The following is a 101,369-nucleotide window of genomic DNA, read 5'->3' as shown; positions in this document are numbered from 1 at the left end:
TCTTTGTGGGCAGCAACCGGGGCTACAGTCCCCAGGCGGACAGGTCCGGGGTACGAGGAACGGGCGCCAGCACCCGTTCGATGGCCGCGGCGCAATCCAGCATGGCGGCGTCGCTGCCCGCGGGGGCGAGCAGCTGCACGGCCAGCGGCATGCCGTCGGCGTCGAAGCCGGCCGGCAGGGCGATGGCCGCGGCGCCCAGGAAGTTGGCCGGGCGCAACAGTTTGCCCAGGCCGGTGTGGCGGATGTCGGCCGCGTCCAGCGGTTGCGCGGCCTGGTCGCAGGCGGGCATCAGCAGGGCGTCCAGCCCCTGCATGGCGGCGGCGAACGCGGCCATGTCGGCCTGGCGGCGCGTGAGTGCGGCTTCGTAGTCGGCATGGCTGATGCGGCCGCCCGCGGCAATGCGGGCGCGCACCACTTCCCACAGCGGTTGTGCAGGGTCTTCGGCCAAGGCGCCATAGTAGCGATAGGCCTCGTAGGCGAGCACCAGCGAGTTGTCGTCTGCCATGCGGGCAAACGACAGCGTGGCGGGCGGATGCCAGGCTTCGGGCGTGCAGCCGGCCTGGTCCAGGCTTTCCTGGGCGTCGTGCCAGATGCGCAGGCCTTCGTCGGTCAGCGGGGCCGGCCAGGCTTGCGGGGCCAATACCGCTACCGACGCACGCCGACGTGCGGCGGGGCGGCGCAGGGCTGTGATGCAGGCGGGCGGCAGCGCCAGTGTGGCGGCGTCATCGACATCCGGGCCGGCCAGCAACTGCGTCAACAGGCGTGCGTCCGCCACGCTGCGGGCGATGGGGCCCAGCACATCCAGGGTGTCGGACAGCGGCAGGCAGCCGGCGCGGCTGATGACGCCGGACGACGGCTTGTAGCCGACCACGCCGTTCAGCGCCGCCGGAGCGCGCACTGAACCGCCCGTGTCGCCGCCCAGCGCCAACGGCGCCAGGCCGGCGCCCACGGCCACGCCGGCGCCGCTGGACGAGCCGCCCGGCGCGCGCGCTTCGCGGGCGTCCCAGGGGTTGCGGGCGGTGCCTTGCGTGGGGTTCTGGCCGGACAGGCCGAACGCGAATTCGGTCATGCGGGTCTTGCCCAGAATGGGCATGCCCTGCGCGGCCAGCCCGTGGGCGGCAGCGGATGTCTCGTCGCTGACCACGCCGCGGCGGGTCTGTGACCCTCCGCTGATCGTGGTGCCTGCCCATTGCACGCTGTCTTTCACCGCCACCGGCACGCCGTGCAGGGGGCCCATCGAGATGCCCGCGGCTTGCAGGCGATCGGCGGCGTCGGCCTGGGCCAGCGCGCGTTCGGCGGTGACTTCGCTGTAGGCGGCGAGCTGCGGCGCGCGTTCGATGCGGTCCAGGAAGTGGGTGGTGACCTGGCGCGACGTCAATTCGCCGTCGCGGATGGCGCGGGCGAGTTCGCGGGCTTCTCGGAAATGCAGGGCGGTATCTTGGTCTGGCATGGCTCTCACGAAAATGAAAAAGCCTTCCGGCCCGTCGGGGCCGGAAAGCGTGGCATGGGACGCTGCAAGAGGCGCGTTACTTCAGCGATTGGCCCCGGGTTTCAGGCATGCGGATGAAGGTGATCAGCGTGATGACGGCGCCCGCCAGCACGTAATAGAAGAACCAGCGCTCCATGCCCTTGCTTTGCAGCCAGGTCAGCAGGTAGGGCGTGGTGCCGCCCAGCAGCGCGACGACCAGGTTGTACGGCGCGCCGATGCCGACGGCGCGCACGCTGGTCGGGAACTGCTCGGACATGATGGCCGGGGCGATCGACGTGTACATGGCATACAGCACCAGGCCGAACAGTTCCACGGCCAGGATCGAGCCGAACGACGGGCCCAGCGTGCTCATCAGCGGATAGAAGAAGATCAGGTAGCCGGCGGCAAAGAAGATCAGCTGCGGCTTGCGGCCGATGCGGTCGGACAGCATGCCGAACAGCGGCTGCACCAGCATGAACACGATCAGCGCGATGGTGTTGGCGGCGAACGCGACCTGCGGGTCGGCCTTGACCTGGCGGATGGCGTAGGTAGGCACGTAGGCCACGAAGATGTAGAACGCGAAGGTCGTCAGGATGGAGAAGCCGACGATACGCAGCACTTCGCGCGGGTGGTCCCGCAGCAGGGTGCGCAGCGGCTGCTTTTCGACACCGGCTTTCTTGGCGTGCGAGAACGCTTCGGTTTCCGGGATCGAACGGCGGATCCACATGCCGGCCAGGCCGCCCAGCGCGCCCAGGGCGAACGGAATGCGCCAGCCCCAGGCGGCCATGTCAGCCTTGGTCAGCGTCGACGTCAGGATCCAGCCCACGGCCGAGGCGGCCAGGATGCCGACCGCGGCGCTGAAGAAGACGAAGCTGGAATAGAAGCCGCGCTTTTCGGGCGGCGCCATTTCCGCCAGGAAGGTCGTGGCCGAGGCATACTCTCCGCCCAGCGACAGGCCTTGCAGCAGGCGGGCGGCGGTGAGCAGCAGCGGCGCGGCCAGGCCGATGGCGGCGTAGGTGGGGGTGACGGCGATGATGAGCGAACCGCCTGCCATCATCAGGATGGTCAGGCCCAGCGCGGCCTTGCGGCCGTAGCGGTCGGAAAAGATGCCCAGCACCCAGCCGCCCACCGGACGCATGAAGAAACCGACGGCGAAGATGCCGAACGTGTACAGCAAGGCGGCGGTTTCATTGCCTTCGGGGAAGAACTGGCTGGAAAAGAAGATGGCGAACGACGCATAGATGGTCCAATCGAACCATTCGACGGCATTGCCTACACTACCGGCCAGAATCGTGCGGGACCGCGACACGGGCGCGGCGCTTGCCCCCTGCTGGGCGCGCAGGGTTGCGGAAGGGGTGCTCATAAGTTCCTCGGGTATTTATTTTTGGTCAATTTGACCGTTTAATTTTGTGTTTTTATCAATGCGCGAACGTTAGATTAATGAATATGGTCACGTCAAGTAAGGGTAAGTCCCTAATGCCAGCGCTCGATGACACCGATCTGGCCTGCCTGATCGCCTTGCAGGCAGACCCGCGGGCGTCCTGGCGCGAGCTGGGCGCGGCCACCGGCATCGCCGAGCGCACCGTGGCGCGGCGCATCAAGCGGCTGATGGACGCCGACGCCTTGCGCGTCATCGCCGAAGCGGACCCGCTGGCGACTGGCCGCGGCGTGGTGCTGCATGCCTGGGTGCGTTGCCGCTCGGGCCGGGTGCCCGACGTGGCCGAGGCGTTGGCGCGGTTGGGCATCACGCAGCTGGTGGTAACGCTGGCCGGCACCGCGGACCTGATGGCGGAACTGACGCTGGAGGACGCGGCGGACATGCCCGACGTGGTGACGCGCGTCCTGCCGTCGATTGACGGTGTCGAGCACGTCGAAGCCCGGCTGGTGCTGCGGCCGTTCCGCCGGGCGGGCCAGTGGCGCATCCAGGCCGATGCCGGGGCGCCTCAAGACGCGCAGGAGCCGTCGTTGGCACCGCCGGCGGCACTGACGGACGCCGAGCAACGCATCGTCGCCCATCTGATGCGCGACGGTCGCGCCAGCCTGGCGGAACTGGCCGGGCACGCCGACGTCAGCGAGCCCACCGCGCATCGCCTGCTGCAACACCTGGTGGACCGGCGCGCGTTGAGCTTCCGGGTCGAGGTCGAGCCTGCGCTGGTGGGCTTTCCGGTCGAGGCGGTGATTTCGGTGCAGGTGCGCCCGCAGGCGGTCGATGCGCTGGCCGCGCACCTGGCGCTGGATCCGAACACGCGATGCCTGTTCGGCACCAGCGGCGCGTCGCAATTGTTCTGGCACGTGCTGTGCCGTGACAGCCTGCACCTGTGGGATGTCGTCACGCGCCGGCTGGGCGAGCTGGACGGCGTGCTGGCGAGCGAAGTCGGCGTGGTGATGCGCGCCTACAAGCGTTGCGGCATCGTGCGCGAAGGCGCGCGGCTGGGCGGCGAAAACGCCTGATCGGCTGGCAGGGATATGCGGGCCGGCTGGCGGGCAGGGCGCCCGAGCCGACCCGAGTTGACTCGGGCAGACCCGATTCGTCCCGAGCCGGCCCGACTGTGCCCGCGTCGCTACGCGCCCAGGTAGGCGCGGGCCAACGCCCCATCGGCCGCGATCTCTTGCGCCGTGCCCTGTGCCGCCACGCGGCCGGATTCCAGCACGTAGGCGCGGTCGGCCAGGGACAGCGCCAGCGCGGCCATCTGGTCCACCAGCAGGATCGTCATGGATTCGGCGCGCAGCCGGTCCAGCGCTTCGAACAGTTCGTCGATGATCTTCGGCGCCAGTCCCAGCGACGGTTCGTCCAGCAGCAGGATGACGGGCTTGGACATCAGTCCGCGCGCAATGGCCAGCATCTGCTGTTCGCCGCCGGATAACAGGCCGGCACGCTGGTGCAGCCGCTCGCGCAGCCGCGGAAAGCGCGTCAGCATTTCTTCTACCCGCGCATCACGGTCGGCCGGATGCAGGAAGGCGCCCAGCCGGATGTTGTCCAGCACGCTCAGGTCAGGAAACACCTGGCGGCCTTCGGGCACCAGCACCAGTCCGCGCGCCACGATGCGGTCCGCCGTCAGCCCATTGAGTTCCTGGCCCTGCAGGTGCATGCCGCCTTGCGCCGGCCGGTGCAGACCCGCCAGCGTGCGCATCAACGTGGATTTGCCCGCGCCGTTGGCGCCCAGCAGCGCCACCATTTCGCCTTCGCGCACCTGCAGGTCAATGCCATGCAGCACGGGGTTGGCACCGTAGCCGGTGGTCAGGCTGCCTACCCCCAGCACTTCGGGGGCGATGCCGGCGCCCGCCGAGGCGGGGCGTGCGGCGGGTGTGCGCCGTGCGGCGTCGTCGCCCAGGTACGCTTGCCGCACCGCGTCGGATTGCTGGATCTGGGTGGGCGTCCCTTGCGCCAGTTCCCGGCCGGCGTCGATGGCGACGATATGGTCCGACACGCCCATGACGAGCGCCATGTCGTGCTCGACCAGCAGCACGCCTGCGCCGGCCTCGGCGATGCGCCGCAGCAACCCGGCCAGGCGGACCTTGTCTTCGCGCGACAGGCCGGCCGCGGGTTCATCCATCAGCAGTACGTCGGCGTCCGTGGCGAGCGCGCGCGCAATCTCCACCAGCCGCCTGTCCACATGCGGCAGGTCGGCGGCGGGCGTGTCCAGTGCGCCCTCGTAGCCGCAAAATGCCAGCAGGGCGCGCGCCCGTTCGCGCGCGTCGGCGGCCAGGTAGCGCCGTTGCGCCAGCAGTCCGCCAAGGCGGCCGCGCAACAAGCCCAGCGCCACGTTGTCTTCGACGCTGAGCGTGTCGAATAGCTGCGAGGTCTGGTAGGTGCGCGCAATGCCGCTGCGTGCCACGCGATAGGCGGGCAGCGCGGCCAGTAGGACCTTGCCCAGCGACACCGTGCCGGCGGTCGGCGCGTAGTAGCCGCTGAGCATGTTGATGACGGTGGACTTGCCCGCGCCGTTCGGCCCGATCAGCGCGGTGACCGCGGCGGGGGCGACCTCGAACGACACGTTCTGCACCGCGCGCACGCCGCCGAAGGTCATGGTCAGTCCCTTGGCGTGCAAGGTGCGGCGCGGACCGCCGGCGGCCGTGATGCCCCCGTGGCGGGGCGCCAGCCGCTGCGCCGCGCGGCGCTGCCGCCAACGTCCCAGCAGCCCGGCGGCGCCGTCGGGCGCGGCCCACAGCACCACCAGCAGGAAGGCGCCGAAGAACAGCAGGCGGTATTCCTCCAGGCCCGCCAGCAATTCGGGTAACAGGCCCACCACCAGCGCACCCAGCAGCGGCCCCGCCAGCGAGCCCGCGCCGCCGATGGTCACCGCCAGCACGAACAGGATGGACTGCATGAAGTTGAAGTTGTGCGGCGTGATCATGCCGGCTTGCGACGCATACAGTCCGCCGGCCAGGCCCACCACCGCCGCCGACACCATGAACGCCACCGCCTTGACGACCAGCGGATTGATGCCGATCGATTCACTGGCGGTCTCGCTGTCCTTGACCGCCCGCATCGCCGCGCCCCAGGCGCCGCGCGCCAGCCGCGCATAGCCCGCCAGCGCGACGAAGACGGCGACGATGGCCAGCATCGCCACGCCGCGGTCGCCGCCCAGTCCGCCCAGCGAGGGCTGCACGATGCCCATCAGGCCGTTCTGCCCGCCGGTCACGTCCCCGCCTTCGATCAGCGCGTGTTCCACGATGAAGCCGAAGGCAATGGTGATCATCGCCAGGTACGGGCCTTTGACGCGCAGCGCCGGCACCGCCAGCAGCAGGCCGAAGGCGCCGGCCACCAGCGCTGCCACCGGCCAGGCCAGCCAGAAGCTCCAGCCCGCCTGCCCGGTCAAGATCGCCACCACGTAAGCGCCGATGGCATAGAACGCCGCGTGGCCGAACGACATCTGTCCGGTCAGCCCCAACAGCACGTTCAGCCCGATGCCCGCCAGCGCCAGCAGCGCCACGTTGCCCAGCACGAAGACGTAGTAGCCGTTGACGCAGGCGGCCAAGGCCAGGCTGGCAACGGCCAGCAGCGCGTAGCCCGCCAGTGCCAGCGGAAAGGGTGCAATGCGTTTGTCCATCAGACTTTCCTTGCGGCGGCGCGGCCGAACAGCCCGTCGGGGCGTGCCGCCAACATCACGATGACCAGCGCGAAACTGATGATCTGCGTGTACCCGGAACCCAGCGTCACCGTGATCAGCGCTTCGACCACGCCGAACAGCAGGCCCGCCAGCATCACGCCCCAGGCGCTGGTGATCCCGCCCAGGATGGCCACCACGAAGGCCTTCAGGCCGAACAGCGTGCCCATGTCTGCCTGCACGTTGAACAGCGGCGCGACCAGCGCGCCGGCAATCCCCGCGAACAGCGTGGACACGGCAAAGGCCGCCATGATCGCGCGGCGCACGGGGATGCCCATCAGGCGCGCGGCATTGGGGTTCTGCACCACCGCCAGCAGCGCCACGCCCCAGCGGGTGCGGCGCGACAGCGCATGCAACGCGGCGGCCAGCGCCAGCCCGATCAGCGGAATCAGCAATTGCAGCGGATACACGCCCAGGCCCAGCCCGCCGATCTCCAGCGGTGCTTGCGCCAGGGGCGACGGCAGGCTGCGCGGCTCTTTGCCGAAGGTGAACATCACCACGTTGTCGAGCACGATGCCCAGCGCCACCGTCGACATGAGCCAGGCGTTGGACCCACGGCTGGCGAAAGGCCGCACGGCCAGCCGCTCGACCACCAGGCCGTACAGCGCGCACAGCGCCAGCGCGGGCGGCAGGGCGGCCGCGAGCGGCCACCCGAGCGTCTGCGCGAAGGTGTAGGTCAGCACGGCGCCCAGCATCATCGAGCTGCCCTGCGCGAAATTGACCGTGCCCGACACGGCGTAGGTCAGGTAGAAGCCCAGGGCCATCAGCCCGTACATGCTTCCCAGGCCCAGGCCGCTCACGATGGCGGACATCCACAACATGCGTGTCTCCCGTTGGCGATGGTGGCGGCCGCGCTTATTGCGCGCCCGCGACCGGCAGGATGCGGTTGTCCACGAAGTGGGTCCACACGTAGTCGTTCTCGCGCAGCGCATCGTGCGAGGCCGGCGTGAAAGGCTGTTCGTAGGTCTTGATCAGGCCTTCGTACTTGCCGATCTTGTAGAAGCCCTGGCGCACCGCGTCGCCGTCGGTGGAGCCGGCCTGGGCAATGGCCAGCGCGGCCAGCCGCATGCCGTCATAGGCGTTGGCCACCCCCACGGCGGGCGTGATGTCCTGCGGGCCCTTGATGTCGGAATACTTGGTCTTCAGTGCCTGCATCACCTTTTCACCCACGGGACTTTGCTTGCCGAAGAAGCTGTAGGTCTGCACGAAGTGCACGTTCCTGGCATTGGGGCCGGCCAGCTCGGTGAAGCGCCCGCCCGCGGGGCCCCAGTGCGACACCACCGGCACCTTCCAGCCCATGCGGTCCAGCGACTTGACCACCTGCGCCGACGGGCCGACGTTGCCCACCAGGAACAGCGTGTCGGCCCCGGCCGCCTTCAGGCGGCTGAGCTGAGGCGTCACGTCCAGGTCGGCAGGCTGGAATTTCTCGACGCCGGCGGGCGTGATCCTGGCGGCGGTCAGTGCCGCGGCCAGGCCTTTTTCGTTGGATTCGCCCCAGGGGTTATTGACCAGGATCATGCCCGGCTTGGCGCTCTGGAACGTCTTTTGTGCGTACTGCACCATGGCGCTGTCGACGATCTCGTCCATGGCCGACACGCGGAACACGAAGTTCGGGTTGCCCTTGTTCTGCGTGATCGCGGTGCCTGCGGCCCAGGGCCCCATGAACGGCACTTTTTCCTGGTTCACGATGGGCACGATCGCCATCGACACCGGCGTGTCCAGCCCGCCGAACAGCACGGTGACTTTTTCCTTGTAGATCAGCTCGCGCGCGGCGGCCATGCCCTTGGCCGGGTTGCCTTCGTCGTCGCGCCGCACCAGTACCACCTGGCGTCCGCCCAGCAGGCCGCCGCTGGCGTTGATCTCGTCGATCGCGATGGTCATGCCGCGCGTCAGCGCTTCGCCGGCACGGGCCGATTCGCCCGACAACGCGGTGATCAGGCCGATCTTGATCGGGTCGGCGGCCAGCGCCGGTTGCGCGGCCAGGCCGGCCGCGAACAGGGCGGCGCCAGCGGTGCGAAGCAGGAAGGAACGGCGGGTCGGGGTCATCGGGCACTCCTGGAAAAAGTGGAACGGATCTTGCATGGGTTCACGTGCTGCTTCGATTCCCTATGCAAGATCCATGCCACCCGGCTGGCCTTGCGCTGAGCCGGTCGTCCAAGGCCTGGCTCCAGGGGGATGTGGACGGTTTGTCAGACCGTTTGTCGCGGCTGAATCCGAATTTTGTTCCCAAAACATCGTGCTTTTTGTTCACAATCACGCATCAGGATTTGCACCAAAATGAATCCATCCCTGCTTCCAAGCACCAATCCGGGGCGTGACGCCCCCGCACCCTGGACCCCCGCGCCGCTCGCCAGCCACGGCCGCTTCCCCTACCAGGCCATCACCGGCAGGGCGGACTACGCCTGGCCGAACGGCGCGCGGCTGGCGGTGTACCTGGGCTTCAATATCGAGCACTTTGCCTTCGGCGAAGGCCTGGGGGCCGAACTGGGGCCGGCGTCGCCGCATCCCGACGTGCTCAATTACGCCTGGCGCGAATACGGCAACCGGGTGGGGGCGTGGCGTTGCCTGGAGCTGTTCGACGCATTGGCGTTGCCCGCGGGCGCGCTGATCAACACGGCGCTGTACGAACACTGCCCCGAGCTGGTCGACGCCTGCCTGGCACGCGGCGATGAATTGATCGGGCACGGCTACAGCAATGCCCATCGCCAGGGCGGGCTGTCCGAACCCGACGAACGCGCGCTGCTCGAGCACTGCCGCGACCGCATCGGCCAGCACGCCGGCCGTGCGCCCGCCGGCTGGCTGTCGCCGTGGATTTCCGAAAGCCACGCCACGCCCGACCTGTTGGCCGAAACCGGCTACCGCTACACCCTGAACTGGTGCCACGACGACCAGCCGATGCGCATGCGCACCCGCGCGGGTGACCTGTGGTCGATTCCGTACCCGCAGGAACTGAACGACATCCCCATGATCATGGGCCGCAAGATGGACGCCCGCGACTTTGCCGATATGATTCTCGACCAGTTCGAGGAAATGCGGATGCAGGCGCAGCGCCAGCCGCTGGTCATGGGCATTGCGCTGCACCCTTACATCGTGGGCCAGCCCTATCGGCTGCGCCACCTGCGCCGGGCCCTGGCGCCGCTGGCCGCTGCGCGCGACCGTGGCGAGATCTGGTTCGCCACGCCCGGCGACATCTGCCGCCACGTAGATGGCCTGGTGTCCGCCCGCTGATCTTCGACCCCTGCGACCTTTTGCCGATGCCGAGCCCCGCCATGCCTACCCGCAGCCCCGTCAAACCCCGTTCCACGCCGGCCGCCAAGCGCCGTGCGTCCGTTGTCGCGCCCGCATCCGAGGACTCCGCGCCCGACGCCGACCAGGAGCGCCGCATTTGCGAGGCCGTCTACGAAAGCGTGATGAGCCAGCGCCTGACGCCCGGCACCAAGCTGCCCGAAGCGGCCCTGTGCGAGATCTTCGGCGTGTCGCGCTCGGTGGCGCGCAAGGCCTTGCAGCGCCTGGCGCACGAGCACGTGGTCGACCTGCACCACAACCGCGGCGCCGTGGTGGCCGAGCCCACCCCCGAAGACACCCGCCAGATCTTCCAGGCGCGGCGCGCCCTGGAAGCCGCCTTGCTGCCGCTGGCCGCTGCCCGCGCCACCAAGGCCGACTACGCGTCGCTGCGCAAACAGCTGCGCGACGAGCATGCGCTGCTGCATCGCGCCGGCCAGCCGGCCTGGGCGCGGCAGGCCAGCGCCTTTCACGTGCGGCTGGGCGAGCTGTCGGGCAACGCCATCCTGCACGGTTACCTGGCCGAACTGGTGTCGCGCTGCTCGCTGATCGTGGCGCTGTACGAACCGCCGGGCAACGCCGCCTGCGAGCACGGCGAACACGTGCTGATCGTCGACCTGCTCGAACGCGGGCAGGTGGCCGAGGCCGTGAAGATCAACGACAACCACCTGGCGGACCTGGAACGGCGCATCAGCCTGGAACGTCCGCAACCCGCTCAAACCCTTGCCCAGATGCTGGGACTGGCCTGATATGGACATCGACTTCGATTCAATCACCGAATACCAGCGCTACAAGCTCATGGCGAGCCTGATCGTGCCGCGCCCCATCGCGCTGATCACCACCTTGTCGGAAACCGGCGTGGTCAATGCGGCGCCCTTCAGCATGTTCAACATGCTGGGCGAAGACCCGCCCATCGTCATGGTCAGCATCAACCGACTGGAAGACGGCAACCTGAAGGACACGGCGCGCAACATCACGCGTACCGGCGAATTCGTGGTGCACCTGACCGACGAGGCCATGGCCGAGAAAATGCACCGCTGCGGCGACCGCCTGCCGGCCGACGTCAGCGAGCTGGCCCACGCCGGGCTTGACGCCGCGCCCAGCCGGAAGGTCGCGCCGCCACGCATCGTGCAAGCACCCGTGGCGTTCGAATGCACGCTGTTCGAAACCCTGGAAACCGCCAGCCGCCAGATCTTCATTGGCCAGGTGCGCTGGCTGCACGCGCGCGACGGCCTGATCGACACCGAGACCTGGCGCGTGCGCCTGCAAGACTATTTTCCGGTGGGCCGCTTCGGCGCCAGCTTCTACGTCACCACCCGCGACCGCTACGCCATCGGCGATGCGCCGGCCAGCACGGCCATCGACGAGATCTAGCGGCATTGCCCGGCGCCGCGCCATTGGCGCTTGCGCCGCGTCCACTGCATCACCAGACCGCTGCCTGCGAACCGGGCGCGCGCAGGTGCCGGGCAAAGCGCTGCGCCAGGAAGTCCACGAAGGCCAGCGTCTTGGCCGGCAGGTTCAGGCGTTCCGGGTACAGCACGTGGATATCGACCGGCGGTGTGGACCATTCCGGCAGCACCTGCCGCAGACGGCCGGCGCGCAGGTAGGCGGCCGTTTCCCATTCCGACCGCATCACGATGCCGTGACCGTCCAGCGCCCATTCCAGCGCACTCTGGCCGTCGTTGGAACTGACCGGCCCGCGCACCTTCACGGTTTCGGCGCGCTGGCCGGCTTCCAGCCGCCAGGTGCCGTAAGCCACGTCGTTCTCGCGCACCACGATGCAGCGGTGGCGTTGCAGCTCGCCCGGGGCACGGGGTTCGCCATACGTGTCCAGGTAATGCGGCGACGCGCACAGCAGCCGCCGGTTCGATGCAATCTTGCGCGCCGTCAGACGGGCGTCGGGCAGGTCGCCGAATCGCACCGCCACGTCGAAGCCTTCTTCTATCAGGTTCAAGGGCCGGTCGGTCAGGCGTAGCTGCACCTCGACGTCGGGATACTGCCGCGCAAAGTCGGACACGGCTGGCGCGACGTGGGCGCGGCCGAAGCCGAACGTGGCGTTCAGCCGCAACAGGCCCTGGGGTTGGGCGCGGCTGCTGGAAACCGATCGTTCCAGCGCCTGCAGGTCGGCCAGGATGCGGCCGCCTTCGGCCAGGTACAGCTCGCCTTCCTGCGTGACGCTGACGCGCCGCGTACTGCGGTTGAGCAGGCGCACGCCCAGCCGTTGTTCCAGCTTGGCCAGGCGCGTGCTGACGGCGGGCGGCGTCAGGCCCAGCTCGCGCGCGGCGGCGGACAGGTTGCCGTGCCTGACCAGCAGCGAAAAAAACGCCAGATCCGAGAGCGCGTCCATGGGCTTATTTATAAATTAAATTTAATAAAGATTTAGTTTAGTCATTAATTATAAGAATGGAACCGGCTTATACACTGGGTTCACCGATACGCAGAGCCGCCCGACGCGGCCAACCAGGAGGAGACCTGACCCATGAAGCCCACCCCTCGCGCCCTGCGCGCGCTGTCCATTGCCGCGGCAACCATGGTTGCCGCGTCCTGTTGGATCGCGCCGGCCATTGCGGCCGACGCCTTCCCGCAGCGGCCCATTACGCTGATCGTGCCTTTCGCGCCCGGCGGCAGCGTCGACATCGCCGCGCGCCTGATCTCGGATGCCTGGGGCAAGGCCCTGGGCCAGAGCGTCATCGTTGAAAACCGGGCCGGCGCCTCCGGCAATATCGGCATGGCGGCCGTGGCGCGCGCCGAGCCCAACGGCTACACGCTGGCCATCAACACCATGTCGCTGGCGATCAACCCGGCGCTGTTCAAGACCATGCCCTTCGACACCGCGCGCGACCTGCGTTCGGTGGGCACCGTGGGCACCTCGCAGCACGTGCTGACCGTGTCGCCGTCGCTGCCGGTGGACAACGTGCAGGCGCTGCTGGACTACATCCGCGCGCGCCCCGCCAATGAACTGAGCTTCGGTTCGGCCGGCACCGGCAGCACCTTCCACATGGCGGCGGAATTGTTCAAGTCGGTCTCGGGCACGCAGATCCTGCACGTGCCCTACAAGGGCGGCGGTCCGGCCATGGTGGACACCATCAGCGGCCAGGTGCAGATGAGCTTTCCGGTGCTGTCGGCGGCCAAGCCGCAGGTCGATGGCAAGAAGCTCAAGGCGCTGGGCGTGACCGGTACGACACGCTCGCCGCTGTTGCCCGACGTGCCCACCATCGCCGAATCGGGCCTGCCCGGCTACGCCTTCAACACCTGGTTCGTGATCAGCGCGCCCGCGGGTACGCCGCAGGCCGCGGTGGATACGCTCAACGCCAAGCTGGCGCAGGCGCTGCAATCGCCCGCCCTGGCCGAACGCATGGGCCGCGAAGGCTTCGATCCGCTGATCTCCACACCGGCCCAGGCCGACGCCATGGTGGCCACCGAGATGACGCGCTGGGCCGGCATCGTCAAGGACGCCGGCATCGAGGCCAACAACTGACGTTCCGCATTCGTTTCATCGCGCCCCGCGCGGGCGCGCCTTTTCGCAAGGAAGCACCGACATGCCCGGCATGACGCTTTACGACAAACTGGTGGCCAGCCACGAAGTGGCCCGCATCGACGACGAGCACATCCTGCTGTACGTCGATCTGCACATCATGAATGAATACACCAGTCCGCAAGCCTTCAGCGGCCTGGCCGGTCGTGGCCGCCAGGTACTGCGTCCCGGGCAGCAGATGGCGGTGGTGGATCACATCATCCCCACCCATCCGGTGCCGGCCGCGCTGCGCGTGATTGCCGATGACGCCTCGTCGCGCCAGGCCCGCAACCTGAAGCGCAATTGCGACGAACAGGGCATTGCGCTGTTCGACACCACCGACCCGCTGCAAGGCATCGAGCACGTGATCGCGCCCGAGCACGGCATGATCCTGCCCGGCATGGTGGTGCTGTGCGGCGACAGCCACACCACCACCTACGGGGCGCTGGGCGCGCTGGGCTTCGGCATCGGCACGTCGGAAGTCGAGCACATCCTGGCCACGCAGACGCTGGTGTATCGCGTGGCGCGCAATATGCGCATTCGTGTCGACGGCCACCTGCCCGCAGGGGTATCCGCCAAGGACCTGGTGATTTACGTCGTTCACCGCATCGGCGCCCAGGGCGCGCGCGGCCATGCCGTGGAATTCTGTGGGAGCGCCATCGACGCCCTGTCGGCCGAAGCGCGCATGACCCTGTGCAACATGACGGTCGAAGCCGGTGCGCGCGCCGCGCTGATCGCACCGGATGCCACCACCGACGCCTACGTGACCGCACACGCGCCGCAACTGCATGGCGCCGAACTGGCGCAGGCGCGGGCCTATTGGGCCACGCTGCATAGCGATGCCGACGCCGCCTTCGACATCGAACACGTGTTCGATGCCGCGTCGATCGCGCCCTTCGTCACCTGGGGCACCAGCCCCGACCAGGCCATGCCGGTCACCGGCACCGTGCCCGATCCGCAGGCCGAACCCGACGCGCTGGCGCGCCTGGCGCTGGAAAAGGCGGTGGATTACATCGGCCTGCGGCCGGGGGCGCCCATTGCCGGCGTGCCGATCGACCGCGTGTTCATCGGGTCATGTACCAATGGCCGCATCGAAGACCTGCGGATGGTCGCCGACGTGGTGCGCGGCCGCAAGGTCGCGGCCGGCGTGCGGGCCATGGTCGTGCCGGGCTCGGGCGCCGTGCGCGCGCAGGCCGAGGCCGAAGGCGTGGCCGACGCGCTGATCGCGGCCGGTTTCGAATGGCGCCAGCCGGGCTGTTCGATGTGCCTGGCCATGAACGACGACGTGCTGAGCCCCGGCGAGCGCTGCGCCTCCACCACCAACCGCAACTTCGAAGGCCGCCAGGGCCGGGCGGGCCGCACCCACCTGATGAGCCCCGCCATGGCCGCCGCCGCCGCGCTGGCCGGCCGCATTGTCGACGTGCGCGACCTGGAGCAGACGCGATGAATCAGATCATTTCCGGCATTGCCGCGCCTTTGCCGTATTCCAATCTGGACACCGACCAGATCATGCCCAAGCAGTTTCTGCGCATCATCGACAAGGCAGGGCTGGACCGTGGCCTCTTGTATGACCTGCGCTTTGACGCCGACGGCGCGCCGCGCCCGGACTGCGTGCTGAACCAGCCGGCCTACGCCGGTGCATCGGTCCTGGTGGCCGGGCCCAACTTCGGCTGCGGTTCCAGCCGCGAACACGCGGTCTGGGGCCTGATGCAGTTCGGCATCCGCGCCGTGGTCGCCGCCAGCTTCGGCGAGATCTTCTACTTCAACGCGCTCAACAATGGCCTGCTGCTGGTCAGCCTGCCGCCGGCCCAGGTCGACGCGCTGCTGGCGCGCGTGTCCGACCCGGTGTCCAATACGGCAGGCAACCGCGTCCAGATCGACGCGCTGGCGGGCACCGTGCGCGCCGCCGATGGCTGGACGTCCACGTTCGACCTGCCGGCGCGGCATCGCCGCATGTTCTCGCAAGGGCAGGACATGGTCGGCGCATCGCTGCAGCAGTTGCAGGACGTAGAACAGTTCGAGGCCGGCCACTGGGCCCGGCATCCGTGGATGAAAGACGTGGCGCGCCGCGTGCGCGACCGGCTGGACAACCAATAGGCGCAGACCGCAATGACCGCATTCTTCGATCTTCCCGTGCAACGCCACGAGGTCAATGGCATCCACATCGCCGCCCGCGTGGACGGCGCGGGGCCGCCGCTGCTGCTGCTTCATGGCCATCCGCAGACCCACGCCATCTGGCACCGGGTCTGGCCTGAACTGACGCGCCACCACACCTGCGTGGCGGCCGATCTGCGCGGGTACGGAGACAGTGACAAGCCCGCGGCATCGCCGGATCACGCCGCGCATTCCAAGCGCGTGATGGCCGCCGACATGGTGGCGCTGATGCACGCCCTGGGCCACACGCATTTCGACGTGCTGGCGCACGACCGCGGCGCCCGCGTCGCCCACCGCCTGGCGCTGGACCACGCGGCGTCGGTGGGCCGCATGATGCTGCTCGATATCGCGCCCACGCTCGACATGTACGAGCACACCACCCGGGCGTTCGCCCAGGCCTACTACCACTGGTTCTGGCTGATCCAGCCCGCGCCCATGCCCGAGACCATGATCGAGCGGGATCCGGTTTTCTACCTGCGTTCGGTCATGGGCGGGCGACCCGGCGGCCTGGCGCATTTTTCGGCCGAAGCCATGGCCGAATACGAGCGCACGGCCCGGCTGCCGGGCTGGGCCACCGGCATCTGCGAAGACTACCGGGCGTCCGCCACGCTGGATCTCGACCATGACCGGCAGGGGCGTGCGGCCGGGGAACGCCTGCGCCTGCCGCTCAGGGTGCTATGGGGCGAGCGTGGCGCGGTAGGCCGCAATTTCGACGTGCTGGGCCTGTGGCGCGCGGTGGCCGACGTGGTCTCGGGCAGCGCCTTGCCTGGCGCCCACTATCTGGCCGAGGAAACGCCTGACGCCTTGCTGCGCGAAGTCGCGGATTTCTTCGGCTGGCGGCGAAGTCAACCAAGCCACGCCGGGCAATAGGGCTATCAAAAAAGGGACGTAACCCTGGTGTTAACCTTCGGCCCATGAATCGTTCCTTTGCCGATCTGACCCAATTGCCCGACCCCGAAGACGCCCAGCGTGTTTCCCGGGCCACCGATTCCCCCTGCGTCGCCGTATGTTCCACGCTGTTCGACGACATCTGCCGGGGCTGCGGGCGCACGGCCATGGAAGTGGCCAACTGGGTCTTCATGACGGACGAGGAAAAGCGCGAGGTCTGGATCCGCATCAAGGCCCAGGGCTACCCCCGCCGCAACAACTAGGGCCGGGACGGCCATTCCTCGGACGGATGGCTACGGCGCAGGCCCCCGCCAGCGGCCGTCTTGGGCGTGTCACATGCCGCGGGCTAAATCGCGGTATTGCCCACTTCCGGCCCCATCATGCGCATCGTCCTGGTCACGGATGCCTGGCATCCGCAAGTCAACGGCGTCGTCCGCACCTGGACGACCATGCAGCAGATCCTGAGTGAATGGGGCCACGAACTGATCGTGGTGAATCCCCAGGGCAGCCGGACCATTCCGGCCCCGTCCGAGCCCGACCTGCGGCTCTGCCTGCAGCCTGGCCGGCAACTGCGCCGCATCCTGGGCGACACCATCCCCGACGCCCTGCACATCGCTACCGAAGGCCCGCTGGGCCTTGCGGCGCGGCGCATGGCGCTGTCGCGCGGCTGGCGCTTCACCACCTCGTTCCACACCATGTTTCCGGACTACCTGCAAGCCCGCATGGGCATTCCCGCCGCGTTGCCATGGCGGTATCTGCGCTGGTTCCACCGGCCCTCGCAGTGCGTGCTGGTACCCACCCCCACGGTGCGCGACATCCTGGTGCGGCGCGGTCTGGCCAACCTGCGGGTCTGGTCGCGCGGCGTGGATCCGCGCAAGTTCCAGCCCACCGCCGGCCAGGCGTTCCAGGGCCTGCCCCGTCCCGTTTTTCTGTCCGTCGGCCGGGTGGCGCGAGAAAAGAACCTGGACGCCTTTCTGTCGCTGGACCTGCCGGGCAGCAAGGTCGTGGTGGGGGCCGGACCGGACGAGGCGCGCCTGAAAAAGCGCTTTCCCCAGGCCGTGTTCCTGGGCATGCAGAAAGACGATGCCCTGCCGGCGTTCTACGGCGCGGCCGACGTGTTCGTGTTTCCCAGCCTGACCGACACCTTCGGCCTGGTGATGCTGGAAGCCATGGCCTGCGGCACGCCGGTGGCGGCCTTTCGCAGCGAAGCGCCGCTGGCGGTCGTGGCCCAGGGCATCACCGGCATCCTGGACGATGACCTGGCCCATGCTTGCCGCGCCGCGCTGCCGCTGGACCGCCATGCGGTGCGCGAACATGCCCTGACGCGCAGCTGGGATTCGGTGGCCTCGGACCTTCTGGCCTCGCTGGTGCCGCTGACCCCCGGCGCCCAGGTGGACCGGCGCCTGGCCCGGGCGGGCTGAACGGCCCTGCTGCGGGATTTGCCGCGCCGGACGTTCCCCCCCGCAGGGCAAACCGGTACAATGCTCGCCAATCCTGAGGAGCGTTGCGACGACCGTCTGGTCGCCAGGCTCAGGAATCCCTGTTCAAGCGCTGCGCATCGCGCGGCGCTACAGCAACGGCGCTCACCTTTGTCGCGTATGGCGGAAAAGGCGAGCACTCGATTGTCGTGGTGGTTTCGCGTTGTCCGGCCGTATCGTGCGCCGTTCGTCTTTCACGTGGAGCCTACACACCATGAACGCTGTAACCGATAAATCCTTCTCCGACTACCTCGTCGCCGATATGTCGCTGGCAGGCTGGGGCCGCCGCGAGCTGGCCATCGCCGAAACCGAAATGCCCGGCCTGATGGCCATCCGCGAAGAGTTCGCCGCCAAGCAGCCGCTCAAGGGCGCCCGCATCGCCGGCAGCCTGCACATGACCATCCAGACCGGCGTGCTGATCGAAACGCTGGTGGCCCTGGGCGCCGAAGTGCGCTGGGCCTCGTGCAACATCTTCTCCACGCAAGACCACGCCGCCGCCGCCATCGCCGCGTCGGGCACGCCGGTCTTCGCCGTCAAGGGCGAAACGCTGGAAGAGTACTGGTAGTACACCCACAAGATCTTCGAATGGCCCAATGGCCAGAACGCCAACATGATCCTCGACGACGGCGGCGACGCTACGTTGATGCTGCACCTGGGCACCAAGGCCGAGAAAGACATCTCGGTGCTGGCCAACCCGGGCAGCGACGAAGAGCGCGTGCTGTTCGCCGCCATCAAGGCCACGCTCGAGCGTGACCCGAAGTGGTACTCGACCCGCCTGGCCCTCATCAAGGGCGTGACCGAAGAGACCACCACCGGCGTGCACCGCCTGTACCAGATGTCGCAGAAGGGCGAGCTGGCCTTCGCCGCCATCAACGTCAACGACTCGGTCACCAAGTCCAAGTTCGACAACCTGTACGGCTGCCGTGAATCGCTGGTCGACGGCATCAAGCGCGCCACCGACGTGATGGTCGCCGGCAAGATTGCCGTGGTCGCCGGCTACGGCGACGTGGGCAAGGGCTGCGCCCAGGCGCTGGTCGCCCTGCGCGCCCAGGTCTGGGTCACGGAAATCGATCCGATCTGCGCCCTGCAAGCCGCCATGGAAGGCTTCAAGGTCGTGACCATGGAAGAGGCCGCCGCCCACGGCGACATCTTCGTTACCGCCACCGGCAACTACCACGTCATCACCCGCGACCACATGAACGCCATGAAAGACCAGGCGATCGTGTGCAACATCGGCCACTTCGACAACGAAATCGACGTTGCCAGCCTGGCCGACTGCAAGTGGGAAGAGATCAAGCCGCAAGTCGACCACGTCATTTTCCCGGACGGCAAGCGCATCATCCTGCTGGCCCAGGGTCGCCTGGTGAACCTGGGTTGCGCCACCGGCCACCCGTCGTTCGTGATGTCGTCGTCGTTCGCCAACCAGACCATCGCCCAGATCGAGCTGTTCACGCGCAACGAAGCCTACAAGTCGGGCGAAGTCTACGTGCTGCCCAAGCACCTGGATGAAAAGGTCGCACGCCTGCACCTGGCCAAGCTGGGGGTGAAGCTGACCACGCTGCGCAAGGATCAGGCCGACTACATCAGCGTGCCGGTTGAAGGTCCTTACAAGCCGAATCACTACCGCTACTGATGCTTGTAGCAAAATAGGGAAGTATCCGCGCCATGTCGGCGCGGGCTTTCCGGTCCGCGGGGTTCCCCCGTGTCGCCTGGCGATGACGGGGCCGCGGAGCGTCAATACAGGAGTTCGAACATGGCATTGATACTCGTCTGGATCCTGAACGCGGTGGCCCTGCTGGCCGTTGCCTACCTGCTGCCCGGCATCACCGTGGCCAGCTTCGGATCGGCGCTCATCGCCGCCCTGGTGCTGGGCCTGGTCAACATGCTGGTCAAGCCGGTCCTGGTGCTGCTGACGTTGCCCATCACGATCGTCACGCTCGGTCTCTTCCTTATCGTCATCAACGCCTTGTTGTTCTGGTTCGTCGGCTCCGTGCTCAAGGGCTTCCAGGTCAACGGGTTCTGGTGGGCCGTGGGCGGTGCGATCCTGTACAGCCTCATTTCCGGCCTGCTCACCAAACTGATCCCCTAATGTCTGATTCGACTACCCCCGCTTTCAGTCTGGAATTCTTTCCCCCGCGCGACCTGGCCGGCCAGGAACGGCTGGTCCGCGCGGCCAAGCAGATGCTGGCGATCCAGCCCAAGTATGTCAGCGTGACTTTCGGCGCGGGCGGTTCCACCCGCGCCGGCACGGCGGATGCCGTGCGCACGCTGCGCAACCTGGGCTGCGATGCGGCGCCGCACTTGTCGTGCGTCGGCGCAACCCGCCAGGACCTGCGGGACATCCTCCAGGCATACAAGAATGAAGGCGTGCGGCGCGTGGTCGCCTTGCGCGGCGACCTGCCTTCGGGCATGGGCGGCGATGCGGGCGAACTGCGCTATGCCAACGAACTGGTGTCGTTCATCCGCGAAGAAACGGGCGACTGGTTCCACATCGAAGTCGCGGCCTACCCCGAAATGCATCCTCAGGCGGCCAATCCGTCGGCCGACCTGGATCATTTCGTGGCCAAGGTGAACGCCGGCGCCGATGCGGCCATCACCCAGTACTTCTTCAATGCCGACGCCTACTTCGACTTCGTCGACCGGGCCCAGGCCAAGGGCGTGCGGGTGCCGATCGTGCCGGGCATCATGCCCATCACGAACCACACCCAGCTCTTGCGCTTCTCGGAAATGTGCGGCGCGGAAGTGCCGCGCTGGATTCGTCTGCGCCTGGCCGAATTGGGCGACGACAAGGCGTCCATCCGCGCCTTTGGCGTGGACGTCGTGACCGAGCTGTGCCAGAACCTGCTGGACAATGGCGCACCGGGCTTGCACTTCTACACGCTCAACCACGCCGATGCGCCGTTGGCGGTGTGGAAGGAATTGGCGGTGTAAGCCAGGTCATCGGGGCGTCATGCCCAGGCAACGCAAGGCCGGCATTCGCCGGCCTTTTTTCTTGCGTGCACTTCAGGGCGCCGGGTCACATACCCGCACGCCGGCCATCAATCCGCGTACACGCCCGCCTTGCGGATGATGGGCCCCCACTTGTCCACCTCGGACTGCAGCCAGCTTTGCAGGCCTGCCGGCGTCTGCTTGGCTTCGGGCACGATCTCGGCGCCCAGCTCGGCCATCTTCTGCGTGAAGGCTGGATCCTTCAGCGCGGCGCGCAGGGCTTCATTGAACTTGGCAATGACCTCGGGCGGCGTGCCCTTGGGCGCGTACACGCCGTGCCACACCTTGACCTCGAAGCCCTTCACGCCGCCTTCCTGCAAAGTGGGCGCATCGGGCAGCGCCTTGATGCGGTCCAGCGTGGTGACGCCATACAGCTTCACGCGCTGGCTCTTGATATGCGGGATGGTCTGCGTGGTCTGGTCGCACAGCACGTCCACCTGTCCACCCAGCAGTGCCGTCAGCGCCGGCGCCGTGCCGGCATAGGGCACGGTCGTGAACTGCACGCCCAGTGATTCCTGCAGCAGCATGCCGCACAGCTGCGACACCGCGCCCAGGCCCGCGTTGGCCAGGTTGATCTTGTTGCCGTTGGCGCGGGCGTACTGGATGAATTCAGCCATGTTGCCGGGCGGCAGGTCCTTGCGGCCCAGCAGCGTCATCGGCACGTCGGCCACCTGGCCGACATAGGAAAAGTCGGTCAGCGGATTGAACGGTGGCTTGCGGTACAGCGCCGGCGCGGTCGCCATGCCGTTGTGGTGGATCAGGAACGTGTAGCCGTCGGGCGCGGCGCGCGCCACGTGCGTGGCCGCCAGCGTGCCGCCGGCACCGGTGCGGTTTTCAATGATGATGCTCTGGCCCAGCGTCTTGGACATCGCCGCGCCGAGGCTGCGCGCCACCACATCGGTGGGGCCGCCGGCCGAAAAGGGCACGACCAGCGAAATGGCATGGTTGGGATAGTTGCTTTGGGCGGCGGCCGGGCCACCGGCCAGGCAGGCCAGGGCCACCACCGGCCCGGCCAGGCGCAACAACGTGCGCGAGGAAATAGGGGTCATGTCTCGTTCCTTGTGGTTTTATCGTGGCCCGCAAGGCGAAGCATGGCGGGCTGGCACCAGTGTGGCGCGCCAGCCGGAAGATGAGAATTTGCGGTTTTACAAGCCGGGCTTAGGGAAGCGGAAAGGAGGGTTTATACGGTCAGACAATTTTGCTGGTCGCGAGCAGAAAACACGAAAGCCCGCAGCAATCGCTTGCATGCGGGCTTCGGAAAAGCCGTCCCTAATTAGCCTGATCCTTCCCAGGATCTTCCGCCAGCACTTGCGGGGCGGCGTAGACGGCCAGGGGCACGTCCACCGGTTCGGCGCGCAGCGGCTGGTGGATGCGGCTGGCGGGCACCAGCGAGGCGGGGTCTTCGGGGTTGGCCCAGAGCGGGTCGGGGATTTCGGCGAAGACCTGGCGCAGGCGTTCGCCCCAGGTGCCGCGGATCATGCGGAAATATTCGTTGTGCTCGTCGATGCTGGCGAAATGGGTGACGCGCAGCGCGTGGGCGTCGTACACCAGCAGGTCCAGCGGCAGGCCCACCGAGATGTTCGAGCGCAGCGTCGAATCCATCGAGATCAAGGCGCACTTGGCGGCCTCGTCGAGCGTGGTCTCGGGGCGCAGCACGCGGTCCAGGATGGGCTTGCCGTACTTGGCCTCGCCGATCTGGAAATACGGGCATTCCGAGCCGGCCTCGATGAAATTGCCAGCCGAGTACACCTGGAACAGCCGGCAGTTTTCGGCGCCGATCTGCCCGCCGAAGATCAGGCTGACGTTGAATTCCACGCCTTGTTCGTGCAGGGCTTCGGCCTCGCGGCGGTAAACCTCGCGCACCGCGGCGCCGACGCGGCGGGTCGCCTCGAACATGTCGGGTGCGTTCCAGACCGTTTCGCCGCCTTCGTCGTGCTGGCGCGCCAGCGCGTTCAGCACGGCCTGGCTGACCGCGAGGTTGCCGGACGTCATCAGGACCATCACGCGGTCGCCCGGCCGCTCGAAGACGGTCATCTTGCGGAATACGCTGATCTGGTCGACGCCGGCATTGGTGCGGGAGTCGGACAGGAAGACCAGGCCGGAATCGAGGCGGGCTGCGACGCAGTAAGTCATGATCGGGAAAAAGGAAAAGCCACGCCGCATTGTATTGCGGCGCGGCCGGCACGGGTTATTGCTGCACAGTCGTCTGCACTTCCACGTGGACCTCCATGGATTCCTCGCCGCCGCCGCTGCGCACGCCGCGCACCGGCGAGGCCGAATCGTAGTCGCGCCCCACCGCCAGGCGGCAGTGGCAATCGGACGCAAACTGGCGGTTGGTGATGTCCACGCTGGTCCAGCCGGTATCGGGCAGCCAGACGTCTGCCCAGGCGTGGCTGGCGGCGTGCTGGGCGGGGGTATACAGGTAGCCGCTGACATAGCGGGCCGGCACGCCCAGGCCGCGCACGCAGGCCAGGAACAGGTGGGCGTGGTCCTGGCACACGCCATGTCCCATGGCCAGCACCTGGCTGGCCGCCGTGGTGACGTCGGTGGTGCCCGGTTCGTAGGCCACCCGGTCGCAGATGGCGCTGGCCAGCGCCAGCACGTCGGCCGGCGCGTTCAGGCCGCCGGGCAGCACGTCGCGGGTGAAGGCGAGGATGGTGTCGTCGGCCTGCGTCAGCGGCGTCTGCACGCAATAGGCGTGCACCGGCAGGCGGCTGTCTTCGCCGCCCAGCGCACCCAGCGTCAACGCGCCCACCTGCACCTGACCCACGACGCGCAGTTCGATTTCGTTGTGCGGGCGGGTCAGCGTCAGCGTGTGGGTGATATTGCCGTAGGCGTCCACCTGTTGTTCCAGCGCACCCGGCGCTTCGATGTGCCAGCGCAGCACGCGCTGGTGCTCGTCGTCGCGCGGCGTCAGCCGCAAGGTCTGGATGCTGTAGGTGACGGGCGCGGTGTAGCGGTAATGCGTGACGTGCGTGATGATCTGTTTCATGCCTGTCTCCTTGTCATGCCGACAGCGGCACCAGGAAGTCCTGGCTGATGCGGTTGCCCAGATCGTTGATACGGTCCAGGAAGTGCTCCAGGTACTGGTGCAGGCCGCTCTGCAGAATGTCCTCGACGCGGCCGAATTGCAGTTCGGCGCACAGCATCCCGGCACGGCGCTGCGTCTCGGTCGAACGTTGGTTCGACACGCGCGCCAGGTCTTCGGACACCGCCCGCATCGACGCCAGCAGCGAACGCGGCATGTCGGGATGCAGGATCAGCAGTTCGGCCACGCGGTCCGGCGTGATGACGTCGCGGTACACCTTGCGATAGATTTCCAGCCCGGACACCGAACTGAGCAGCGCCGACCAGCGGTAGAACTCGCTTTGCAGGCCGGACGTGCCGTTGGGGTCGACGCGGCCATCCTGCTGTTGCTGCTGTTGTTGCGAGCTGCCCGATGGCGAGCCGCCGTTGCCGTCACGCTCGTGGAACTTCACGTCCAGCATGCGTGCGGTATTGTCGGCGCGTTCCAGGTGCATGCCGATGCGCAGGAAGTACAGCGCCTCGTCTTCGAGCATCGTGCCGATGGTGACGCCGCGGGCCAGGTGCGAACGGAACTTCACCCATTCGAAGAACTCGCCCGGATTGCGTTCCAGCAGGCCGGTGTGCAGGTGCTTGAGCAATTCCAGCCAGGTGGTGTTGTAGGTCTCCCAGACTTCTGTGGTCAGGCTGCCGCGCACGGCGCGCGCGTTCTCGCGGGCGGCGCGCATGCAGGTGTAGATGGATGACGGGTTCTCGGGGTCGCGCACCATGTACTGCAGCACGTCCTGGGGCGAAATGACGGCATGCTTGGCGCGGTACAGGCCTTGCAGTTCCGAGATGCGCAGCACGGCGTTCCACGAGCCCTCGCGGGTCTGCGCGTCTTGCGGCAGCAGCGACATCTGCAGGTTCACGTCCAGCATGCGGGCGGTGTTCTCGGCGCGCTCGATGTAGCGGCACATCCAGAACAGGTTGTCGGCGGTTCGGCTCAGCATCGTTATTCCTCCAGAACCCAGGTGTCCTTGGTGCCTCCACCCTGGCTGCTGTTGACCACCAGCGAGCCTTCGGTCAGCGCCACGCGGCACAGGCCGCCGGGCACGGTGCGGATGTCCTTGCCGCACAGCACGTAGGGACGCAGGTCGACGTGGCGCGGCGCCACGCCCGACTCGACGTAGGTCGGCACGGTGGACAGCGCCAGCGTGGGCTGCGCGATGTAGTTGGCCGGGTTGGCGCGCACGCGGTCCTTGAACGCCTCGACCTCGGCGCGCGAGGCCGACGGCCCCACCAGCATGCCGTAGCCGCCGGCGCCGTGCACTTCCTTGACCACCAGCTCGTGCATGTTGGCCATCACGTGGGACAGTTCCTCGGGGCGGCCGCAGCGCCAGGTCGGCACGTTCGACAGGATCGGCTCTTCGCTCAGGTAGAAGCGGATCATGTCCGGCACATACAGATAGGTGGATTTGTCGTCGGCAATGCCGGTGCCGATGGCGTTGGCCAGCGTCACGCGGCCGGCGCGGTACACCGACAGCAGGCCGGGTACGCCCAGGGCCGAATCCGCCCGGAACGACAGCGGATCCAGGAAGTCGTCATCCAGCCGGCGGTAGATCACGTCGACCTTGCGCGGCCCTTGCGTGGTGCGCATGTACACCGTGTTCTGTTCCACGAACAGGTCCTGGCCTTCGACCAATTCCACGCCCATCTGCTGCGCCAGGAAGGCGTGCTCGAAGTAGGCCGAGTTGTACATGCCCGGCGTCAGCACCACCACGGTCGGGTCGTCGCCGCCGTGCGGCGCCACTTCGCGCAGGTTGTCCAGCAGCAGGTCGGGGTAGTGCGCCACCGGCTCGACCTTGATGCGGCTGAACGCGTCGGGCATCAGCCGCATCGACATCTTGCGGTTTTCCAGCATGTACGACACGCCGGACGGCACCCGCAGGTTGTCTTCCAGTACGTAGAATTCGCCGGCGCCGGCGCGCACGATGTCCACGCCCGCGATATGGCAGTAGATGTCCTCGGCCACGTCCACGTCCTGCATTTCGGGGCGGTACTGGGCGTTCAGGAACACCTGCTCGGCCGGCACGATGCCGGCGCGCACGATGTCGTGGCCATGGTAGATGTCATGGATGAACATGTTCAGCGCCCGCACGCGCTGCTTCAGGCCCGCTTCCAGGCGGCGCCATTCGTCGGCGGGAATGATCCGCGGGATCATGTCGAACGGAATCAGGCGCTCGGTGCCGGCCGCGTCGCCCGCGACCGAAAAGGTGATGCCTACCCGGCGAAAGCTCAGGTCGGCTTCCAGGCGGCGCGCCGCCATGGCTTCCGCGGATTGCTCGTCGTGCCAGCGCTCGAAGGCCTGGTAATGGGAGCGTATGCCGCCTGCGCTGTCGCGCATCTCGTCATAGGCGGCTGGACGGGATGATCTGTCCTTCATGGCTCCTCCGTTGCAGATGCTGACGGCCGGCTTGAGCGCGGCCGTTATCCGGTCGGTGCAGACCGGTCTGAATGAATAAGCAACCCGCATGCCAGCTTTGCGCAGACAAACGGGGCCGCCCTTGGGCAAGCATATCCTTCCCTGGGTCTTGTGTGGCCAGCCCCCGGGGAAACGACAGGCACCCGGGGCATGGCGAGTGGTGTTCGAGGCGGCCGGGCAAGGTCCCGGCGCGGAGGGCGTGGTGGGTTCGTGACACCGCCGTGGGGGAAAACCGCGGGCGGGGGATGAGCGACGGGCGTGCCGTGCTGTGGGGGTGGGGGCCAAGCCTGGGTGAGACTCTGGCCGGGAATATCAGGGTCAGATGATAGGGCTTGCACCAGATTGGTGCAAGCCCCGGGGCAACTCTGGTGCGTCAGCGCAGCGTGTAGGTGTGCAGGAGGGTGCCGCCCTGGCCGGGCTCTTGCTGCGGCGCATGCGGTACCCAGCCGTCCGGCGTGATCACCGCGTCCAGGCGAAAATCGTGGGCGGCGGGCAGGTAGCCGGGGTCCAGTTCGCCACAGCTCCAGGCCACCCCGATGGTGGTGAAGGCGTGGCCGCGGTCGCGCAACGCGGCCAGGGTGCGGTCGTAATAGCCGCCGCCATAGCCCAGGCGGTCGCCGGATTCGGTGTAGCCCAGGGTGGGCACCAGCAGCACGTCGGGCAGCACCTCGGCGCCGTGCACGGGTTCCTGGATGCCGTACGGGCCGGCGCGCAGCTCGGCATCCGGCGTCCAGGGCAGAAACACCAGCGGGGCGTTGCGCTCGCGCACCACGGGCAGCGCCACCTTCACGCCGTTGTCGGTCCATTGTTCCAGCAAGGGGCGCAGATCGGGTTCGTCGTCCATGGGCCAGAAGGCGGCCACGGTGGCCGGCGCCGGGCGGCCCGCGCGCACGGCTTCATCGCGCGCCACGTTGAGCCAGGTGAACAGGCGCGCACGCATCAGCAGACCGCCGCGGCTGCGTTGATCTTCGGGCAATTCGGCACGCAATTTCCGCAATCGCGTGCGTAGCTGGACTGCGGTATCCTCTGGAGTATTTTGCGTAGTCATGCGGTAGCTGTAACAGGGGTGAAAAATGAAGGCGACAATGCGGATCAGCGATAACACCAACAACCGCGCGCACCATTGCGCGGACCCGCAAGCCTCTGGCAAGGCCGGCGCATGAAGCACACGCCCAACGACCTGATCATGGCCCCGGCCCCGCAATTCGGACGGTATCAGAAAACCGCCGGGAAATCCCCGCAGCCCGCCGACGTGCGCAGCGGCTTGCGCCGCTGGCTGCCGCTGCTGGCCCTGTTCACCGCGGCCTGTGCGCCGGTGGATGCTCAACAGCGCACCGCCGCGGTCAACCCGCAGCCCCAGCCCGCCGTGCAGACCCCGCAGCCGGCCATCGCCGTGCCGCCGGCCGTGCTGGCTGGGCTGCCGCCCACCAGTGACACGCCCGCGCTGGCCGCCGTGGTGGCCGCGCGCGAAGCCATGAACCGCAAGCAGTGGTCGGTGCTGGGCGCGCTGGTGCCGCAAGCCAAGTCCGATCCCCTGGGCATGTACCCCGAATACTGGCTGCTGCGCTACCAGCTCTGGAGCCCGCCGGCGGGTGGCCGGCCCACCGCCGACCTGCAGAAATTCATCAGCGGCAATCCCGACGCCTACCTGGCCGACCGCCTGCGCGCCGATTGGCTGCTGGCCGCCGCGCGTAGCGGCGACTTCGAAACCGTGCGCAAGCTCGCGCCGGTCAAGAACACCAACGCCCAGGTCGAATGCGCCATCCTGGACGCCAAGCACATGACCGGCCAGCGCGTCACGGCGGCACAGGCCATCGCCGTGTTCGCGCCGGGCGGCGCCTGCTGGGCGCTGTACGACCAACTGGTCGCCGACCGCATCCTGGGCTGGGACGAGCTTGAACCCCAGCTGCGCGATGCCATCGAGGCCAACAAGACCACCGACGCCCGCAAGTTCGTGCAGTACATGTTCGAGCCGCGCGACCAGAAAACCTACGACGTCCTCATCAAGGACCCGATGCGCTGGCTGACGCGGCAAGATCGCCTGCCCGTGGGTCGCAACGAAAAAGAACTGGTCACCATCGCGCTGGCGCGCCTGGCGCGTTCGGACATCAACGTGGCCGACTCGTATCTGCGGCGCGAATGGGCCAAGTCCATGGCCAAGTCGAACCTGGCCTGGATCCGCGGCCAGTATGCGCTGGTGGCCGCGCTCAACCTGGATAGCCGCGCCGACGACTGGTACCACGAAGCCGGCCATATCCGCATGACCGACTACAACGCCGGCTGGAAGGTGCGCGCCGCGCTGCGTCAACCCAAGATCGACTGGAAGTGGGTCATCGAGTCCATCGACCAGATGCCGGCCGCGCAGCAGGCGGACCCGTCGTGGGTCTACTGGAAGGCGCGCGGCCTGGCCGCCACCGGCCGTCGCGACCAGGCCAACGCTGCCTACGCCAGTATCGCCGACCGTTTCGACTTCTACGGCCAGCTGTCGGCCGAAGAGCTGGGCCGGCGCATCACCGTGCCGCCGCGCCCCGCACCCATCAGCGACCGCGAAATCGCCGAAGCCCGCGCCAACCCGGGCCTGCGCCGCGCGGTTCAGCTGTTCAGGCTGGGCTGGCGCCAGGAAGCCGTGCCCGAATGGAACTTCGCGCTGCGCGGCATGACCGACCGTCAACTGATTGCCGCAGCCGAACTGGCCCGCGCCGAAAACATCTACGACCGCGTCGTCAACACGTCCGACCGTACCGAAAAGGAATTCGATTTCAGCCAGCGCTTCATCGCGCCGTTCGAAGGCCGCGTCACCGCCAAGGCCAATGCCATCGCACTGGACCCGGCGTGGGTCTATGGCCTGATCCGCCAGGAATCGCGCTTCATCATGGACGCACGTTCGCACGTGGGCGCTTCCGGCCTGATGCAGCTGATGCCCGCCACGGCCAAGTGGGTGGCCGGCAAGATCGGCATGAGCAACTTCACGCCCGACAGCGTCAACGACTTCGACACCAACACCGAACTGGGCACCAACTACCTGAACATGGTGCTGCGCGACCTGAACGGCTCGCAGATGCTGGCCAGCGCCGGCTACAACGCCGGGCCGCGCCGGCCGCACAATTGGCGGTCCACCTTTACGCATCCCGTCGAAGGCGCGATCTTTGCCGAGACCATCCCGTTCAACGAAACGCGTACCTACGTCAAGAACGTGATGTCCAACGCGGTCTACTACGCCGCCATGTTCAGCGGCCAGCCGCAGTCCCTGAAAGAACGCCTGGGCAACATCGTGCCGCTGGGCGCTGAAACCACCAACCTGCCATGACGCAAGACGTGGCAACGCAGGGTTTGCAGGTGTTTATCGTAGGCGGCGCGGTACGTGATGCGCTGCTCGGCCTGACGCCTGGCGATCACGACTGGGTGGTCGTTGGCGCCACGCCCGAAGACATGGCGCGGCGCGGCTTCATTCCGGTGGGCGGCGACTTTCCCGTGTTCCTGCACCCGGTCACCAAAGAGGAATACGCCCTGGCGCGCACCGAACGCAAATCGGGGCGCGGCTACAAGGGCTTTACCTTCTACACCGGCGCCGACGTCACGCTCGAAGAAGACCTGCGCCGCCGCGACCTGACCGTCAATGCCATCGCACAGCGTCCGGATGGCACGCTGGTCGACCCCCTGGGCGGCGCGGCCGACGTGCAGGCGCGCGTGTTTCGCCACGTGGGCGAGGCGTTCGAGGAAGACCCGGTCCGTATTCTGCGCCTGGCCCGCTTCACCGCGCGCTTTGCCGATTTTCACGTGGCGCCCGAAACCCTGGATCTGTGCCGCCGCATGGTCGAAGCCGGCGAGGCCGATGCCCTGGTGGCCGAGCGCGTCTGGAAAGAACTGTCGCGCGGCCTCATGGCGGACGCGCCGTCGCGCATGCTCGACATCCTGCGCCAGTCCGGCGCGCTGGCGCGCGTCATGCCCGAATTGCAGGGGTCGGAAATCACGGGTGGCGATGTCGACCGCGCTGCGGCACAAGGCCTGGCGTTGCCCGGTCGCTATGCGTTGCTGTGCCGGCTGTCACCCGAGCGCGAAGCCCTGGGCAGGCGCCTGCGCGTGCCGGCCGAGTGCAACGACTACGCGCGTCTGCTGCCCGAGATGCTGGCGGGGCTGGATGCCGCCCAGGCGGCCGGCGCGGACGCCGCCGATGCACAACTGGCGCTGATGGAACGTGCCGACGCACTGCGCAAGCCTGAACGCTTTTTCGATCTGCTGGATACCGTGGCGGTGTTGCAGCCGGTGGACCGTGATGCCTGGCGTGCCCGCGTGGATGCCGTGCGCGGGGTGGATGCGGGCGCTATCGCCCGGGGCTGCGCGGGCGACCCGGCGCGCATCAAACAAAGCGTGCGCGATGCACGCTTGCAGCGGTTACGCGCGGGTTGATGGCGGGGGCGTGACGCCGGCCGGCGCGCAATGCGGGCTTGGCGGCGCTTGCTCTGCAAGCGCCTGGTCGCCGGCCCGGCGCCCTACAGCTTGCCCAGGCGGTCGCCGCGGGCAAAGCCGATCAAGGGTTCCGTCATGCCTCGCCCCACCGCCAGCACCTTGAACAGCTCGCCCATCTCGGCTTCCGACAGCAGCTTCTGCACCGGCGCCACCGCCTGCGCATAGGCTTGCGCGTCCGACGGATCCAGCTGCGCCAGCAGTTCCATCAGGCCCGCGTTCATCAGGAAGCGCGCCTGCGAGGTATAGCCCAACACTTGCAGCCCGGCCGCCAACGCGGCGTCCGCCATGGCGGTGAAATCCACGTGGGCCGTGATGTCCTGCAAGCCGGGGGCGGTGAATGGGTCGCCATGCGCATGGTGGCGCAGGTGGCACATCAGCGTGCCGCCCGCGCGTTGCGGATGGTAGTACTCGCTGCGCGGAAACCCATAGTCCACCAGCAGCGCGGCGCCGAGTTCCAGCCAGCCGCCCAGCGCGTCGATCCAGGCTTCGCCCTGCAGATTGATTTCGGACACATAGCCCGGCAGCGCCGGCATGCGCGCGGCCACCGCGGCCGCCAGCCGCGGCGAGGCCGGGCGGTCTTCCCACACAAAGCCCTGTGCTGCGTCCACCGCCACGCCGCGTTCCAGCACCGCGCCATCGGCGCCCCAGGTAAAGAGCGACACCGGCATCGCGTCCAGCACTTCGTTGGCCAGCACGCAGCCGCGGAAACGCTGGGGCAGCGCGTCCAGCCATTGCACCCGCGTGCCGAACGGCGCCAGCCGTTCGGCCTGGCGTGCGCGCAGGTCGGCCGACACCTCCAGGATCTGGTATTGCGTGTCCGTCAGCCCCAGCGCATCCAGCTCGCGCAGCACGCCTTCGGCCAGCGCGCCGGTGCCGGCGCCGAATTCCAGCACGCTGTGCGTATCGGTCTGGCGCAGCACCTGCGCCACCTGGCGCGCCAAGGTGCGGGCGAACAACGGTGTCAGCTGCGGCGCGGTGACGAAGTCGCCCGCGGGCGTGCGGCCATCGGTGTCGGGTTCGGCCAGCTTGACGTTGCCCGCCGCATAATAGCCCAGCCCGGGGGCGTACAGCGCCTCGGCCATCCAGTGGTCGAACGGCAGCCAGCCCGAAGCGGCGGCGATCGCGGCGCGCAGGTGCGCGCGGGCGGCATCGCTGTGTGCCTGGGCAGCAGAAGAGAGCGGGGGCAGATTGGCGGGGGCGGGGCGTTGCATGGCAGGAATCAGGACGTCGGGGCAATCACGCATTTTCCCAAAAAACAAACCCCGCGACAGGCGCGGGGTTTGCTGGGGAAGATCGACGGGCCGCCAGGCGGCCGGTCGATGTGCCGATCAGGGCTTAGCCGCGGCGGGCGCCGGCAGGCTTGGCGAAGCGCTTGGCGGGGCCGCCGGGGCGCTTGTCGAACGTAGGCTTGCCACGGAAACCGCCTTCCGGACGATCGCCGCCACGGAAGCCGCCTTCGCGCTGCGGACGGTCGCCAAAGCTGGGGCGGTCGCTGAAGCTGGGACGGGCGTCACGGTCGGCGCCGCGGAAACCGCCTTCACGGGGCGCGCGCTCGTTGAACGGACGCGGATCACGCTGGGGGCGGTCGCCAAAGCTGGGACGGTCGCTGAAGCTGGGGCGTGCGTCGCGGTCGGCGCCACGGAAGCCGCCTTCACGCGGGGGGCGATCGCCGAAGGGACGATTGCCCTGGTAGCCGCCTTCGCGTTGGGGACGGTCGCCGAAGCTGGGGCGATCGCTGAACGAGCGGGCCGGGCGGTCGCCGAACGGGCGGTTGCCTTGGTAGCCGCCTTCGCGCGGGGCGCCGTCGCGGGCGCCTTGGTAACCGCCTTCACGCGGCTTGAACTCGCCACGCGGGCCGCCAAACGAACGGCCTTCACGCGGGGCGCCATCGCGGTTGCCCTGGTAGCCACCGCCGAAGCCGCCGGGGCGCTTGCCAAACGGCTTGCCGCCACGCGGGGCGCCGCCGACCGACGGACGCGGGGTGCGCTTGGGTTCCAGGCCGGCGATCACTTCAGGGGTGATCGATTGACCGATGTAGTGCTCGATGCGGCGAACCTTGTGGCGCTCGGAGTGCGTGGCCAGCGTGAACGCCAGGCCGTTGCGGCCGGCGCGGCCGGTACGGCCGATACGGTGCACGTAGTCTTCGGCTTGCATCGGCAGGTCGAAGTTGACGGCGTGGCTGATGCCTTGCACGTCGATGCCGCGGGCGGCCACGTCGGTGGCAACCAGAATACGCAGCTGGCCGCGTTGCAGTTGCGACAGCGTACGGGTGCGTTGGCGCTGGTTCATGTCGCCGTGCAGGGCAGCGGCGGCAAAGCCTTGGTCGGCCAGGCGGTCGGCCAGGTCGTCAGCGCCGCGCTTGGTCGACGTGAAGACGATGGCCTGGTCCAGCGAGGCGTCGCGCAGCACGTGGTCGAGCAGCTGCATCTTGTGGCTGGCGTCGTCCGCGTACAGCAGGCTTTGCGTGATGTTGGTGTGCTTTTCCTTGGAGCCGGCCATCTCGATGCGTTGCGGGTCGCGCATCATGCGCGCCGCCAGCTTGGCGATGGTGCCGTCCAGGGTGGCCGAGAACAGCAGCGTCTGGCGTTCCGCGGGCAGGCGGCTGACGATGGTCTCGATATCTTCGATGAAGCCCATGTCCAGCATGCGGTCGGCTTCGTCCAGCACCAGCGTGTGCACGGTGTTGAGCTTGACGCGGCCCGACTGCAGGTGGTCGATCAGGCGGCCGGGGGTGGCGACCAGCACGTCAACGCGGCGCGACAGCGCCTTCAGTTGGGCGCCGTAGGGCATGCCGCCCACGACGGTGGCGGTGCGCAGGTCGGCCAGCTTGCGGCCGTAGGTGGCGGTGGCTTCGGTAACTTGCAGAGCCAGTTCGCGGGTCGGGGTCAGCACCAGCACTTGCACGCCGACGCCCTTGTTGGCGGGCATCTGGGCAATGCGGTGCAGGGCCGGCAGCATGAAGGCGGCGGTCTTGCCGCTGCCCGTCTGCGAGGACACCATCAGGTCGTGGCCGGCCAGCGCTTGCGGAATGGCCGACGCTTGAACGGGGGTGGGGGTGCTGAAGCCAGCTTCTTGAACGGCCGACAACAGGGCGGGTGCGAGACCCAGGGTTTCGAAAGACATTACTTTCCCTTGCCGCGAAAAATGCGACGCAGTGCTTGGTCGGGCCAGGGGATTAGGCGGCCGGATCCAGGCGACGGTTGATGGAGCATCGTGCCGACCGAATCAACCGTGCGCGTGGCGCGTTCTCTTGATACTGCTTGGAACGCAGGGCGAAAGGAAAGGAGGTCAGGAATCGATGATGTTCGGCATGGGGCTCGGGCTTGGTTGCCCGGCAGACTGCTAAAACTTCCGCTAAATCAAGGCGGTAAATGCCGAACTCGTTTTGTGCAGTGCGGCGATCATAACCCGAATTCGCCCTGCATGGGAATTATTTTTTTGTCCAGCGCCCAATCAATAGGGTTTTTCCCTTGGTCGGCCAGCCAGCGATTGGTCGCCAGAAAGTGACCGCAGCCCAGGAAAGGCACCGGGGGACGCCGGGCGGACAGCGGCGAAGGATGGTTGGACATCAGCACCAGGTGGCCGCTGTTGCTGGGGAGCAACGCCTGCTTGGCTTGAGCATGGGCCCCCCACAGCAAAAATGCCTTGGGCGAGGGGTCTTGGGCCACCAACGCAATCAGCGCGTCGGTCACCGTTTCCCAGCCGCGTTTGGCGTGCGAGGCAGGCTGGCCATCTTCCACCGTCAGGGCGGTATTCAGAAGCAGCACGCCCTGGTCGGCCCAGGGGCTCAGGTCGTTGCCGGCGGGCAGCGCCGTGCCGGGGTATTCCTGGGCGATCTCATTGAAGATGTTGCGCAGGCTGGGCGGGCGCTTGCAGTCGTCCGGCACCGAAAACGCCAAGCCCTGGGCCTGGCCCGGGCCGTGATAGGGGTCCTGCCCCAGGATCACCACCCGCACGTCCGATGGCGCCAGGCCTTGCAGCGCCCGAAAAGGCGTGGCCGGGTAGACCACGGCGCCTTCGGCCAGCCGTTTTTCCACATGGGCGGTCACGGCTTGCAGGGCGTCGGCCACGCGCGGGGCGTGCAGCGCGGCCTGCCAGGCGGCGGGTAATTGGGCCGCCTGGGCGGCGAGGGCGGCGGGGACGAGGCGGTTGTCGATCGGCATGGGCGCGATTTTGGCATAGCCGGCCGGGGCGACTGGCGTTCGCGGCGCCCCGCGGAATTTTCCTCATCAAATTTCGGATTTTTCCTATAGCAATGCGTCCACTCACCGAGATAAGTTAGCGGGGCAGTCAGCTGTTACGAAACATGTACCTCCATACGCGCGTCCCGTCGCTATGTATGCCGGATTATTCGTCAACAAACGGCATAAATTGAGATGTGCGCTTAATTAGTCCGAGTTTCTACCGTTATCGGTAGAAACCAGTCATTTCAATAAGAAACAAGTGCATAAGTTCTTACTGCGAAGCCGCCTCCGGCAGAGGCGCCTTCCCGGGTTGCTGTTGCCTGTTGCCATGGCGGCCCATTTCATCGTTTTTTCCCCGGTTGCGGCGCAGACCCTGCCCGCCGACGCCGCTTCGCGCGCCAGCGAGATCCAGCGACGCCAGGAACAGGAACTGGACGCCCAGCGCGCCCGCGCCGCCGAGCGGCCGGACGTGCTGTCCGCGCCGGCCGCGCCTGTCCCTGGCGAAGGGCCCCTGGCCTTTCCGGCCGAATCGCCCTGCTTCACGCTGGGTCAGGTCATCTGGGACGGCCCCGAGCCCCCCGGCTGGCTGCGCCGCGAAAGCGAAGCTGCCCTGGGGCCCTGCGTGGGCGGCCAGGGCCTGCGCCTGCTGCAGGAACACCTGATGGCGGGTCTGATCGATCGCGGATGGATCACCGCGCGCGTGCTGGTGCCCGAGCAATCGCTGGCCAGCGGCACGCTGACCCTGCGCTACGTGCCCGGCCGCATTTCCGGCGTCAAAAGCGACGGCGCACCCGGCTGGTGGCGCACCGCCTTGCCGACCTGGCCAGGCGGCGACGTCAACCAGCGCGACCTGGACCAGGCGCTGGAAAACATCCGCCGCCTGGCCGGCCAGGCCGACGCCACCATCGACGTGGCCCCTGGCCCCGAGCTGGGCGAATCCGACATCATCATCAAGCCCGGCACCGGCAAGCGTTGGCATGCCTACCTGGGCGGTGACAACGCCGGCCTGGAATCCACCGGCAAGAATCAGGTCAACGCCGGCCTTACGCTGGATTCGCCGTTGTTCCTGTACGACCAGCTGTCCGTGTCCTGGAACAGCAACGCCGACCTGCGCAACAGCGACGCCGGTTCGCGCGCCGCGTCCATCAACTACAGCATCCCGTTCGGCTACTGGACCCTGTTCGCCGGCGCCAGCAAATCGCGTTACCGGCAGACGGTGGCCGGCTTCGAAGAACCCATCGTCTACGGCGGCACCAGCAAGCAGATCGAAGCCGGCGTGTCCGTCGTGCCTTACCGCGGCGCCAGCTACAAGGGCACCGCCGTGCTGAAGTTCTTGCGCAAGCGCGCCAACAGCACGCTCAACGACGTCGACATCGAAGTGCAGCGGCGCGACGTGGTGGGCTATGAATTCAGCTACGGCCATCGCCATTACGTTGACCAACTGGTGCTGGATATCGGCGGTGGCGTGCGCGGCACGTTGCCGCAGTTCTCCAACCAGCCTGGCTACGTGTACGGCGACCCCGACTGGAACGGCCGCAGCACGCTTCTGTCGGCCAATGCCGGCCTGTTCCTGCCGTTCAAGGTGGCCGGCCAGCAGATGGCCTACCAGGCCAACTGGCAGATCCAGCACGCCAAGACCCCCGTCGTGCCCGCCGACTACTTCACCATTGGCAATCGCTACGCGGTGCGCGGTTTCGACGGCCAGATGACCCTGGCGGCCGAAGATGGCTGGACCCTGCGCAACGACCTGTCGTTGAACCTCGGCAACCTGGGCCAGCAGCTCTACACCGGCCTGGACGCCGGTCGCGTCGGCGGCCCGTCTGCCCAGTACCTGACGGGCCGCACCCTGGTCGGCGCCGTTGCCGGCCTGCGCGGGCGCATCGCCATGCCCTATGTCAATGCCAGCTACGACCTGTCGGCAGGGTGGCCCCTGAAAAAGCCCGACAACCTGAAGACGCAAAGCACGGTCTTCGCCGCCACGCTGATGTTCGAGTTCTAAGCCCGGGCGGCGCCTGGCGCGCCGCCTGCCGCATGACGTGCCGCGACCCGAGTCGCGCCACAAGTCGCTTCACACATTGCTTTGCGGGTTGCCTCTCCATGGGTCGACCCACCTCTACCGAGATTCGCCACGCTATGTCCAAGCTTCGCTCCGCAGTGCTCTGGTTGGTCCTCTACACGCAGATCTGGACGCCCGTCCTGGCGCAGACCTTGCCGATTTCGGTAGACCAGAGTGTCGGCGGGCAAAGACCCGTGGTGGGCGTGGCCAACGGCGTGCCGGTGGTCAACATCGCACCGCCCTCGGCCGGTGGGGTGTCCAACAACCACTACACGCAATTCAACGTCGGCCCGTCCGGTGTGGTGCTCAACAACAGCGGCGCGGCCAGCCAGACGCAGGTGGCCGGGCAAGTGGCCGGTAACCCGATGCTGGGCAACCAGCGCGCCACCACCATCCTGAACCAGGTCACGGCGCCCAATCCCTCGCAACTGCGCGGCATGCTGGAAGTCGCCGGCAATCGGGCGAACGTCATTGTTGCCAACCCGGCCGGCATCACCTGCAACGGCTGCGGGTTCTTGAATGCCAATCGCGCCACGCTGACTACCGGCAAGCCGGTCGTGGGGCCGGATGGTTCGCTGGGCTTTGACATTGCCAGTGGTCGCTTGGCGATCGAAGGCGCGGGTCTGTACGGCGCCAACTTGAGCCAACTGGACCTGCTGGCGCGCACGCTGGAACTGAACGCCCAGGTCTGGGCGGACCGCTTGAACGTGGTGGCGGGACCCGCCCGGGTGGGCTACGACGGTATCGACGTGTCGGCCCTGACCGGCGCCGGTGCTACGACTGGCGTATCCATCGACGTGGCCGCCTTGGGTGGCATGTACGCCAACAGCATCCGGCTCATCGGCACCGAGGCTGGTGTGGGCGTGAACATCGGCGGCAACCTGGCTGCGCTGACCGGCACGCTGACCGTCAGCGCCAACGGCGACGTCAAGATTCTGCCGTCTGGCCGCATGCAGGCCGCCACTGACCTGTCGGTGCAGGGCGGGCGCGATATCGTCAACGAGGGCACAGTCACGGCGGGCGGCGCGCTGGCGCTCAATGCGCCGGGTTCAGTCGTCAACACCGGCGCCATGTCCTCGGCGGGCAACGCCAGCATCGTGGCACGGCAACTGGACAACCGCGGTGCCTTCACGGCAGGCCTGCAGGCCGATGGTTCCATCAGCCCCTTGGGTGCATTGAGCGTGCAGGTCAATAACCTGCAGAATGCCGGCACGCTGATGGCCGGCGGCAACGCCACGGTCACGGCCGATGCGCTGGGCCTGTCGGGCGGCAAGTTCGTCGCGGGTGGGGTGTTGACACTCGACGCCAACGGCGCGATCACCAATCGCGCCGGTTCCGTGTACGGCGGCTCGGTGCTGCTGCGAGCTTCCAGCCTGGACAACACCGGTGGCAAGCTCACCAGCGGGGCAGGGCTGACCGCCAACGTCGTGGGCGCAATCGACAATACGGCCGGCACCCTGGCGGGCACCAGCGCGGTTGCCATCACCGGCCAGTCCTTCATCAACGCCGCAGGCGGCGTTGTCTCGGGCGACAGCGTGGCGCTGCGGGGAACGACCGGCCTCAACAACCAAGGCGGTTCCGTCCAAGCCAACGGCGCGCTGCGCGTGGAAACGGCCGGCGCCGTGAACAACCAGGGCGGCAAGCTCTTGGGCAGCACGGCCGATATCCAGGCGGCCAGCCTGGACAACCGCAACGGCGTGGCGCAGGCGGACGGCAAGCTTACCGTCGCCAACACCGGCGCCTTGCAGAACCAGGGCGGTGGCCTCTATGGCGGTTCGGTCGACGTTAAGGCAGCGAACCTGTCCAACACGAACGGCAAGGTCGTCAGCGGTGGCGCGCTGGACGTCAGCACCCCCGGCAACCTGGATAACACCGGCGGCACCATTGCCGCCCAAGGGCAAGCGACGCTGAACGCGCAAGCCCTGTCCAACACCCGCGGCCTCATTGCCGCAGGCAACCTGACGCTCAAGACGCAAGGCCTGCTGGATAACCGCGCCGGCCTGATCCAGGCCGACAACCTCGTGGCCCTGACGGCAGGCGGCCTGAACAACCGCGACACGCTGGCCAATGGGCTGGCCGGAGCAGGCGCCGCTACGCCTGGCGCCCTGGGCGTCATGGGCCAGCAGGTTGCCTTGAACGCCACGGCCATCGACAACCAATCCGGCCGCATCGGCGCGAGCCAGGACCTGGGCGTTGCCACCGGCACGCTCGACAACACGTCGGGCAATGTCTCGTCCGACGCCAACGCCAAGCTCGCGGTCAACAGCCTCACCAACCGCAGCGGCGCGGTGACGGCTGGCAATTCGCTGGAACTGACCACCGACACCCTGGACAACGACGGCAAGCTCCACGCCGGCCAGGACCTTACGATCATCGCCAACACGCTGACCAACCGCGCCACCGGCGAACTGATCGCCCTGCGCAACAACACCCTGGTCATCAGCGGCCTGTTGGCCAACGCCGGCCTCATCGATGGTGGCTACACCCGCATCACTGCGGGCGGCCTGACGAACACCGGCAGGATCTACGGCGACCGCGTCGGCATCCAGACGCCGACGCTCATCAACGACCCCAACGCCGTCATCGCGTCGCGCGGTGACCTGGACCTGGGCGTGGGCACGCTGACCAATCGCGAGCATGCGCTGATCTACTCGGCGGGAGACCTGCGCGTGGGCGGGGCGCTGGACGCAATGGGCAAGGCCACGGGGCAGGCGCAGTCGCTGGTCAATGAATCGGCCACCATCGAAGCGGAACGCAACGCGGATATCGCGGCGGCCAGCATCCAGAATCGCAACCTGCACTTCGCCAGCCAAACGTTCGAGGTCAGCAACGAGGAAAAGTGGTTCTATCGCCTGGACGGCACCACCGAGATCGTCGACGGCGAAGGCATGTGGTTCTGCAACACCGTCAAATCCATCTGCGGCCGCGGCCCCAGATGGATGGGCCAGTACGACGAACGGCGCCTGTTGCTGCCGTCGACCCGCTATCCGGAAAGCCAGTACGGGCCGCCGTTTGACTACAGCAGCATTCAGGAAGACCAGCAAGGCCGTGCCGGCGTCAGCGCGCCGATCGGGCTGGCGTATATCCCGGAAGAGCCGTCGTGCGGCGGTGGCGATGCCGGGGCTTGCACCGTCAACGCCGCCCAGTTCTTCTACAAACCCGACGCCAAGATCTGGTCGGTCTTCGAGGTCGAGCGCCCCACCGGCATCAGGAAACCACCGTCACCGGATGACTGCGGCTTTCGCTGCCCTGCGGACCTGGCCCAGCAACAGGCCACCTACGAGCGCGACCTGCAGCTCTACGACACGTTGAACGAGAAGATCCGCGACTTCAACGCCGACTTCCGCAACAACCGCATGATCAAGGACTTCACTTTCTACGAAGTCACGCAGATCACGCGCGAAACCCGCATCACGCAAAGCGATCCGGGCAAGATCATCGTGGGCGGCAACGCGCGTCTGGCCGGCAACATCCTCAACGACAAGAGCCGCATCCTGGCCGGCGGAACCCTCAAAACCGAAGGCGGCACGCTCAGCAACGTCGGCGCCGAAGGCCTGCGCACGGTCGACCGCGTAGGCAACATGGCCTACACCTACGAGAGAAACGACTCGCGCAAATACAACTGGTCCGAGTACAACGCCACCGTCCTGGCCGAACGTATCGAAACCGGCCTGGGCGCCGCGCAAGGCAACACTACGGTATCGACGTCTGGCCAAACACCCGGCGCCAGCACCGTCACCCCGGCCCTGCCGCCAGCCACCCTGACCCGCATCACGCTGCCGGGCAACAAGGCCATCACGGTGGTCGTTCTGCCGCCCGTCATCCCGACCAGCGCGCTGTACCGCGTCATGCAGGCGCCCAATGCGCCGTACCTGATCGCCACCGACAGCCAGTTCATCGGCTCGCGCTCGGTGGTGTCCAGCGACTTCCTGCTGCAGAAACTCAACCAGGACCCCGGCACGATCCTCAAGCGCCTGGGCGACGGCTTCTATGAACAGAAGCTGGTGGCCGAACAGGTCATGCTCGCCAGCGGCCAGCGTTTCGTGGGCGACTACACCGACAACGAAACCCAGTACAAGGCCTTGCTCGCGGCAGGCGCCGACTTTGCCGGCAATTTCGGGCTGACCATCGGCACGGCGCTGTCCGAAGACCAGATGCGCAACCTGTCCAGCGACATCGTCTGGTTGGTGGAGCAGACGGTCACCTTGCCCGACGGCACCCAGCAAAAGGTGCTGACCCCGCAGGTCTACCTGGCCGTCAAGCCCGGCGACCTTCGCGGCGACGGCTCGCTGATCGCGGGCCGCGATACCCAGATCAGCGCAACGGGTGATGTGAACAACAGCGGCAACCTCGGCGCGCGCAACGCGCTGGTCGTCGACGCTCAGAACGTGCGCAACAGCGTCGGCACCATACAGGGCAAGACCGTCAACCTGAACGCGCGCAACGACATCGACAACCTGGCGGGTCTGCTCAAGGGCGAGTCGGTCTCGCTGGTTGCGGGCCGGGACATCAATCTGACGTCCAGCACGCAATCGAACGTGCGCGGGGGTATCAGCAACACGATCGTTGATGGCGTGGCACGCGTCGATGCGGGCACCTTGAGCGCGCAGGCGGGCAGGGATTTCAACGCCCAGGCTGCGGCTATCGCCGCCAAGGAAGATGCCACCATTCGCGCGGGCAACGATATCAACCTGACGGCTGCCGGAACGCGGTACGGGGAATCGCACGACTTCGGCAAGAAGAACCGGGCGGAGATGCGTACGACCACCGATATCGGCACGCAGATTGCCGCGGGCGGCAACCTCACGCTGATCGCGACGCAGGATGTCAACGCCATCGCTGCCCAAGTGGCGTCGGACAAGCAACTGGCCGTAGGGGCCGGCCGCGACATCAACATACTCGCGGGCGATTCCAGCGGGTACACCTACAACGAGATCTACTACAAGACCAAGGGGTTCCTGTCGAGCAAGACCACGCATCGCATCCGCGAGACGGAATGGACGCAAGGGGTCAGTGCGACGTTCGGCGGTGATTCGGTCGTGATGCTCGCTGGCCGCGACATGAAGGTCGTTGGCTCGAACGTAGTGGGTGACCGCGACGTGCAGATCGGCGTCGGCCGCGATCTTCAAGTCCTGGCCAAAGATGAAACCTATAAGGACTACCAGTACGAGAAGGTCAAGAAGTCGGGTCTGGGCGGCGGAGGCGGCTTCAGCCTGGGCTACAACAAGCAAGAACGCACCGACTGGAACCGCGGTGCCAGCGGGGGCTATTCGGCCAGCACCATTGGCAGCGCGGGCGGCGACCTCATCATCGATGCTGGCCGCGATGTGGGCGTCATGGGCAGCAACTTGTTGGCCCAGGACGGCAATATCTCCATCGCTGGCCGCAACGTCGCCATCATCGCTGGTGTGGGTGAGGCGCGTCAGCACGAGTACCACGAGTTCAAGCAATCCGGCCTGACCATTGGCGTGGCGGGCGGCATGCTGGGTGCTGCGCAGCAGATTCAGGGCACGCTGGAGCAGGCGGGCGAAGCCAAGAGCGGTCGCCTGGCCGCGGTCAAGGTCGGGCAGGCCGCGTATCAGGCGGTGCAAGCCAAGCGGACGATGGACGTGGCCAAGGGGGCGAAGGCCACCGCAGCTGAAAAGGAGGCCGCCAGCGCCCAGATCCAGATCAGCATCGGCGCCAGCAAATCCGTCAGCGAAACCAAGCGCACGCAAGAGTCGGCGTTTGGCTCATCCGTCATGGCCGGTGGCAACATCTCCATCGTTGCGCTGGGAGACAAGGGCGTAGCGGGCACGGGCAACCTGTCCATCATCGGCAGCGACGTGGCCGGCAAGAACGTGTTGCTGGCGGCGACCAACGACCTGATGCTGCAAAGCCAGGCACTGACGTCCACCGAAGTTTCCACCAATAAAAACAGCGGCTGGAAGCTTGGCGTGGGTATCGGCGTGTCCGACAGCGGCAGCGGTGGCGGCATCAATATCTTTGCCAGCGGCTACGTCGGTAGCGGCAACGCCAAGGGTAACGGCACCACCTATCGCGAAACCCAGGTCAGCGCGCGAGACAACCTGACGCTGATCTCCGGCGGCGACACCATTCTGGAAGGCGCCCAGGCGCGCGCGGACAGCATCCGTGCGGACATCGGCCGCAATCTGATCCTGACCAGCCAGCAAGATTCGGACCGCTACGACGCCAAGCAACAGCAAGCGAACGCAGGCGCCAGTTTCAGTTTCGGTTCCATGTCCGGCAACGCCTATATCGGCGCAAGCCAAGGCAAGACCAAGTCGAACTACGACAGTGTCGTGGAACAGACGGGGTTGTACGCAGGCAAGGGTGGCTATGACATCTACGTCGGCAAGCATACGCAGCTGACGGGCGCCGTCATCGCCAGCGACGCCGAGGCGGCCAAGAACTGGCTGTCCACGGAAACGCTGGGGTTCCGCGACCTGCAGAACAAGGCGGACTATAAGTCGACCACGGTGGGACTCAGCCTGGGCATGTCCGGGACGTTCGAAAAGCCCACGAAGGGCGATGCGATAGGCGGAGGTCCGTCGGGGCTGAGTTTTGCGACCACTAGCGGCAGCGAATCCGGTACGACCCGTGCTGCGGTATCGGCGGGCACGATTGAAGTGCGGTCGGATAAGGACACGGGACGGGATAGCACGGCGGGGCTGAGTCGCGATACGGCTGGCGCGAACGGCAGCATTGGCAAGATCTTCGACAAGGACAAGGTCCGCGAGCAGATCGAGTTCCAGCAGGCGTTTGGTCAGCTGGGGATGCAGATCGCGGGGGATGTTGCGGACGAGTTGAAGAAGGGCAACCCCGGCTTGTGGGGCGAGGATGGTGTAGGCCGCATTGCTCTGCACACGGCGGTCGCTGGTATTGGCGCAGCACTGGGCGGCGGCAATGTGGCGGGCGCCATTGCTGGCACCGTAGCGGGGGATCTCGCCGCCAGCGTGGTGCGAGACCAGGTCGATAGAGCCGTCGCGGGCTTGCCGGCTGAGATGCGCGACCAAGTCGCCAAGGTCATTCTGAACGTCGTCGCCAGTGCAGCGGGCGGTATCGCTGGTGGGACTAGCGGCGCGGGTGGTGCGGCGGCGTCGGATATGTACAACCGGCAATTGCATCCGGATGAAGGCCTTTGGATTAAGAAAAATGCCAAACGCTACGCTGAACAACAGGGCATTCCGCTTGCTCAGGCCGAAGCTGAACTGACGGGTCAAGCGCAGAGACAGGCCGACTCGGCAGCAGCTGAGAGCTATGTTGAGAACCAGAACGCTCGCGCCTTCCTATCGCAAATGACGGGCACGCAAGGTAATGGCTTTGTTTACTTTGATGGTAAAGCGGACGGTACCTACGACAACCATATCTTGTTCGCCGGTGGTATCAAAGAGAACGCGGATCTAACCGAACTCTATGACTTGGCGTGGAAGCGCCTACAGGCAGGACTCGAGCATCCTTCGAATTTGACGGGATCAAACCGAGCCTTGGCAGACGCGACGCTTGATGTTGCCAACTATGTTTCCAATCCGGCAGAAATCGCCAAGGTGGCGCAAGCGCTGCAGGACGAGCGTGCGAAAGCTGAGGCCGCTGGCGACTTTATTCTGCAGCGTGTAATCGACGACAAGCTGACGAATATCACTCTGATGCAGCAGGGGGGGGTGTTCGACTTGCAGGATCTCACCTGGGAGCAGCGTGAGGTGCTCGGGATGGCCTTGCAGGCCGGGTTGGAGGGCGGACGGCTGTCAGTCTCTCAAGTCCGAGCAATGGTTGCGAAGGCTCGGGTTGAGGCAGTGGCTGGGGCTAAAAGCTCCTCAGTTCCTCTACTTGGCGATTCGTCAACAGGGGGAGCGCCGCAGGTTGTACGAAACGCTGAGGTATTGGATAAGAACGGTCGGGTGCTTGTTCGACAGAATCCTGTTACCGGAGAATATGAGAAAACAGTACCCCGATTGCTGCCGGAAAATAGTAATTCCAAGCTATTGCTGACGGATGGCAGTGGTTCCAAATTTGAGTATCCTGAACGAATAAGCTTTAATCCGGAAATCGTATCTCATGTCGGTAGTTTTGACGGTCTTACACAAAAAAAGGGAATTAGCGGAACTCACAATAAGGATGCCTTTCTTGAGGTGGTTTCCACGTACGGCGTGAAGATTATTAATCAGTCCGCTGGTTCTGCCGAAGGAATTTATACATACAGATATCAGATTCCGGCATATGATTCCAAAGGAAATACGATAGGCTATAAGGCTAATGAATTTGTTAAAACAGTATATGACCCCGCTGTTTTTACAGATCAAAAAATACTAGAGTTTGGGCAGAAGGCTGCGGCAATTGGTTACGAAGAGGCGATCAGGAAGGGAGAGAGTGGTTACGATAGCGCTTATGGTGGCATCACCTTTAGAGTCTATTTGGATAAGGGTGTCGTACAAAACTTTCATCCAAAATAAGGAGGTTGTGTGAAAAAATTATTTGATCAGCCATTTGATAAATCAGATTCTTTCTGGGTATTGAAAGTTTATTTCAATATTATGTATAGTGACGGAAATTTCATCGACGCCGCGGATCGTATATCTAGACGATGGGGTTTTAGCACTGATGGCGCTTATTGCCGATTTCCCGACATGAATAGTTTTGATTCAGATGAGCATTTTGAGGGGGTGGAATTTACATACGGACTTTCGCCAAACGAAAGTACTATTATCGTCAGTGATAAAGTTTGCTTCGAATTCTTGAAAAGGGCATGCGAAATCTATATCTCGCGGCATCCAGAATATTCGTTGAAAGTAACAGAGATAATTTCGAGGTTGCCAAAATAAGAAAATAATGTGTCAACCTCTGAGGTTCCCGGACGAGTTTGTCGCAGTCCTCCAGTGGGGCCCGTAAATAAGGTGTCAGACTACGTTTTCAGTCCGATGAGTACCTCGGAAAACGTAGTCTGACGCCTTATTAGTGGGCAAAGAGCTGCAGCCGTCGGCTACGAAGAGGCAATTCGGAAGGGTATTAGTAGTTATGATAGTACTTACGGCGGCGTCACTTTCCGAGCCTATTTAGAGAAAAGTGCCGTTGTACGGAATTTTCATCCTAAATAGGGAAGGGGTATGAGCGAATTGTTCGGTCAACCTTATGATCAGTCAGATAGACTTTGGGTTCTGAAGGCCTATTTTGATATTATGTATTCAGATGGAAACTTCATCGCGGCCGTGAAAAATATTTGCCGTAAATGGGGGTACAGTACTGATGGCGCGTATTGTAGATTCCCTGACTTGAATAGCTTTTTCCAGGAAGATCATTTTGAAGGAGTTGAATTTGCATATGGCATTCCTCCGGATGAAATCACTGTTTATGTTGATGAGAGAACTTGTTTAGACTTCGTGGGGGAGGCCTGTGAAATCTATATTTCAAGGCACCCTGAATCAAGGTTGGAAATTGCTAGATTACTTGAAGCAAAGTCGAAGTAATAAATAAGGGGTCAGACTACGTTTTCGGGCGAAGAGTAGCCTGGGCTGAAGTGGGAAGTGAGACTAATTTATCTGGCCTTGCTCTTCATCTCTTGATGCGAGTGCTAGGCTGCCACAGTTATGTTCTTTGATAGCTGTGCCATGGCTCCCAGGCTGCCCAGATTAATTGTTCCTCACTGCCCGCATCACGTTGTTCAGCGAGGTCACAGCCGTCAAGCGGTATTTGTGTCGGCGGATGATTACGGCGCGTACCTGGCTGATCTCAATGAGAAGAAAGTCGAACTAGGCGTGCAGTTGCACGCCTACTGACTGATGACGAATCACGTGCATCTTCTACTTACGCCTGGCGATGACGTGAGTGGGGTAGCTCGACTAATGAAAGAGGTCGTTAGGCGTGCGACTCGGCGCTTCAATGACCGGTCGAGGCGATCTGGCTCTCTGTGGGAATCTCGATATAAATCGAGCGTCGTCCAGACAGAAACCTACCTTTTGGCCTGTATGCGATATATAGAACTCAATCCCGTCAGGGCGGGGATGGTCGCGCGCTGCGAAGACTATCAGTGGTCCAGCTATCGGGCGAGGATGGGGTTATGTGATAGCTCTAGGCTTGATCTGCATCCAGTGTATTTGGCATTGGCCGTCGACGAGAGGCTGCGCCGCATGACATATCAAGATTATGTGCGGAGCCAGGAATCCGCGGATGAGTTGGCATTGATGCGCCGAGCGAGTAGAGAAGGCCATCCGACAGCGGATGATGAGTTCAAAGCAGCACTTGAACTGTCTCTGGGGCGACGGGTTGTACCCAAGGCTCATGGGCAGCCGTGAAAAACGTAGTCTGACACCCTATTTTGATGAGATTAACAATTCGAGCTGCGTTATTTTATTTTTCCACGCTGTTGATGTTTTATTCAACATTGGGTTTGGTTGCGGAATTTATAGCGATGCCTTTATTGGCTTGGATAGGTGGGGGTGGGGATTATAGTGTGGGCGGCTGGGAGAGAATTTATATATGGTTGAAACTTGTGCCGTTTGCTAGTGCGATAACTTTTCTGTGCACATGGCGATCCTATAGAAAGTCTATGGGTCGATAGCGTGTAACGAATAAGATACCGTCTTTCCCGCTAAGCGTTTAGCTGTAGTCGATTGGTTGTATCCAAGGCCCATGGGCGGCCACGAAAAGCGTAGTCTGACATCTTATCGCACCTTATTTGCTTTTTGGGAATGGGGTTGTCTCGATATTCGCCTTCAAGCATTTGGCCTTGGGCGGCAGGCGCCGCAAGTGGGGCTTTGGGGTCGGAAGCAACCAATAGTGTCGTCAATATCCTCCTGAATAATTGGGGAAGAAGGAAAATCGGTAGGTCATGTTTAAAATAATCAGTAAGAGATTTTTTGTGGCGCTTTTGCTTTTTGTGTTTTTAATTTTTGTGGCAGGCGTGATATTCGAATTTGTTGTTTTTCCTCTGCTCGGTGTGATATTGACTGATTCCAAATATATATTTCCTTCCATGGAGAGATTGGTGGGCTGGGAGAAGCTAATTTTGACTGTGAGTCCGATAGCCGCTCTTTTGTCCGCGATTCTAATGAGAGGTGGTAGGTAATTAATGAGATGCCAGACTGCGTTTTCAGCCCGGTGAGCGTCCCGAAAAACGTAGTCTGACACCTTATTTTTTGTGACTATCCTCACTACAAAAGATGGTGTTCCAATATTTTTGACTTCCAGGGATGAAATATATAAAGGACTTGTGATGATTGTGACGGTTGGAGGGTATTTAATTGATGCCAAGAACGGGCGCGTGCAATTCGCAGCTCTGATCAATCCAAGCGTAGAGGCCCTTAAGTCGCGTCTGGAAGAGTTTTCTAACAATCGGTCTGGAGCCTTGGTCGCGCGATTAGAGCCGCCAGCTGAGGTCGGACCTAGCAGGCTCCGCCTCTATGTGGATGGTTTCAAATATCTTTTAATGCTTGAGGAAAATGCGGAAGATGGAGAGGGCTTGGTTCGGACACTTACAACTTCTACGGAAAGGGGTTTAGTGCCCGTGCTCGGTGAGCCATATCCAATATCAGCCATAACATCTGATTTTTCCCTTGTCTCTCAATTGTTTATAGATTTTGTAATGCTTGGGGATATTTCCAGGGAAATCATGCGAGATTAAAAATAAGCCTGTTGAAAATAACGTGGAACAAGGTGTCAACCTGCGACCGCAATGCGGGTGATGAATTTAGTGTTGCACTCGAATTATCTCTAGACCGATCGGTTTTATCCACGGCCCGCAGGCGGTCTCGAAAAAGTGGTCTGATACTTTATCCCATATCCTACCCGCAAAGAGATGACACCAATCTACACGACAACTTTTAGCCCGGCTGAGGCCTTTGCATATTTGTCTTTTCTCGCGCTCGTTGCCTACGGATTGTTTGTCTATATTCCGGGGGTAAAACGCAAGACTGAAATTGAGTGTGGCGTTCGTTTGGGGGAGGTGCGCGTAGCGGCCAGTTTTGGCGATTCTTCGCTGCGTTGGGGAGGCGCTTTCTATAGAGTTACTCTCTACGATAAGTGTGTAATCGTCTGCTTTTTCTCAGCAACTGTGTATAGCTACAGACAAGTCAGGCTTCGCAAGCCTTACAAGAAAAATTCGCATCGACTCGACCTGGCTATAAAAAACACACCTGTTTCTTTTTATGGAAATAGCATCGATCTAGGGAAATTTGTGGATGTGCTAAGTGAGCGAAAAGAGCATGATGTTGAAGAATAAAATAAGGTGTCGGACTGCATTTTCATTCTGGTGAACTTCCTGGAAAACGTAGTCTGGCACCTTTATTTTCATGACAACAATGACGCTTTGCTGTGTCCCCAAAAAGGGGGGGCGTAATGGAAGAAATTACAACCTATAGAGAATTACGCGAGTATTTTTTGAGTCGCTATTATGGTTATTGCAGGACCAAGCTAAATCACAAAAGTCGATGGTCGGAGGGGGAGAGTGAGGTGGGTTATGCATATAGTGAATTCGATAATTCCTTTGACACTCCAGTGGAGAAGCTAATGCTTGAGGTGCTCTCTCTGATACTTGACGCTGGGCGCGCTAAGGAGAACATTCAGGAATACCACCGAAGCGCTATCAGAAAAATATTTGATGAAAACGAGCTTTCCGATATGCTGAAAAAAATTCCGGCGGAAGACGCGAGCGAGCTTAAAAGTGACTTGAGAATCCTGGGATTTATCTCCTGAAAATAAGGTGTCAAACTAAGTTCTCAGTCTGATGAGTGTCCTGGAAAATGTACTTTGACACCCTATATTCCAGAAGCAAGCGAACTTCTGAAAAATAGATATGCAAATTAGAATAAACAATGCTATTGATTTTTGCTATCGCCTTTTTATCAAGGAAGGCAATTTGTCGCCTGTCTTTAGATATCCAATCTTGGTAATTGGGCTGGCTTTTATTTTTCTCGATTTCGAGATTTGGGATACCGGTTGGGTGTATTGCGTGGGATTTGTTTTTGCGCTGATCGGTGGGTATTCTGCAAGGGCGGCACAGTTAGGTATTCGCCCTTTTGAGCGGACGCCCTATCCACGCGGATGGCTAAAGAGCAGAAGAATAGAGCAGCGAAATGGCGAGGATTAAAAAGAAAAATAGGATACCGTTTTGCCCATAAAAGGATTAGGTATCTGACCCTGAGGTGTCCCACGAATTTTCAGGGAAACCTATTTCAAATAAGGTGTCAGACTGCATTTTCATTCTGGCGAACGTCCCGGAAAACGTAGTCTGACGCCTTATTTTCATCGCCAAAAAAATATGATGTCTGACGCACTAGGTTTTTGGGTATCTACCGGCCTCGCTTGAAGCACCTCGCCATGACATATATACATTACGCTGTTGTTAATGAAATCTGCCCAATTTGCGGACAGGGGAGAATCCTTGTGGCGGCTGAGGAGGATGGCAAGAGGTCGTTTGTCATGTGTGAAGATTGTGAGTCCCAATGGGATGAACCTACCGAATCCTATAACGCGTCATCAGCTAGTCGAGATCGGCATACGTTCTCGCGCTATTTGAATTCCGACGAGTTGATAGGACATTTGTGGCAATCTCATGTCCTGAATGTCGGAAGGCTTTAACTCCAAAATAAGGTGTAGAACTACGTTTTCGGTAATGATGAATATTGCATCGAGAATTACCCAGATTAATTCCACATTTGAATCTTGTGATAGCTGTTTCGTCAGATTGATGATTTTTCCAGAAGGAAACCATCCTGAAGAAATCACCAGTATTTTAGGGCTTGCGCCGTCGAAGCTGAACGTGGCTGGTGAAAAGGTCGTGAATCATCGGGGGATGGCAAGGTACGTAAAGTACTCGGCATGGTTTTTATCATCGGAAGAATTCGTGGGTTCGAAAGACCTTCGTGATCATATAGACTGGTTGGTTGGAAAATTAAATCTATGTGCTGATGGATGGAAGGCAGTTCAAAATTTGAAAGGAGTAAAAATCACGCTGAAATGCGTGTGGCTGTCCAAACTCGGTCATTCGGGACCTGTTTTGTGGCCTGAACAAATGAAGTCGCTTGCAGATTTGAATTTGGAGTGCTCATTTGATATATATTTTCCGAATGAGTAGGAAGTGGGTAGGGCTACGTACTCGGACTATAGGCAGCGCCTCGAAGGCGTAGTTGACACCATATTTCTGGTCAGAGTATTTGGCGTTAAATTATTTTCTAGATGTGGTTCATAGTCTTCCAGGTTGATTGAATGAGACAGTCAGAGTGGTACAAGAACCGTATTCTGTGGCGCGCAGAAAAGCTCTGCTTGAAGAGCTATGCTTGGCAGCATTTTTCATCAACGAATGACAGCGCCGCTAAGAGTGTTGAAGAAGCCGCTGCCGATTTCGGCGCACCTCTCTTCATTTTTTGGGCGAGCGATGCGGTGTGGACCCTACTTACCGATCAGTTTTTGATTGGCAAGTTGGATAGTAGATTGTCATCAGTACATCTGGATAAGCTGCAAGATGTCTCGACCGTTCTGGATGAGGGTTTGGCCGCAAGTGAAGGCAAGCGAATGGCGGAAATCATCTGTGCAGGAGATCAGAAAAAATTCTGGGCGCCCGCGGGAAATGCACATTTTGCACTTAGGAACATTCTTAATATGTTCCCGATAAATACTCCGTAGCGGGCAACGCAAAAGTCGGGTGTGAGATTGTTTTTTTGATCCTAAGCTGAATAAAAAATGCCTACCAAGCTCTGTCGCGTGTTAATTCCAGATTCATTTGACAATGCCTTTCCACTTGTTGCGGATGTGTTGTCTGAACTGGGAGCAAGTTTGGTCAATCCGGCAACGGAAAAAATAACAAGCTGGAATGAGGAAGGTGGACCTGTCGAGCTTGACTGGCGAGGCTCGGTCAAGCAAACAGTGCGTCCGCAAGCTGGCCGCGTTCAATTTTGGCTAGCTTCTGATGACGATATATTTGTTAGCTGGACACTGAAAGAGCCGGGAGTGGAGTTTGATTTCTACTTGAATGGTGTACGCATCGAGACAGCAAAATGTCTAATCGCAAAATTTGTGGAAATCATCTTGACCCGATTCATGCACGCTTATCAGGATGAGACCGCATTGGCATTGCGGTTTGAATAGAAAATAAGGTTTCAGACTACGTCTTTGACGCTTTCTTCCTGAGTGTTGCATTGCGCCTGGCAATCCGTGCCGGCGGCCAACATCACCGGACAGCCATGCCTCTCTTGACAAGGCGCTCATCTCAGCAAGACTGGCATCTCTCGCACTGACTCATGAGAATCACACCCTCGAAGATAAATCTCAGACTTATCTGATTGAGCTACCCGCGCTCACGCGATAGATTGGCTGCTGGCCCTGGCGACCCAGCCGCAGCACTTAATATCCCTGCCCCTCCGCCGTTAGTACTCAGTAAGTACTAGAAACTTGCAGCCTGATAGCGATCGACCGCATGGCGGCTCGGTGATACAGCGGCTTGGGACGATGGGTCGGAATACTTGGATCGACGCCAAGATTTTCTTGTTTTCCAAACCTTGCCACCAAACAGGGCGAATTTCACCCATTCAAGATCGCCTTCATCGGATACCACCACGATCATGCAAGCCCTCAAATTGGCGGCCGCTGCCGCCTTATCGCTGCTGACCTCTGGCTGCGCTTTCATCATGGGTTCGCCGGCCAAGCCGTTGGCGACAAATCCCGCGCCCGACGAAGTACTCAGCCCGGTGCTGATCTACACGTCTGACTGCGATTTCCAGAAAGAGATCGACGACACCGGATGGATCGGCGCCAGCACCGCGCTGCCGGCGTTGTATGCGGCCGAGGCCGTGTGCAAGGCGCTGAACGACGAACTGCCGGGTGCCATGGATGCGGCAGGCATCAAGGCGACATTCAAGCTGCGCAAGCAGGACCCGAAGTCCGCCCGGCCGCAGGCACTGAAGGAAGATGCGGCGGCCATCGGGGCGAAGTACGTCGTGGCGCTGGGTGAGCCGGGTGGCTTTGGCGGCTATCAGCAGTACGGGCCGTCGGTCGGCATCAAGGTGCGTTTGTACGACGCCGAGTCGGGTGAATACCGTGGCTATGACGAAGACACCTACCCGATTTCACTGCGTGATTTTTCCAATCGAGGCCCGGCCGCAGATGGCCTGCGCATTGCGGCGGATATCGCCAACAAGCTGGTGCATACGATGCGCAAGCGTTGTACCGAGGCCTATCCGTACCAGTGCGGCAAGACCGGGCTATTCCGCCTGGCCGAACCGCGCGATGCCTATGGCAAGTGATTCCCCCCCATGTCCCAATGCCCTAATTGCCATACCCGGAATTCACAGACCGCGCTGCGTTGCACGGCCTGCGGCACGTCGCTGCATCAACAGCCCGACAGCGCCGACGCGGTGTCATACCGTCGCGCGGCGTTCTGGGTCGACGCGCGGATGTTCTCGGGTATTGGCGCGGTGGTTGGCCTTGGGCTAGGCTGGTTGCTGCGCTATGCCTTGATGTCGGAAATGCGGATCTATCTGGATCAGCGCGAGCGTTACCTGCTGATAGCCGCGTCGGTCATCGTGGGGGCCGTATGCGGTGTTTGCCTGGCCGCGAAGCGGGCCGGGGCGGATGCCGTACGCAAACCGCTCAAGCCGCCCAAGCGGCACGCTCCGCCGCCGCCGCTGTCCAACCCGTGGGAACGCGACCATTGAATGCACGGGTCGGATCTCAACAGATTCGGGCAGGTCTACGGTCGGCTGGCCGCAAGCACCGACCATGCTGCGTGTCGACCGCCAGCCCCCCGGCAGACGGTCAACGCGCATTTGCCATCAACGTCCCTTGACCGGCACCGGGCAGGGCGTTATCTGGTCGGCGGGCAGCGGGCGTGTAGAGACCGCCCCGTCCGCGGTCACCAGCTCCCGCACCGTGACGGTGCCACCGATGAAGTGGGTTTCGTAGTCTTTGCCGGGCTGCAACGTGACGCTGACCCGCTCGTCGAAGGTCGGTTGGGTGATGATGACAGAAGGTCGGTAATCGACGCCTCCACCTGAACGGCCGATCAGGATGGGCACGTTGGCGGGCACGGCGTATTCCGCAAAATACTTGTCATGAATTTCGGGCAAGGGCATGCCGAGGGTTCTGGCTTTTTCGCTGCCGACCCATGACGGCCCTGCCTTGAGCACGATCGTCCGATAAGCGGGCCCGCCTTCGACGCGGCCTTGGCAGTTCTGGTTGAACGCCACCGTGACGTAAGGCCCCCAGTAGACGCGCAAACGCGCATCGGCTGCGGGGTCATAGGACTTGATCTGCTTGAAGGCGGCTGACGAGCAGCCGGCCAAGAATAGGACGGATGCCGCCAGGGCAATGCGACCCCACGGCTTGATTGCCGCAGGAGCCTGTCCGCTGACCCGATTGCTACGACGATGAGATTGCATGCTGCTTCCGATGGATTGAAACGTCGTGTTCATGGGCGATCAAACCGGCCATTCCCCCAACCGATACGCCGAGTCCCAGAACATCCATTCCAGTTGCGCCGCGTGCGTGTAGGCACGATGCATATCCTCGCGCGTCTGCGCCGAGGCCTTGTCGGCCGCCTGGTCTACCGATGCGATCACCTTGCGCACCAAGGTATGGAATTCTTCGCCTGCGTAGGTGTCGATCCACGCGCTGTACGGATTGGGACGCGTGGCGCGCGCGTGGATGTCGCGGCCGATTTCGGCGTAGATCCAGAAGCACGGCAAGAGCGCGGCCAGGGCCACGGGGTAGGGCGCGCTCCAGGCGGTGGCGATGAGAAAGCTGGTGTAGTGGTGGCTGGCGGGCGACAGCGGGGTGGATGCAAAGGTCTGGGCGTCGATGCCGAATTGCTTCATGAAGCCTTCGTGCAGGCTGCGTTCGACCACCACGGCGTTCTTGGCGGCGTCGGCAAATTGCACGACGCCGTCGGCATGGTCGGCCTTGGCGGCGGCCACGGCCAGGGCGCGGCCGAAGGCCAGCAGGTAATGGGCGTCCTGGATCATGTAGTGGCGAAATGCCTGCTCGCTGAGCTGGCCGCTGGCCAGTTCCTGGTTGAACGGCATGGAGCGCGTTTTGTCGTACAGCGCGGCATTGCGCGCCCAGGCTTCAGAGCTGAAAGTCATGGCATTCCTCAAGGCAAAAACGGGCGACGCGCCAGGGTGCGCGCCGCCGTGACGGGCTCAAGGGTACCAAGACCTGGGGCCGGGCGCTGGCTGGCCGGCGTGATGCCAGGGCCGGCAGGCTCATGGCCCAGCCGACCGCCTTATTGCATGTACCACCCGTGGCTGACCACGAACGATTGGCCGGTGAACGCGGCGCTGGGGAAGGTGGACAGGAACAGCGCGGTCTGCGCCACGTCTTCGACGGTGGTGAAGACGCCGTCGACGGTGTCGCCCAGCATCACTTTCTTGACCACGTCTTCTTCGCTGATGCCCAGTTCCTTGGCTTGCTCGGGAATCTGCTTTTCGACGAGGGGTGTGCGCACGAAGCCGGGGCAGATGACGTGCGAGCGCACGTTGTGGGCCGCGCCTTCCTTGGCCAGCACGCGCGCCAGGCCCAGCAGGGCGTGCTTGGCGGCGACGTAGGCGGATTTGAGCGGCGACGCTTCGTGCGAATGCACCGAGCCCATGTAGATCACCACGCCGCCGCGGTTGTCCTTGTACATGTGCTTGAGCGCGGCCTTGGTGGTCAGGAAGGCGCCGTCCACGTGGATGGCCTGCATCTTCTTCCAGTCCGAGAATGCGAAGTTCTCGATGGGGTTCACGATCTGGATGCCGGCGTTCGAGATCAGGATGTCGATGCTGCCGTAGGCCGCTGCCACACGGTCGATGCCCTGGTTGACGGCGTCTTCGTTGGTGACGTCCATGGCCACGCCCATGGCCTTGCCGCCGGCCTGTTCGATTTCGCGGGCCACGGCGTCGGCGCCAGCCTGGTTCAGGTCGGCGATGGCGATGGCGGCGCCGGCGCGCGACAGCGTCAGCGCGATTTCCTTGCCGATGCCGCTGGCAGCGCCAGTGACGACCGCGACTTTTCCGTTCAGATTGCTCATGCTGGGAACCTCCGGGTAAGGATGCCGCGGGCCGGGTAGCGCCCGCGGATGCGTGGGGCATGTCTTGATGGTAGCGCTTGCGGATGAGAGCGGCCTGAACGCCCGGGCAGGGTAACTTTTTATGTCATTTGCTTCCGCCGGGCGGGCTGCGGCGGGCGTCGCATGTCAGGGCGGGCCGTGCAGCGTCCCAGGCGCTGTTACCAAGCGGGCCCGCGGGCCGAAATCGGTCATTGCCGGTTGGCGCCGGCTGCGCGAGAATCCGCCGGATTCAGGCCCGGCGACAGACCCAGGGGCCTTCATTTCTTACAGAGCGAAGACAAGCGTGTCATCAGTCATGAGTGGTCAGGTGGGTGTCGGGGCAGCGGGATCGAGGGCAGGGCGCGTGGCGCGCCGGCTGGCAGCCGGGGCCTGCCTGGGGTTGGCAGCGCTGTCGGCGCAGGCGGCCTACATCGTGGTGGACACGGGCCATACCCCCAGGCAACCGGGCGCGACGGGCGCCAGCGGCCGGGTCGAATATCAGTACAACCTGGACCTGAGCGGCGCAGTGGCCACGGATTTGAAGCTGCTGGGCGACCGCGTGACAAGGGTGTCGGCCGATGGCGCCGAGATCGCGCTGGGCCGGCGGGCGCTGACGGCGCCGGATGCGGACTTCTTCATTTCGATCCATCACGATTCGATGCAGCAGAAGTACATCGATGCGGGCCGCCAGCGGGAATTCGCGGGCTTTGCCATCTTTGTGTCGCAGCTCAATCCCAAGTACGAAGACAGCCTACGCTGCGCTCGCGCCATCGGCGAGGCGTTGGTGGCGGCCGGCGAGAAGCCGTCGCTGTACCACGCCGAACCGATCGCGGGCGAAAATCGCCCGCTGCTGGACCGCCGCCTGGGCGTGCATCGCTACGATGGCCTGGCGGTCCTGAAGACCGCGGCCATGCCGGCCGTGCTGGTTGAAGCCGGTGTGATCGTGAACCCCGACGAAGAGGCTCGCCTGGCCATGCCTGAGACCATCCAGCGCCTGGCCCAGGCCATCGCGGACGGTACGCACGCCTGCCAGAAACGCTAGCGGCGGGCGGCGCGGGGTGGCATTGCCCGGCGGGATGGATAAAATCCGCTGCAATAGGCGTTCCGTGGATAAGGACTGATGATGCTGAAAAAGACACTGACGGCAGTAGGGTTGAGCGTGGCGATGTCCCTGGCGGCCCTGTCGCCGGCCACGGCGCAGACGCCGGCGGGCGCGCCGCGGCAAGAAGAACCTGAGCGCTACGGGCCGTTCTTCTTCCTGCCCAGCCAGCCCAATCTGCTGATCTACGTGGGCGCGGTGGGCGCCAACGACATGCTGAACCTGAAGAAGGCGCTGCGCGAGCATCCGACCATCTCCACCCTCATCCTGCAGAACAACGGCGGCGGCCTGGTCCATATCGGGCTGGTGGTGGCCGAAGAGGTCTACGAACGCGGGCTGAACACCTACATTCCCAAAGACAGCTATTGTGCGTCGGCCTGCGCGTTCGTGTTCTTCGCCGGGCGTCAGCGCCTGGCCGAGGGCCGTCTGGGCGTGCATCAGATCACCGCGCCCGAAATGACCGGCGAGCAGGCGCAGTTCGGCGTGTCGGACATCGTGGCGACGCTGCCGAAGTACGGCGTGTCGGCCGACGTGCTGGGCATCATGTTCAGCACGCCGTCCAAAGAGATGTACTTTTTCTCGCCGCAGGAAATCATCAAGTACGGCATCAACCGCACGGGCAACGTGCAGACGGCCAGCAGCGCGCCGCAGCAGGCGGCCCCGCGCAGCGCACCCGTGCCGGCGCCTGCGCAGCAACCGGCTGCCGCGCCGTCGCAGGCCCAGGTGCCCGACGACGAACCGCGCCTGCCGCCGCGCAAGCCGGCTCAGTCCGCCCCTGCCCCGGCCCAGTCGGCGCCCGCGCCGGTGACCAATCCCCAGATGCCCAAGGAAACCGCGCCCGCCGCGATTTCCGACGAGCAAAAGGCGATCAATGCCGCCGCCCTGATGATCCAGGCGGGTAGCGGCACCAATGAAGAAGCCATGAACTTCACGCGGGAGTTCTACGCCGATACGGTCGACTACTTCAAGAAGAAGCGCCCGAAGTCCGAGATCCTGGCCGACAAGCAGGCGTATTTCGCGCGCTGGCCGGTGCGCCGCTTCGTGGTGGACCAGAACTCGCTGAAGGCCAAGTGCCAGGACCAGATGTGCATGGTGGTCGGCCTGTATGACTACAAGGTATCCAGCCCGGAGCGCGGCAAGACCGCCACCGGGACGTCGAATTTCACTTACGTCCTTGACCTGCGCAACCGTTACCGCATCGTCATGGAAGACAGCGAAGTCATCAGCCGCTGACGCAGCGGCCGATGCCAAGGAGCATTGCAATGCGTTTGAAAATCCGCGCGACGCAGCTGTTGTGCGTCGTGGGCCTGGGGCTGATGTCCGCGCAGGCCATGGCCATCAATTGCCAGAAGGCCGGCACACCGGCCGAAAAATTGATCTGCTCTGACCGCAAGGCCGTGGCGGCGGATGCCGAGCTGAACCGGGCCTACGCGGCGCTGTTGAAGCAGGCGCCCGACGACGAGATCCGCACGGCGATCAAGGATGGCCAGCGGCAATGGGTGAACGCGCGTGACCGTGCGCTGGAACGGCTGGCCGACAACCCGGATTCGCTGCAGGATGATGACGCCACGCCGGGCAGCATCGCGGCCAAGCTGATCGCGGCTCGCACGGCAGACCTGAAGGCGCATCCGAAAAACAGCGCCACGCCCGCCATGATCGGTGCGGCGCTGCGCCAGCGGGAATTCCGCAAGCAGTTCACGGGCGGGCCGTTCTCGGGCTATGACGTGTCTTGCGACGTGTTGCCGCCGTATGAGGTCTACGGCTGCTTTGCAAGCCGCCATTACCAGAACAACGACCGTCTCTGCAGCGTGGACGACTACTGGGCCACGGGATCTGTTTACGTGCAGCGTTATGTGGCCAGGCTGGTGGACAACAAGCCGGTGCCGGTGGCCTCGTGCTCGTTCAATGGCAATGACGCCAACTGCCCGGGCAGCATCGCGGACGATGCGCACTGGAACACCGGCCCCGACGTACGCAAGATCGATTACCCCAAGTCGCCCCTGCCCAAGCTGGCCGTGGATATCGACGACAGCGACGACTACACGTGGCTGCAGGCCTGCCTGACGGACAAGACGTTCCCCCTGTCGAACCCGACATCCGCCGGCAAGTAGCGCGGCGTCAGGCCTTGGCGCGCCGCCTGGTTGTGGGCGGTATGGGGGCGCAGTACCGCCCGATCAGGCGGGCGTGTCCGCCACCAGCTTGCCGCTGGCGCGCAGCAGCAGGAAGCCCACCACGGCCGAGGCCACGGACCCGGTCAGCACGCCGATCTTGGTGGCATCGATGGCGGCCGGGTCGGTAAAGGCCAGCGCGCCGATGAACAGGCTCATCGTGAAGCCGATGCCGCACAGCAAGGCCACGCCGTACAGCTGCGTGAAGCTGGCATGGCGCGGCAGGCTGGCCATGCCGGACTTGATGGCCAGCCAGGCAAAGCCGAAGACGCCCAATTGCTTGCCCAGGAACAGGCCCAGCGCCACGCCCAGCGGCACGGGCTGCGCCAGGCTGGACAGGCCCATGCCGGCGAACGACACGCCGGCGTTGGCAAAACCGAACAGCGGCACGATCAGCAGGGCCACGGGCTTGTGCAGCGCGTGTTCCAGCGCATGCAGCGGCGAATGGGCCCCGGCGTGCCCCTGATTCTGCGGACGCAGCGGGATGCTCAGCGCCAGCGCCACGCCGGCCAGCGTGGCGTGCACGCCGGACTTCAGCACGAAAAACCACAGCACCGCGCCGATGAGCAGGTAGGGCGTCAGGCGCAGCACGCCGGCCCGGTTCAGGCAGAACAGGCAGGCCAGCAGGGCACCGGCCATGGCCAGCGCGAACAGGTTCAGCTCAGACGTGTAGAACAGCGCAATGATGACGATGGCGCCCAGGTCGTCCAGGATGGCCAGGGCGGTCAGGAAGATCTTGAGCGACGTGGGCACGCGGCTGCCCAGCAGCGCCAGGATGCCCAGCGCAAAGGCGATGTCGGTGGCGGCGGGAATGGCCCAGCCGCGCAGGGTGTCGGGGCTGCCCAGGTTGATCAGCACGTAGATCAGGGCGGGCATCGCCATGCCGCCCAGCGCCGCGATGCCGGGCAGCACGATGCGGGACACGCCGCGCAACTGGCCGTCGAGCACTTCGCGTTTGATTTCCAGGCCGACCAGCAGGAAGAACACGGCCATCAGGCCGTCGTTGATCCAGTGCAGCACGGATTCCTTGAGGTTGACGGGGCCGGCTTGGAAGCCCAGCTTGGTGCCCAGGACGTCGAAGTAGTGCGGCGCCAGCGGGCCGTTGGCGATGACCAGGGCGGCCGCGGCCGCCAGCATCAGCACATAGCCGCCAAGGGCTTCGGAGCGAAGAAACGCCTGCAGAAATGAAACGGGCCGGGACGACGATTGGGGGGCCTGCAGGGTCACTGGAGCATCCTTTATTGCCTTTGAAGCGATTCAATTCAAGAAGCTGAATTTTACCTTAAAGGTGGTGGCTGGCCGTCAAAAATCGGGAATTTCGGTGAACGTCATGCCAACTATCGGAAATTTCTACAGGGCTGCGAAATCGGCGACTCAATGCCACAACAGCGCGTTCATGGCTTCGACCAGCCGGTTGCGGTAGCGCGGCAGCAGCGCCTGCACGCGGGCCTGGCGTTCGGCCCATTCGGCGGGTTCGCTGCCCTGGATGATGCGAGGGGGCGCCCAGATCGGATCGGGAAAATGGCGGTCGCCGCGCCAGCGCGGAATGACGTGCCAGTGCAGGTGCGGCACCATGTTGCCCAGCGACGCCAGGTTGATCTTGTCGGGCGACAGGATTGACTGCTGCGCTTCTTCCACGACGTACACGGCCCGCATCAGCAGCTCGCGGCCGTGGGTGGACAGGCTGGTCATTTCGGGCAGGTGGGCGTTCCAGATGACGCGGGTGAAGCCGGGGTAATCCGGGTCGTCGACTTCGATCAGGCGCAGGTGCGGCCCCCGCCACAGCAGCGTGCCGCCGTCTTCCTGGCAGAGCGGACAGTTGGGGTCGCGCGCGCTCACGGCAGCACCTTGCGGTATTGGATGAAGCCGGAACGGTCGGCGATGCGGTCGTACAGCTGCATCGCGGTGGCGTTGGTTTCGTGGGTCAGCCAGTACACGCGGGCGCAGTTGGCGGCCGCGGCCTGGGCATAGACGTGTTCGATCAGTTTGCGGCCGGCGCCGGTGCCGCGGGTGTCCGGGTCGACGTACAGGTCTTGCAGGTAGCAGTAGTCGCCGGCGGTCCAGGTGGACCGGTGGAAGATCCAGTGCACCATGCCGACCGCCTTGCCGCTGTCGTAGGCCAGGGCGGCGTGCATGGGTTCGGCGGGGTCCAGGAAGCGCGCCCAGGTGTTGCGCGTGACGGCATCGGCGATGTCGACGCGGTAGAAGTCCTGGTAGCCCTTCCAGAGGGGCAGCCAGACGTCGAAGTCGGCGGGGACCACGGGGCGGATGTCGGCGGAACTCATGGGGGCGGGTCCTTTTGCGGATCAGAGTTGGCTTTCGAGGGTTTCGACGATGTGCCGCAGCACTTGAAGGCGAGCGTAGCGCTTGTCGTTGGCCGACACCAGATGCCAAGGGGCGTGCTGGACGTCGGTGCGGGCCAGCATTTCGTTGGTGGCTGCGGCGTATTCCTTCCACTTGTCGCGGTTGCGCCAGTCGTCGGGGGTGATCTTGAAATTCTTGAAGGGCGATTTCTCGCGGTCCTTGAAACGTTCAAGCTGCACGTCGGCGGTCACTGCCAGCCAGAACTTCAGCACCAGCGCGCCGCTGCCGGCCAACTGCGCTTCGAAGTCGTTGATCTCGGCGTAGGCGCGGCGCCATTGCGACGGCGGCGTGAGTTTTTCGACCCGCTCGACCAGCACCCGGCCGTACCACGAGCGGTCGAAGATGGCGATGCGGCCCCGGCGCGGCACGTGGCGCCAGAAGCGCCAAAGGTAGGGGCGCGCCATTTCATAGCTGTTGGGCGCGGCGATGGGGGTGATGTCGAACTGGCGGGCGTCCAGCGCGTGGGTGATGCGGCGGATGGCGCCGCCCTTGCCGGCGGCGTCCTGGCCTTCGAAGACCAGCACCAGCGAACGATCCAGGAATTTCTTCGAGCGGGCGGCGCGCGCCAGCCGGCCTTGCAGCAGGCCGAGCTCGGATTCGTAGTCGTCGCGGTCGACCTTGGCGTCGTAATCCAGCTGGCCCAGGCGGTCCAGGATGCGGGCCGGGCCGGTGTGCGCCACGAACGACGCGGGAATACGCGGCACCGCGTGCTGGCGCATGGCGGCCAGCACGGCCTCGGCCGTGCGCGCGGCGCGCATGTTCTCGTCGGCGCTGGGAATGACGACCCAGGGCGCGTGGCCGCTGTCGGTGTGGTTGATGACGACCTGGCCGCTATTGCGGATGCGGTCGTATTTCTTGTGGACTTTCAGGTCCACCGGGCTGACCTGCCACGATGTTTCGGGGCTGGCCAGGAGGCGCTGCGCGCGAGCCTGCTGGGCTTCGGACGACAGGTGGAACCACAGCTTGATGATCTGCACGCCTTCGGCGGCCAGCATGGCTTCGAAGCGGCGGATGGCCACCGATTGCGCTTCGATGCTGTCCTGGTTGGGCTTCTTGCGCGCGGCTTCGCGGATCAGCGGCGTGTACCACGAGCCGAATACGATGCCGGTGCTGCCCTTGGGCGGCAGGTCTTTCCAGTAGCGCCACATGGGCGGACGCTCAAGCTCCTCGCCTTCGGGCGCGCCGTAGGCCAGCGTCTTGATGTGACGCGGGTCCATCCATTCGTTGAGCAGGTTGACCGTGGCGCCCTTGCCGGCGCCGTCGATGCCGGCCACCACCACCAGCAGGGTCTTCTCGGCCTTCTGCAAGCGCTGGTATTGCGCATTCAACAGCGCCACGCGCAGCCGCGCCTCGAGTGGCTTGAAGTCTTCTTTCGACAGGGTGGGGTCGGCTTCGGCTTCGGCGAACATAGGGGATCCGTCAGGTCGGCAATCGTGCGATCGGGCGATCTTGCGGGATAACCCGGCAGCGCGCAAGTGCGCCGCCGACGCGCGCGGCCTACAGCGTGTCCAGGGGAATCTTGAGGTAGCGCACGCCGTTGTCTTCGGGCGGGGGCAGGTGGCCGGCGCGGATGTTGACCTGGATGGCGGGCAGGATCAGCGTGGGCATGGACAGGGTGGCGTCGCGCCGCGTGCGCATGGCCACGAAGTCGTCTTCGGCCACGCCATCGTGCACGTGGATGTTGGCGCGGCGCTGCTCGGCCACGGTGGTCTGCCAGGCGGCCTCGCGCCCGGCGGGCGGGTAGTCGTGGCACATGTACAGGCGGGTGTCGCTGGGCAGGCCCAGAAGACGCTGGATGGACTGGTACAGCTGATGGGCGTTGCCCCCGGGAAAGTCGCAGCGCGCGGTGCCTACGTCGGGCATGAACAGCGTGTCGCCCACGAACACCGCGTCGCCGATGCGGTAGGCCATGTCGGCCGGCGTGTGGCCGGGCACGTGCAGGGCGGTGGCCGTCAGCGCGCCGATGCGGAAGGTTTCGCCATCCGTGAACAGATGGCCGAACTGCGATCCATCCAGCGGGAACTGCGGTTCCAGGTTGAAGATCTGCTTGAACACGCCCTGCACCGTGCGGATGCTCTGGCCGATGGCGATGACGCCGCCCAGCTGGCGCTGCAGGTAGGGCGCGGCCGACAGGTGATCGGCGTGGGCGTGGGTCTCCAGCAGCCATTCGGTTTTCAGGCCGTGCTCGCGCACGTAGGCCACGACCCGGTCGGCGCTGGCGGTGCTGCTGCGGCCGGACTTGGGGTCGTAGTCCAGCACCGAATCGATGACGGCGCAGGCGCCGCCCGGCGCGGCCTCATGGACCACGTAGGTGACGGTGGCCGTGGTGGGGTCGAAGAAGGCTTGGATCTGGGGATTCATGGGCAAGGCGCCTTGGCCGCGCGGCGGCCGTCAACATCCATCAATATATATTTTTCAATAATATTGTTGGATAGTTTATACGTCAATATAATGATCAAATCCTGTTTCGCCGATTGATCGCCATCAAATGAATGCCCCCCTGACCGAATGCGAAGTCGCCGTGCTGCGCGAATCCGCCTCCCAGGCCTGCGCGCTGCTCAAGGCGCTGGCCAACGAAGACCGGCTGCTGCTCCTGTGCCAACTGGTGCAGGGGGAGCGCAACGTGGGCGAGCTGGAATCCCTGACCGGCATCCGCCAGCCGACCCTGTCGCAGCAATTGGGCGTGCTGCGTGACGAAGGCCTGGTGGCCACGCGCCGTGATGGCAAGTACGTCTATTACCAGATGGCCAGCTTCGAAGTCAGCCAGGTCATGAAAACCCTTTCCAACCTGTACTGCGGGCGCGCGATGGCGTCGCTGAAATGATGGTCGACTGGGCCGCTTTCACTCCCTGGACGGCTGCATTGGGCGGTCTGTTGATCGGCGCTGCCGCCGTGGGGTTGATGCTGGGAGCCGGCCGCATTGCCGGCATCAGCGGCATCCTGGGCGGCGTGCTTCCTCCCGGGCGGGATAGCGCCTGGCGCCTGGCGTTCCTGCTGGGGCTGGGCGTGTCGCCGTGGCTCTATCGCCTGGCTGCGAACCTGCCTGCCATCAGCGTCGAGGCCGGCACCGGCCGTTTGATCGTCGCGGGCCTGCTCGTGGGCCTGGGCACCCGATACGCGTCGGGCTGCACCAGCGGCCACGGCGTGTGCGGTCTGTCGCGAGGTTCGCCCCGCTCGTTCGTGGCCACCGCGCTCTTCATGGGCGCCGGGTTCGTCACGGTATATGTGGTGCGCCACGTGATCGGAGCCTGACATGCCTGCACTGTTCGCCTTCGCTGCCGGCCTGGTCTTCGGGCTGGGCCTGGTCATCTCCGGCATGGCCAACCCGGCCAAGGTGCTGGGCTTTCTCGACCTGGGCGGGCTGTGGGACCCCTCGCTGGCGTTCGTCATGGGCGGCGCCGTGGCGGTGGCCGCACCGGGCCTGGCCTGGCTGCGCCGCCGCCGTGCCAGCCTGTCCGGCGAACCGCTGCATTGGCCCACCGCGACGCGCATCGACCTGCGGCTGGCGGCGGGCAGCCTGGCGTTCGGCGCGGGGTGGGGGATGGCGGGCTTTTGTCCCGGGCCCGCGCTGGTGGCGGCCGCCGCGGGCGTGCACGAAGCCCTGGTTTTCGTTGCCGCCATGGTCGTCGGCATGGGGCTGTTTTCGGCCATTGAGTATTTCAAGCGCCGGCCCTGAGGGGGCGGCGCCGACTACAGGGAGACAAGCATGCAGACAGCCGCAAAGGCGCAGCGCGATTTCGATGTGGTGGTGGTGGGCGGCGGGTCGGCGGGCATCGGCGTCACCGCCAGCCTGCTGCGCCGCCGGCCCGATCTGCGCATTGCCGTCATCGAGCCCAGCGACAAGCACTACTACCAGCCCGCCTGGACGCTGGTGGGGGGCGGCGCGTTCGACATCGCCAAGACCGTGCGTCCGACACGCGCAGTGATGCCGGGCCGGGCCACCTGGCTGCAGGCGGCCGCCGCCGGCTTCGAACCCGAGGCCAACCAGGTCCGGCTGGCCGACGGCAGCGCCGTCAGCTACCAGCAACTGATCGTCTGCCCGGGCTTGCGGCTGGCGTGGGACAAGGTCGACGGCCTGACGGACACGCTGGGCAAGCACAACGTCACCTCCAACTACCGCTTCGACCTGGCGCCCTACACCTGGGAATTGGTGCGCGGCCTGAAGGGCGGCACGGCGCTGTTCACGCAGCCGGCCATGCCCATCAAATGCGCCGGCGCGCCGCAAAAGGCCATGTACCTGGCGTGCGACCACTGGCGCCGCTCCGGCGTGCTGGACCGCATCCAGGTGGAATTCGACCTGGCCGGCGCCGTGCTGTTCGGCGTGCCCACCTTCGTGCCGCCGCTGATGCGCTACGTCGACAGCTACGGCATTTCGCTGGCGTTCAATTCGGCGCTGGTCGCCGTCGACGGCCCGGCTCGCAAGGCCTGGTTCGACGTCAAGGACGCCGAGGGTGCCGTGACCCGGGTCGAGAAAACGTTCGACATGCTGCACGCGGTGCCGCCCCAGGTGCCGCACGATTTCCTGCGCCAGAGCCCGCTGGCGGACGCCGCCGGCTGGTGCGAGCTCGACCCGGCCACGTTGCGCCACGTGCGCTTCGGCAACGTCTTCGGCCTGGGCGACGCCATCAGCACCACCAACGCCAAGACGGCCGCGGCGGCGCGCAAGCAGATCGTCACGGTGGCCGAGAACCTGCTGGCGGTGCGGGAGGGCCATGCGCTGCCGGTTGCTTACGACGGCTATGGCTCCTGCCCGCTGACGGTCGAGCGCGGTCGCATCGTGCTGGCCGAATTCGGCTACGGCGGCAAGCTGCTGCCTACGTTCCCGCTGGATCCGACCGTGCCGCGCAAGAGCGCCTGGTTCCTGAAGGCCACGATGCTGCCCTGGATCTACTGGAACGGCATGCTCAAGGGTCGTGAGTGGCTGGCCCGCCCGTTGGGTAACTGAGCGGGGCAGCATGAGTTATTCAGTGACGCTCATCAGCCTGGGGCTGGGCGGTGGCGTGGGCCTGATCCTGGGCCTGACGGGGGCGGGCGGGGCCATCATGGCGGTGCCGCTGCTGGTGTTCGGGCTGCACCTGAACGTGTCGCAGGCCGCACCGATCGCGCTGCTTGCCGTGGGCTTGTCGGCCGCGCTGGGGGCGGCGCTGGGGTTGCGCGCCGGCAAGGTGCGCTACCGCGCCGCCGGCTTCATCGCGGCGACCGGCATCGTCGTGTCGCCGCTGGGCCTGTGGGCCGCCCGGCGGCTGCCCAATGCGCCGCTGGCCATCATCTTTGCCGGCGTGCTGGGCATGGTGGCCTGGCGCATGTGGCGCCAGGGTTCCGGATCGGCCGCCACCACGGCAGCGCCGCCGCGCACGCCGCCCTGCCTGCTCAATTCGGACACCGGCCGCCTGCGCTGGACCGCGCCCTGTGCCCGCGCGTTGGCCGGCACGGGCGTCATCGCCGGATTCCTGTCGGGGTTGCTGGGCGTGGGCGGGGGCTTTGTCATCGTGCCCGCGCTGCGCCGCGCGACCGACCTGCCGATGCAGGCCATCGTCGGCACGTCATTGGCCGTGATCGCGCTCGTGTCGGCCAGCGGCGTGGTAGCCGCGGCCGCGGGCGGCCATCTGGACTGGGCCATCGCGTTGCCGTTCACGCTGGCTGCGGTGGCGGGCATGCTGGCCGGCCGTGCGGTGGCGGATCGTTTCGCGCCGCGGCGATTGCAGCAAAGCTTCGCGCTGTTCGCGGCGCTGGTGGCCGCGGCAATGCTGGTCAAGGCATTGATGGCGCTGGCCCGCTAGGCGTGCCAGCGCGCCAGGCGCCGGCAAGCCTGCCTTACTCGTAGGTGCGGATGTCGTCGATGACCTTGCCGTCGTTCGGCAGGGCGCCGGCTTCTGCCCATTCCACGTCGCCGCGCAGCTTGGTGACGTCGCGCATGGATTCCGCGATGCGGGCGCTCAGCTCTTCACCACGCACCCGCGATTCCACTTTCAGCACCATGCGGTCCGAGCCGGTGGTGCCGCTGATGACCAGCCTGGCCCGCAGGATCTCGGGATGGCGCCGCACCACGTCGGCCACCTGCGACGGATGCACGAACATGCCGCGCACCTTGGTGGTCTGGTCCGCGCGGCCCATCCAGCCCTTGATGCGCGTGTTGGTGCGGCCGCAGGGCGAGATGCCGGGCATCACAGCCGACAGGTCGCCGGTGCCGAACCGCACCAGCGGATAGTCGGGGTTGAGCGTGGTGACCACCACTTCGCCGACCTCGCCGTCGGGCACCGGTTCGCCGGTGCCGGGGCGCACGATCTCGACGATGATGTCTTCGCCCAGCACCAGGCCCTGGCGGGCGGGCGTTTCGAACGCGATCATGCCCAGATCGGCGCTGCCGTAGGCCTGGTAGCCTTCGATGCCGCGTGCGGCCAGCCAATCGCGCAGCGATGGCGGAAAGGCCTCGCCCGACACCAGCGCGCGGCGCAGCGAATCAAGCTTCACGCCCAGTTCGTCGGCCTTTTCCAGGATGATCTTCAGGAAGCTGGGTGTGCCGGTGTAGCCGCTGGGTGCGAGGTCCTGGATGGCGCGCACCTGCTGTTCGGTCTGGCCGGTGCCGCCGGGAAACACGGTGCAGCCCACGGCATGCGCCGCGGTCTCCATCATGGAGCCAGCCGGCGTGAAGTGATAGGAAAAGCAGTTGTACGCCAGTTCACCCGCACGGAAGCCGGCCGCGTACAGGGCGCGGGCAAAGCGCCAGTAGTCGGCGCGGGCGCTTTCCGGCTCATAGATCGGGCCGGGCGAGGCGAACACGCGCATCGCTTCGCCCCAGCCGATGGCCGAGAAGCCGCCAAAGGTCTTTTCGGGGCCGGCGGGGCGCGCGGCGTCGTCGCGGCTGTGCTGCTGGCGTTCCAGCAGCTCGTGCTTGCGCAGCACGGGCAGGCGCGCGAGCGCGGCGCGAGACGTGACCGTGGCGGGATCGATGCCGCGCAGCTGCTCGGCAATGGCCGGTGCGCGGGCAATGGCCCGCGCGATGGCGCCGGGCAAGGCTGCCATCAGCTCGCGCTCGCGTTGCTCGGGCGCTCGGGTTTCCAGAACATCGAAAAACTCGGACATGGGATCGCACCCTCTCGTGTGCCGTACTGCGGTGTCGTTGCCGGCGGCAGGCCGGACCGCGCCGGCATGCCGCTCCAGGGATCAGGCCAGCCAGCGTTTGCGGCGGCGGTAGAACTTGTTGTCGCGGAAACTCTTGCGTTCGCCGCTGGAAATACCCAGGTAGAACTCTTTGACGTCCTCGTTCTGGGCCAGGTCCTGCGCCGCGCCGTCCATCATCACGCGCCCGTTTTCCAGGATGTAGCCGTAGTCGGCATAGCGCAGCGCGATGTTGGTGTTCTGTTCGGCCAGCAGGAAGCTGACGCCTTCGCGCTGGTTCAGGTCGCGCACGATCTCGAAGATCTCTTCGACGATCTGCGGCGCCAGGCCCATCGATGGCTCGTCCAGCAGGATCATGTTGGGGTTGGCCATCAGCGCGCGGCCGATGGCGGTCATCTGTTGCTCGCCGCCCGACGTATAGCCGGCCTGGCTGGCGCGGCGTTGTTTCAGGCGGGGGAAATACTGGTACACGCGGTCCAGCGCGGCGTTCGTGTCGCCCCGGCTGATGTTGCGGGTGTAGGCGCCGGTCAGCAGGTTCTCTTCGATGGTCAGGTGGGCAAAGCAGTGCCGGCCCTCCATCACCTGCACGACGCCGCGCTTGACCAGTTCGGCCGGCGACAGCTTTTCGATGCGCTGGTCGCGGTACTGGATATGGCCCTTGGTGACGTCGCCGCGTTCGCCCTTGAGCAGGTTCGAGATCGCGCGCAGCGTGGTGGTCTTGCCGGCGCCGTTGGCGCCCAGCAGGGCCACGATCTTGCCTTCCGGCACCTGCAGGGAAACGCCCTTGAGCACCAGGATGACGTGGTTGTAGATCACCTCGATGCCGTTCACATCGAGCAGCACCTTGGGGGCGCCGGCGGTAGTAGCGGTTGTGGTTGCTGCGGTCATGGCGTTTCCTGCGGCTTGGTGGCGGCCGACGCGGATGCGCCGGCCGCCGGTTCACATCAGTTCTCGCAAGTGCGGGGCGTGATGTTCTTTTCCTTGGCATACTTCGCCGCGGCTTCCTTGACCATCGGGTCCAGCAGGGTCTTGTCGGCCTGGTACCAGTCCGAGGCGACCTTGAACTTCGCGCCGTCCCACTGCACGATGCGGGCCCAGTCGTCACCCTTGTGGTTGCTGCAAGAGGTCTTGACCGGACGCATGATCTGGCCAAAGCCCAGCTGGTTCAGGCGGTCCTGGGTGATGTTCAGGTTCTCGAAGCCCCAGCGCACCTGCTCGGGCGTCAGCGCCTTGCCCTTGCCGTACTTCTCCTGCGCGGTGCGGATCGCTTCGACCTGCAGCATCGAAATCATCATGCCGCGGGTATGGGCGATGGTGCCCAGCGTGGTCTTGCCCGATTTGTCCGAACCCTGGCCCTTGTCGTAGACGTACTTCTTCAAGTCGTCGTAGACCTTGTCGTGCTCGGCGCCGCTGTTGTGCACGGTGATGGCGTTGTAGCCCTTGGCGACGTCGCCCAGGTCTTTCACGTCACCTTCCGAGCCGGCCCACCAGATGGCGTACATCTTGTCGCGCGGATAGCCGCTGGCCTGGGCTTCGCGGATGGCGGTCGGGGTCATGATGCCCGCGCTCCACAGCAGCACATAGGCCGGACGGGCCTGGCGGATCTGCAGCCAGGTGGACTTCTGTTCCACGCCCGGCGCGGTCACCGGATACAGCAGCAGCTCGAAGCCTTCCTTGGCGGCGCGCTTCTGCAGCAGCGGGATCGGTTCCTTGCCGTAGGGCGAGTCGTGGTAGACCAGGGCGATCTTCTTGCCCTTGAGCTTGTCCATGCCGCCTTCTTTCTTGGCGATGTCCTGGATCATCACGTCGGCCGCGGTCCAGTACGTGCCCAGGAGCGGGAAGTTCCACTCGAACACGCTGCCGTCCACCGATTGCGACAGGCCGTAGCCCATCGTTTCGACGGGCACCTTGTCGACCATGGCCTTGTCGCTGACCGCGAAGGTGATGCCGGTGGACTGGGTGTCAAAGCCCGATGCGCCGGTGCCCTTGCCCTTCAGGCGTTCATAGCATTCCACGCCACGGTCGGTGGCGTAGGCGGTTTCGCATTCCTCGTAGGTGATCTTGACGCCGTTGACGCCGCCGTCGCGCTCGTTGACCAGCTTCAGGTAATCCAGCTTGCCGTCGGCCCAGGGAATGCCCAGGGGGGCGAAGGACCCGGTGCGGTACACCAGCAACGGAACGAACTGCTCTTCCGCCGCCATCGCCGGCGTGGCCACCGCGGTCACGGCGCCGGCTGCGGCCACTAAGGCTGCCGCCAACTTCAGGTTAAGACGCTTCATCTCCATTTACCTCCTGCGTGGTGTTTGGGTCAATAAACCCTCGGACACCGGGGTTGGCCCGGTCTGGAGCCGGGTATTCAGGATGCGGGCCGCGGCGCTTTTGCCGCCACGGCCCGCAGAAATCAGTGCGAAATCAGTGTGGGAAGGGCCAGATGCGCAGCTTCTCTTTGCCGATGCTCCACAAGCGGGCCAGCCCATGCGGCTCGGCGATCAGGAAGAACACGATCAGCGCGCCGAAGACCATGTGTTCGATGTGCGCGGCGGTGTCCACCGATAGCGTCAGGCCCAGCATGTGCGGCACGTTGGTCAGCGCCACCGGCACCAGCACGATGAAGGCCGCGCCGAAGAAGCTGCCGATGATCGAGCCCAGGCCGCCGATGATGACCATGAAGAGCAACTGGAAGGAACGGGTCAGGTCGAACGCCAGGGGTTCCCACGAGCCCAGGTGGATGTAGCCCCACAGCGCGCCGGCCACGCCCACGATGAACGAGCTGACCGCAAACGCGGTGAGCTTGGCGTACATGGGGCGGATGCCGATGACGGAGGCCGCCACGTCCATGTCGCGGATGGCCATCCACTGGCGGCCGATGGCGCCGCGCACCAGGTTCTTGGCGAGCAGGCTGAAGATCACCACCAGGATCAGCACGAACAGGTACTTTTCCAGGGCGCTCTGCACCGGCAGGCCGAAGGCGGTCAGGGGCGGCACCGACACGTTGCCCGACGACGAATAGTTGGTGAAGAACGGAATCCGCAGGAACGCCCAGTCAACGAAGAACTGCGCCGCCAGCGTGGCCACCGCCAGGTACAGGCCGCGGATACGCAGGCTGGGAATGCCGAAGATGACGCCCACCAGCGTGGCAAAGCAGCCGCCCAGCAGGATCTGGATGATCAGCGGCATGCCCGGAAAGCGCACGCCGAAGTTCCAGGCCGCATAGGCCCCCACCGCCATGAAGGCGCCGGTGCCCAGCGAGATCTGCCCGCAATAGCCCACCAGGATGTTCAGCCCCACCGCGGCCAGCGACAGGATCAGGAACGGAATCAGGATGGCGCGCAGCAGGTAATCGCTGGACAGCGCCGGGATGGCGATGAACGCCACCGCCAGCAACAGCCAGATGAAGATGCGGTCCTGGCGGATCGGGAAGATCTGCTGGTCAGCGCGATAGCTGGTCTTGAATTGGCCGTTTTCGCGATAGAACATGTTTTTATCCTAGAAGGCCGGGTTCAGACGCGGTCGATGATCTTCTCGCCGAACAGCCCTTGCGGACGGAACAGCAGGAACACCAGCGCCAGCACATAGGCGAACCAGATTTCGATGCCGCCACCCACCAGCGACCCCAGATACACCTCGGACAGCTTTTCGCCCACGCCGATGATCAGGCCGCCCAGGATGGCGCCCGGCACGGACGTCAGGCCGCCCAGGATCACCACCGGCAGCGCCCGCAGCGCCGCGGTCGACAGCGTGAACTGCACCCCGAACTTCGACCCCCAGATGATGCCGGCCACCAGCGCGACCAGGCCGGCCACGCACCAGACGATGACCCAGATGCGGTTCAGCGGAATGCCGATGGACTGCGCGGCCTGGTGGTCGTCCGCCACGGCGCGCAGCGCGCGGCCGGTGGAGGTGAACTGGAAGAACAGCGCCAGCACCGCGACCAGCAGCGCCGCGATGACCGCGGCGGTCAGGTCTTCCAGGTTGATCAGCAACCCGCCTTCGAACACCGAGTCCAGGATCATCCACGGGTCTTTCGGCATGCCCACGTTGATGGAATACACCGAGCTGCCGAACGAGATCTGGCCCAGGCCGTCCAGGAAGTAACTGATGCCCAGCGTGGCCATCAGCAGTGTGGTGGCTTCCTGGTTGACCAGATGGCGCAGCACGAAGCGTTCGATCGCCACTGCCAAGAGGAACATCAGGATCGCGCTGACGATGAACGCCAGCACGTTGGCCAGGATCATGTTGTCAAAGCCGAACCAGCGCGGTATCCATTCCGAAAAACGCGCCATGGACAGGGCGGCCACCAGCACCATGGCGCCCTGCGCGAAGTTGAAGACGCCTGATGCCTTGAAGATCAGCACGAAGCCCAGGCCGATCAGGGCATACATCATGCCGCTCATCAGGCCGCCGAATAAGGTCTCTAGAAAAAATCCCATGTCTCGTCCGCCTTAGTGCGACACGCCGAGGTAGGCGCGGATGACGTCTTCGTTGGCGCGGACTTCGTCCGGCTTGCCGTCGCCGATCTTCTTGCCGTAGTCCAGCACCACCACGCGGTCGGAAATATCCATCACCACGCCCATGTCGTGCTCGATCAGGACGATCGTCGTGCCGAACTCGTCGTTCACATCCAGGATGAAGCGGCTCATGTCCTGCTTCTCTTCGATGTTCATGCCGGCCATCGGCTCGTCCAGCAGCAACAGGCGTGGTTCCATCGCCAGCGCGCGGCCCAGGTCCACGCGCTTTTGCAGGCCATAGGGCAGGCGGCCGACCGGCGTCTTGCGAAACGCCTGGATCTCCAGGAAGTCGATGATGTTCTCGACGAACTGGCGGTGTTCGATTTCTTCGCGTTCGGCCGCGCCCAGGCGGAATGCCTGCGACAGCAGGCCGCATTTCATGCGCAGGTTGCGGCCCGTCATGATGTTGTCCAGCACGCTCATGCCCTTGAACAGCGCCAGGTTCTGGAACGTGCGGGCGATGCCCATTTCAGCGGCGCGGCGCGGATTCATGCGCGAAAAGCGCTCGCCGCGAAATTCGATGCCGCCTTGCTGCGGGGTGTAGACGCCGTTGATGACGTTCAGCATCGAGCTCTTGCCCGCGCCGTTGGGCCCGATGATGGCGCGGATTTCGTGTTCGCGCACATTGAAGGAAATGTCCGTCAGCGCCTTGACGCCGCCGAAAGACAGCGAGATGTTCTGCATGTCCAGCATCACGTCGCCGATGCGCTGGTCGCGGTCGTTGTTGCTCATGGTATTTACGCGGCTCGGGCGGTGATGGCGGGGAACGTCTTGACCGGATGGATGCGCAGGTCGGCGGAAATCTTGCCGGTGCGACCGTCCTCGAACTTCACTTCGGTCTCGATGTACTGCGACGACTTGCCGCCGAACAGCGCATCGATCAGCACGCCGTACTTCTGCGCGATGAAGGCGCGCCGCACCTTGCGGGTGCGCGTCAGTTCGTCGTCGTCGGGATCCAGTTCCTTGTGCAGGATCAGGAAGCGGCTGATCTGCGAGGCCGACAGCTTGGGGTCGGTGGCCAGATCGGCGTTGACCTGCTCGACGCACTCGGCGATCAGCTGGTAGACCTCGTCCTTGGCCGCCAGGTCGGTGTAGCCGGCGTAGGCCAGGCCGCGGCGTTCGGCCCAGTTGCCCACGGCCTCCAGGTCGATATTGATGAAGGCGCACACATCTTCGCGGTCGGCGCCGAAGGCCACCGCTTCCTTGATGTGCTGGAAGAACTTGAGCTTGTTCTCCAGGTACTTGGGCGCGAACAGGCTGCCGTTGGCCAGCTTGCCCACGTCCTTGGCGCGATCGATGATCTTGAGCTGGCCGTCGGTATCCAGGTAGCCCGCGTCGCCCGTGTGGAACCAGCCGTCGGCGCTGCGCGCCTCTTCGGTGGCGGCCGGGTTGCGGTAGTACTCCTTGAACAGGCCCGGGCTCTTGACCAGGATCTCGCCGTTGTCGGCCACGCGGATCTCCACGCCGGCCACGGGCGGGCCGACGGTGTCGTCGCGCACCTGGCCGTCGGGCTGCACGCACACGAACACCGACGTTTCGGTCGAGCCGTAGAGCTGCTTCAGGTTGATGCCGATGGACCGGTAGAACACGAACAGGTCCGGACCGATGGCTTCGCCCGCCGTATAGGCCACGCGCACCCGGCTCATGCCCAGCGCATTGCGCAGCGGGCCGTAGATCAGCACATTGCCCAGCGCGTAGCGCAGGCGGTCCCAGGCGTTGACGGATTCGCCGTCCAGAATGCGCGTACCCACGCGGCGGGCCAGCTTCATGCAGGCCTGGAACAGCTTGCGCTTGATGTAGCCCGCGTCTTCCATGCGGATCATCACGTGCGTCAGCAAGCCTTCCAGCACGCGCGGCGGCGCAAAATAATAGGTAGGCCCGATGTCGCGCATATCGATCGACACGGTATCGGGCGATTCAGGATGGTTCACGGTAAAGCCCGTGACCAGCAGCTGCGTGTACGAAAACATGTTCTGCCCGATCCACGCCGGGGGCAGGTAGGCCAGCACGTCTTCCTGGTCCGTCAGCTTTTCCATGTCGGACACGGCGCGAGCGCGGTCGATCAGCGCATGGTGCGTCAGCACTACGCCCTTGGGCTTGCCGGTGGTGCCCGACGTATAGAACATGGCCGCCGCGTCATGCGGTTGCACGGCGGCGACGGCGCGTGCGAAGAAATCGGGATGCTGCGACGCATAGTCGCGGCCCATTGATTCGAGCTTCTCGTACGACAGCAGCATCGCGTCCGTGTAATGCCGCAGGCCGCGCGGATCGTCATACACCACATGCTTGAGCGCGGGGCATTGCTCGCGCACCTCCAGCATCTTGTCGACCTGTTCCTGGTCTTCGACCACCGCCACGCTGATCTCGGCATCCTGCAGCACGTAGACCATTTCCTGCGCCACGGCGTCTTGATAGAGCGGCACGGGAATCGCGCCCAGCGATTGCGCGGCCATCATGGCCATGTACAGGCGAGGGCGGTTTTCACCGATGACGGCCACGTGCATGCCGGGCTTGATGCCCAGCGACGCGAAGCCGTGGGCCACCTGGCGCACGTGCTCCGCCACGTCGGACCAGGTAAGGGTTTGCCAGATCCCCAGGTCTTTCTCTCGTATCGCGGGCCGCGACCCGCGCACGTTGGCATGCGCGAACAGCAGCGCTGGAAAGGTGTCCAGCGCGGCCGGCACCTGTGCAGATGCGGGCGATGAATGTGCCACGTTGTCTCCTCCGGTTTGGGCGCGTCGGGCCGGCAGCCGCGAGTTGCGGCGCGGGCGATATCGCGCTTGACCAGTTGGTTTTAGATTTACGGCAGGAGTTAAGGTATAAGGTTGGGTTGCTACCAACTGTCACCATCGCGACATTCAAGGAACTTTTAGGGTATTCCCGATGCAGCTATCCGACTCCCTGCAACTTGCCGCGGCCTGGTTTCGCGTGCTCAACGCCGAGCAGCAAGCGCGCGTCGAGCGAGACCTGTCCGTGCAGCAAGCGGCCGCTGGGTCGATCATAGAGCGCAAAGGCGAACTCGCCCAGGCATGGATCGGCGTGCTGGCCGGCCTGGTGAAAGTATCGGTGGGCAACGCCGAAGGCAAAGTCGCGTCGCTCACCGGCGTGCCCGCTGGCGGCTGGATCGGCGAGGGTTCGCTGCTCAAGCGCGAAGTCCGCAAGTACGACATCGTGGCGCTGCGCGATTCCGTCGTCGCCCGCCTGCCCGCCGCCACCTTCGACTGGCTGCTCGACACCAGCATCCCGTTCAATCGCTACCTGCTGCACCAACTGAACGAGCGGGTCGCGCAATTCATCGGCAAGGCTGAATACGACCGCCTGCTCGACCCCGATGCCCGCGTGGCCCGCTGCCTGGCCGAACTGTTCAACCCCCTTCTGTATCCCGGCATGGGCATGCGCCTGACCATCACCCAGGAAGAGGTCGGTTACCTGGCCCGCGTCTCACGCCAACGGGCCAACCAGGCCCTGCGCAAGCTGGAAGAGGCGGGCCTCTTGAACGTCGAATACGGCGCCGTGCGGGTGCTGGACCTGGACGGCCTGAAACAATACGGCTCGGACCGCAGCGCCGTGGAAGGCGAGCACGTCGCCTGATCCCGGACAGGCTCCGGCCCATCCGATCCTGGAAAACCCTGGTACCGCACAGCCGCAAAAAAAAACTTGACGATAAATAGTGCGCTATTTAATATTGCGCAATGAAATCCAGATCCCAGCCGAAAGGCGTCTTCAACCCGCTGCTGCTAGACAGCCAATTGTGTTTCGCCCTGTACTCGACCTCGCTGGCGATGAACAAGGTGTACCGCAAGCTGCTGCGCGGCCTGGATCTGACCTACCCGCAATACCTGGTCATGCTGGTGCTGTGGGAAGGCGACGAAATCACGGTTACCGACATCGGCGAACGCCTGTTCCTGGACTCGGCCACCCTTACGCCGCTGCTCAAGCGGCTGGAAGCAGCGGGCCTGGTCACCCGCAAGCGGGCCCAGGAAGACGAACGCCAGGTCATCGTGACCCTCACCAAACAAGGCCGCGACCTGCGCAACCAGGCCGAAGCCGTGCCCCACGCCATCGCAGAAGCCGCCCAGTGCTCGCTGCAGGAAGCCCAGGGCACCATGAAAGCGTTGCACGAATTGCGGGAAAAGCTGGTCAGCAGTCTTTGAACCTTAGTCTTTGAAGTGGATGATGGCGGGTGCCGTCATCCGGCATTAAAGATAGCGCACGATGAAATTGTGTGCTATTTAATTAGGAAAGGCCGAGTCGGGAACGGTCCCGCCAGCCTGGCAGTCCCAACACAACCTTCCAAAAGGAACGCATCATGTCCATCGAAAAAGTCCTGTACCGCGCCCACGCCCACGTCACCGGCGGCCGTGAAGGCACCGGCGTATCCAGCGACGGCAACCTGAACGTCAAACTGACCACCCCCAAGGAACTGGGCGGCGCCGGCGCGGCCGGCACCAACCCCGAACAACTCTTCGCCGTCGGCTACTCCGCCTGCTTCATGGGCGCCATGAAGTTCGTCGCCGGCCGCGACAAGATCGCCATGCCCGCCAACGCCACCATCGATGGGGCTGTGGGTATCGGCCCGATCCCGACCGGCTTTGGCATCGAAGCGGAACTGAAGATCTCGTTGCCGGGGATGGATCGTGCTGAAGCGGAGAAGCTTGTCGCCGCGGCTCACATTGTCTGCCCTTACTCGAATGCTACGCGTGGCAATATCGACGTCACCCTGACGATTGAAGTTTGATCGCTGCGCGCGATCTGGGGCGCGGCCTGATTGGGCTAGGGTTGTTTGCTTAGGCAGGAGTGTTCTTGCTTAGGCCGCGCGTGGGGCTGGGCGTCTTGATGGCGAGCGCCCACGATTGCGGTCCGGAGCCTTCGCTCCGGACTGCCCCGTCGTCATCGTCGTCCAGGCCTTCGGCCTTTCCTTCCGATTCCCTCGGGCGCATCGAGGTTGCTCGCCATCAAGACGCCCAGCCCCACGCGCTACCGTTTTCGAGAAATGGGGCGTTGTTAGGCCGGGGGGTGGGGGGAGAGGTTTGCGTCGCTCGCCCCAGGCCGGCCGCGCGGGCGGCCTTTTGGGGCTTCGGCACCTTGCTGCGTCGTGACGATGTGCGCTGTGCGCTTGCATAAAGCGCTGTGCTTGTCAGTGTTACTGACGCGGCACGACCGGACAGATTTCTGTGTTTCTCGTCGCTATCGACGAGACATGACCTGGGCAGATGCTCGTGTTGTTGGGCGTTACCGACGGGGCACGACCCACGCCAGCAAGTCACCGCCACACCCCCCTTGAACGGCATCACTCCCTTCACTAGTACTAAGACTCCTCGCACGCTTACGGCATCCATCATCGCGACACCACCATCAGCGCGCAGCGCCACCCGTGGCCGCAAGACACCGCGTAAGCCCCAAAAGGCCGCCCGCGCGGCCGGCCTGGGGCGGGCCCCGCAAGATCTTTGGCGGTGCGCCAGCGCAACAAAAAGACGTCAAGCACGCAGCCCGTCCCAGCAACGCAAAAACCAAAGCAATCCTGAGCCCGGGGCGTCGGCTGCCCCTGGAGGGCGGGGCGTTAGATGCGCCCGAGGGAATCGGAAGGGAAGGCCGAAGGCCTGGACGACGATGACGACGGGGCAGTCCGGAGCGAAGGCTCCGGACCGCAATCGTAGCCCCGCCCTCCAGGGGCAGCCGACGCCCCGGGCGGCTAAAGAACGCAACCCGCGACCAGCAAGCAACCGCTAGTGCGCCCCACCCAAATAAGCCGCAACAACCGCCGGATCATGCTTGAGCTTGTCAGCACTCCCATGCACTGAAATCCGCCCGTTCTCCAACACATACCCGTAATCGGCTACGTTCAATGCGGCTGCTGCGAACTGTTCAACCAACAACATCGTCACGCCTTCGTCCTTCAGGCGCGCAATGATCCGGAAAACCTCTTCCACCAGGATCGGCGCCAAGCCCATCGACGGCTCATCCAGCAGCACCAGCTCCGGATTCAGCATCACCGCGCGCGCCATGGCCAGCATCTGCTGCTCGCCGCCCGACAGCGTTCCCGCCAGTTGCTCCCGCCGCTCCTTCAGCCGCGGAAACAGATCCATCGCCCGGCCCAGATCCGCCTGCACATCCCCTTTAGGCCGGCCGCCCGTCAGCCGCGGAAACGCACCCAGCAGCAGATTGTCCGTCACCGACAGCGTCGGGAATACCCGCCGGCCTTCCGGGGAATGCGCCAGCCCCAGGCGGGCAATGCGATGCGACTCCAGCCCGTCGATCCGTTTGCCGCTCAACGTCACCTCGCCCGCCGTCGGCCGGATCATCCCCGACAGTGCCCGCATCGTCGTCGTCTTCCCGGCTCCGTTCGAGCCGATCAACGTCACCACCTTCGCCTTCGGGACCTCCATGCTGATGCCGTGCAGCACCTTCACCTTCCCGTAGCCCGCTTCCAGATTCTTGATCGATAGCATGTTGTCGTCCTTGGCGTCAGGCGGGCGCACCGCCCAGATACGCCTCGATAACCTTGGCGTTGCTCTGCACTTCGTTCGGCAGGCCTTCGGCGATCTTCTGGCCGAAGTCCAGCACCGACACCGTGTCGCACACTCCCATCACCACATCCATGTGGTGCTCGATCAGGATCAGCGTAATGCCGTGATCGCGCACCTTGCGGATGATGGCCAGCAGCTCGACGATGTCCGGCGCCGTCAGGCCGGCCGCCGGTTCATCCAGCAGCAGCAGTTGCGGGTCCAGCGCCAGTGCACGGGCGATTTCCAGCAGGCGTTGCTTGCCGTAGGGCAGATTGCGCGCCTCTTCGCTGGCCATCGTGTCCAGCCCCACGAATTCCAGCAGCGCCAACGCACGGGCGCGTGCGCCTTGTTCCTCGCCCTTCCACTTGGGCGTGCGCAGCGCAATGCCCGCCAGCCCCGTCGTGAACGTATGGTGCAGCCCCACCAGCACGTTCTCCAGCGCCGTCATCTCGCCGAACAGCTGCACGTTCTGGAACGTACGCGCAATGCCGGTGGCCGCGATATCGGCAGGCACCAGGCCCACCAGCGACTTGCCCGAGAATTCCACCGCGCCCGCCGTCGGCACGTAGATGCCCGTCAGCACGTTCATCATCGTGCTCTTGCCCGAGCCGTTCGGACCGATCAGCCCGTGGATCGTGCCGCGCTTGACCGTCAGGTCCACCTGGTTCAGCGCCTTCAGGCCGCCGAACTGCATCAGCACGCCCTTGGCCGCGAGCAGGGTTTCGCCCTTGCCCTTGGCCGCTTCCGGCACCGCATCCTGTTCCTTCACCAGGTCCTTCTTCACCGACAGCGCCGCGCGGCGGGTCGAGAAGAACAGGTTGCGCACGAAGCCCACGATGCCGTCGGGCAGGTAGTACACGACGAACAGGATCATGGCGCCGAAGATCGTCAGGCGCCAATCCGTCACTGCATCCAGCCAATACGAGAACGCCGCCAGCAGGACCGTACCCACCACCGGCACCGCCACCCGGCGCGCCTCGGCACGGCCCTTGGAAACGGCCACCGCGCTACCCACCGTCACCAGGATCGCCACGCCCAGCGCGATCAGGCGGAAAGTGCCGATGTCGTCCAGCATCTTGGGCAGCAGCACGATGATTGACGCACCCAGCAGCGCGCCCGTGCGGCTCTTGCGTCCGCCCATGATGATCGCCAAGAGGAACAGGATCGTCAGTTCGAAGTTATAGGTGTTGGGCGAAATGTACTGTTCCGAATACGAATACAGCGCCCCTGCCAGGCCGGCGAACCCGGCGCTGATCACGAACGCGAACACCTTGTGCCGGTACACCGACACGCCCATGCAGTCCGACGCGATCGGGCTGTCGCGCAAAGCTTCGAACGAGCGGCCCAGGTGCGACTTCAGGATACGGTGCACCACGATCAGCGACAGCACCAGCAGCGCCGCGACCAGCCAGAAGTACTCGCTCTTGGTCAGGATGTGCCCGCCGATCGACGGCTTGGGAATCTTGATGCCCAGCGGCCCTTCGGTCATGAAGGTCATCTCGTTGATCAGGATCTGGATGATCGTGCCGAACGCCAGCGTCACCATCGCCAGGTACGGCCCCGTCACCCGCAGCGCCGGCAACGCCAGCACCGCGCCGAAAGCCGCCGCGATCAGGATGGCGGCGGGCAGCGTCACCCAGATGGGCATCTGCAGATGGAAGAACAGCACGCCAGCCACATACGAGCCGATGCCGAACAGGCCGGCGTGGCCCAGCGACACCTGGCCGGTATAGCCCACCACGATATCGAGCCCGAACAGCAGGATCGAATAGATCATGATCGTTTCGATCAGGTGCAGGTAATACGTGTTGGTCACGCCCAGCGGCACGGCGGCCAGGCAGGCCACGGCCACGATGGAAAGCAATAGGTGCAGGGGTTTCATCGCTTACACCTTCTTGATCGCGGTCTTGCCGAACAGGCCGGCGGGCTTGAAGGTCAGTACGAGCAGCAGCAGGACCAGTCCCGGCACGTCTTTGTACCCCGTCGAAAGATAGAAACCGGTGGTCGTTTCGGCGATCCCCAGGATCAGCCCGCCCACCACCACGCCCATGCCGCTGGACAGGCCGCCGATGATGGCAACCGCGAAGGCCTTCAGGCCCAGCACCGCGCCCATGGTGGCGCCGGTCAGCGTCAGCGGCGCCACCAGCACGCCCGCGAAGGCGGCGGTCAGCGACGACAGCGCGTACGAAAACGTGATCACCATGCCGGTGTTGATGCCCATCAGGCCGGCGGCGTCGCGGTCGTTCGACGTCGCAACGAACGCCTTGCCGTAGATCGACTTGCGGTTGAACACCTCCACCAGCAGCATCATGGCCAGCGCGCCGAACACCACCAGCAGTTCCATCGGCAGCACGTTGGCGCCCAGCACCTGGATCGGCGCTTCGGGCAGCGGCGAAGGAAAGCGCAGGTCGTCGCGGCCCCAGATGTTCTCGGCGACGTTCTTGAAAATGATGCCCAGGGCGATCGTGGCCATGATCCAGCCGAATTCCGACCGGGTCTTGATGGCGGGTCGCACGCCGATGCGTTCGACCAGTGCGCCCTGCGCGAATCCGAAAATGCAGACGATGGGAATCATCACCCAGTAGTTCACACCCAACCCGACGAGCGTCAGCCCGACCAGCGCGCCCAGCATCAGGGCTTCGCCCTGGCCGAAGTTCAAGGTGCCTGAAGTGGCGAAAGTGAGCTGGTACCCGAACGCGATGACGGCATAGATCATGCCTAGCGCGATACCGCTGTAGATAAGCTGTAGAAGAATCATGGTGTTTTTCGTGAGGCGCTTTGGTCCGGCCCAACCCCCTTGGGCAGAACGCTGTTGTCAGGCGGCTGCAGGCCGGCGCCCCGGGTGGGAGGCGCCGGCGGCGGCGGCCGGGCAGCCGCCGCGCTGTTGCTTCAGACGAACTTAGTTGGCCTTGACCACGCGGCCGCCCTTGACCTCGCCGATGACCACTTCCTTCGCGGTGATCGCGTCGTGGTTATCGTGGGTGAACGGCTTGTTGTAGGTCATCACCACGCCTTCGACCGGCGTCTGCAGGTTTTCAAGCGCTTCGCGGATCTTCGGGCCGTCGGTCGAGTTGGCCTGCTTGATGGCCGCGGCCAACAGGAAGATCGAGTCGTAGCCCTGGGCTGCCGACACCGGCGAGTCGATGCGGTTGTTCTTGGGCTTGAACTTGGCCAGGTAGGCGTCGATGAACGCCTTGCGCTTGGGGGTGTCCGGGTCCTGGATGAAGGTCTGCGGCATGCGCGCGCCTTCGCCGTTGGCACCGGAGTTGTCGATGTAGTTGGCCATCGACAGCGTCCAGCTGCCGATGATCGGCACCTTCCAGCCCAGCTTGGTCATGCCGTTGGCGATCTGGGCCAGCTCGGGGCCGATGCCGTAGGTCAGCACGGCTTCGGCGCCCGCGGCCTTGGCCTTGAGCAGCTGGGCCGTCATGTCGACGTCCTTGATGTTGAACTTTTCCACGGCCACGGGCTTGATGCCCTTGGCGTCCAGGGCCTTTTCCAGGTCTTCGCGGCCCAGCTGGCCATAGTTGGTCGAGTCGGCCAGGATCGCGACCTTCTTGAAGCCGCGGCGGGTGATGGCTTCCTCGACGATCATCGGGGCCTGGATGCTGTCGTGCGCCGCGTTGCGGAACACATAGTTGTCCGGGTATTCCGGCGCCTTGAACTGGTGCGTAATCACGCTGCCGGTGGCGACGTTGTTGAACACCGGGATCTTGGCGTCCTGGTAGAAGCGCTGCGACGCCAGGGCCACGCCGGTGTTGATGTATCCGACCGTGGCGGTGACCTGTTCCTTGTTGATCAGTTCCTGGGCGATCTGCACGCCGCGTTCATTCTTGGCTTCGTCGTCGCGCTCCACGGCGACCAACTGGCGGCCAAGCACGCCACCGCTCTTGTTGATTTCCTCGATGGCAAGGCGTACGCCGTCGCGCATGCTCACGCCCATGGAGGAAGAGCCGCCCGTATAGGGGCCGGCCACGCCGATCTTGATGGGGTCGGCGGCGTAGCCCGCGGCCGATACGGCAAATGCAAGGGTTCCTGCTAGCAGCTTCAAACGAAAATCCATGGATGTCTCCGTTGTAATTAGTAGAACTGCGTGGAAAACCGTGTGCCGGCGCCTGGCGGCGTGAAACAGGGGGGTGTGGCGGCGCGCTCCTGTGTTGCGTGTTGTGACTGTCTGCTTAATCGCTTACGCGAATCTGACCGGGCGGGGTTTTTCCGTGTAAATACCTAGTACGCGTGCACGGGTTGCGGGCCGGGCGCTGCGACGCAGCATGAAGCAGCAAGGAATTGGGGCGGACGCGGCGCGCAATGCCGGTTTTTGCGCGTGCGGCCATGTTCGGCGCATCCTAGCCAGCGATGCGCCTTGGTGCGCGGAATTTCCTTCCGCCCGGGCCTGGAAATTTATTCCGGCTTGGCCGCCAGGCCGCGTGGCCATTGGGCCGCGCGTTCGCAGACCTCGGCCAGCCATAGGGAAAACGCTTGGACCGGGCCACGCGGCGGTCGCGAGATCTCGGTGCACAGGTGGTACTGCGAGTCGCCGGGCGTTTCGATGTCCAGCACCCGCAGCAATTTGCCCTCGTCCAGCCATTCGGCGGCCAGGGTGCGGCGGGTCAGGGCGACGCCTTGGCCTGCTCGGGCGGCGGCCAGCATCATGCCCAGGTCCACCAGCCAGACCCCACGCGACGGCTCGGGCCAGTCCAGCCCCGCCGCCGCCAGCCAGGGGCGCCAGGGTTCCATCGGGCAGCGCAGCAGGGCGGCATTGGCCAGGTCGGCGGGGCGCCGGAAGGGGCCATGGGCATCACGGTAATCGGGCGAGCAGACCGCGAACACAGGGTCGAACGTCAGCGGCTGCGCATGCAGGCCAGGATATTTGCCGCTGCCAAAGCGGATCCAGGCGTCGGCGTTGGGCGGCATGATGTCCAGATAGGGAATGGACAGCATGATTTCCAGCTCGACCTCGGGATGGGCGGCGGTGAAGCTGGGGAGGGCGGGGATCAGGACCTGGCGGGCGAAGGTGGGAGTGGACACCACCCGTAGCGGTTCCAGCTTGGGTTCGCCGCGTTTGTGCAGCGAGGCGTCGGACAGCAGGTCCAGCGCGGTGCGCACTTGCTCCAGGTATTCGCGCCCCGCGGCGCTGAGGGTGGCGCCGCGGCTGCTGCGGATGAACAGGGACACGTTCAACTGGGCTTCCAGCGCGGCGATGCGCTTGCCGATGGCGCTGGCGGTGACGAACAGTTCTTCGCTGGCGCGCTCGAAAGAGCCCAGCCGGGCGGCCGCTTCGAACGCCTGGATGGCGGCCAGCGGCGGCAGGCGCACGTCTTTGGAAGGGGAGGGTCCGCGCATGATCGTCTGGCGGGCCGGCCATGCGCCCGACGAAAGAGTGGCAACCGGGCGATTATAAAAGTGCTGGGCCGAACAGTCTGTCCCCGTATTCCCTTACACGCCCTTGACCGCCAGACTGACGGCCAGGCCCGCCATGACTACGGCGATGACGCCGTCCAGCACGCGCCAGGCCGATGCGCTGGCAAAGAAGCGGGCGAACAGGCGCGAGCCGATGCCCAGCACGGCCAGCCACAACAGGCTGGCCGTGAAGGCGCCGGCGGCGAAGGCCATGCGGGCGTCCTCAAAGCCGTGGGCCAGCGAGCCCACCACCACCATGTCCAGCCAGAAATGCGGGTTCAAGAGCGAAAAGCCCAGTGCGCCCAGCATCGCGGCGCGGCGCGAAGGCACGACGTCGCGCGCAGCGGCCAGGCCGCCGGTGGCCGACCAGGCGCGGCGGGCCGATTGCAGGGCGTACCAGGACAGGAAGGCCACGCCGAACCACAGCACGGCCGTTGTCAGCCACGGGAACCAGGCGGTCAGGGCTTGCAGCCCCGAGACGCTGGCAAAGATGAAGACGGCGTCGATCAGGGCGCAGATGGCGACCACCGACAGCAGATGGGCGCGCATCAACCCTTGGCGCAGGATGAACGCGCTTTGCGCGCCCACGACGGCGAACAGGCCCAGCCCGGTGGCCGTGCCGCTGGCCCAGGCGGTGAGGAATAGGGGGGATGACAACGTGGCAAACATGACGCAGAACCTCTTGACTGCAACGCCTTGTGGCGGCGCTTGAAAACCGGGCCGGCAGCGTTGCGCATACCGGCAATGCATCATTTTCGCTTGCAGGGGATATGAAATACAGCTAATTTTCCTTCACTATCTTAAGTAAATCTAATCATATGAAGATCGATCACGGCAACCTGCGCGCCCTGGCGGCGGTGGTGCGCGAAGGCAGTTTCGACCGCGCCGCGCTGGCCCTCAGCGTGACCCCGTCTGCGGTATCGCAGCGGATCAAGGCGCTCGAAGACCGCATGGGCCGGCTGCTGGTCCAGCGCACCGTGCCGGCGGCCGCCACCGCCGACGGCCAGGTGCTGGTGCAGCTTGCCGAGCAGACGGCGCTGCTCGAGCACGACGCCCTGAACCGCCTGGGCGTGGCGGACGACGACGTGCCGCACGCCAGCATCCCCGTCGCCGTCAACCACGACAGCCTGGAAACCTGGTTCGTCGACGCGGCCTTGCAATTCGCCAGCCGCACCCGTGCCACCCTGGACATGTTGTCCGAAGACCAGGATCACACCGCCGCGCTGCTGCGCAACGGCTCGGTGCTGGGTGCCGTGACGACACTGGCCGACCCTGTTCAGGGCTGCCGCATCCATGCCTTGGGCAGCATGCGATATGTGGCGACGTGCAGCCCGGCGTTTCACAAGCGCTACTTTGCACAGGGCGTGAATGCGCAGACGCTGGCCCAGGCGCCCGTGCTGGTCTTTAACCGCAAGGACGCGCTGCAGGCCCGCTTCGCGCACAAGATCTCGGACCCGACGCCGTGGCAGCCGCCCGTCTGGTGGGTGCCGTCCACCCGCGCGTTCGTGCAGGCCACGCTGGGCGGGCTGGGCTGGACCATGAATCCACTGCCGCTGGTCCAGGAACATCTTGACGCGGGTCAACTGGTCTTGCTGCGGGGCCGCGCCTGGGAGGATGTGCCGCTGTATTGGCAGCATTGGCGGGTAAACTCCGAGGCGATGGAAGCTTTGACCGACTCGGTTCTGTCAGCCGCCCGCAGCCTGGTCCGGCGGCGTTAACCCCATAGGAGAACACCCCATGAACATCCGCAAGTTCGCCGCCGTTGCCGTCCTGGGCCTGTGCGCGGCCGGTTCGGCCTGGGCCAAGGACTACAAGGTTGGCGAGATCGAGGTCGACGACCTCTGGGTACGCGCCTCCGCCCCGGGCCAGTCCAACGGCGCTGGCTATATGGATATCGACAACGATGCCAAGACGCCCGACCGCCTGCTGTCCATCACGTCGGCCGCGGCCGAACGCGTCGAGCTGCACACGGTGGAAACCACGAACGGCGTGTCCAAGATGCGCCAGGTCGAAGGCGGCATCGCACTGCCGGCCGACACCGAGGTCAAGCTCAGCCCGGGCGGCTACCACGTCATGTTCATCAAGCTGAAGGCGCCCTTTGCCGAGGGCGGCACCGTGCCGGCTACGCTGAAGTTCGAGAAGGCGGGCGAAGTCGCGGTGCAGTTCAAGGTCAAGCCGGCGTCCTACAACCCCGGCATGAGCCACGATCATGGCGCGATGAAGCATTGATCCCGGCGGGCGGCCTGGAGGCCGCGCGCATGTAAAAACGGAGCCTTGCGGCTCCGTTTCTGTTTGGGCTTCGGTCCCGCGCCGGTCGGGCGCGGGAGCTTGGCCTGGCGGCCAGGCTGGGCCCTGCGGTTTAGTACAGACCCTGCTGGCGCATCGCGTCGGCCACCTTGACGAAGCCGGCGATGTTGGCGCCGTCCAGGTAGTTGACGTATTCACGCTCGCTGTGGCCGTGGCGCACGCAGTTCTCGTGGATGTCGCGCATGATGGCGTGCAGGCGCGTATCGACTTCTTCGCGGGTCCACGACAGGCGAGCCGAGTTCTGGGCCATTTCCAGGCCCGACACCGCCACGCCACCGGCGTTGCTGGCCTTGCCCGGCGCGTACAGCACGCGGGCGGCGATGAATGCCTTGGCGGCTTCCAGGGTGGCCGGCATGTTGGCACCTTCGGCCACGCACAGCACGCCGTTCTTGATCAGCGTCTGGGCATCGGCCAGTTCCAGTTCGTTCTGGGTGGCGCAGGGCAGGGCCACGTCCACCGGCACGTGCCAGGGGCGCTTGCCGGCTTCGTAGACCAGGCCGAATTGGCGCGCGTAGGTATCCAGGCGACCGCGCAGGTCGTTCTTGATGTGCATCAGCGCCACCAGCTTTTCGTGGGTGAAGCCGGCTTCGTCGACCACGGTGCCGTTCGAGTCGGACACCGTCACGACCTTGGCGCCCAGCGACATGGCTTTCTCGATGGCGTATTGCGCCACGTTGCCCGACCCCGAGACCGACACGCGCAGGCCGTCGAACGATTTGCCGACCCGCTTGAGCATTTCTTCGGCGAAGTAGACGGTGCCGTAGCCGGTGGCTTCCGGGCGGATCAGGCTGCCACCGAAGGTCAGGCCCTTGCCGGTAAACACGCTGGCGGTGGAGTTGGACAGCTTCTTCATCATGCCGGCCATGAAGCCGACTTCACGCGCGCCCACGCCGATGTCGCCGGCGGGCACGTCGGTGTCCGGGCCCAGGTGGCGGTACAGCTCGATCATCAGGGCCTGGCAGAAGCGCATGACTTCGGCGTCGGACTTGCCCTTGGGGTCGAAGTCCGAGCCGCCTTTGCCACCGCCCATGGGCAGCGTGGTCAGCGAGTTCTTCAGGGTCTGCTCGAAGGCCAGGAACTTCAGGATCGACAGGTTCACCGACGGGTGAAAGCGCATGCCGCCCTTGAACGGGCCGATGGCCGAGCTGTGCTGGATGCGGAAAGCGCGGTTGACCTGCGCCTGGCCCCGGTCATCGGTCCAGCACACCCGGAACTGGATCACGCGTTCCGGTTCCACCAGGCGCTCGAGCAGGGCGTGCTCGGCGTAGTGGGGGTGCTTTTCGATGAAAGGCCACAGGCTCAGCATCACCTCCTGGACGGCTTGCATGAATTCCGGCTGTTGCGGATCGCGCGCGGCGACGCCACGCAGGAAGTCGTCCAGACTCTGCACTTTCAACATGATCTCCTTGGGGGTGCTTCGAATAGGTGCGGGCATGCGCCGTTTTGGGGCGGCTTCTGCCCGTTTTGGTGCGCTTGGCACCGGCTTGGTGCGGAATTGTAGGGCTAATTTGTTGCCCTGCGCAAAGCCGAAAGATGCGCCATCACCTTGATATCAAAGCGCTTTTTTCTTTAATAAATGGTGACGCATAGCGGTTTGGCGGGTGATGGCCAAGGCCTGGTCGCCGCAGGGAAACCCGGGGAGCCTTGAAATCATAGGGGAATTTAATATGTCCCCAATAAATTCGAAGAAGATATTGCGTCGCCGGATCCGGGCTTCATAGGGAGATCCGTGGAGAAATGGCCCTGTACCAGAAATTCTGACTGGGTATCAGGCGGTGATATGTCCCTATTATTATTTTGCGAAAAATCAGACGGACGACCCCCTCCGGGCCGTCCGTCCGGCGCCGTTACAGCGTGGCGTCGTAGTCGATGGTCAGCGGCGCGTGGTCGGAAAAGCGTTCGTCCTTATAGATGGCGACGCTGCGCGCCCGGGCGGCGATGCCCGGCGTGGCGATCTGGTAGTCGATACGCCACCCGACGTTCTTGGCCCAGGCCTGGCCACGGTTGCTCCACCAGGTGTATTGGTCCGGGCGGTCGTCGATGGAGCGGAACACGTCCACGAAGCCGCGCTTGTCGAAGACGTCGGTGAGCCAGGCGCGTTCTTCAGGCAGGAAACCGGAGTTCTTCAGGTTGCCCTTCCAGTTTTTCAGGTCGATTTCCTTGTGCGCGATGTTCCAGTCGCCACAGATGATGAATTCGCGGCCGGTCGTCTTGTGCTCGTGCATCAGCTGGTCGATCCACGGGCCAAAGCGGTCCAGGAAGCGGTACTTGGCCTGCTGGCGTTCGTCGCCGCTGGAGCCGGACGGCAGGTAGGCGCTGACGACGGACAGGTTCTTCCAGTCGGCGCGGATGATGCGGCCTTCGGGATCGAATTCCTCGCAGTCCAGGCCGCTGACGACGCGTTCGGCCGAATCACGCAGGTAGATGCCCACGCCGCTGTAGCCCTTTTTCACGGCATGGTGGAAGTGACCCGTGTACCCGGGCGGGTGGCGCAGGTCTTCGGTCAGGTCCTCGTCGGATACCTTGATTTCCTGCAGGCAGAGCACGTCGGCGGCGTGCTTTTCCATCCAGGGTTGCAGGCCCTTGCGAAAGGCGGACCGAATGCCATTGAGGTTGATCGACGTGATGCGCAGCAAAGCGGGACTCCTGTAGAGCGGCCGAGGGCGGCCGGAACAATGGCAGGAATTTAACCGACTCGGCGCCGCTGCCAGAGAAAGCCCCCGACACCGGATAAAATGCGGGGGTTTGCCATCTCTCGGACCTTCCTCGCATGTCTGCCGCCCAATCCGCCCATCACGCTTCCGCCACCTCGCTCGAATTCGTCCGCTTCGCCCTGAACGAAGGCGTGCTGCGCTTCGGCAGCTTCAAGGTCAAATCGGGACGCATCAGCCCCTATTTCTTCAATGCGGGTCTGTTCAACAGCGGCGGTTCGGTCGGCAAGCTGGCGGGCTTCTATGCCCAGGCGCTGCTGGATTCGGGCGTGTCGTTCGACATGCTGTTCGGCCCGGCCTACAAGGGCATTCCCCTGGCGACGGCCACCGCCGTGGCGCTGGCCGGCCATCCGGCCATGCAAGGCCGCAGCGACGTGCCGTTTGCCTACAACCGCAAGGAAGCCAAGGACCACGGCGAAGGCGGCACCCTGGTCGGCGCACCGCTCAAGGGCAAGGTCGTGATCATCGACGACGTCATCACGGCGGGCACCTCGGTGCGCGAATCGGTAGAGATCATCCGCAACGCGGGCGCCGAACCGGCAGCGGTGCTGATCGCCATGGACCGCATGGAACGCGCCGGCCCGGACGACGCCCTGTCGGCCCATTCCGCCGTGCAAGACGTGGCCAAGACCTACGGCATTCCGGTAGTGGCCATCGCGTCGCTGGCAGACATCATGGCGCTGCTGCAAGACGATGCCGCGTTTGCCGAGCACCGTGACGCCGTGCTGGCGTATCGGACCAAGTACGGGGTGAAGTAAGGCGCTTGCGAGCCTGAAATGCAGGGCGGCCGAGTGCCGCCCTGTTGTTTTACGTCGGCGTTCAGCCGTAGCGCGCGATCGGTTCGGCCACACCATGGGGCTGGCCGTAGACCGCGATACCACTTGCTCGCGCAGCGTCGGCCAGCTTGCGGTCGAAGGTTGCCAGGCAGGCGTTGTTGCGCCACGCCAGTTCGACATAGCTGGCATCGTAGGTGGTTAGCCCGTGAGTCCGAGCCAGTTGATAGACCCGCCATATGCTGGACGTCGCAGCGTCCGGATCGGCGGAAATAGGTAGTCGGTCCAGCAACCGGGCGAACGATAATCGCTGGCCTTCGGTGATGTGTTGGCCGCGTTCGGCGCGCAACATGCCGTTTGCCACTTCCACTGGCCAGATGTGCGGCACCAGGTTCTGTGAGGCGTGGGCCACTTCAAGCAGATGCCGAGCCAGGTTTGACTCATGCATGTCAGTACGGCCCAGCAGCCAGGCCAGGGCGACGGACGCGTCGGGTACCAATCGGATCGGTGTCATTCGCGGCCTTCTTCGATCCAGGCGCGGATGACTTCGTGCGGGACGGGCGCGCCAGGGGCGAAGTGCTTCATCGCTTCCAGGGCATCATGACCATCGAGCGTGGTCGTGGACGAAGCAGGCGTGAGCCGGGCATAGGGCACGCCATCGATCGAGATGATGAAATGCTGGCCCTGGGTGACGGCTTGCAGGTGGTCGGCGAACCGGTGCAGCAGATCGCTGCTGCTGAGTTCGATGTAATTCATGGCCAAATCTCCAGTCGGAATCGACCAGATCATTCTTGGCCAAACAAAAGGCCGCGACAAGATGCCGCGGCCCTAGGATTGGTCTGATCTTGCACGCCGCCCCGAAGTCGGGACGGCGCATGGGGATCAGCTGTCCAGCTTCTGCTTGAGCAGGTCGTTGACCTGCTGCGGGTTGGCCTTGCCGCGGGCGGCCTTCATGATCTGGCCTACCAGCGAGTTGAACGCCTTCTGCTTGCCGGCGCGGTATTCCTCGACGATGGCCGGGTTGGCGGCAAGCACCTCGTCGATCATGGCGCCGATGGCGCCGGTGTCGCTGATCTGCTTCAAGCCGCGGGCCTCGATGATGGCGTCGGCCTGGCCGCCGTTTTCGCCTGCCCACATGGCGCCGAACACTTCGCGCGCGATCTTGTTGGAGATCGTGCCGTCGATGATGCGGTTGATCAGGGTCGCCAGCGCGGGGGCCTGCACCGGGGAATCGGCGATGGCCTTTTCTTCCTTGTTCAGCGTGGCGGCCACTTCGCCCATGATCCAGTTGGCGGCCAGCTTGGCCTGGCCGGCCGGCAGCGCGTGCGCCACGGCTTCGAAGTAGGCGGCCAGGTCGCGGCTGACGGTCAGTTGCGCGGCATCGTAGGCGGGCAGGCCGTATTCGGATTCAAAGCGGGCGCGCTGGGCGGCCGGCAGCTCGGGCATGGTGGCGCGCACTTCATCCACCCACTCGCGCGAGATGACCAGCGTGGGCAGGTCGGGGTCGGGGAAGTAGCGGTAGTCGTGCGCGTCTTCCTTGCTGCGCATGCTGCGGGTTTCGTCGGCGTCCGCGTCGTACAGGCGGGTTTCCTGGACCACGGTGCCGCCGTCTTCGATCAGTTCGATCTGGCGCCGCGCTTCATGGATGATGGCGCGTTCGAGGAAGCGGAACGAGTTGACGTTCTTGATCTCGGTGCGGGTGCCGAATTCCTTCTGGCCCACCGGGCGCACGGATACGTTGGCGTCGCAGCGGAACGAGCCTTCCTGCATGTTGCCGTCGCAGATGCCCAGCCAGACCACCAGGCTGTGCAGCGCGCGGGCGTAGGCCACGGCCTCGGCGGCCGAGCGCATTTCGGGCTCGGTCACGATTTCCAGCAGCGGCGTGCCGGCGCGATTCAGGTCGATGCCGCTGGCCGCCGAACCATTGGCCAGCGTGAAGTTGTCGTGCGAGGACTTGCCTGCGTCTTCTTCGAGGTGGGCGCGCGTCAGGTTGACGGTTTTTTCTTCCTCGCCCACGAAGAACGACAGCGAGCCGCCCACCACCACCGGCAGCTCGTATTGGCTGATCTGGTAGCCCTTGGGCAGGTCGGGGTAGAAGTAGTTCTTGCGCGCAAACACCGAGCGCGGTGCGATCTCGGCGCCCACGGCCAGGCCGAAGCGGATGGCGCGTTCGGCGGCGCCGCGGTTCATGACCGGCAGGCTGCCGGGCAGGGCCAGGTCGACTTCGTTGGCGTGGGTGTTGGGCGCGGCGCCGAATTGGGTGCTGCTGCCCGAAAAGATCTTGGAGTCGGTGGAAAGCTGCGTATGCGTTTCCAGGCCGATGACGATTTCCCAGTTCATTGTTTAGGCGTCCTGCTGGGCCGGCGAGGCTTTGTGCCAGTCGGTGACTTGTTGGTAGCGGTCGGCGATGGCCAGGAGGCGGCCTTCGTCGAAGTAGTTGCCGATGATCTGCAGGCCGACCGGGCGTTTGGCGCCGCCGTGATTGCCGAAACCGCAGGGGATCGACATCGCGGGCAGGCCGGCCAGGCTCACGCCCAGCGTGTAGACGTCGGCCAGCCAGTCGGCGGTGGGGTCGTCGCGGTTGTCGCCGATGTTCTTGGCGACCGTCGGGGTCACCGGGCCCATGATGACGTCGCACTGGCCGGCATAGGCGCGCTGGAAGTCCTGCGCGATCATGCGGCGCAGGCGCTGGGCCTGCAGGTAGTAGGCGTCATAGTAGCCATGGGACAGCACATAGGTGCCGATCAGGATGCGGCGCTTGACCTCGTCGCCGAAGCCTTCGGCGCGCGAGCGGCTGATCATGTGGTCCAGCCCGTCGTACTGCGTGGCGCGATGGCCGTAGCGCACGCCGTCGTAGCGGGCCAGGTTGCTGGAGGCTTCGGCGGGGGCGATGACGTAATAGGCGGGAATGGCCAGCTCGGTGCGGGGCAGCGACACCGGCACGCGCACGGCGCCCAGGGCCTCGAACTGGGCCAGGGCGGCTTCCACTGCGGCGGCCACGTCCGACGCCAGGCCGGCGCCGAAGTATTCGGCGGGCACGCCGATGCGCAGGCCCTTCAGGGGCTGGCTGCCGGCGGCGTCGTATCGGGCCTGGGCGGCGTCGAAGTCGCGTCGCACGCGGCCCGGCTCGTTGACGGCGCCGTCGCATTTTTCCAGGCTGGTGGCGTCGCGCGGGTCAAAGCCGCTGATGACGTCCAGCAGTTCGAGCAGGTCGCGGCTGCTGGGGGCCAGCGGGCCGGCCTGGTCCAGGCTGGAGCCGAAGGCGACCATGCCGTAGCGTGACACGGTGCCGTAGGTGGGCTTGATGCCGCTCACGCCGCACAGCGCGGCGGGTTGGCGGACCGAGCCGCCGGTGTCGGTGCCGGTGGTGGCGGCCACCAGGCGGGCCGCCACGGCCGCAGCCGAACCGCCCGACGAGCCGCCCGGCACGGCCGAGAGATCCCAAGGGTTCTTCACAGGGCCGTAGGCCGAGTTCTCGTTGCCCGAGCCCATGGCGAATTCGTCGCAGTTCAGCTTGCCCAGCGACACGGCGCCGGCCGCTTGCAGGCGCTCGACCACGGTGGCGTCGAACGGGCTGACGTAGCCGTCCAGCATCTTGCTGCCGGCGGTGGTACGCCAGCCGCGGGTGACGAAGGCGTCTTTGTGGGCGATGGGCACGCCGGCCAGCGGGCCGGCGTTGCCGGCGGCCAGCGCGGCGTCGGCGGCGCGGGCCTGGGCCAGCGTCAATTCGGCGTCAATATGTAAGAAGGCGTTCAGGCCGCTGGCCGCGTCGGCGGCGGCCAGCGAGCTTTGCGCCAGCTCGACGGCGCTGACCTGGCGTTGGGCGAGGGCCGCGCGCAGGGCGGCGATCCCCTCGAATTGGGTATGCAAGGCGGGTTTCGTCATGGCTTAATCTAGGACCTTGGGAACCAGGAAGAGGCCGTCCTGGGCATCGGGGGCGTTGGCCAGCAGTTCTGCGCGGCGGGCCTCCGAGGCGGTTTCCGTCACGGCGTCCTGGCGCAGGCGCAGCACGATGTCTTCGTGGGCGGACAGGGGGTGGGCCAGGGGTTCGACGCCTTGGGTGTCGACGGCTTGCAGCCGTTCGATCAGGTGGAGGATGCCGTTGAGCTCGGCCTGCGCGTGGGTGCGTTGGTCCGGGGTCAGTTCGATTCTGGCCAGCTTGGCAATGCGGGCCACATCTGTGTCATTGAGCGCCATGGGGATTGCAAATATCGAGAAGCGAAGGCCGAGGGGCGGGACTGGGCAGTATGCACATGCCAATACCGTTACAAAGCTTGAATAGCCTGCATTTATGCGCTATTTCCGGGGAAATTATAAGTTATGATTCACGGTTTAATCGCCGTGATGACAGGCGGACCCGACCTTTCTCGGGTCGTACGCCCCGCGGCATGACCCAATTCCCCCCAGAATTTAGCTGAGCTCCCATGTTCGGATTCCTGCGCAGTTATTTTTCCAGCGATATGGCGATCGACCTCGGTACCGCCAATACGCTGATTTACGTCCGCGGCAAGGGCATCGTGCTCGATGAGCCCTCCGTGGTCGCAATCCGTCATGAAGGCGGGCCTCACGGCAAAAAGATCATCCAGGCCGTCGGCCACGAAGCCAAGCAGATGCTTGGTCGAGTGCCCGGCAACATCGAGGCCATCCGGCCCATGAAGGACGGCGTCATCGCCGACTTCACGGTCACCGAACAGATGCTCAAGCAGTTCATCCGCATGGTGCACCCCCGCAACATGCTGGCGCCCAGCCCGCGCATCATCGTGTGCGTACCCTGCGGCTCCACCCAGGTTGAACGTCGCGCCATCCGCGAATCGGCGCTTGGCGCCGGCGCGTCCCACGTCTTCCTGATCGAAGAACCCATGGCCGCGGCCATCGGCGCCGGCCTGGCCGTGTCCGACGCCAGCGGCTCCATGGTCGTCGACATCGGCGGCGGCACCACCGAGGTGGCGGTCATCTCGCTGGGCGGCATGGTCTACAAGGGTTCCGTGCGCGTCGGCGGCGACAAGTTCGACGAAGCCATCGTCAACTACATCCGCCGCAACTACGGCATGCTGATCGGCGAACCCACCGCCGAACTCATCAAGAAGGAAATCGGTTCCGCCTTCCCGGGTTCCGAAGTCCGCGAAATCGAAGTCAAGGGCCGCAACCTGGCCGAAGGCGTGCCGCGCAGCTTCACGGTCTCGTCCAACGAGATCCTCGAATCCCTGACCGACCCGCTCAACCAGATCGTCTCTGCCGTCAAGATCGCCCTTGAGCAGACCCCGCCCGAACTCGGCGCCGACATCACCGACAAGGGCATTGCCCTGACCGGCGGTGGCGCCCTGCTGCGCGACCTGGACCGCCTGCTGCAAGAAGAAACCGGCCTGCCGGTGGTGGTCGCCGATGATCCCCTGACCTGCGTCGTGCGCGGTTGCGGCGAGGCGCTGGAACACCTTGAGAAACTGGGCGCGATCTTCATCAACGACTAATCCTGCCCGCCAGCCCGGAGCCCCGCTTTTCCACGGCTCCGGCCGCTGCGGGGGCGGCGGGCGCGGGCGCCCGGGCTGAGATTCATGCAACGACAAGGGACTCCCCCCCTATTCAGGCGCGGTCCACCCGCGGAGGTGCGGCTGGTCGTCCTGGTCGCCTTGGCGTTGGCCCTGATCATCATGGATTCGCAATGGCGCATGCTCGAACCGGCACGCCGTGCGGTGTCCGTGGCGCTATACCCCTTCCAGCGCGCCGTCATGGCGCCGCGCGACCTGGTGCAACAGGTCAATGAATGGGTCAACGCGGCCAACCTCATCCGTAGCGAAAACGAAGCGCTGCAACGCCAGCGAATCGAACTGGCCCAGGTGGCCACCCACGCGGCGCAGCTGGCCGCCGAAAACGCGCAATTGCGCCGCCTGCTGGGCGTGACCGACACCGTGGCCCAGTCGGCCGTGGTCGTGGAAGTGCTGTACGAACCCACCAATGCGTTCAACCAGCGGCTGGTCTTCAACAAGGGCAGCAAGGCCGGCCTGGCGCCGGGCATGCCCGTCATCGACGAAGGCGGCGTGGTCGGCCAGATCGTGCGCGTCACCCCCATGACGGCCGAAGCCGCCCTGGTCACCGACGAACAGGTTTCCATCCCCGTGCAACTGCTGCGCAATGGCCTGCGGCTGATTGCATTCGGCGGGAACTCTCCGGGCAAGATGGAGGTCCGTTACCTGGCTGCCAATGCCGACATCAAGGAAGGCGATACTATCGTCACCAGTGGCGTCGGCGGCCTGTTTCCCGCCGGCCTGCCGGTGGCCAAGGTAACCTCGGTCGAACGCGACACCGCTTCCGGCTTCGCGCGCGCCGTCTGCGAACCGCTGGCCCACCCTGAACGCTATCGCCACTTCCTGGTCCTGCAGGTGGATGTGGAACGTGCCGAGTCCAACCGTCAGGAGGTCGATTCCGGTGGATCGGACTAATCAATCATCAGGGCAACCCCGGCGCCGCCTGGGTACGCCCAGCAATGTGCAGCCCGAGCGCCTGTCCGGGCCGGCCCACGGCGTGTTCGTCTGGGGCACCATCATTTTGGTCTGGCTGGTGTCGCTGCTGCCGTGGCGGTTGTGGCAGGGCGCGCCCGACGTCCTGATCCTGATCATCGCCTTCTGGTGCGTGCACGAACCGCGCCGCGTGGGTCTGTTCACCGCCTTCTGCTTCGGCCTGCTGATGGACGTGCACGACGCCGGGCTGCTGGGCGAACACGCGCTGTCCTACACCCTGGTCGCCTATGGCGCCGTGGTGCTGCATCGGCGCCTGCAACGCTTCGACCTCTGGAGCCAGGCCATGCACATGCTGCCTGTGTTCCTGATCGCGCGCTTCGTCACCCAGATCATCCATGCCTGGCTGGCCGGCAAGTGGCCGGGCTGGGACTGGGGCATCAGCGTCGCGATCACCGCCGCCCTGTGGCCGCTGGCGGGCTGGGTTCTGCACTTGCCGCAGCGCGGTGCCGACGACGCCGAATCTTCCTCCGCCTGACGGCGGCGCCGCTTCATGTTCGAATTCAAGAAAACCGGCCAGCAGCAGAAGCAGCGTTTCCGCCTGCGCGCCTGGGTGGGCGGCGTGTTCGCGCTGGCCTGCTTCGGTGTGTTGGTGGGCCGGTTCTGGTACCTGCAGGTCGACCGCTACGAAGGCCTGTCCGAGCGCGCCGACCGCAACCGCATTGCGGTGGTGCCGATCCCGCCGCGCCGCGGCGAAATCCTCGACCGCAACGGCGAAGTGCTGGCGCGCAACTACCGCACCTACACACTTGAAGTGGTGCCCGCCCAGGCCGGCAACATGACCGCGCTGTTCGAGCGGCTGACGCAGGTCGTCTACATCAGCCCGGCCGACCAGCGCCGCTTCAAGCGCCGCGCGGCTGAATCCAGCCGCTACGCCAGCCTGCAGCTGCGCAACAACCTGAACGAAACCGAGGCCGCCTGGTTCGCCGCGCATGCCTTCCAGTTCCCGGGGGTCGAGCTGCGCGCCCGCTGGGTCCGCGAATACCCGCAAGGCGTGTCGGCCGCCCACGTGGTGGGCTACATCGGCCGCATCGCCGAAGGCGACAACGAAGAACTCGAACGCGCAGGTCTCCTGGGCAATTACCGTGGCACCGATGTCATTGGTAAGAAAGGTATCGAAAAAACCTGGGAAGAAGCCCTGCACGGCCGCACCGGCCTGGAAGAAGTCGAAGTCACCGCCGGCGGGCGCCCCATGCGCACGCTGCGCCGCATCGACCCCGTGCCCGGCTCAGACATCATGCTGTCCATCGACCTGGGCCTGCAGAAGGTGGCCGAAGAGGCCTTCGAGGGCCAGCGTGGCGCGCTGGTCGCGATCGACCCGGACACGGGCGAAGTGCTGGCCTTCGTGTCGCAGCCGTCGTTCGACCCCAACCTGTTCGTCGACGGCATCGACGTGGACAACTGGCGCATGCTGAACGAATCGCCGGACCACCCGCTGATCAATCGCCCGCTTTACGGCACCTATCCCATCGGTTCGACCTACAAGCCCTTCGTGGGCCTGGCCGCGCTCGAACTGGGCAAGCGTCGCGCCACCGACCGCATCTCCGACCCGGGCTACTACGAATTCGGCGGCCAGAAATTCCGCAATGCCGGCGGCGCGGCCTACGGCATGACCGACATGCACAAGGCGATCGTGGTGTCCTCCGACACCTACTTCTATTCGCTGGGCCCCGAAATCGGCGTGAACGCGCTGCACGATTTCACCAAGCAGTTCGGCTTCGGCCAGATCACCGGCATCGACCTCGAAGGCGAGAAGCGCGGCGTGCTGCCGTCCACCGACTGGAAACGTTCCGCCTACAAGGACAAGGACCGCCAGCGCTGGTACGCCGGCGAAACCATTTCGGTGGCCGTGGGCCAGGGCTACAACGCCTTCACGCTGCTGCAGCTGGCCCAGGGCACGTCCACGCTGGCCAACAACGGCCTGTACCGCCGGCCGCACCTGGTGCACGCGGTACGCGACCCGCGCACCGGCGTGGCCAAGCCCACCGAGTCCGCGCCCGACTACCGCATCCCGCTCAAGCAGGCCAACGTCGATGTCATCAAGAACGCGATGGCCGACGTGGTCCGTGCCGGCACGGCCCGCCGCGCCTTCGCCAACGCGCCGTACCAGGCCGCCGGCAAGACCGGCACCGCCCAGGTGTTCAGCCTGCGCGGCGGCCACTACCGCGCCAGCGCCATCGACGAACGCCTGCGCGACCACGCCTTGTTCATGGGCTTCGCGCCGCTCGAACACCCGCGCATCGCCGTCTCGCTGATCGTCGAGAACGCTGGCTGGGGCGCCAGCGTGGCCGCCCCGGTCGCCCGCAAGGTGTTCGATTACTGGCTGGCCAAGGATCGGCAGGACAAGATCGTGCGGCCGGACCGCAACGCGCCGTTGGCCACCGTTGAAACCATTACTTCCGACGTGGTGCGCCGACCATGAAGCGTCTCGGCCTGATCCTGTTGCGCGTCTTCACGGCTTTCGACTGGCCGCTGCTGGCCATCCTGATGATGTTCGCCGCGCTGGGCCTGACCGTCATGCATTCGGCGGTGGGCGGCACCGATTGGCGCTTCGCCGAACAGTCGCGCAACTTCATCATCGCGTTCTTTGCCATGTGGATCATGGCGCTGATCCCGCCCAAATGGCTGATGAAGCTGGCGCTGCCGTTCTATGTGGTGGGCGTGGTGCTGCTGCTGGGCGTGGAATTCTTCGGCGAGACCAGCAAGGGCGCGACGCGCTGGCTGAACCTGGGCGTGACCCGCATCCAGCCCTCTGAAATGATGAAGATCGCCGTGCCCATGATGCTGGCCTGGTACTTCCAGCGGCACGAGGGCGCCGTGCGCATCCGCGACTTCCTGGCCGCCGCCGCCATGCTGGCCGCGCCGTTCGGCCTGATCGTGCTGCAACCCGACCTGGGCACCGCGCTGCTGGTGTTCGGCGCCGGCTTCTTCGTCATCTACTTCGCCGGCCTGTCATTCAAGCTGCTGGTCCCGGTGATGCTGGCCGGCATCATCGGCATCGGCACGCTGGTCTACTACGAAGACCAGCTCTGCGAACCCGACGTCAACTGGGTCGTGCTGCACGACTACCAGAAGCACCGCGTCTGCACGCTGCTCAATCCCAGCTCCGACCCGCTGGGCAAGGGCTTCCACACGATCCAGTCGATGATCGCGGTGGGCTCGGGCGGCGTGTACGGCAAGGGCTACATGAAGGGCACGCAGACGCACCTGGACTTCATCCCCGAACGCACGACCGACTTCATCTTCGCGGTCTACGCCGAGGAATTCGGCCTGTATGGCGGCATCGCAATTTTGGTGCTGTACGGCCTGATGATGGCCCGCGGCCTGACGATCGCATCCCGCGCCTCGTCCCAATTCGGCCGCCTGCTATCCGGCGCGCTGACGATGATGCTATTCATCTACGTGTTCGTGAACGTGGGCATGGTGACAGGCATCCTGCCGGTGGTGGGCGTGCCACTGCCCTTCATGAGCTACGGCGGCACAGCCCTCTTCACCATGGGCATCGCATTCGGGATCATGATGAGTATTAGTCGGCATAGGTCGGTTAAGGCTTAAAGGCGTTGTCTTCGTAGGTCGCCGAGGGCGAGGGGCTTCGTGGTGGCGGGCGCCCACGATTGCGGTCCGGAGCCTTCGCTCCGGACTTGCCTAGGCGGCCCCCCCTTCGTCATCTTCGTCCAGGCCTTCGGCCTTCCCTCTCAAGAAACTCCCGTCAAGCTGCTGATTTGTTTGGGGTTTTTTCACGGAGTCTCTGGAAGTGGCGTGAGGCTATAGCCCATCGCCTGGGCGCGCTTGGTCAAGTGATGCATGACGCGCTGCTT

90 protein-coding genes, 1 pseudogene and 1 riboswitch are annotated in these 101,369 nt (G+C 64.8%); of the genes and pseudogenes, 48 read left to right on the top strand and 43 right to left on the bottom strand.

Annotated elements, in window-relative coordinates; all coding sequences use genetic code 11:
* Positions 1-22 precede the first annotated feature (22 nt).
* Complete coding sequence (locus AC6LJ2_RS07680) at positions 23-1,450, bottom strand: amidase (protein WP_445657816.1); 1,428 nt, start codon at positions 1,448-1,450, stop codon at positions 23-25.
* Between the two features lie 76 nt (positions 1,451-1,526).
* Entirely contained in the window at positions 1,527-2,831 is a 1,305-nt protein-coding gene (locus tag AC6LJ2_RS07675) for an MFS transporter (RefSeq protein ID WP_263912965.1), read from the bottom strand.
* Positions 2,832-2,908: 77 nt separating this feature from the next.
* Between AC6LJ2_RS07675 and AC6LJ2_RS07670 the strand changes: the two genes are divergently transcribed.
* Positions 2,909-3,919 (top strand): Lrp/AsnC family transcriptional regulator, encoded by a 1,011-nt coding sequence (locus tag AC6LJ2_RS07670; protein WP_498151120.1) that lies wholly within the window; start codon positions 2,909-2,911, stop codon positions 3,917-3,919.
* 110 nt (positions 3,920-4,029) lie between these two features.
* On the opposite strand, the gene AC6LJ2_RS07665 is transcribed toward AC6LJ2_RS07670, so the two are convergent.
* From AC6LJ2_RS07665 to AC6LJ2_RS07655, 3 genes are read right to left on the bottom strand one after another with little or no spacing between them, the layout of a single operon-like run.
* The gene (locus AC6LJ2_RS07665) at positions 4,030-6,519 is read right to left on the bottom strand and encodes a branched-chain amino acid ABC transporter ATP-binding protein/permease (RefSeq protein WP_498151119.1); all 2,490 of its coding nucleotides are present in this window, start codon (positions 6,517-6,519) and stop codon (positions 4,030-4,032) included.
* On the bottom strand, positions 6,519-7,397 hold the full coding sequence (locus AC6LJ2_RS07660) for a branched-chain amino acid ABC transporter permease (protein WP_445657813.1): 879 nt from the start codon (positions 7,395-7,397) through the stop codon (positions 6,519-6,521). Before AC6LJ2_RS07660 ends, AC6LJ2_RS07665 begins: the two co-directional genes overlap by 1 nt.
* A gap of 34 nt (positions 7,398-7,431) precedes the next feature.
* On the bottom strand, positions 7,432-8,622 hold the full coding sequence (locus AC6LJ2_RS07655) for an ABC transporter substrate-binding protein (RefSeq protein WP_498151118.1): 1,191 nt from the start codon (positions 8,620-8,622) through the stop codon (positions 7,432-7,434).
* Between the two features lie 231 nt (positions 8,623-8,853).
* Here AC6LJ2_RS07655 and AC6LJ2_RS07650 point away from each other — a divergent pair, with 231 nt between their 5' ends.
* The 3 genes from AC6LJ2_RS07650 to AC6LJ2_RS07640 are packed head-to-tail and all read left to right on the top strand — an operon-like array spanning position 8,854 to position 11,232.
* Positions 8,854-9,804: a polysaccharide deacetylase family protein gene (locus AC6LJ2_RS07650; protein WP_498151117.1), complete on the top strand. Its 951-nt coding sequence runs from the start codon at positions 8,854-8,856 to the stop codon at positions 9,802-9,804.
* A 41-nt stretch (positions 9,805-9,845) separates the two neighbouring features.
* The gene (locus AC6LJ2_RS07645) at positions 9,846-10,607 is read left to right on the top strand and encodes a GntR family transcriptional regulator (RefSeq protein WP_498151116.1); all 762 of its coding nucleotides are present in this window, start codon (positions 9,846-9,848) and stop codon (positions 10,605-10,607) included.
* A gap of 1 nt (position 10,608) precedes the next feature.
* Entirely contained in the window at positions 10,609-11,232 is a 624-nt protein-coding gene (locus AC6LJ2_RS07640) for a flavin reductase family protein (RefSeq protein ID WP_263912959.1), read from the top strand.
* 49 nt (positions 11,233-11,281) lie between these two features.
* Here the strand turns inward: AC6LJ2_RS07640 and AC6LJ2_RS07635 are convergent, their stop codons facing one another.
* Entirely contained in the window at positions 11,282-12,205 is a 924-nt protein-coding gene (locus AC6LJ2_RS07635) for a LysR family transcriptional regulator (RefSeq protein ID WP_498151115.1), read from the bottom strand.
* Positions 12,206-12,337: 132 nt separating this feature from the next.
* Between AC6LJ2_RS07635 and AC6LJ2_RS07630 the strand changes: the two genes are divergently transcribed.
* The 9 genes and pseudogenes from AC6LJ2_RS07630 (at position 12,338) to metF (ending at position 20,823) form a co-directional block, all read left to right on the top strand.
* Positions 12,338-13,336, top strand: coding sequence for a tripartite tricarboxylate transporter substrate binding protein (locus tag AC6LJ2_RS07630; protein ID WP_263912958.1), 999 nt, complete (start codon positions 12,338-12,340; stop codon positions 13,334-13,336).
* Between the two features lie 61 nt (positions 13,337-13,397).
* Positions 13,398-14,819 carry a 3-isopropylmalate dehydratase large subunit gene (gene leuC / locus AC6LJ2_RS07625; protein WP_498151114.1) on the top strand — a complete coding sequence of 474 codons (1,422 nt, stop codon included), beginning with the start codon at positions 13,398-13,400 and terminating at the stop codon, positions 14,817-14,819.
* On the top strand, positions 14,816-15,469 hold the full coding sequence (gene leuD, locus AC6LJ2_RS07620) for a 3-isopropylmalate dehydratase small subunit (protein WP_263912956.1): 654 nt from the start codon (positions 14,816-14,818) through the stop codon (positions 15,467-15,469). The genes leuC and leuD overlap by 4 nt, the downstream gene beginning before the upstream one ends.
* A gap of 12 nt (positions 15,470-15,481) precedes the next feature.
* The gene (locus AC6LJ2_RS07615; protein ID WP_445657807.1) at positions 15,482-16,396 is read left to right on the top strand and encodes an alpha/beta fold hydrolase; all 915 of its coding nucleotides are present in this window, start codon (positions 15,482-15,484) and stop codon (positions 16,394-16,396) included.
* 44 nt (positions 16,397-16,440) lie between these two features.
* Positions 16,441-16,677: a DUF1289 domain-containing protein gene (locus AC6LJ2_RS07610; RefSeq protein WP_175192441.1), complete on the top strand. Its 237-nt coding sequence runs from the start codon at positions 16,441-16,443 to the stop codon at positions 16,675-16,677.
* A 117-nt stretch (positions 16,678-16,794) separates the two neighbouring features.
* On the top strand, positions 16,795-17,835 hold the full coding sequence (locus AC6LJ2_RS07605; protein WP_263912954.1) for a glycosyltransferase: 1,041 nt from the start codon (positions 16,795-16,797) through the stop codon (positions 17,833-17,835).
* A 69-nt stretch (positions 17,836-17,904) separates the two neighbouring features.
* Positions 17,905-18,006: riboswitch (S-adenosyl-L-homocysteine riboswitch) on the top strand.
* 100 nt (positions 18,007-18,106) lie between these two features.
* Positions 18,107-19,525: pseudogene (gene ahcY / locus AC6LJ2_RS07600) on the top strand (adenosylhomocysteinase).
* 120 nt (positions 19,526-19,645) lie between these two features.
* Positions 19,646-19,981, top strand: a complete 336-nt coding sequence (locus AC6LJ2_RS07595) for a phage holin family protein (protein WP_025136213.1) — start codon at positions 19,646-19,648, stop codon at positions 19,979-19,981.
* Entirely contained in the window at positions 19,981-20,823 is an 843-nt protein-coding gene (gene metF, locus AC6LJ2_RS07590) for a methylenetetrahydrofolate reductase [NAD(P)H] (RefSeq protein ID WP_263912952.1), read from the top strand. The genes AC6LJ2_RS07595 and metF overlap by 1 nt, the downstream gene beginning before the upstream one ends.
* Before the next feature lie 107 nt (positions 20,824-20,930).
* On the opposite strand, the gene AC6LJ2_RS07585 is transcribed toward metF, so the two are convergent.
* The 6 genes from AC6LJ2_RS07585 to AC6LJ2_RS07560 form a co-directional block, all read right to left on the bottom strand.
* On the bottom strand, positions 20,931-21,929 hold the full coding sequence (locus tag AC6LJ2_RS07585) for a Bug family tripartite tricarboxylate transporter substrate binding protein (protein WP_498151113.1): 999 nt from the start codon (positions 21,927-21,929) through the stop codon (positions 20,931-20,933).
* A gap of 220 nt (positions 21,930-22,149) precedes the next feature.
* Entirely contained in the window at positions 22,150-23,013 is an 864-nt protein-coding gene (locus AC6LJ2_RS07580) for a proteasome-type protease (protein ID WP_445657804.1), read from the bottom strand.
* Positions 23,014-23,068: 55 nt separating this feature from the next.
* Positions 23,069-23,872 carry a transglutaminase family protein gene (locus AC6LJ2_RS07575; protein ID WP_263912949.1) on the bottom strand — a complete coding sequence of 268 codons (804 nt, stop codon included), beginning with the start codon at positions 23,870-23,872 and terminating at the stop codon, positions 23,069-23,071.
* Between the two features lie 13 nt (positions 23,873-23,885).
* Positions 23,886-24,896 (bottom strand): alpha-E domain-containing protein, encoded by a 1,011-nt coding sequence (locus tag AC6LJ2_RS07570; protein WP_263912948.1) that lies wholly within the window; start codon positions 24,894-24,896, stop codon positions 23,886-23,888.
* 2 nt (positions 24,897-24,898) lie between these two features.
* Positions 24,899-26,329 carry a circularly permuted type 2 ATP-grasp protein gene (locus AC6LJ2_RS07565; protein WP_498151112.1) on the bottom strand — a complete coding sequence of 477 codons (1,431 nt, stop codon included), beginning with the start codon at positions 26,327-26,329 and terminating at the stop codon, positions 24,899-24,901.
* A gap of 412 nt (positions 26,330-26,741) precedes the next feature.
* The gene (locus AC6LJ2_RS07560; protein WP_263912947.1) at positions 26,742-27,416 is read right to left on the bottom strand and encodes a 5-formyltetrahydrofolate cyclo-ligase; all 675 of its coding nucleotides are present in this window, start codon (positions 27,414-27,416) and stop codon (positions 26,742-26,744) included.
* Positions 27,417-27,527: 111 nt separating this feature from the next.
* On the opposite strand from AC6LJ2_RS07560, the gene AC6LJ2_RS07555 reads away from it, so the two are divergent.
* The gene (locus AC6LJ2_RS07555) at positions 27,528-29,675 is read left to right on the top strand and encodes a lytic transglycosylase domain-containing protein (protein ID WP_445657803.1); all 2,148 of its coding nucleotides are present in this window, start codon (positions 27,528-27,530) and stop codon (positions 29,673-29,675) included.
* Complete coding sequence (locus AC6LJ2_RS07550) at positions 29,672-30,775, top strand: tRNA nucleotidyltransferase/poly(A) polymerase-related protein (RefSeq protein ID WP_498151111.1); 1,104 nt, start codon at positions 29,672-29,674, stop codon at positions 30,773-30,775. Before AC6LJ2_RS07555 ends, AC6LJ2_RS07550 begins: the two co-directional genes overlap by 4 nt.
* Before the next feature lie 83 nt (positions 30,776-30,858).
* Here AC6LJ2_RS07550 and AC6LJ2_RS07545 read toward each other — a convergent pair whose 3' ends face one another.
* The 3 genes from AC6LJ2_RS07545 to AC6LJ2_RS07535 form a co-directional block, all read right to left on the bottom strand.
* On the bottom strand, positions 30,859-32,046 hold the full coding sequence (locus AC6LJ2_RS07545) for an SAM-dependent methyltransferase (protein WP_263912945.1): 1,188 nt from the start codon (positions 32,044-32,046) through the stop codon (positions 30,859-30,861).
* Between the two features lie 124 nt (positions 32,047-32,170).
* Positions 32,171-33,958: a DEAD/DEAH box helicase gene (locus AC6LJ2_RS07540; protein ID WP_263912944.1), complete on the bottom strand. Its 1,788-nt coding sequence runs from the start codon at positions 33,956-33,958 to the stop codon at positions 32,171-32,173.
* A 278-nt stretch (positions 33,959-34,236) separates the two neighbouring features.
* Positions 34,237-34,998, bottom strand: coding sequence for a uracil-DNA glycosylase (locus AC6LJ2_RS07535; RefSeq protein ID WP_263912943.1), 762 nt, complete (start codon positions 34,996-34,998; stop codon positions 34,237-34,239).
* A 349-nt stretch (positions 34,999-35,347) separates the two neighbouring features.
* Here AC6LJ2_RS07535 and AC6LJ2_RS07530 point away from each other — a divergent pair, with 349 nt between their 5' ends.
* The 14 genes from AC6LJ2_RS07530 to AC6LJ2_RS07465 all read left to right on the top strand — a co-directional run bounded on the left by AC6LJ2_RS07530 (position 35,348) and on the right by AC6LJ2_RS07465 (position 53,715).
* Complete coding sequence (locus AC6LJ2_RS07530) at positions 35,348-37,018, top strand: ShlB/FhaC/HecB family hemolysin secretion/activation protein (protein WP_263912942.1); 1,671 nt, start codon at positions 35,348-35,350, stop codon at positions 37,016-37,018.
* A 134-nt stretch (positions 37,019-37,152) separates the two neighbouring features.
* Positions 37,153-45,525, top strand: a complete 8,373-nt coding sequence (locus AC6LJ2_RS07525; protein WP_498151110.1) for a two-partner secretion domain-containing protein — start codon at positions 37,153-37,155, stop codon at positions 45,523-45,525.
* A 9-nt stretch (positions 45,526-45,534) separates the two neighbouring features.
* Complete coding sequence (gene cdiI / locus AC6LJ2_RS07520; RefSeq protein WP_498151109.1) at positions 45,535-45,894, top strand: ribonuclease toxin immunity protein CdiI; 360 nt, start codon at positions 45,535-45,537, stop codon at positions 45,892-45,894.
* A gap of 282 nt (positions 45,895-46,176) precedes the next feature.
* Entirely contained in the window at positions 46,177-46,536 is a 360-nt protein-coding gene (cdiI, locus tag AC6LJ2_RS07515; RefSeq protein ID WP_498151108.1) for a ribonuclease toxin immunity protein CdiI, read from the top strand.
* A 312-nt stretch (positions 46,537-46,848) separates the two neighbouring features.
* A complete protein-coding gene (locus AC6LJ2_RS07510) occupies positions 46,849-47,361 on the top strand; it encodes a transposase (RefSeq protein ID WP_498151107.1) in 513 nt (170 codons plus the stop codon).
* A gap of 845 nt (positions 47,362-48,206) precedes the next feature.
* Entirely contained in the window at positions 48,207-48,689 is a 483-nt protein-coding gene (locus tag AC6LJ2_RS07505; protein ID WP_498151106.1) for a DUF6911 family protein, read from the top strand.
* A 174-nt stretch (positions 48,690-48,863) separates the two neighbouring features.
* Complete coding sequence (locus AC6LJ2_RS07500) at positions 48,864-49,286, top strand: hypothetical protein (RefSeq protein ID WP_498151105.1); 423 nt, start codon at positions 48,864-48,866, stop codon at positions 49,284-49,286.
* A 116-nt stretch (positions 49,287-49,402) separates the two neighbouring features.
* Positions 49,403-49,759, top strand: a complete 357-nt coding sequence (gene imm2, locus AC6LJ2_RS07495) for an Imm2 family immunity protein (RefSeq protein ID WP_498151104.1) — start codon at positions 49,403-49,405, stop codon at positions 49,757-49,759.
* 100 nt (positions 49,760-49,859) lie between these two features.
* Positions 49,860-50,153 carry a hypothetical protein gene (locus tag AC6LJ2_RS07490; RefSeq protein ID WP_498151103.1) on the top strand — a complete coding sequence of 98 codons (294 nt, stop codon included), beginning with the start codon at positions 49,860-49,862 and terminating at the stop codon, positions 50,151-50,153.
* A gap of 525 nt (positions 50,154-50,678) precedes the next feature.
* The gene (locus tag AC6LJ2_RS07485; protein ID WP_498151102.1) at positions 50,679-51,140 is read left to right on the top strand and encodes a DUF4279 domain-containing protein; all 462 of its coding nucleotides are present in this window, start codon (positions 50,679-50,681) and stop codon (positions 51,138-51,140) included.
* A gap of 188 nt (positions 51,141-51,328) precedes the next feature.
* Positions 51,329-51,688, top strand: a complete 360-nt coding sequence (locus AC6LJ2_RS07480; RefSeq protein ID WP_498151101.1) for a hypothetical protein — start codon at positions 51,329-51,331, stop codon at positions 51,686-51,688.
* A 57-nt stretch (positions 51,689-51,745) separates the two neighbouring features.
* Complete coding sequence (locus AC6LJ2_RS07475; RefSeq protein ID WP_376139485.1) at positions 51,746-52,150, top strand: hypothetical protein; 405 nt, start codon at positions 51,746-51,748, stop codon at positions 52,148-52,150.
* Positions 52,151-52,524: 374 nt separating this feature from the next.
* The gene (locus tag AC6LJ2_RS07470) at positions 52,525-53,304 is read left to right on the top strand and encodes a hypothetical protein (RefSeq protein ID WP_498151100.1); all 780 of its coding nucleotides are present in this window, start codon (positions 52,525-52,527) and stop codon (positions 53,302-53,304) included.
* Between the two features lie 9 nt (positions 53,305-53,313).
* Positions 53,314-53,715 (top strand): zinc-ribbon domain-containing protein, encoded by a 402-nt coding sequence (locus AC6LJ2_RS07465; RefSeq protein WP_498151099.1) that lies wholly within the window; start codon positions 53,314-53,316, stop codon positions 53,713-53,715.
* Positions 53,716-53,832: 117 nt separating this feature from the next.
* On the opposite strand, the gene AC6LJ2_RS07460 is transcribed toward AC6LJ2_RS07465, so the two are convergent.
* From AC6LJ2_RS07460 to AC6LJ2_RS07450, 3 genes are all read right to left on the bottom strand, one after another.
* Positions 53,833-54,471, bottom strand: a complete 639-nt coding sequence (locus AC6LJ2_RS07460) for a hypothetical protein (RefSeq protein WP_498151098.1) — start codon at positions 54,469-54,471, stop codon at positions 53,833-53,835.
* Between the two features lie 6 nt (positions 54,472-54,477).
* A complete protein-coding gene (gene tenA, locus AC6LJ2_RS07455; protein WP_498151097.1) occupies positions 54,478-55,140 on the bottom strand; it encodes a thiaminase II in 663 nt (220 codons plus the stop codon).
* A gap of 140 nt (positions 55,141-55,280) precedes the next feature.
* Positions 55,281-56,066, bottom strand: coding sequence for a 3-hydroxybutyrate dehydrogenase (locus AC6LJ2_RS07450; RefSeq protein WP_025136604.1), 786 nt, complete (start codon positions 56,064-56,066; stop codon positions 55,281-55,283).
* Between the two features lie 418 nt (positions 56,067-56,484).
* On the opposite strand from AC6LJ2_RS07450, the gene AC6LJ2_RS07445 reads away from it, so the two are divergent.
* From AC6LJ2_RS07445 to AC6LJ2_RS07435, 3 genes are all read left to right on the top strand, one after another.
* The gene (locus AC6LJ2_RS07445) at positions 56,485-57,126 is read left to right on the top strand and encodes an N-acetylmuramoyl-L-alanine amidase family protein (RefSeq protein ID WP_498151121.1); all 642 of its coding nucleotides are present in this window, start codon (positions 56,485-56,487) and stop codon (positions 57,124-57,126) included.
* A 78-nt stretch (positions 57,127-57,204) separates the two neighbouring features.
* A complete protein-coding gene (locus AC6LJ2_RS07440; RefSeq protein WP_498151096.1) occupies positions 57,205-58,416 on the top strand; it encodes a COG3904 family protein in 1,212 nt (403 codons plus the stop codon).
* A gap of 29 nt (positions 58,417-58,445) precedes the next feature.
* A complete protein-coding gene (locus AC6LJ2_RS07435) occupies positions 58,446-59,294 on the top strand; it encodes a lysozyme inhibitor LprI family protein (protein ID WP_263912934.1) in 849 nt (282 codons plus the stop codon).
* A 63-nt stretch (positions 59,295-59,357) separates the two neighbouring features.
* Here AC6LJ2_RS07435 and nhaA read toward each other — a convergent pair whose 3' ends face one another.
* From nhaA to AC6LJ2_RS07410, 5 genes are all read right to left on the bottom strand, one after another.
* Positions 59,358-60,578, bottom strand: coding sequence for a Na+/H+ antiporter NhaA (gene nhaA, locus AC6LJ2_RS07430; protein ID WP_498151095.1), 1,221 nt, complete (start codon positions 60,576-60,578; stop codon positions 59,358-59,360).
* Positions 60,579-60,725: 147 nt separating this feature from the next.
* Positions 60,726-61,190, bottom strand: a complete 465-nt coding sequence (locus tag AC6LJ2_RS07425; RefSeq protein WP_498151094.1) for an HIT family protein — start codon at positions 61,188-61,190, stop codon at positions 60,726-60,728.
* Positions 61,187-61,636 (bottom strand): GNAT family N-acetyltransferase, encoded by a 450-nt coding sequence (locus AC6LJ2_RS07420; protein WP_263912931.1) that lies wholly within the window; start codon positions 61,634-61,636, stop codon positions 61,187-61,189. Before AC6LJ2_RS07420 ends, AC6LJ2_RS07425 begins: the two co-directional genes overlap by 4 nt.
* A gap of 21 nt (positions 61,637-61,657) precedes the next feature.
* Positions 61,658-63,124 (bottom strand): polyphosphate:AMP phosphotransferase, encoded by a 1,467-nt coding sequence (pap, locus tag AC6LJ2_RS07415; RefSeq protein WP_263912930.1) that lies wholly within the window; start codon positions 63,122-63,124, stop codon positions 61,658-61,660.
* Between the two features lie 88 nt (positions 63,125-63,212).
* Positions 63,213-64,076, bottom strand: a complete 864-nt coding sequence (locus AC6LJ2_RS07410; RefSeq protein WP_498151093.1) for an MBL fold metallo-hydrolase — start codon at positions 64,074-64,076, stop codon at positions 63,213-63,215.
* A gap of 127 nt (positions 64,077-64,203) precedes the next feature.
* On the opposite strand from AC6LJ2_RS07410, the gene AC6LJ2_RS07405 reads away from it, so the two are divergent.
* From AC6LJ2_RS07405 to AC6LJ2_RS07385, 5 genes are read left to right on the top strand one after another with little or no spacing between them, the layout of a single operon-like run.
* A complete protein-coding gene (locus AC6LJ2_RS07405) occupies positions 64,204-64,539 on the top strand; it encodes an ArsR/SmtB family transcription factor (protein WP_263912928.1) in 336 nt (111 codons plus the stop codon).
* Positions 64,536-64,967, top strand: coding sequence for a YeeE/YedE family protein (locus tag AC6LJ2_RS07400; protein ID WP_445657788.1), 432 nt, complete (start codon positions 64,536-64,538; stop codon positions 64,965-64,967). The genes AC6LJ2_RS07405 and AC6LJ2_RS07400 overlap by 4 nt, the downstream gene beginning before the upstream one ends.
* Position 64,968: 1 nt before the next feature.
* A complete protein-coding gene (locus AC6LJ2_RS07395; RefSeq protein WP_263912926.1) occupies positions 64,969-65,391 on the top strand; it encodes a YeeE/YedE family protein in 423 nt (140 codons plus the stop codon).
* A 30-nt stretch (positions 65,392-65,421) separates the two neighbouring features.
* On the top strand, positions 65,422-66,660 hold the full coding sequence (locus AC6LJ2_RS07390; protein WP_498151092.1) for an NAD(P)/FAD-dependent oxidoreductase: 1,239 nt from the start codon (positions 65,422-65,424) through the stop codon (positions 66,658-66,660).
* A gap of 10 nt (positions 66,661-66,670) precedes the next feature.
* Positions 66,671-67,495, top strand: a complete 825-nt coding sequence (locus AC6LJ2_RS07385) for a sulfite exporter TauE/SafE family protein (protein ID WP_498151091.1) — start codon at positions 66,671-66,673, stop codon at positions 67,493-67,495.
* Positions 67,496-67,529: 34 nt separating this feature from the next.
* Here the strand turns inward: AC6LJ2_RS07385 and AC6LJ2_RS07380 are convergent, their stop codons facing one another.
* The 7 genes from AC6LJ2_RS07380 to AC6LJ2_RS07350 all read right to left on the bottom strand — a co-directional run bounded on the left by AC6LJ2_RS07380 (position 67,530) and on the right by AC6LJ2_RS07350 (position 76,056).
* A complete protein-coding gene (locus AC6LJ2_RS07380; RefSeq protein ID WP_498151090.1) occupies positions 67,530-68,798 on the bottom strand; it encodes a phenylacetate--CoA ligase family protein in 1,269 nt (422 codons plus the stop codon).
* 81 nt (positions 68,799-68,879) lie between these two features.
* On the bottom strand, positions 68,880-69,722 hold the full coding sequence (locus tag AC6LJ2_RS07375; protein ID WP_263912923.1) for an ABC transporter ATP-binding protein: 843 nt from the start codon (positions 69,720-69,722) through the stop codon (positions 68,880-68,882).
* Positions 69,723-69,778: 56 nt separating this feature from the next.
* Positions 69,779-71,119, bottom strand: a complete 1,341-nt coding sequence (locus AC6LJ2_RS07370; protein WP_263912922.1) for an ABC transporter substrate-binding protein — start codon at positions 71,117-71,119, stop codon at positions 69,779-69,781.
* Between the two features lie 127 nt (positions 71,120-71,246).
* Complete coding sequence (locus AC6LJ2_RS07365) at positions 71,247-72,311, bottom strand: branched-chain amino acid ABC transporter permease (RefSeq protein ID WP_199165343.1); 1,065 nt, start codon at positions 72,309-72,311, stop codon at positions 71,247-71,249.
* A 23-nt stretch (positions 72,312-72,334) separates the two neighbouring features.
* On the bottom strand, positions 72,335-73,264 hold the full coding sequence (locus AC6LJ2_RS07360) for a branched-chain amino acid ABC transporter permease (RefSeq protein WP_263912921.1): 930 nt from the start codon (positions 73,262-73,264) through the stop codon (positions 72,335-72,337).
* Positions 73,265-73,276: 12 nt separating this feature from the next.
* Positions 73,277-74,074, bottom strand: a complete 798-nt coding sequence (locus AC6LJ2_RS07355) for an ABC transporter ATP-binding protein (protein ID WP_025136584.1) — start codon at positions 74,072-74,074, stop codon at positions 73,277-73,279.
* 5 nt (positions 74,075-74,079) lie between these two features.
* Positions 74,080-76,056: an AMP-dependent synthetase/ligase gene (locus AC6LJ2_RS07350; protein ID WP_498151089.1), complete on the bottom strand. Its 1,977-nt coding sequence runs from the start codon at positions 76,054-76,056 to the stop codon at positions 74,080-74,082.
* 169 nt (positions 76,057-76,225) lie between these two features.
* Here AC6LJ2_RS07350 and AC6LJ2_RS07345 point away from each other — a divergent pair, with 169 nt between their 5' ends.
* The 3 genes from AC6LJ2_RS07345 (at position 76,226) to AC6LJ2_RS07335 (ending at position 78,080) form a co-directional block, all read left to right on the top strand.
* On the top strand, positions 76,226-76,933 hold the full coding sequence (locus AC6LJ2_RS07345; RefSeq protein WP_263912918.1) for a Crp/Fnr family transcriptional regulator: 708 nt from the start codon (positions 76,226-76,228) through the stop codon (positions 76,931-76,933).
* Between the two features lie 101 nt (positions 76,934-77,034).
* Positions 77,035-77,496, top strand: coding sequence for a MarR family winged helix-turn-helix transcriptional regulator (locus tag AC6LJ2_RS07340; protein WP_498151088.1), 462 nt, complete (start codon positions 77,035-77,037; stop codon positions 77,494-77,496).
* A 155-nt stretch (positions 77,497-77,651) separates the two neighbouring features.
* Positions 77,652-78,080: an organic hydroperoxide resistance protein gene (locus AC6LJ2_RS07335; protein WP_263912916.1), complete on the top strand. Its 429-nt coding sequence runs from the start codon at positions 77,652-77,654 to the stop codon at positions 78,078-78,080.
* Between the two features lie 988 nt (positions 78,081-79,068).
* On the opposite strand, the gene AC6LJ2_RS07330 is transcribed toward AC6LJ2_RS07335, so the two are convergent.
* From AC6LJ2_RS07330 to AC6LJ2_RS07305, 6 genes are all read right to left on the bottom strand, one after another.
* On the bottom strand, positions 79,069-79,791 hold the full coding sequence (locus tag AC6LJ2_RS07330) for an ABC transporter ATP-binding protein (RefSeq protein WP_498151087.1): 723 nt from the start codon (positions 79,789-79,791) through the stop codon (positions 79,069-79,071).
* Positions 79,792-79,807: 16 nt separating this feature from the next.
* Positions 79,808-81,730 carry a branched-chain amino acid ABC transporter ATP-binding protein/permease gene (locus tag AC6LJ2_RS07325; protein ID WP_498151086.1) on the bottom strand — a complete coding sequence of 641 codons (1,923 nt, stop codon included), beginning with the start codon at positions 81,728-81,730 and terminating at the stop codon, positions 79,808-79,810.
* Positions 81,731-81,733: 3 nt separating this feature from the next.
* Entirely contained in the window at positions 81,734-82,606 is an 873-nt protein-coding gene (locus tag AC6LJ2_RS07320) for a branched-chain amino acid ABC transporter permease (protein WP_025136577.1), read from the bottom strand.
* 141 nt (positions 82,607-82,747) lie between these two features.
* Complete coding sequence (locus AC6LJ2_RS07315; RefSeq protein WP_263914825.1) at positions 82,748-83,911, bottom strand: ABC transporter substrate-binding protein; 1,164 nt, start codon at positions 83,909-83,911, stop codon at positions 82,748-82,750.
* Positions 83,912-84,249: 338 nt separating this feature from the next.
* Positions 84,250-85,191 carry a LysR substrate-binding domain-containing protein gene (locus AC6LJ2_RS07310; protein WP_263914826.1) on the bottom strand — a complete coding sequence of 314 codons (942 nt, stop codon included), beginning with the start codon at positions 85,189-85,191 and terminating at the stop codon, positions 84,250-84,252.
* 93 nt (positions 85,192-85,284) lie between these two features.
* Complete coding sequence (locus tag AC6LJ2_RS07305) at positions 85,285-85,917, bottom strand: LysE/ArgO family amino acid transporter (RefSeq protein WP_263914827.1); 633 nt, start codon at positions 85,915-85,917, stop codon at positions 85,285-85,287.
* 149 nt (positions 85,918-86,066) lie between these two features.
* Here AC6LJ2_RS07305 and AC6LJ2_RS07300 point away from each other — a divergent pair, with 149 nt between their 5' ends.
* Together AC6LJ2_RS07300 and AC6LJ2_RS07295 are read left to right on the top strand one after the other, a co-directional pair.
* On the top strand, positions 86,067-86,966 hold the full coding sequence (locus AC6LJ2_RS07300; protein ID WP_263914828.1) for a LysR family transcriptional regulator ArgP: 900 nt from the start codon (positions 86,067-86,069) through the stop codon (positions 86,964-86,966).
* 19 nt (positions 86,967-86,985) lie between these two features.
* Complete coding sequence (locus AC6LJ2_RS07295) at positions 86,986-87,477, top strand: copper chaperone PCu(A)C (RefSeq protein WP_263914829.1); 492 nt, start codon at positions 86,986-86,988, stop codon at positions 87,475-87,477.
* 130 nt (positions 87,478-87,607) lie between these two features.
* Here AC6LJ2_RS07295 and gdhA read toward each other — a convergent pair whose 3' ends face one another.
* Both gdhA and AC6LJ2_RS07285 read right to left on the bottom strand, forming a co-directional pair.
* The gene (gene gdhA, locus AC6LJ2_RS07290) at positions 87,608-88,954 is read right to left on the bottom strand and encodes an NADP-specific glutamate dehydrogenase (RefSeq protein ID WP_263914830.1); all 1,347 of its coding nucleotides are present in this window, start codon (positions 88,952-88,954) and stop codon (positions 87,608-87,610) included.
* Between the two features lie 448 nt (positions 88,955-89,402).
* A complete protein-coding gene (locus AC6LJ2_RS07285) occupies positions 89,403-90,191 on the bottom strand; it encodes an exodeoxyribonuclease III (protein WP_263914831.1) in 789 nt (262 codons plus the stop codon).
* A gap of 134 nt (positions 90,192-90,325) precedes the next feature.
* Here AC6LJ2_RS07285 and pyrE point away from each other — a divergent pair, with 134 nt between their 5' ends.
* Positions 90,326-91,024, top strand: a complete 699-nt coding sequence (gene pyrE, locus AC6LJ2_RS07280; protein WP_263914832.1) for an orotate phosphoribosyltransferase — start codon at positions 90,326-90,328, stop codon at positions 91,022-91,024.
* 61 nt (positions 91,025-91,085) lie between these two features.
* Here pyrE and AC6LJ2_RS07275 read toward each other — a convergent pair whose 3' ends face one another.
* The 5 genes from AC6LJ2_RS07275 to gatC form a co-directional block, all read right to left on the bottom strand.
* Positions 91,086-91,553 carry a type II toxin-antitoxin system VapC family toxin gene (locus AC6LJ2_RS07275; protein ID WP_263914833.1) on the bottom strand — a complete coding sequence of 156 codons (468 nt, stop codon included), beginning with the start codon at positions 91,551-91,553 and terminating at the stop codon, positions 91,086-91,088.
* Positions 91,550-91,795 carry a type II toxin-antitoxin system Phd/YefM family antitoxin gene (locus tag AC6LJ2_RS07270; protein WP_175191530.1) on the bottom strand — a complete coding sequence of 82 codons (246 nt, stop codon included), beginning with the start codon at positions 91,793-91,795 and terminating at the stop codon, positions 91,550-91,552. The genes AC6LJ2_RS07275 and AC6LJ2_RS07270 overlap by 4 nt, the downstream gene beginning before the upstream one ends.
* 126 nt (positions 91,796-91,921) lie before the next feature.
* Complete coding sequence (gene gatB / locus AC6LJ2_RS07265; protein ID WP_263914834.1) at positions 91,922-93,379, bottom strand: Asp-tRNA(Asn)/Glu-tRNA(Gln) amidotransferase subunit GatB; 1,458 nt, start codon at positions 93,377-93,379, stop codon at positions 91,922-91,924.
* 3 nt (positions 93,380-93,382) lie between these two features.
* Positions 93,383-94,924, bottom strand: a complete 1,542-nt coding sequence (gene gatA, locus AC6LJ2_RS07260) for an Asp-tRNA(Asn)/Glu-tRNA(Gln) amidotransferase subunit GatA (protein WP_498151085.1) — start codon at positions 94,922-94,924, stop codon at positions 93,383-93,385.
* A gap of 3 nt (positions 94,925-94,927) precedes the next feature.
* Complete coding sequence (gene gatC, locus AC6LJ2_RS07255; RefSeq protein WP_263914836.1) at positions 94,928-95,236, bottom strand: Asp-tRNA(Asn)/Glu-tRNA(Gln) amidotransferase subunit GatC; 309 nt, start codon at positions 95,234-95,236, stop codon at positions 94,928-94,930.
* Positions 95,237-95,463: 227 nt separating this feature from the next.
* Here gatC and AC6LJ2_RS07250 point away from each other — a divergent pair, with 227 nt between their 5' ends.
* From AC6LJ2_RS07250 to rodA, 5 genes are all read left to right on the top strand, one after another.
* On the top strand, positions 95,464-96,507 hold the full coding sequence (locus tag AC6LJ2_RS07250) for a rod shape-determining protein (protein ID WP_006216320.1): 1,044 nt from the start codon (positions 95,464-95,466) through the stop codon (positions 96,505-96,507).
* An 84-nt stretch (positions 96,508-96,591) separates the two neighbouring features.
* Positions 96,592-97,476 carry a rod shape-determining protein MreC gene (gene mreC, locus AC6LJ2_RS07245; protein WP_025136563.1) on the top strand — a complete coding sequence of 295 codons (885 nt, stop codon included), beginning with the start codon at positions 96,592-96,594 and terminating at the stop codon, positions 97,474-97,476.
* Entirely contained in the window at positions 97,463-98,029 is a 567-nt protein-coding gene (gene mreD, locus AC6LJ2_RS07240; protein WP_263914837.1) for a rod shape-determining protein MreD, read from the top strand. The genes mreC and mreD overlap by 14 nt, the downstream gene beginning before the upstream one ends.
* Before the next feature lie 15 nt (positions 98,030-98,044).
* Complete coding sequence (gene mrdA / locus AC6LJ2_RS07235) at positions 98,045-99,973, top strand: penicillin-binding protein 2 (protein WP_445657776.1); 1,929 nt, start codon at positions 98,045-98,047, stop codon at positions 99,971-99,973.
* A complete protein-coding gene (gene rodA, locus AC6LJ2_RS07230) occupies positions 99,970-101,106 on the top strand; it encodes a rod shape-determining protein RodA (RefSeq protein ID WP_175191533.1) in 1,137 nt (378 codons plus the stop codon). Before mrdA ends, rodA begins: the two co-directional genes overlap by 4 nt.
* Positions 101,107-101,369 lie beyond the last annotated feature (263 nt).

The sequence above is a fragment of the Achromobacter sp. 1014246743 genome (assembly GCF_059760725.1).
The sequence above is the reverse complement of the archived record's forward strand: the minus strand, read 5'-3'. Positions and strand labels throughout refer to the sequence as shown.

Excerpts from the sequence above, each read along its gene's own strand:
- AC6LJ2_RS07680 (WP_445657816.1), bottom strand. The coding sequence starts at position 1,450 with ATGCCAGACCAAGATACCGCCCTGCATTTCCGAGAAGCCCGCGAACTC.
- AC6LJ2_RS07675 (WP_263912965.1), bottom strand. The coding sequence starts at position 2,831 with ATGAGCACCCCTTCCGCAACCCTGCGCGCCCAGCAGGGGGCAAGCGCC.
- AC6LJ2_RS07670 (WP_498151120.1), top strand. The coding sequence starts at position 2,909 with ATGAATATGGTCACGTCAAGTAAGGGTAAGTCCCTAATGCCAGCGCTC.
- AC6LJ2_RS07665 (WP_498151119.1), bottom strand. The coding sequence starts at position 6,519 with ATGGACAAACGCATTGCACCCTTTCCGCTGGCACTGGCGGGCTACGCG.
- AC6LJ2_RS07660 (WP_445657813.1), bottom strand. The coding sequence starts at position 7,397 with ATGTTGTGGATGTCCGCCATCGTGAGCGGCCTGGGCCTGGGAAGCATG.
- AC6LJ2_RS07655 (WP_498151118.1), bottom strand. The coding sequence starts at position 8,622 with ATGACCCCGACCCGCCGTTCCTTCCTGCTTCGCACCGCTGGCGCCGCC.
- AC6LJ2_RS07650 (WP_498151117.1), top strand. The coding sequence starts at position 8,854 with ATGAATCCATCCCTGCTTCCAAGCACCAATCCGGGGCGTGACGCCCCC.
- AC6LJ2_RS07645 (WP_498151116.1), top strand. The coding sequence starts at position 9,846 with ATGCCTACCCGCAGCCCCGTCAAACCCCGTTCCACGCCGGCCGCCAAG.
- AC6LJ2_RS07640 (WP_263912959.1), top strand. The coding sequence starts at position 10,609 with ATGGACATCGACTTCGATTCAATCACCGAATACCAGCGCTACAAGCTC.
- AC6LJ2_RS07635 (WP_498151115.1), bottom strand. The coding sequence starts at position 12,205 with ATGGACGCGCTCTCGGATCTGGCGTTTTTTTCGCTGCTGGTCAGGCAC.
- AC6LJ2_RS07630 (WP_263912958.1), top strand. The coding sequence starts at position 12,338 with ATGAAGCCCACCCCTCGCGCCCTGCGCGCGCTGTCCATTGCCGCGGCA.
- leuC (WP_498151114.1), top strand. The coding sequence starts at position 13,398 with ATGCCCGGCATGACGCTTTACGACAAACTGGTGGCCAGCCACGAAGTG.
- leuD (WP_263912956.1), top strand. The coding sequence starts at position 14,816 with ATGAATCAGATCATTTCCGGCATTGCCGCGCCTTTGCCGTATTCCAAT.
- AC6LJ2_RS07615 (WP_445657807.1), top strand. The coding sequence starts at position 15,482 with ATGACCGCATTCTTCGATCTTCCCGTGCAACGCCACGAGGTCAATGGC.
- AC6LJ2_RS07610 (WP_175192441.1), top strand. The coding sequence starts at position 16,441 with ATGAATCGTTCCTTTGCCGATCTGACCCAATTGCCCGACCCCGAAGAC.
- AC6LJ2_RS07605 (WP_263912954.1), top strand. The coding sequence starts at position 16,795 with ATGCGCATCGTCCTGGTCACGGATGCCTGGCATCCGCAAGTCAACGGC.
- AC6LJ2_RS07595 (WP_025136213.1), top strand. The coding sequence starts at position 19,646 with ATGGCATTGATACTCGTCTGGATCCTGAACGCGGTGGCCCTGCTGGCC.
- metF (WP_263912952.1), top strand. The coding sequence starts at position 19,981 with ATGTCTGATTCGACTACCCCCGCTTTCAGTCTGGAATTCTTTCCCCCG.
- AC6LJ2_RS07585 (WP_498151113.1), bottom strand. The coding sequence starts at position 21,929 with ATGACCCCTATTTCCTCGCGCACGTTGTTGCGCCTGGCCGGGCCGGTG.
- AC6LJ2_RS07580 (WP_445657804.1), bottom strand. The coding sequence starts at position 23,013 with ATGACTTACTGCGTCGCAGCCCGCCTCGATTCCGGCCTGGTCTTCCTG.
- AC6LJ2_RS07575 (WP_263912949.1), bottom strand. The coding sequence starts at position 23,872 with ATGAAACAGATCATCACGCACGTCACGCATTACCGCTACACCGCGCCC.
- AC6LJ2_RS07570 (WP_263912948.1), bottom strand. The coding sequence starts at position 24,896 with ATGCTGAGCCGAACCGCCGACAACCTGTTCTGGATGTGCCGCTACATC.
- AC6LJ2_RS07565 (WP_498151112.1), bottom strand. The coding sequence starts at position 26,329 with ATGAAGGACAGATCATCCCGTCCAGCCGCCTATGACGAGATGCGCGAC.
- AC6LJ2_RS07560 (WP_263912947.1), bottom strand. The coding sequence starts at position 27,416 with ATGACTACGCAAAATACTCCAGAGGATACCGCAGTCCAGCTACGCACG.
- AC6LJ2_RS07555 (WP_445657803.1), top strand. The coding sequence starts at position 27,528 with ATGAAGCACACGCCCAACGACCTGATCATGGCCCCGGCCCCGCAATTC.
- AC6LJ2_RS07550 (WP_498151111.1), top strand. The coding sequence starts at position 29,672 with ATGACGCAAGACGTGGCAACGCAGGGTTTGCAGGTGTTTATCGTAGGC.
- AC6LJ2_RS07545 (WP_263912945.1), bottom strand. The coding sequence starts at position 32,046 with ATGCAACGCCCCGCCCCCGCCAATCTGCCCCCGCTCTCTTCTGCTGCC.
- AC6LJ2_RS07540 (WP_263912944.1), bottom strand. The coding sequence starts at position 33,958 with ATGTCTTTCGAAACCCTGGGTCTCGCACCCGCCCTGTTGTCGGCCGTT.
- AC6LJ2_RS07535 (WP_263912943.1), bottom strand. The coding sequence starts at position 34,998 with ATGCCGATCGACAACCGCCTCGTCCCCGCCGCCCTCGCCGCCCAGGCG.
- AC6LJ2_RS07530 (WP_263912942.1), top strand. The coding sequence starts at position 35,348 with ATGGCGGCCCATTTCATCGTTTTTTCCCCGGTTGCGGCGCAGACCCTG.
- AC6LJ2_RS07525 (WP_498151110.1), top strand. The coding sequence starts at position 37,153 with ATGTCCAAGCTTCGCTCCGCAGTGCTCTGGTTGGTCCTCTACACGCAG.
- cdiI (WP_498151108.1), top strand. The coding sequence starts at position 46,177 with ATGAGCGAATTGTTCGGTCAACCTTATGATCAGTCAGATAGACTTTGG.
- AC6LJ2_RS07510 (WP_498151107.1), top strand. The coding sequence starts at position 46,849 with ATGACGAATCACGTGCATCTTCTACTTACGCCTGGCGATGACGTGAGT.
- AC6LJ2_RS07500 (WP_498151105.1), top strand. The coding sequence starts at position 48,864 with ATGACACCAATCTACACGACAACTTTTAGCCCGGCTGAGGCCTTTGCA.
- imm2 (WP_498151104.1), top strand. The coding sequence starts at position 49,403 with ATGGAAGAAATTACAACCTATAGAGAATTACGCGAGTATTTTTTGAGT.
- AC6LJ2_RS07490 (WP_498151103.1), top strand. The coding sequence starts at position 49,860 with ATGCAAATTAGAATAAACAATGCTATTGATTTTTGCTATCGCCTTTTT.
- AC6LJ2_RS07485 (WP_498151102.1), top strand. The coding sequence starts at position 50,679 with ATGATGAATATTGCATCGAGAATTACCCAGATTAATTCCACATTTGAA.
- AC6LJ2_RS07475 (WP_376139485.1), top strand. The coding sequence starts at position 51,746 with ATGCCTACCAAGCTCTGTCGCGTGTTAATTCCAGATTCATTTGACAAT.
- AC6LJ2_RS07465 (WP_498151099.1), top strand. The coding sequence starts at position 53,314 with ATGTCCCAATGCCCTAATTGCCATACCCGGAATTCACAGACCGCGCTG.
- AC6LJ2_RS07460 (WP_498151098.1), bottom strand. The coding sequence starts at position 54,471 with ATGAACACGACGTTTCAATCCATCGGAAGCAGCATGCAATCTCATCGT.
- tenA (WP_498151097.1), bottom strand. The coding sequence starts at position 55,140 with ATGACTTTCAGCTCTGAAGCCTGGGCGCGCAATGCCGCGCTGTACGAC.
- AC6LJ2_RS07450 (WP_025136604.1), bottom strand. The coding sequence starts at position 56,066 with ATGAGCAATCTGAACGGAAAAGTCGCGGTCGTCACTGGCGCTGCCAGC.
- AC6LJ2_RS07440 (WP_498151096.1), top strand. The coding sequence starts at position 57,205 with ATGATGCTGAAAAAGACACTGACGGCAGTAGGGTTGAGCGTGGCGATG.
- AC6LJ2_RS07435 (WP_263912934.1), top strand. The coding sequence starts at position 58,446 with ATGCGTTTGAAAATCCGCGCGACGCAGCTGTTGTGCGTCGTGGGCCTG.
- AC6LJ2_RS07420 (WP_263912931.1), bottom strand. The coding sequence starts at position 61,636 with ATGAGTTCCGCCGACATCCGCCCCGTGGTCCCCGCCGACTTCGACGTC.
- pap (WP_263912930.1), bottom strand. The coding sequence starts at position 63,124 with ATGTTCGCCGAAGCCGAAGCCGACCCCACCCTGTCGAAAGAAGACTTC.
- AC6LJ2_RS07410 (WP_498151093.1), bottom strand. The coding sequence starts at position 64,076 with ATGAATCCCCAGATCCAAGCCTTCTTCGACCCCACCACGGCCACCGTC.
- AC6LJ2_RS07405 (WP_263912928.1), top strand. The coding sequence starts at position 64,204 with ATGAATGCCCCCCTGACCGAATGCGAAGTCGCCGTGCTGCGCGAATCC.
- AC6LJ2_RS07400 (WP_445657788.1), top strand. The coding sequence starts at position 64,536 with ATGATGGTCGACTGGGCCGCTTTCACTCCCTGGACGGCTGCATTGGGC.
- AC6LJ2_RS07395 (WP_263912926.1), top strand. The coding sequence starts at position 64,969 with ATGCCTGCACTGTTCGCCTTCGCTGCCGGCCTGGTCTTCGGGCTGGGC.
- AC6LJ2_RS07390 (WP_498151092.1), top strand. The coding sequence starts at position 65,422 with ATGCAGACAGCCGCAAAGGCGCAGCGCGATTTCGATGTGGTGGTGGTG.
- AC6LJ2_RS07385 (WP_498151091.1), top strand. The coding sequence starts at position 66,671 with ATGAGTTATTCAGTGACGCTCATCAGCCTGGGGCTGGGCGGTGGCGTG.
- AC6LJ2_RS07380 (WP_498151090.1), bottom strand. The coding sequence starts at position 68,798 with ATGTCCGAGTTTTTCGATGTTCTGGAAACCCGAGCGCCCGAGCAACGC.
- AC6LJ2_RS07375 (WP_263912923.1), bottom strand. The coding sequence starts at position 69,722 with ATGACCGCAGCAACCACAACCGCTACTACCGCCGGCGCCCCCAAGGTG.
- AC6LJ2_RS07370 (WP_263912922.1), bottom strand. The coding sequence starts at position 71,119 with ATGGAGATGAAGCGTCTTAACCTGAAGTTGGCGGCAGCCTTAGTGGCC.
- AC6LJ2_RS07365 (WP_199165343.1), bottom strand. The coding sequence starts at position 72,311 with ATGTTCTATCGCGAAAACGGCCAATTCAAGACCAGCTATCGCGCTGAC.
- AC6LJ2_RS07360 (WP_263912921.1), bottom strand. The coding sequence starts at position 73,264 with ATGGGATTTTTTCTAGAGACCTTATTCGGCGGCCTGATGAGCGGCATG.
- AC6LJ2_RS07355 (WP_025136584.1), bottom strand. The coding sequence starts at position 74,074 with ATGAGCAACAACGACCGCGACCAGCGCATCGGCGACGTGATGCTGGAC.
- AC6LJ2_RS07345 (WP_263912918.1), top strand. The coding sequence starts at position 76,226 with ATGCAGCTATCCGACTCCCTGCAACTTGCCGCGGCCTGGTTTCGCGTG.
- AC6LJ2_RS07340 (WP_498151088.1), top strand. The coding sequence starts at position 77,035 with ATGAAATCCAGATCCCAGCCGAAAGGCGTCTTCAACCCGCTGCTGCTA.
- AC6LJ2_RS07335 (WP_263912916.1), top strand. The coding sequence starts at position 77,652 with ATGTCCATCGAAAAAGTCCTGTACCGCGCCCACGCCCACGTCACCGGC.
- AC6LJ2_RS07330 (WP_498151087.1), bottom strand. The coding sequence starts at position 79,791 with ATGCTATCGATCAAGAATCTGGAAGCGGGCTACGGGAAGGTGAAGGTG.
- AC6LJ2_RS07325 (WP_498151086.1), bottom strand. The coding sequence starts at position 81,730 with ATGAAACCCCTGCACCTATTGCTTTCCATCGTGGCCGTGGCCTGCCTG.
- AC6LJ2_RS07320 (WP_025136577.1), bottom strand. The coding sequence starts at position 82,606 with ATGATTCTTCTACAGCTTATCTACAGCGGTATCGCGCTAGGCATGATC.
- AC6LJ2_RS07315 (WP_263914825.1), bottom strand. The coding sequence starts at position 83,911 with ATGGATTTTCGTTTGAAGCTGCTAGCAGGAACCCTTGCATTTGCCGTA.
- AC6LJ2_RS07310 (WP_263914826.1), bottom strand. The coding sequence starts at position 85,191 with ATGCGCGGACCCTCCCCTTCCAAAGACGTGCGCCTGCCGCCGCTGGCC.
- AC6LJ2_RS07305 (WP_263914827.1), bottom strand. The coding sequence starts at position 85,917 with ATGTTTGCCACGTTGTCATCCCCCCTATTCCTCACCGCCTGGGCCAGC.
- AC6LJ2_RS07300 (WP_263914828.1), top strand. The coding sequence starts at position 86,067 with ATGAAGATCGATCACGGCAACCTGCGCGCCCTGGCGGCGGTGGTGCGC.
- AC6LJ2_RS07295 (WP_263914829.1), top strand. The coding sequence starts at position 86,986 with ATGAACATCCGCAAGTTCGCCGCCGTTGCCGTCCTGGGCCTGTGCGCG.
- gdhA (WP_263914830.1), bottom strand. The coding sequence starts at position 88,954 with ATGTTGAAAGTGCAGAGTCTGGACGACTTCCTGCGTGGCGTCGCCGCG.
- pyrE (WP_263914832.1), top strand. The coding sequence starts at position 90,326 with ATGTCTGCCGCCCAATCCGCCCATCACGCTTCCGCCACCTCGCTCGAA.
- AC6LJ2_RS07275 (WP_263914833.1), bottom strand. The coding sequence starts at position 91,553 with ATGACACCGATCCGATTGGTACCCGACGCGTCCGTCGCCCTGGCCTGG.
- AC6LJ2_RS07270 (WP_175191530.1), bottom strand. The coding sequence starts at position 91,795 with ATGAATTACATCGAACTCAGCAGCAGCGATCTGCTGCACCGGTTCGCC.
- gatB (WP_263914834.1), bottom strand. The coding sequence starts at position 93,379 with ATGAACTGGGAAATCGTCATCGGCCTGGAAACGCATACGCAGCTTTCC.
- gatA (WP_498151085.1), bottom strand. The coding sequence starts at position 94,924 with ATGACGAAACCCGCCTTGCATACCCAATTCGAGGGGATCGCCGCCCTG.
- gatC (WP_263914836.1), bottom strand. The coding sequence starts at position 95,236 with ATGGCGCTCAATGACACAGATGTGGCCCGCATTGCCAAGCTGGCCAGA.
- AC6LJ2_RS07250 (WP_006216320.1), top strand. The coding sequence starts at position 95,464 with ATGTTCGGATTCCTGCGCAGTTATTTTTCCAGCGATATGGCGATCGAC.
- mreC (WP_025136563.1), top strand. The coding sequence starts at position 96,592 with ATGCAACGACAAGGGACTCCCCCCCTATTCAGGCGCGGTCCACCCGCG.
- mrdA (WP_445657776.1), top strand. The coding sequence starts at position 98,045 with ATGTTCGAATTCAAGAAAACCGGCCAGCAGCAGAAGCAGCGTTTCCGC.
- rodA (WP_175191533.1), top strand. The coding sequence starts at position 99,970 with ATGAAGCGTCTCGGCCTGATCCTGTTGCGCGTCTTCACGGCTTTCGAC.